Below are 114,508 nucleotides of genomic sequence, written 5' to 3' on the forward strand. Positions count from 1 at the left end.
TAACCGATTGGCCCAGCGTGTAACGGTGAATGCGCGACAAGGTCAGGTTCATCACATTGGGCTGCATCATGATGTTCTGCGTATAGGCGTTCGCCCACATCAGCGCGGGTCGCAGGACAAGAAAGAACCCAAGTGACAGAAACAGCAGCGGCGCGCCCTGGCTGAACACGGCATCCGGCCCGGAGTTCAACGCAGAATCGATCACAAGGCCCAACAGGATCGCCGCCACCACTTCGGTGATACCGGCCAGAATGGACAGGATCCCCGTCAGCCAAAGCACCGGCCAAATGCCATCCAGCGCCCAAGAGAAGAACGCGCCCAGCGATTTTGGCGGCGGTCCGTCTGCGCGTGCAAAGGGGTCGATATCAAAAAGCTTCACTCGGCGGCCTCGGTCTCTGTGGCAATGAATCCGCCCGATTGGCGGGCCCAGAAGCCAGCATATAGTCCGCCGTGCGCCAAAAGCGCGTCATGGGTGCCGTCTTCGACGATCTGCCCCTGATCCATCACCAAAATCCGGTCCATATGCGCGATGGTGGACAGACGGTGCGCAATTGCGATCACGGTCTTCCCCTCCATCATGCCGTACAGCGTGTCCTGAATGGCAGCCTCGACCTCGGAATCCAAAGCGCTTGTAGCTTCATCGAGCAGCAGGATCGGCGCATCCTTGAGGATCACCCGTGCCAGCGTCACGCGCTGACGTTGACCCCCAGAGAGTTTCACGCCGCGTTCACCCACCTGCGCATCATAGCCCATGCGCCCCTGTGGATCAGACAGGTCCTTGATAAACGCGTGCGCTTGCGCCTGTTGCGCGGCGGCGATCACATCGTCCTCTGAGGCGGATGGCCGACCATACAGGATATTGTCACGGACCGAGCGATGCAGAAGTGAGCTGTCCTGCTGCACCATGCCAATCGCCAGACGCAGGCTGTCTTGCGTCACCTGCGTGATGTCCTGCCCATCAATCAGGATGCGCCCGCTTTCGGGATCGTAGAATCGCAAAAGCAGCTTGACCAAGGTCGACTTACCCGCACCCGAGCGGCCAATCAGCCCCACTTTTTCACCGGGTGCAATGGTCAGATCAATCGCGTTCAGTCCACCAGATTCGCGCCCGTAATGGTGTGTCAGAGCCTGAATTTCGATCTTGCCTTGATCCAGCTTCAGCGGTCTCGCATCTGGACGGTCCACAAGCGTGATCGGTTGCGCGATGGTCTGCATGCCCTCGGCCACCACGCCCAATTGACGGAAAAACGACGTCAGCGCCCACATGATCCAGCCGGTCATCGCATTAAGCCGAAGCGTCAAAGCCGTTGCCGCCGCAACCACACCAACACTGGCCTGCCCCTGCATCCAGAGCCAGAAGGCCCAGCCCACAACCGCCACGATCAACAACCCGTTCAGCGTGACAAGCACCACATCCATGATGGTGAACAGGCGCATTTCGTACTGAAATGTTGTGCGGGTTTTCTCGATCGCGTCGCGGGCGTAGTCCAGTTCGTGATCATTATGGGCAAACATCTTGACCGAATGGATGTTCGTGTAGCTGTCGACCACCCGGCCCGTCACCTCGGATCGGGCATCCGAGGCCGCCTCGGATGCGGGCCCAACACGTTTGACCGTCCAGACCACCAACGCCCCGTACAGAAACAGCCAACCGACAAGCGGGATCGCCAGACGCGGGTCCGCCTGTCCCAGAAGGATCAACGCGCCGACCACATAGGCCAGCGAAAAGGTAATGGCGTCGAACACCTGAAACACCGCTTCACCGGCGGCCGGGGGCGTTTGCATAATGCGGTTGGCGATGCGACCGGCGAAATCGTTTTCAAACCACCCCACGGATTGCCGCAACACATGTTTGTGCGCACGCCAGCGGATCAACGTGCCAAAATTCGGCAGGATCGTATTGTTGAGCAGCGCCACATCCAGCGCCTGCAAGGCGGGACGGATGACAAGGATGAACACCGCAAGCGCGATCAGCCAGGTGCCATGTGTTTCCCAAACCTCGGCCGGATCACCGGCGAGGATATCAACCACCCATCCCATCGCCCAGATCAAACCAATCTCGATGGTTGCCACCACAACCGACATCAGCGCCGCGTAGACAAAGACGCGTTTGAACGGCTGGCTGTATTCCATCAAGAACGGGTACAGCTTGGTCGGGGGTGTGTCCTTCTCGTCGTAGGGTCCGTACGGATCGACAAGGGTTTCAAAAAAGCGGAACACCGGGGCGTCTCCTTGGGTACAAAACGGCGCGCGGAGCGTGGTTCAAATGGCCACGGTCCAGTCCAGAAACGAAGGTAATGTTCGGTGTTGTCCGTATCGACTCGGGCAGGATAGCCACGCAAATCGAAAAAGGGAAACGGATCACCGCAAAAGGTCTGCTTTCGTCAAGGTAAAGCCGGATGCGATCCATCGCGCTTCGACATCGTTCAGCTTTTCACCCAGCGCCGCGCCGCTAAACTGGGGCATAAGATGCGAGGGTTTGACCGGGCATTTTTGATCTGCTGCGTCGGTCGCGTGAACCAGCGATTGCGGATCCAGCGGCAGGTCCAGCATCGCAGATCGCAAAAGGATCACGTCTTTCGCCACCTGCGCACCGTGTCGGTATCCCAGTTCTTTTACGCTTTGCGTTCCGGAAATCAGGCTCTGATACTGCGTAAGACGGCGTTGTTGTTTCTTGGACACCCGCAACGGCGTGCCGTCAAAGACACCCAGGCACGCCAGCCGCCGCAGCGGATCGGGGTCTATGCCATGTTGCTGTTCAAGGTGGATCAACGGGGCCAAACCCCGTGTGTCGCCACAGGGCAGAACAGCAGATAACACACCAACCTGCGCCATCGTTCCCACCGCCGGGGCCGGGTCGGGCGCGGCCAGCAGTTTAGTCACCTCTGCCCCGACCCGCTCACGCGACAGGCTGCTTAATCCGTCCAGTGTGTCGGCAATGGCAGCCAAGGCATCGGTGTCAAAACCAAGGTCAGGATCGCCATACCACGCGGCAAAACGAAAGAACCGCAGGATGCGCAGGTAATCTTCGGTGATGCGCGCCGTGGCGTCCCCGATAAAGCGCACCCGCCGCGCCTCAAGATCGGGAAGGCCATTCAGCGGGTCGACCACATGCCCCTCGGCATCAGCGTAGAGCGCGTTCATCGTGAAGTCGCGGCGCTGGGCGTCTTCGGTCATATCGGTCGAAAACCGCACGACGGCATGACGTCCGTCGGTTTCCGTATCGGCCCGAAAGGTCGTGACCTCATACCCTGTTCCGTCAGCCACAAGGGTAAGCGTGCCATGGTCGATCCCGGTCGGGACGGCCTTCAGCGACGCGGCCTCTGCCAGGGACTGCACAATCTGGGGCGTTGCATCTGTGGCGATATCAACATCGGTCACGGGCACACCCATCAACGCGTTTCGCACACAGCCGCCCACCGCATAGGCGTGATGCCCCTGCGCGGTCAGCGCGGCAAAGACAGCTTGCGTGCCATCGCTGGACAGCCAATCCCCCGAGACCTTCATACAGCCTCCATCCGTTCGGCCAGTCCGCGCAGGATGCGCGCGGTGGCACCCCAGATGTAATAGGGACCAAACGGCACGGTGTAGTAATGCCGCCGGATCCCGCGCCAGCGCCGGTACTGAACCGAGTATTCCTGCGCTTTGATCACGTGGGACAGCGGTACGGTGAACACTTCGTCCACCTCGCCGGGTTCGGGTCGAATATCGAACGGTTCGTCGATCCACCCGACAATCGGGGTCATCATGAAACCAGTCACCGTTTCATGCTTCGGCATGGCCCCGACAACGTGAACCGCCTCTTCTGGCAAGCCCACCTCTTCGCGGGCTTCGCGCAGGGCCGCAGCGGTCACATCGGCGTCGGTGTCATCCTGTTTTCCGCCGGGAAAGGCGATCTGGCCCGGATGATGTTTGAGTCGCGACGATCGCTTGGTCAGCAACACGCGCGCGCCATCCGGATGGCGCATCACAGGCACCAAAACACCCGCAGGCCGCAAGGTGCGGCCTTCGGGCAAAACCACATCCGGGTTCAGATCAAAATCGGAGGACGGCGCGCTGGGGCGTGATAGCGCCAAGAAAAGTCGATCACGATCATTCACCCGACACCTCTTCTGCCTCGAACCCAACTGTTGTTGGGTCAAGAGTGTAGTGCGCGCCGCAGAACTGGCAATCGGCAGTGACCTGACCATCGTCGGTTGTCATCTTTTCGATGTCCTTGGCGGAGTAGATCGACAGGCTTTGACGCACGCGGTCCTCGGAACAGCTACAACCAAAGCGGACCGGCAACGCATCAAACACACGCGGGCCCTCTTCGTGGAACAGGCGGACCAGAAGATCGGTTGTCGGCAGCGACGGCCCGATCAGTTCCATGTCCTCGACCGTGGCGAGATGGAAATTCACGCGATTCCAGTTTTCACCGTCATCGTCGCTCACCACATCCTGCGCCAGCAACAACCCGCCTTCACCCGATCCACCGCCAGACACGCTTGGTGATGCTTTGGGCATGTGCTGGATCATGATGCCCCCCGCACGCCAATGCTGGGCCACACCCGGTTCGGTCGACTGGCCAAAGCTCAGCGCGAATTTGGTCGGGATTTGTTCGGACTGCGCGAAATACGCCTCGGCGCACGAGGCCAGCGACGCACCGGACAGCGGTGTGATCCCCTGATAGGGCTGCATGCCTTCGCCCTGATCCATCAGGATCGCGAAATAGCCTTCGCCAATCTGGTCCATTGCCGGCCCATCGCTCAGCTTGTCGGCATCATAGCTGGCATAGGCACGAATGCGTGCCGGTTCGCCTTCGGCTTCGGGCGCGTAGAAATCGGTGGCGATCATGCGCACCGCGCCCTTGGACTGCACTTGCAGGGACAGCTTCCAGCGCAGTTTGATCGTCTGACCGATCAACGCGGTCAGCAACGCCATTTCGGCGACCAGGGCTTCGACCACGGGCGGATAATTGTGTTGCTTCAGAATACCGCTCAACACGCCGTCAAGACGCGCAGCACGGCCACGAATGTCCGCGCGATCAAGCTGAAATGGCAGGACAGTGTCGTCCCAGGCGAGTTTCGATCCAAGTGTCATGGGGTTTCCTTGCTTGCCGCCCTCCGGCATATCCGCGTCTATATAAGAGTCGAATGGGCAGGTCCAAGGGGCAGAAAGGGTTTGGCAGGATGCGCAGGTTTGGTGACGCCCCTGATCTGGGGCGCAAATACACGCTTCGCACAGGGGCTTATGCGATATTGCCGGGGCCGGATGGGCTGCTTTTGACCTATCAGGATGCAGCGGCCCCCGGTTTGCGCACGCTTCCGAAACCCGAATACCAGCTTCCCGGCGGTGGGATTGATCCCGGCGAATCACCGATCCGGGCCTTGGTGCGCGAAGTGTACGAGGAAACAGGGTGGCGGATCGCCCGGCCGATGCGGTTGGGTGCGTATCGCCGCTTCACCTATATGCCGGAATACGATCTTTGGGCGGAAAAGCTGTGCCATATCTACATGGCCCTGCCGGTGATCCGCTACGGTGATCCAATTGAACCGGGGCACACGGCGCTTTGGATGTCGGCAGAGGCCGCAATGCACACTCTGGCCAATTCCGGGGACCGAGACTTTGTCGCGCGCTACGCGTCATACGCCGCCATATTCCAGAAGCGCGGCTGAGATATCGTCGTCAAAATCCTGGGCAAAGCGGGTTTTGGCTTTCAGGGCGTCATAGAGATCATCAAGAAAGTCCGGTCCGGTGCGCCCCGGTGCAACAGATCTGACAATGTCGAGAAGCCCCGCGTCATCCAGAAGCGATCCATCGGGCATGACCGCTTCGGTGAACCCGTCGGAATAGAGCAACATCCTGTCCCCGGCGCGCAGATCAATGGCGTGGTCGTGATAGGTCGCTTCGTCGATCAAGCCGATTGGCATGCCCCCATCCCCCAAAAAAGCCATGTGCCCATCCGCGCGAATCAAAAGCGGGGCCGGATGGCCCGCCTGAACAAACCGCGCGCGCCCGGTCTGTGCGGCAACCTGCACATAGGCCATGGTCAGGTATTCGGTGACACCCTTCTGCCCCACCATTCGTTCATTCAACCGCGATGCCACGTCTTGGGGAGGCAGGAACCCGAACCCCGTGTCCTGCGTACCCAATGCCAGGTTTTCATCTGGAAATTTCGACGACAGATACCCCGCAACCCGCGCTGTGATCATCGCGGACGTGATCCCGTGACCCGAAACATCGAGACTAAACAGTCCAAAATCGCCCGTATCTGTGCCAAACATACCCGCCAAATCCCCACCAACGTGACCACAAGACTGCAGCATCACGCTGACGCGGTTTTTGCCGTACCAGACCGATCGTGTCGGCATCAGGGAGTGCTGCAGGATGCGGGCCTGTTGCAGGTCTTTGTCGATGGACGCATGCACGGCCTGAAGTTCAGACAGCGTTTGGGCGATGACATCGTTTTTGGTTTTCAGCTCCCGCTCCATCGACAGGATGCGGGCACCGGCATTGATCCGCGCGCGCAATTCGTCGCCGTGCACCGGCTTTGTCAGGAAATCATCCGCCCCGGATTCAAGCCCGGACGCAACAGCGGCCTTTTCCGATTTCGATGTCAGCAGGATAAAATACCCGTAGCTGTCCCGTTGTGTTCTGCGAAACGCAGCGCAGAATTCCACACCGGTCATGCCGGGCATCATCCAGTCCGAGATGATCAGATCGGGTTGGAAACTGGCACATAACGCAAGCCCCTGTTCGGCGTCTTCCGCCTCGGCAACCTCGAATCCCCAGCGTTTGAGCATGAGGGTGAGGATCCGACGCTGTGCACGGCTGTCATCGACGACGAGAACGCGACGAAGACACTCCGGCTGCACATTGGGGAACGCCAACTTTGCGTCCTGTAACATACCTATTTCACCAACCCATGCGTCGGCCCCCACACAGGCTTTAGACGTAAGGCGTTAAAGAGGTGTGAAAGCTAAAATGCCCCGCATTTCGTCAAACGCCGTTGCGAATTCTTCATTTAGACCTGTTAGCAAGATCCGGAAATGGAGGGAGCCATGATTGACTGGACTCGCGTGGCGGAACTGCGCGACGAAATCGGTGCGGAAGACTTTGAAGAGGTGGCAGAGCTTTTTCTGATGGAGGTGGAAGACAGTCTTTCGCGGCTGGATGCAGGGACAGGTGATGCCGTTCAGATGCAGGAACTGATGCATTTCCTGAAAGGGTCCGCCCTCAACCTTGGGTTTTCGGATGTCTCGACCTTGTGCAGCCAGGCCGAAGCGGATGCCGCACAGGGCAAGCTGACGATCAATCCCGAAGAGCTTCGCGCGCTCTATGCCAAATCCCGGCAGGCCTTTGAAACCGAGTATCCAACCCGCTTTGCCGCCTAAATCCAGCGATGGATGGATTTCGGATCAAACCCGTCTGCCTGAGCCTTCACCTTTGACCGCAGACGCCGCATGCCTGACATCCACCTGTCGGGATCCGACGCTCTTTGACCAAAATAGGTCTGCGCCTCTGGGTGCGGAAAAATCATGAACTTCCCATTTTCTACACCGGCCAGCGTGGCCTCGGCGACGTCGAACGGCGTGATCACCCCATCCGGTCTGTCGCTTTCCGCACCGTCGGCATACCCCAACAACGGCGTCGCCACATACATCGGGCACACCACAGACACCTGTACCCCGTCATCCGCATGATCAATCGCAAGGGATTGCGCCACACTGACCGCCGCATGTTTCGTGGCGGAATACGCGGCATCCCCGATCTGGGTCAAAACTCCCGCTGCTGACGCGATGTTAACGAGAACACCGGACTTCTGCGCAATCATGTCCGGCAACACCAGCCGCGCCGCCCGCACATGCGCCATCACGTGCAAATCCCAGCTTTTCTGCCAATGCGTGTCGCTTTGAGATGTTGGTCCATCCGGTTCGCCCAGCGCGAACCCCGCGTTGGAAAACACCATGTCAACGGTCCCGAACGCATCCTGCGCTGCCTTGACCATGTCCGCCACGGTTTCCAAACGGCACAAATCGCCCGACGCTGCTTTGCCGCCGATCCTGTCAGCAACCTCTGCCGCCAGATCGGCAGACAGATCATGCACCAGCACGCGCGCACCGCGCGCTGCAAGGGCTTCGGCCAACGCGCGACCGATACCTTGACCGGCCCCCGTGACAATCGCCGATTTTCCGGCAAACCCCATCAGATCACGAATTGCGCAAGCAGATCGTCATCAGTGATGTCCTGATAGGTGAAGCCACCTGCATCCAGCTTGCCAAAAAGGTTGTCAAAACTCGACGCGGTCTTTGTTTCAATCCCGATCAGAACAGATCCGTAGTTGCGGGCCGATTTCTTGAGGTATTCGAACCGGGCGATATCGTCTTCGGGTCCAAGGAAGCCAAGAAAATCCTTGAGCGCTCCGGGGCGCTGGGGAAGGCGAAGGATAAAGTACTTCTTCAATCCCAAGTACTTTTGCGCGCGTTCCTTGACCTCTGGCAGTCTTTCAAAGTCAAAATTGCCACCGCTGCTGACACAAACAACGGTCCGTCCGCGAATGGATTGGCCCAGATCCTGCAGCGCATCCACCGACAGCGCGCCGGCCGGTTCAAGAACGATGCCCTCAACGTTCAGCATTTCAAGCATCGTGGTGCACAACCGATCTTCGCGGATGGTCAGCGTGTTGGCCAGACCAATGCCTTTGAGACGGGCAAAGGTTTTCTGCCCGATCTGCCCCACCGCCGCACCATCAGCAAAGGTGTTCACAAAACCAAGCGGAACCGGTTTGCCGGCCTCCAGAGCCGCGCGAAGACATGCGCCCCCGGCAGGTTCGACGAACGTGTATTGGCAACCCGTGCCAAGATAGCTGAGCATACCCGCAGACAACCCCCCACCGCCCACCGGGATCACCAGATGATCGGGGTCTTTGCCAAGCTGCTCGACCAGTTCAACCGCAACGCTGGCCTGGCCCTCGATGACATCCTCATCATCAAACGGCGACAGGAAATGCCCCCCGGCTTCGACACAAAACGCCTGCGCGGCGGCCAGCGTGTCGTCGAAATAGTCACCAGTCAGGCGAATCTCGATGCTGTCGCCGCCGAACATCGATGTTTTCTGGATCTTCTGCTGCGGCGTGGTCACCGGCATGAAGATCACGCCTTTCTTACCGAAATGCTTGCACATGTAAGCGACGCCCTGCGCGTGATTGCCCGCGCTGGCACAGACAAACAGATCCGCATCAGGGCGCTTGCGCATCGCGTTGAACGCACCGCGCAGTTTGTAGCTGCGCACCGGGGACAGGTCTTCGCGTTTGAGGTAGACATCGGCGTGATACAGGTCCGACAGATGCGCATTCCGCAGCAAGGGTGTCGGTGGAAACACGTCACGCATCGCCTTGGTGGCGTCGCGCGCGGATTGGACGAAATCAGTCATACACCACCCCTAGGCATTCTGTCTTGGACCGCAAGCGATCAGTCGATGGGCCGTTTTTCCACGAAATGGCCATACAGCGTTGTAAGAACAGAGATCCCGATGATCGTCGCAAACCAGTTGACCACAAGCGAATAGACGACGTTGATCACCGATGTCGGATCATCATTGAACCAGGATGGCAATTGCACGATGATGCTGGCCCCCACGACAATCAGGGCCAGCGTCAGGATGGTGCCGCTTTCGCCTTTGGTTTCATCCCAGGCCGCGCCAAGGCTGAGCTTTTCGCCCAAGGCCGCGGCGGGCAGCATCACACCCAAACGGAAGAACAGGTACGCCCCGATCCCGATCAGTGCCAGCGTCATGACGCCGGCGAGGCCCGGCATCCCGATGGAAATGATGCCCACAGGGATCGACACAACCACAACGGCCAACATGATCAGCAAACCAATCAGGATCGACCGACCCAGATACCCCAGCACCGCCGATCCGTGAAATTGCGGGATCCAGCCGGACGTGGTTTCGCCGGTCAGCGCATAGCGATGCCAGGCCACCGCGATCCACAGGCTGGCGATAATCGCCAGCAGGCCAAGCAGGATCGTCGGCAGAATAGTGCTCGGGTCCATCACCGGAACCTGCGCGCCATCAAACTCCATCATCTGGGGTGGATTGAAGAAACTATAGATCGTGTAGCTGCTCTGCAGAAGGTACAGCACCAGCGACAGACGCAGTGCCTGATCCAGGTTGGTCATCACCAAATTGAACGAATGGCGGAATATCTGCCAACCTTTCATATCACTCACCCTCTTCTGCCCTCAAGCGTTGTCAAACGGCGGCTTCTTGCCCCTGTCCTGAAAAACAAGTAATCGCCCCGACAAACCCGTTAAAGGAAAACCCATGTCTGCGCCGAAAAAAGTTGTGCTGGCCTATTCTGGTGGCCTTGATACCTCGATCATTCTGAAATGGCTTCAGACCGAGTACGGGTGTGAGGTTGTGACCTTCACCGCCGATCTTGGTCAGGGCGAGGAACTGGAACCCGCCCGCGAAAAGGCCGTCATGCTGGGCATCAAACCCGAGAACATCTTTATCGAAGACATCCGCGAGGAATTCGTCTGCGATTTCGTCTTCCCGATGTTCCGCGCCAACGCGGTGTATGAAGGCATCTACCTGCTGGGCACCTCCATCGCACGACCGCTCATTTCCAAGCGTCTGGTCGAAATTGCGGCGGAAACCGGGGCGGATGCGGTGTCGCATGGCGCGACCGGCAAAGGCAACGATCAGGTGCGCTTTGAATTGTCGGCCTATGCGCTGAACCCGGACATCAAGGTGATCGCGCCCTGGCGTGAATGGGATCTGTCTTCACGCACCAAGCTTTTGGATTTTGCGGAAAAGAACCAGATCCCGATTGCCAAGGACAAGCGCGGCGAAGCGCCGTTCTCGGTCGATGCGAACCTGCTGCACACGTCATCTGAAGGCAAAGTGCTGGAAGACCCGGCGCAGGAAGCGCCTGCCTATGTCTATCAACGCACCGCACACCCCGAAGAAGCCCCGGACACGCCCGAGATGGTCGAGATCACCTTTGAGAAAGGCGATGCCGTTGCCATCAACGGCGAAGCGATGTCGCCTGCCACGATCCTGACCAAGCTGAACGAGCTGGGTGGCAAGCACGGCGTCGGGCGTCTTGATCTGGTGGAAAACCGCTTTGTCGGCATGAAGTCACGCGGCATCTACGAAACACCCGGCGGCACGGTTCTGCTTGAAGCACATCGCGGGATTGAGCAGATCACGCTCGATTCCGGGGCGGGGCACCTCAAGGATTCGATCATGCCGCGTTATGCGGAACTGATTTATAACGGGTTCTGGTACTCGCCCGAGCGGGAGATGCTGCAGGCACTGATCGACAAATCACAAGAGCATGTCACCGGTACGGTCCGCGTGAAGCTCTACAAGGGATCGGTCAACACGGTTGCCCGCTGGTCAGATCATTCGCTTTATTCCGAGGCGCATGTGACGTTCGAAGAAGACGCAGGCGCGTATGATCAGAAAGACGCGCAGGGGTTCATTCAGTTGAACGCGCTGCGTCTGAAACTTCTTGCGGCGCGCAATCGTCGACTGAAATCGTAACGGTTTCGTTCTGACCAACGTCTGGTTTGTTTGTCTCTGTTTCGGCAGAGTTTGAGACGTCTTCTTGATCCCCCAAGAGGGCGTCTCTTGCCGTCTGCACCGTCTTGCGCACCGTTCTGTTCGACGCCGGACGCGATGACAGACGGGTCCCGTCAAACACAACGGCTTTTGGCTGCGCGACGCCCAGCGCGTTTGGCGCACCAACCACGCCCTTGGACACGAGTCTGTCGATCAGCAGATCAGCCTGCTCTGACGACACCTTGAGCGCTTTGCTCAACGTTTTCTCGGAAATCGGGTTCCCGGCACGCGCCATGGCCACTGCCCAGATGTACAGGTTGCGCGGCGCTTGCGCGATCGGGCGTGCAAAAGCGGTTTTGGGCAACGGCACGACAGCGGCAAGCGCGCTGCCTGCGGTCAGGTTCAGGAAATCACGTCGTTTCATGCCAAGGATGTGGGCACGCCCGTTCGGGCCTTCACGGGGAATAACCGTTCGTTTTCCCGTCCTAAAGTGTCAAAGCACGCGCTCGCAGGGCATTATATGCAGGCAATGCTCCCTCTGCCAGGTCGTGCGCGCGCCCTTCCAGACGGGGCAAATCCCCTTCGGGACCGGCAAATCCGGTGGTCTGGTGTAAGGACGTGTACCAAACCGGCGCCCACGCGCCGTCATAGGGTTTCGGCCCTTTCGGCCATTGCAACATCGCGGGATCCCAATCCAATCCGATGGCGGCGCACAGGGCCTGTAACATGGCTTCTGGATTGCGCCGGATATCGGCGCTGTCGATCACAACGGGCGTTTGACCCAGAGAGGTCACATAGTCGTAAAGCTCAAGCTGGCGATCAAAGCCGATATCGTCGGACGTGGTGTCTGGGTAACCCTTCATGAAACTGGCCACCACCCGCGCCGGATGGCGGATCAGAAACACGTTCACGCACGCATCCATGAAGCTGCGCGGTATGCCATCAATCATATGTTGGCACATATGCTTGTGATAAACGTGCGATTTCCCATTCGGAATCGGGCCAATCAGACTCTGTTCCACCTCAACTTGCGTTTCCGCACGCGAGGCCAGAACCTCGGCCCGCATCGGATGATCCAACCCCGTCAGGCGCAGATAGGGCCCATAGAACGGTTCATCCACCACCGCGAAATCAGAGCGCTGCGCAAACGCATACATCATCGCGCTCGACAGGTTGCGTGGCCCTGACCACATTGCAAGTCTCATATTTGAACCCTTCGCCCTTAACGTCTGCGTAAGCTACTTACACAAACCGGTCGTGCAAGTGGAAACCAACGCTCACCTTCCGGTGAACACGCCACTCTGAAATTGCGCGACTTACGTGTTTCAGAGCACTCTATCCCCAGATTGAAGGAGTTTTCGCATGCGTCCGCTTCGCCGACCCCACCCCGTCCTGCTGAGCCTTGCCATCGTGGCGGGCCTTTTCCTGAACGCAACCTCCGCAAAAGCGGGACAGACGAAAGAGATCATCGTCGCCGGGGGATGCTTCTGGTGTGTCGAAGCGGATTTCGAACGTGTCCGTGGCGTCAAGGAGGTTGTGTCTGGTTACACAGGTGGCACCACCGCGAACCCCACCTATAAGCAGGTCACCCGGGGCGGGACGGGGCATTATGAAGCTGTCAAAATCATCTATGACAGCGGACAGCTTTCGTTGTCACAATTGTATGACATGTTCTTCAGATCCGTTGATCCAACCGATGCCGGAGGCCAGTTCTGTGATCGCGGTCAAAGCTACGCAACTGCGATATTCGTCTCTGACACGGCCCAAAAAGCCGCCGCTGAAACGGCAAAGTCCAAGGCGCGGTCAGAGCTGGGTCAGCGCATCGTCACCCCGATCCTGGCCGCAAAGACATTCTACGACGCCGAAGACTATCACCAAGATTACTACAAGGGCACCAATCGTGTGATCACGCGGTTTGGCGCGATCAAGCAAAGCGAAGCGTACAAGCGATATCGCAAAGGCTGTGGGCGCGACGCTCGGATCAAGCAACTTTGGGGTAGCGCCGCGCCGTTTGTGTCGAATTAACCCAGACGCGCGTCTTCCACGTCTTTCAAATCCGGGATCACATCAGCCGTGCCCTGGCGCGTGACCATGATCGCACCCGCCTGTTGGCCAAGCGAAATCGCTTGCTCCATCGGCAATCCCCGATCCAGCCCGGCAACGAGGAAGCCGGTGAACGTGTCCCCGGCCCCGGTTGTATCGACCGGAGTCACAGGTAAGGCGGGGAAATGACGGTCGGTTTGCTGATCCGTGTTCAGCCATCGGCACCCATCGCCCCCCAGTGTCACCACGATATCCCGCACCGGTAGGTCGGACAGAGGCGTCTGCATCGCCGCGGTTAGCTGTTCGGCCTCAACCGCGTTCATCACAAGGAGGTCAAGCAGCGGCAGAACCGCTTGCACGGCATCCCCATCAAAGGGCGCCGAAGCATAGACAACGCGCAGTCCTTTTTCCGACGCAAGCAACGCGCCCTTCCGCTGGGCAGAGGTTTCGTTTTGAAACAGGAACGTGTCCCGGTCCGTCGCCTCTGCGAGGGCAAGAGCAATATGTGTCTTTGTTACAGCGTGATTTGCCCCGGGATAGAGAAGGATGGCGTTTTCGCCCTGTGTGTCGACCATGATCACCGCATGTCCGGTCGGCTGGTCCACCTCGGTGATAAACCGCGTATCGACGCCGTATTCCAGCATCCGATCCACCGCCCAGCGCCCGTCCGACCCAACCGCGCCGATATGCACCGAACGCGCCGCAGCCCGCGCTGTAGCAACCGACATGTTCGCGCCTTTGCCACCCAGACCACGGCTGTGTTCCGTGGAAGCCAGCGTTTCCCCCGGCGCAAGCAGATGCGGGACCTGATAGAACAGGTCCGCATTGATCGACCCAAGGTTAAAAACCGTCATGATCAGTTGCCCTTACACGCCGCCAGAACCGCCATGTTCAGAATGTCATTCGCTGTCATGGTGGTGGAACAAATCTGGATCGACTTGTCGATTCCCGCGAGAATCGGACCAATGACAGTGGCCCCCGCCATTTCCTGCATCAGCTTGACCGATATCGACGCCGAATGCCGGGCCGGAACAACGAGGATATTGGCCGGGCCTGTGAGCCTCTGGAACGGGTAGCTGGATTGCGCCTTGGTGTTCAGCGCAACGTCGACAGTCATTTCGCCTTCGTATTCAAACGTGACACCGCGCTTATCAAGCACGTCAGGTGCTTTCGCCATCTTCTCGGCGCGTTCAGACACCGGATACCCGAAGGTCGAGAAGGACACGAAGGCGACACGCGGCTCCAACCCGATCAGGGTCGCAACCTCTGCGCTGCGTTCCGCGATGTTGGCAAGATCTTCTTCGTCCGGCCACTCGTTTACCAATGTATCCGAGATCAGGATGATGCGGCCCTTGTGCAGCAACGCGGTCACCCCGGCCACACCATGATCCCGGTCCGCGTTGAACACGTGATTGATCAGTTCCAGCACATGCGCCGATTTGCGAGTGGCCCCCGTGACAAGGGCGTCGCCATGACCATGGGCCAGCATCAGCGATGCAAACACATGCCGGTCGCGCGCGGCAAGGCGGTGAATGTCCTGCCCGTCAAAGCCTTTGCGCTGCAACCGGTCGTAAAGGAAGCTCTTATAGGCATCGAAATGCTGCGTCTTCGCGGCATTCACCACCTCAAGTTCGCGCACGGCATCACCCAGACCCGCCTCTTCCAGCTTGGTCTTCACATCCGCATCGCGACCCACCACCAGCGCCTTGCCGAAACCGGACCGCTGATACATGACCGCCGCGCGCAATACGCGTGGATCATCGCCTTCTGCAAAGATCATCCGCGCCTGCGCCGATCGCGCCCGTGCGTTGATGCTGCGCAGGATGCTGGCCGTTGGGTCCATCCGCGATTTGAGCGATTCTTCATACGCCTCAAGATCAATGATCGGTCGCCGCGCTGCACCCGTGTCCATGCCCGCCTTGGCAACGGCTGGCGGAATGCGGTGTATCAGGCGCGGATCAAACGGGGTTGGGATGATGTAATCACGCCCGAAGGTCAGGCTTTTGCCATAGGCCAACGCCACCTCGTCGGGCACATCCTCGCGTGCGAGTTCTGCGAGGGCTTGCGCACAGGCGATCTTCATCTCGTCATTGATGGCGCGGGCGTGAATGTCGAGCGCCCCACGGAACAGGTAGGGAAAGCCCAACACGTTGTTCACCTGGTTGGGATAGTCGCTGCGTCCGGTCGCAACAATCGCGTCGACCCGCACGTCGTGGGCATCTTCAGGTGTGATTTCGGGGTCCGGATTTGCCATGGCAAAAATCACCGGATTGTCGGCCATCGACTTGACCATATCCTGTGTCACCGCACCCTTGGCACTGACGCCAAGAAACACATCCGCATCAACCATTGCCTCTTCCAGCGTGCGCGCATCGGTTTTCACCGCATGCGCCGATTTCCACTGGTTCATGCCTTCGGTGCGGCCCTGATACAAAACGCCCTTGGTATCGGCGACGATACAATTGTCATGCCGCGCGCCCATGCGTTTGAGCAGTTCGATACAGGCAATCCCGGCAGCGCCCGCACCGTTCAAAACGATCTTCACATCCTCGATCTTTTTACCCGAGATATGCAGCGCGTTGATCAATCCCGCCGCGCAAATCACCGCTGTGCCGTGCTGGTCGTCATGAAAGACCGGGATGTCCATCTCTTCCTTGAGACGTTGTTCGATGATGAAGCATTCCGGCGCCTTGATGTCTTCAAGGTTGATCCCGCCAAAGGTCGGCCCCATCAGGCGCACCGCCTTGCAGAACTCGTCGGGGTCCTCGGTGTCCAGTTCGATATCAATCGAGTTTACGTCAGCAAACCGTTTGAACAGGACGGACTTGCCCTCCATCACAGGCTTCGACCCCAATGCGCCCAGATTGCCGAGACCAAGAACCGCCGTCCCGTTCGAGATCACCGCCACAAGGTTGCCCTTGTTGGTATAGTCGTAGGCTAGGCCGGGGTCTTTCGCGATGTCCTCGCACGGAACCGCCACACCCGGAGAATACGCCAAGGACAAATCCCGCTGGGTGGTCATGGGAACAGTGGCTTGCACCTCCCATTTCCCAGGGGTCGGTTCGAGGTGAAAGGCCAGCGCCTCTTCGCGGGTGTATTTTGTGTTGGACATGACAGCCTCTGAAATCAAATTCGGGTTTTCCACCCGCGTCGGTCGCCTTAATGTCACGGTGAGCCACCGAGGGGAAGCTTGTGAACGCGAATAAATCGGCCGTCACTCCCATGATGGCGCAATATTTGGAAATAAAATCGCAATATCCTGATGCTTTATTATTCTATCGCATGGGTGATTTTTACGAATTGTTCTTTGATGATGCAGTCGCAGCATCAGAGGCGTTGGATATCGCGCTCACGAAACGGGGAAAACATGACGGGTCGGACATCCCGATGTGTGGCGTGCCGGTGCATGCCGCCGAAGGCTACCTGCTGACGCTAATCCGCAAGGGGTTTCGTGTTGCCGTGTGCGAACAAATGGAAAGCCCGGAGGAGGCCAAGAAACGTGGCTACAAATCTGTCGTGCGGCGCGATGTGGTGCGGTTGGTCACGCCCGGCACGCTCACCGAAGAGACGCTTCTCGAAGCCCGCCGTCACAACTTTCTGGCCGCTTTGGCCTGTGTCAGAGACGATTGGGCGCTGGCTTGGACTGATATCTCCACAGGTGCGTTGCATGTTCTGCCCCTGTCTCTGGCCCGTGTCGGGCCAGAACTCGCACAGCTGTCACCTGCTGAGCTGCTGATGTGTGACAGCCACGAAGACGCCACCCGCGATATCCTGACCGATCTGGGGATCGAACCCACGTGGCTGGGCAAATCCAGCTTTGATTCGACGGGCGCGCTGGCCCGGTTGACCGAACAGTTCTCGGTTGCATCACTGGATGCGTTTGGGCAGTTTTCCCGCCCTGAACTGTCCGCGATGGGCGCGTTGGTTGAATATCTGGACCTGACTCAGAAGGGCAAACTGCCGCTTCTGCGCCCTCCTCAGCAAGAACAGATCGCCACCGCGATGCAGATCGACGCCGCCACGCGGCGCAATCTGGAACTGACACAAAGCCTAAGCGGCGGGCGCGCCGGATCGTTGTTGTCCGTGATTGACCGAACCGTCACTGCGGGCGGAGCACGGCTTTTGGAACGGCGTCTGTCCACACCATCGCGAGACCTGACCACAATCGGCAATCGACAAGACGCGATTGCCTGGGCGCTTGGCAACCCTGCCCTTGCCGCAGACCTGCGCGTCCTGTTGAAGCGCGTCCCGGATCTGGATCGCGCATTGTCCCGCCTTGGGGTTGATCGCGGAGGTCCGCGCGACATGGCCGCGGTACGCAACGCGTTGGAACAGTCCCAAGGGATCTGGCAGGCGCTGTCCGGTACGGACTTGCGCGACATTCTTGAAACCGCCCGCGCCGCGCTGCAAGGGCATGACGCGTTGCACACCACACTCGACGACATGCTGGTCGTCGAACCGCCGCTATTGGCCCGCGATGGTGGATTTATCGCAAGCGGGTTTGACGCAGACCTTGATGACGCGCGAAAGCTGCGGGACGAAGGGCGCAGTGTCATCGCCGGGTTGCAGACGCAGTATGCCGAACAGACCGGAATTCCATCGCTCAAGATCAAGCACAACAACGTGCTTGGCTACTTCATCGAAACGACGGCCACCCATGCCGACAAGATGATGGCCGCGCCGCTTAATGAAACCTTTATCCATCGTCAGACCACCGCGAACCAAATCCGCTTTACGACGGTTGAATTGACCGAGCTGGAACGTCGCATCCTGAACGCAGGGTCCGAGGCGATAGAGATCGAAAAGCGTCTCTATCACACCTTGAGTCAATCCATTCTGGCCGAACAGGCCGCGCTGAACACGCTGTCTTCCGCGCTGGCCGAGTTTGACCTTGCCACCGCGCTGGCCGATCTGGCGTCAGATCTTGATTGGTGCCGCCCCAAGGTGGACGACAGCCGCGCGTTTGACATTCAGGCGGGGCGTCATCCGGTGGTCGAACGCGCGTTGCGCAGCGACGGGCAGAGAAGTTTTGTCGCCAATGACTGCCTGCTGACCGCGCAAGAGGACCAAGCCGCGATTGCGTTGCTCACCGGCCCCAACATGGCGGGTAAATCCACCTATCTGCGCCAGAACGCCCTGATCGCGCTCTTGGCGCAGATCGGGTCTTACGTTCCGGCCAAATCCGCGCATATCGGTATTGTCAGCCAGATCTTCAGCCGTGTTGGCGCCAGCGATGATCTGGCGCGCGGACGGTCGACCTTCATGGTGGAAATGGTTGAAACCGCCGCCATTCTGAACCAAGCCGATGACCGCGCGTTGGTGATCCTTGATGAAATCGGACGTGGTACGGCGACCTATGACGGGCTGTCCATCGCCTGGGCCACGTTGGAACATCTGCAAGCCACCAACCGGGTGCGCGCGCTTTTCGCGACACATTATCACGAGCTGACCGCATTGGCGTCGTCGCTGGACGGGGTCAGCAATTCAACCGTTGCGGTCCGGGAATGGGACGGCGATGTAATTTTCCTGCACGAAGTGCGCGCGGGCGCGGCGGATCGGTCCTACGGCGTGCAAGTGGCACAACTGGCGGGATTGCCCCCAGCCGTGATCACACGGGCGCGCTCGGTTTTGAATGCGCTGGAACAGGGCGAGCGGGAAAACACCTCTCCCAAGGCGTTGATCGACGATCTGCCACTGTTTTCAGCTGTCTCAAACGCACCTGCCCCGGCAAAACCGGACCGCGAAAGCAAAGTCGAGGCACAGATCAAAGATCTGCACCCCGATGAAATGACGCCGATTGAGGCGTTACAGACTCTGTATGCGCTAAAATCGTTGGTCCAAGACGCCGACGATTAGGACCCCTGCATGGAGCTGACGCCAACTTGTGCCGGACGCAGAAGGCGGTCGTAGAGCATGAACCCTTCGGCGGACACCTGAATGATCTCACCGGCCTTGGTTCCCGGCAGCGGCGCTTCGAACATCGCCTCGTGCAGCTGCGGATCAAACTTGTCCCCGACTTCCGGCTTGATCGCTTTGACGCCATGCTTGCCGAACACGTTCAGCAATTCGCGCATTGTCAGCTCAACGCCTTCGATAAACGCTTTCGCCGCTTCGCGCTGATCCTCGGGAATCGCGTCTACGGCCCGCTGAAGGTTGTCGTAAACCGGAAGCAGGTCGCGCGCGAGACGGGACCCGCCATACTGATGCGCTTCGCGGCGGTCCTTGTCAGACCGTTTGCGGGCGTTCTCGGCATCTGCCAACGCGCGCATGAACTTGTCTTTCAGATCATCCCGTTCTGCCCGCAATGCGTCGATATCCGCCCCTTCTTCGGTGATCTCTTCCTCGAACGCTGCGTTTTCTTCTGCTTCTGCCTCTGCCAGGCTCTCCAGAAAATCTTTCGTGTGATCCGTTTCGGCCATGTCGTTACCCTTGGTTGCGATCGCCGAGCAGTTTCCCGACGAGCTGCGCTGTGTAGTCTACGATTGGTACGATGCGCCCATAGTTCAGACGCGTGGGCCCGATGACCCCGACCGCACCAATAATTTTGCGATCAGCGTTCATATATGGAGACACCACCAAAGAGGAACCCGAAAGTGAGAAAAGTTTGTTCTCTGAGCCAATAAAAATGCGCACCCCGTCGCCTTCCTCGGTGAGTTCCAGAAACTCGGCAATGTCCCGCTTGCGTTCAAGATCGTCAAACAGCTCTCGGATGCGGTCCAACTCCTCGGCATGGGTGTCCTCTGCCAAAAGATTCGACCGGCCCCGGACGATCAGCCGTTCGGTTTGATCGTCGTCCCCGTCCCACATCGCCAGACCCTGTTCCACGAGGTTGGCGGCCAGCGCGTTCAATTCCTTTCGCCGGAACGCGATTTCCTCGCCGATGGTTTTTCGAAGCTCGGACAAGGTTTTACCCTCAACCAACGCATTCAGAAAATTCGCGGCCTCGCGCATGGAGCTTGGGGTCTGCCCCGGTGGCGGTGTGAACAAACGGTTCTCGACATGTCCGTCGGAAAACACCAGGACAACCAACGCCTGATCGCTGCCCATCGGGACAAATTCGATATGCTTGATAGCGGCTTCGTGTTTGGGCGTCAGAACCAACGATGCACCCTGCGTCACACCGGACAGCGCAGACCCGACGCGATCCAGAATCTGGCTGACATCCTGGCTGTTGCTGTTGACCGTGGCATCAATTTTCTGGCGGTCATCGTTATCAAGATCCCGCACCTCCAAAAGCCCGTCAACGAACATCCGCAGCCCCAACTGGGTAGGCACGCGCCCCGCGCTGACATGCGGGCTATCGAGCAACCCCAGGTATTCAAGGTCCTGCATGACGTTCCGGATGGTCGCTGCCGACACCTTTTCATCCAGCGTGCGCGTGAGCGTGCGCGAGCCAACGGGTTCACCGTTATACAGATACCCTTCGACCACCTTGCGAAACACCTCGCGAGAGCGGTCGTTCATCTCGTCCAGAAGATTTGATCTGTCGTTCAAATCTTGTCCTCACCTCACCCAACGTTGCTTCAACATGGTTCAGACTATGGGGTTGCGAAACCAGAAAGCCTGCCTGTATCCCTTCCCGGAAATCAAAAGGAAATTCCATGCGACCGTCAGGACGGAAATTAAGCGAAATGCGCGCGGTTTCAATCGAAACCGGGATCAGCAAACACGCAGAAGGATCATGTATGATCCGCATGGGCGATACCCATGTTCTGTGCACCGCCACCATCGAAGACCGCGTCCCTCCGTTTATCAAGGGATCGGGCCTTGGTTGGGTCACAGCAGAGTACGGCATGTTGCCCCGCTCTACAACAAGCCGCATGCGCCGCGAAAGCTCGGCTGGCAAACAACAAGGGCGCACGATTGAAATCCAACGCCTGATCGGCCGCAGCCTGCGCGCCGGTGTTGATCGCAATGCACTGGGTGAACGTCAGATCACCGTCGATTGCGACGTGATTCAGGCTGATGGCGGAACGCGCTGCGCGTCGATCACCGGCGGCTGGGTGGCCCTGCGTTTGGCGGTCAACAAACTAATGAAGGCGGGGGATGTCACAACAGATCCGCTGATCTCTCCGGTTGCCGCGGTCAGTTGCGGAATCTACGCGGGTCAGGCCGTTCTTGACCTCGATTACCCGGAAGATTCAGAGGCGGGTGTTGACGGCAACTTCATCCTGCGCGGTGATGGACAGTTGATCGAAATTCAAATGTCCGCCGAAGGGTCTACCTTTTCGCGGGATCAGATGTCCCGATTGATGGATCTGGCGGATGCCGGTGTTCAGGAACTGGTCGCGCTGCAACTCAAGGCCGCGGAATGACCCGAAAGTTCGAAGGAGATCGGCTGCTCGTTGCGACCCACAACGCAGGTAAGCTGGAAGAGATTGCCGATCTCCTGAAAGACTATGGCGTCACCGTTGTTGGTGCCGCCGAGATGGAATTGCCGGAACCCGTCGAAGACGGCACAACTTTTGTGGAAAACGCCCGGATCAAAGCCCATGCTGCTGCGAAAGCAACAGGCCTGCCAGCCTTGTCCGATGACAGCGGACTTGAGATTGACGCTTTAGGCGGCGCTCCGGGTGTCTATACGGCGGATTGGGCCGAAACAGAGACAGGTCGTGACTTTGTTATGGCGATGGAAAAAGCCCACGCAGCGATCCTGAACTCCGGCGCAACGCCCCCTTGGACCGGGCGGTTCTGCTGCACGCTGGTTCTGGCCTGGCCCGACGGCCACGACGACGTGTTCCCCGGCAAAATGGATGGTCAAATCGTCTGGCCCATGCGCGGCAGCGAAGGTCACGGGTACGATCCGGTGTTCCAGCCAGACGGGTACCACATCACATTCGGCGAAATGGATCGCTGGGAAAAGAACAAGATCAGCCACCGCGCTGATGCGTTCCGCAAATTCGTTGCAGGATGCTTTGACTGAGCTTTGGCAGGATCGGGGCTTTGGTCTCTATATTCACTGGCCCTTCTGCGCCGCCAAATGCCCGTATTGTGACTTTAACAGCCATGTTAGAGCCGAAATAGACCAAACACTTTGGGCCAAAGCCCTCGCAAAAGAGATCCGCAGGACGGGTCAGGATACCGGGCCCAGGGTCTTGTCCTCGATCTTTTTTGGTGGCGGCACGCCCAGCCTTATGGAACCAGCGACAGTGCAAGCCGTTCTGGAGGCCGCAAGAGAGGTCTGGAGCTTTGCCAACGACATTGAAATTACGTTGGAAGCCAATCCAACATCGGTCGATGCGCATCGCTTTGAAGACTACGCGCGGCTTGGGGTCAACCGTGTGTCCATGGGCGTTCAGGCGCTGAACGACACCGATCTCAAGCGTCTTGGTCGATTGCATTCCGTTGACGAAGCCCGCGCCGCGTTTGCGGTTGCCAGAGAGTTTTTCGATCGGGTCAGTTTCGATCTGATCTACGCGCGCCAGAACCAATCCCTGGATGACTGGCGCGCAGAACTGTCCGAGGCGCTCAATCTCGCCATCGATCACCTGTCTCTCTACCAGCTGACCATCGAAGAAGGCACAACCTTCTGGGATCGCGCCGCGCGTGGATTGTTAAAAGGATTGCCCAGCGATGATCTGGGTGCGGACATGTACGAACTGACACAAGCGCTGTGCGAAAACGACGGAATGCCTGCTTATGAGGTGTCAAATCATGCACGACCCGGGGCTGAATCGAAGCACAACCTACTCTATTGGTGCGGTGGAGACTACGCCGGTGTCGGTCCCGGTGCACACGGACGCTTGACGCTGTCGGGTCAACGCATTGCGACGCGGTGCTGGAAACAACCTGAAGCCTGGATAAAAGCGGTGGATTCCGGCAGCGGTATCAAGGATATCGAACCGCTGAATGCTCAAGATATCGCGGATGAACGCATGATCATGGGGATGCGCATTGCCGAGGGACTATTGATAGACGATGTCACTGACATTCTGGACTGGACGCGCGTCGCTGAGCTGAAATCAGACGGCTATATCTGGCAGACAGAAGACCGCCTTGGCGCAACGGCCAAAGGTCGGCCACTGCTCAACCACATCATTTCGCAGTGTGCCCGGGCCTGATCAACGACCAGCACTCAGAACCATGCACAGCGCATCCAGGTCTTCCAATGTGTCATACGTCACAGTGACAGACCCCGATTCCTTCCCCGCGTGATGGTTAATCGACACCTTCATACCCAGCGCTGCCGATAGATCGCCCTCAAGCGCCTTGGTATCCGCATCCTTGGCAGACGGCGCTGCTTTCGGCGCTGGCTTGGCGGTTTCTGGCTTGCCTTGGTTCTGTGCTGTCTTGACCAGCTTCTCGGTTTCACGGACAGACAATCCGCGACGCACGATATCCCCAGCCAGCAATACGGGATCCGGTGCCGTCACAAGCGCCCGCGCATGTCCTGCCGACAGTTTTCCATCTTGGACCGCGACTTTCACCACGTCTGGCAACGTCAGCAATCGCAGAAGGTTTGCGATATGGCTTCGGCTTTTCCCCAAGGCTTGCGCAAGCTTCTCTTGCGTATGCCCGAAGCGCGTCATCAACTGGTCGTACCCTGCCGCCTCTTCAATGGCATTCAGGTCTGCACGCTGGATGTTCTCGATGATCGCGATTTCCAGAACGTCTTCATCTGAAAACTCCCGAACAACCACCGGCACCTCATGGACGCCCGCCTTTTGTGCCGCGCGCCATCGGCGTTCACCGGCAACGATTTCGTACCGTTCGCCCTGATCGCCCTTCTTGCGAACGATCAGCGGTTGAATCACACCTTTGCTGCGAATGGAATTTGCCAATTCATCCAGCGCATCCGCATCGAACTGACGACGCGGCTGATCCGGGTTCGGCTCAAGCTGATCCACTGGCAAGCTGCGCGCAGAACGCGGGGGTGCCGCCGGGTTCTCCTGCCCTGGCTCAATATCCGCCATCAATGCGGACAGACCGCGCCCCAAACCGCGTCGGGTCTCTTTTTTGTCTGCCATTTGCCTACCTCACGCTGCTGTCATTGTTTCTGACTTCCCAAGAAATTCGCGTGCCAACGCCCGATACGCGGCCGCGCCCTTGGAGCTTGGATCGTATTCGAGAACCGGCATCGCGTAAGATGGCGCTTCGCTCACACGGACATTCCTTGGGATCACGGTCTCAAAGACAAGATCCCCAAGATTGTCCCGCGCGTCCATCTCAACCTGTTGAGACAGGTTGTTGCGGGCATCATACATCGTGAGAACAACGCCCTCGATGCGAAGGTTTGGATTGGCGGTTTGCCGCACTTCCCGAATTGTCAGCATTAACTGGCTTAGCCCTTCCAATGCAAAGAATTCGCTTTGAAGCGGGACCAGAACGGAGTGCGCCGCGACCATCGCGTTCACCGTCAAAAGGTTGAGAGACGGCGGACAGTCAATCAGTACGAAATCGAACGCGAACTGGTCCATATCGGTCTGCCGCAGTGCGTCATGCAGAAGGAAACTCCGCTTCTCATTGGCGATGAGCTCAATATCCGCAGAGCTCAGATCAGTCGTCGACGGAACAAGACTCAGATTGGCCTGACGCGTCTTGCAAATGATGTCCTGTAGCGGGAAATCGTCGAGCAACAGGTCATAGGTTGTGGCGCGGCGATCTTCGGGCATCACCCCTAACCCGGTCGAGGCATTCCCCTGTGGATCGAGGTCGACAACCAGCACTTTCTGACCGATTTCGGCAAGCGCTGATGCAAAGTTGATGGCTGTCGTGGTTTTCCCCACACCACCTTTCTGGTTCGCAATAGCTATTATTTTCGGGCCAATCGGGCGTGTCGGATCATGCACGGGACAAGTCTCCAATTTCCAATATGGCAGCATCGGGGTTCGTGATACTTGTATGGGCTTTGTAGGTGAATCGCCACAGTTTTTGCGCGTCTTCTACCTCTTGGCGCCACGTCATGCCTTTGGGAAACACGCATGTTCCGCCGTCGCGCAAATGGAGCGACGCATAGTCCAATAGCTTGTCCAAAGACGCCAGCGCTCGGGCGCTTACAACATCAGCGGTCAAAGGTGGTATGTCCTCAATGCGCTTGGCAAGGACGGTGATCGGCGTTTGTGTTTCACGTGAAACAGTACGCAGGAACGTCGCCTTTCTCTGATCGCTTTCAACGAGCGTCATCCGAAAGTCTGGCTGCTGTTCAGCACGAACAATCGCAATGACAGCTCCGGGAAACCCGCCGCCGGCGCCCAGATCAGTCCAGGTTTCGCTATCAGCCCCCACCAATTCCGAGATCTGTAGCGAGTCCTCGAAATGGCGGCGTGCAGCGTCCTTCAAAGAGTCCTGCGATACCAGATTTATCTTTGGTGACCATTTCCGGAGAAGTTCAAGGTAAAGATCCAGCTTTTGCTGTGTTTCACGTGAAACATTCATCCCGCGATTTTCCGTTGCGACGCGTTGGCTTTCAGCTTTGACAGCAAAAGCAACAACGCGGAGGGAGTCATTCCATCAATCCGCGACGCCTGCGCAATGTTAGCCGGGCGATTGGATTTCAGCTTTATCTTAAGCTCATTCGACAACCCTTCGATATCATCAAAACCGAAATCATGCGGTATGATCTGTGCCTCATCTCGCCGCAGAGCCTCAATATCTTTCTTCTGACGGTCGAGGTAATTCGCGTAGAGCGCATCCTTGGACAGCTGTTCCTTGGTTTCTCCGTCGATTTCGGAAAGGTCTGGAGAAATTGCCTCCAGACCATCCCAAGTCACAGACTCAATCGCAAGCGCCTCAAAACCACTACGGCGTGCCCCATCGCGGGATACATTCACCCCAGCATCAATAAGCTGCTTCGACGTTACAGTCAGAGATGTCAGCGCGGCCTTACCTGCGTTCAGCTTTTTCATCTTTGCTTCGAAAACAGATACACGATGCGCACTCACGCAACCGACTTCTATCGCCATAGGCGTCAAACGCTGGTCTGCATTGTCCGCACGAAGAGACAACCGATACTCGGCACGCGATGTGAACATTCGGTAGGGCTCCGAAACGCCACGAGACGTCAGATCATCGATCATGACACCAATGTAGCTATTCGCACGGCTGAACGTAACCGGCTCTTGCTGCTTCGCCCGACGCGCCGCATTTATACCAGCAACCAACCCCTGCGCGGCCGCTTCTTCATAGCCAGTTGTGCCGTTGATCTGACCTGCCAGATACAATCCCGCGCACTTCTTAAGCGACAAATCCAAGTTCAATGCACGGGGATCAACGTAGTCGTATTCAATCGCATAACCCGGTTGCAAAATCTCGGCGCGCTCCAACCCCTTGATTGATCGCACGTATTGCAACTGCACCTCTTCAGGCAAAGAGGTCGAAATGCCGTTTGGATAGATCGTATGATCGTCAAGCCCTTCAGGTTCCAGGAAAATCTGGTGCGACGTCTTTTCGGCAAAACGAACGATCTTGTCTTCGATAGACGGGCAATATCGCGGTCCTACGCCCTCAATATGACCACCATACATCGCAGATCGACCGAGGTTTTCGCGGATGATCTCATGGGTTGACGCATTTGTATGCGTAATCGCACAGGACACCTGACGCGCGGTTGGCGCGTCAGAGAGGAACGAAAACATCGTCGGTTGTTCATCGCCGGGCTGCTCGTCAAGATCACTCCAATCAATCGTGCGCCCATCAAGGCGCGGAGGCGTACCCGTTTTTAAGCGGCCAAGAGGTAGGTCAAGTTCATCGAGACGGCGCGCCAGATCTGTCGACGGCTTTTCCCCCATACGACCACCCGAGATCTGGCGGTCGCCTATATGGATGATCCCACGCAGAAATGTCCCGGTGGTCAGAGTGACCGACGGGGCTGTGATGGCCTTATCGCCGTTGATCTGCACGCCATGAACGGAGTCTTCGTCCATCAAGAGATCTGTGACTTCCCCTTCGAGTATCGAAAGGTTTGGCTGCGCTTGCGTGGCGGACAGCATTTCGTTTTGGTAAATCTTGCGATCCGCCTGGGCGCGTGGGCCTTGAACCGCAGGGCCCTTGCGGCGATTGAGAAGACGAAATTGGATGCCAGCCTTATCGGCCACGCGTCCCATCACCCCGTCGAACGCATCAATTTCCCGGACAAGATGGCCTTTGCCAAGCCCGCCAATCGCTGGATTGCAGGACATAACGCCGATGCCAGACAGTGTCAGCGTAATCAAAGCCGTCCTCGCACCGAGCCGGGCCGCCGCATGTGCGGCCTCGCAACCTGCATGTCCGCCACCCACGACGATGACATCGAAATCAAATTGTTTCACGTGAAACACTCCTCATTTTCCGATGCAAAAACTTGAGAACACTTTATCTAACACATCTTCAACATCGACACGACCAACCAAACGCTCCAACACGAAAATCCCGCCGCGTAATTCTTCGGATGCCAGATCATAACGGTCTGGACCCTCACCAACAAAGGTCAGCGCTTGCCTCAACCGGTCCAACCCCAGTGACAGTACATCCTTCTGACGCTGATGCGACACGAGACCGGCAGATGTGGCCTTTCCGATCAAACGTTCTTTCACATCGGAAATAAGTCCGCTGATCCCCTCGCCCGTAACCCCGGAAACACCCGTCGCATTGCCCGTCAGATCGGATTTCCCCGCGACAACGATATCCGTGTCCCGCGGTGACAGAAGCGTAAACGCGTCTTCGCTTTCTAGAAATATCCGCAGATCGGCCGTTGTGGCCCGGTCCAATGCGCGTTGAATCCCGATGGATTCCACCACATCCTCTGATACCCTAAGACCTGCGGTGTCCAGAAACGTCACTGGAAGGCCATCAAGATCCATGCGAACCTCGATCACGTCACGCGTTGTGCCCGCCACATCCGACGTGATCGCGGCGTCCCGACCCGCCAAAGCGTTCAATAACGTCGATTTACCAGCATTCGGCGCGCCAACGATAGCCACTTCAAATCCAGTCCGGATCCGTTCTGCAACGCCATAGCCCTGGATTTCTTCCTCAAGGTTTTTCATGACCCCGGACAAAAGCTGAGTCACCTCGGGCGAGACATCAACGGGAACGTCTTCATCCGCAAAATCAATTGTTGCTTCCAGCAGCGACAGAGCGTGAATCAAATCTTTCCGCCATGTTTCCGCTGCATCGCGAAGGCGGCCTGAGAACCCCAGAAGCGCCTGTTTGCGTTGCATTTCTGTTTCTGCATCGATGAGATCAGACAACGCTTCGACCTGGGTAAGATCAAGCCGCCCGTTTGACAGCGCACGGCGCGTAAATTCACCGGCCTCGGCAGATCGGAAATTAGGAACCTGGCTTAGGCTGTCCAAGACGATCTGAACAATCGCGATGCTTCCATGTATGTGGAATTCGACAACTGGCTCGCCTGTAAAGCTCTTGCCGTCCTCGAACGTGATGACCAGCGCTTCGTCCAAAAATCCGTGGTCGGGATGAACCAGCCGTCGGAGCGCTGTTTGGCGCGGCGTCGGGGCCGCAAAACCGAACAGCGTACAGCTTTGGAACGCGTCAGGTCCGGATACCCGGATCACGGCAACGCCGGATTTCCCTGGAACCGTCGCCAGCGCAAAGATTGTATCCATAGCGCACCCTGCCCCGAGGGCTTACGAATTCATGGAGTCGAAGAATTCCGAATTTGTCTTGGTCTGTTTCAGTTTCCCGATCAGGAATTCAATGGCATCTGTTGTGCCCATCGGGTTCAGGATCCGACGCAGAACAAATGTCTTTTGCAGATCGATCTTGTTGACCAACAGGTCTTCTTTGCGGGTCCCGGATTTGAGGATATCCATCGCCGGGAAGACGCGTTTGTCCGCCACTTTACGATCCAGCACGATTTCCGAGTTACCCGTGCCTTTGAATTCTTCAAAGATCACTTCGTCCATCCGGCTTCCGGTGTCGATCAGAGCGGTTGCAATGATTGTGAGCGATCCACCTTCTTCGATATTCCGCGCGGCACCAAAGAAACGCTTGGGGCGCTGCAAGGCGTTTGCATCTACACCACCGGTCAGAACCTTACCCGAGGACGGCACCACGGTGTTAAACGCTCTACCAAGTCTTGTGATGGAATCCAGAAGGATCACAACATCTCGTTTATGCTCCACAAGACGCTTGGCTTTTTCGATGACCATTTCAGACACGGCAACGTGACGGGTGGCGGGTTCGTCAAAGGTGGACGACACAACTTCGCCCTTCACCGAGCGCTGCATGTCGGTCACTTCTTCGGGGCGTTCATCAATCAGCAGCACGATCAGGTAACATTCCGGATGGTTGCGTTCGATTGAATGCGCGATGTTCTGGAGAAGAACCGTTTTACCCGTGCGCGGCGGCGCAACAATCAGGGATCGCTGGCCTTTCCCGATGGGCGCAACAAGGTCGATGATCCGCGCTGACCGATCCTTGATCGTCGGATCTTCAATTTCCATGTTCAACCGCTCGTCCGGGTAGAGCGGTGTCAGGTTGTCAAACGCGATCTTGTGGCGGGCGCGTTCCGGTTCCTGGAAATTGATCTGGCTGCAGTTCATCAAGGCAAAGTAGCGCTCGTTGTCCTCGGGCGCTTTGATTTCACCATCGATGGTGTCTCCGGTTCGCAAAGAGAACTTCCGGATCATTTCCGGAGAGACATAGATGTCGTCAGGGCCCGGAAGGTAGTTTGCCTCGGGAGAACGCAAAAACCCGAACCCGTCCTGAAGCACTTCGAGAACCCCGTCGCCGAAGATTTCCCAGCCTTCGTCCGCGCGTTCGCGTAGGATCTGGAACATGATCTCGCCTTTACGCATGGTTGATGCGTTTTCGATCTCAAGCTCTTCAGCCATCGCCAAAAGGTCTTTGGGGCTTTTTGCCTTCAGATCGGCAAGATTCAGTTTTTCGGTCATAACGTATCCCGGATCGCGTGGTGTCGCGATCTACTCTTGTTTATCTTTGGAAAGTCTCATCCAGAACAGGACTGTGCTGCTCTTAGACGAGCAGGACGAGCCTGTCAAACCGAGCCCTATCTTAAATAAATAAAGAAAAAAGTAAGGATTTTGTTCTTAGTAGTCCCGACCCTGATCTGTGGATTAATGACTTGCGCACAGGTTGTTCACTGACATCCGGACATGGATAAGATTGTGAACAAGATTTTTGTAGAGCCGTAACGTCGTTCTACAGGTTGATATCATTCTATTTTCGTCGGGAAACCCATGTGGATAAACTTGGACATTTTTCTCTGCTAATCAGTTGTCCGACATCCAGAGTTATCCGATCCACAGCGGGCAAAACGCGTTAACAGATGCTTAACGACTCGGTGAGAGTCTTAACGGCTTGCTGCCAGAGCGGCTTTTCCGCAAAACACTCATGTAAAGAAACAAGGGTTGTCCGCGGAGTTGTCCACATGAATCTCGATTTGGTTCTGGCGTCCGGGTCTGACATCCGCGCCACGATGCTGCGGAATGCCGGGTTACGATTCGATGTTCAGGTCGCGCTAATCGACGAAGAGACGATCCGGCGATCCTTGGAGGCGGAAGACGCCAGCCCGCGTGACATTGCTGACACCTTGGCCGAAATGAAAGCGCGCAAGATTTCAGATAAGATGCCGGGCGCGCTTGTTCTGGGGTGTGATCAGGTGTTGTCCGTCGACAAACAGGTCCTGGGCAAACCAGAGACCATCGACGACGCCAGATCCCAGTTACAGCTTTTGCGAAACCGGTCGCACACCTTGCTGTCAGCAGCGGTTCTTTATGAAGACGGCGAACCGAAATGGCGGCATGTCGGGGTGGTGCGGTTGCGCATGCGCGATGTGTCGGATGCCTATCTTGAGGATTACCTTACGCGCAACTGGGACAGCGTGAAACATTCGGTCGGCGCTTACAAACTGGAAGAAGAAGGTGCGCGGTTGTTCACCCAGGTTCAGGGAGACTATTTCACCGTGCTGGGTCTTCCGTTACTTGAGTTATTGAACCATCTCACATTGATCGGACGGATTGACGGATGAGTGACAGTAAAATTCCCCTGGCTGGTGTTATTGGCCACCCCATCGCCCACTCAAAAAGCCCCAATGTGCATGGATACTGGTTGCGGAAATACGGTTTGCGCGGTCACTACATTCCGATCGACATCGCGCCGGAAAAGATCAAGGATCTGCTGCCACGATTGGTCGATCTGGGGTTCGTCGGGGCAAATGTCACGATTCCGCACAAGGAAACCGTGATGGACATCGCAGACCTGATCACCGATCGCGCCACGTTGATCGGCGCTGCAAACACGCTGATCTTTCGCAAGGATGGGCGGATTCACGCGGACAACACGGACGGGTACGGGTTTATCGAAAACATTCGCCAATCTGAGCCGGACTGGAATCCAAAGAGCGGGCCGGCAGCTGTGTTTGGTGCCGGTGGCGCGGCGCGCGCGGTGATTGCGTCTTTGCTGGATGTCGGGGTGCCCCAGATCCTTTTGACCAACCGAACCCGCATTCGGGCCGAAAAGCTGCGTGATGATTTTGGTCATCGGGTTCAGGTGGTGGAATGGGTACAGGCCGGGAATGTGCTGGAAGAGGCGGACTTGGTTGTGAACACCACATCGCTTGGCATGACCGGTAAAACCGAAATGCGGGTTCCACTGGACGGGCTGCGGCCGGGGATCATTGTGAATGACCTTGTGTACACGCCGTTGCGCACCCGACTTCTGGCCGAGGCCGAGCAACGCGGGTGCCGTGTTGTCGATGGGTTGGGCATGCTGCTTCATCAGGCGGTCCCGGGTTTCGAACGCTGGTTCGGAAAACGCCCTGTTGTTGATGACAACGTTCGAGCTGCGGTGTTGCGGTGACGTTCAAACTTGGTCTCACCGGCTCTATCGGGATGGGAAAGTCGACAACGGCACAGATGTTTGCCGATGCGGGTTGCGCAGTTTGGGATGCGGATGCGGCAGTGCATCGTTTGTATTCCGTGGGGGGTGCAGCCGTTCCCGAAATCAACGCGGCGTTTCCGTCCGCTGTGATCGACGGACAGGTCGATCGCGCACGGCTGCGAGAGATTATTTCGGACACGCCAGAGGCGCTAAGGCAAATCGAGGCTATCGTGCATCCTCTGGTGCGGGATGACCGGATAAGCTTTGTGAAAAGCGCTTCGTCTGACATCGTCGTTTGCGACATACCTTTGCTTTTCGAAACGGGCGGTGAGTCCGAGATGGATGCGGTGATATGTGTCTCTGTTTCACCGGAACTTCAGGAAAAACGTGTTTTGGAGCGAGGCACCATGACACGCGATCAGTTCCTGGCCATCCGTGCGAAACAGATGCCGAACGACGAAAAAATACAGCGATCTGATTTTGTGATCACAACCGACACTCTTGAAGATACCCGTCGTCAGGTTCACGATGTGCTTGAGCAGATCAGGAAAGATATCGGCCATGCGTGAAATCGTTCTGGATACGGAAACCACCGGGTTTGAACCGGAACAAGGTGACCGGATTGTCGAAATCGGTGCGGTTGAGCTTTATAACCACGTTCCCACCGGGCGGACCTATCATCAATACATCAACCCTGAGCGATCCATGCCGCAAGAGGCGTTCGAGGTGCATGGGTTGGGTGACGATTTCCTGCGTGACAAACCAGTTTTTGCGGACATCGCGCAGGCCTTCGTGGATTTCATCGGGGATGCCACGCTGGTCATTCATAACGCCGCGTTTGATATGAAATTCCTGAACGCAGAATTGGGCTGGTTGAAACGCCCCGCGATTCCGATGAGCCAGTCTTTGGATACGCTGGCGATTGCCCGACGGAAGTTTCCGGGATCGCCTGCGTCGCTTGATGCGCTGTGCCGACGTTTCGGGATCGACAACTCATCCCGCACATTGCACGGCGCGTTGCTTGATTCCGAGATTTTGGCGGAAGTGTATCTTGAGCTGATTGGCGGCAAGCAGCCGGATTTCGGGTTGAACGTGTCCGAAGCAAAATCGGGGACAAGCGGTAGTCAGCAGGAATGGCGCCCTGCCCCGCGCCCGGCCCCTTTGCCGTCGCGCTTGTCAGACAGCGAAAAGGCGGCACATGCCGCCTTTGTCGAAACCTTGGGGGACGCTGCGCTCTGGAAGCGCTTTTGAGCGTCAGGCGTTTGCTGTTTCAGCCTGCTGGGCCTGCGCACGGCGTGCCAGTTCCGTACGGTAAAGCTGAAGGAAATCAATCGTTTCCAGGTTCAGCGGCGGGAACCCACCGTCACGTGTGACGTCGCTGACAATACGGCGCACAAACGGGAAAAGCATGCGCGGGCATTCGATCAACAGGAATGGGTGCATCTGGTCTTCGGGTACGTTTTCAACGTGGAACACACCGGCATATTCAAGTTCAAGCATGAACAAGGTGTCGCCGCTTTCCTTGGCTTTCGAATTGATCTGAAGCTTCAGGATCACTTCGAACTGGTGGTCAGCGGTGCGTTTCTTGGCGTCCAGGTTGACCTGAAGCTGCACGTCCGGCTGCACATCGCCTTGCACACCCTTCTGCGCGAGGATGTTTTCGAAGGACATGTCCCGCACAAACTGTGCAAGGACGTTCATTTTGATAGGGGTCGCTTGTTCTGCGGCACCGTTTGCGGCGGTTTCTGGCGTATCTGCCATGTGTCTCTCCCTGAGATCGAGCAATCAGTCAATTGAGCGCTCTTTATCAGCCACGGAACAGAGCCTCAATGCTTGGTCCAGCCGGAACCCTTTTCGGGCGGGTTTTTCGTTTCCGTCACATCCAGAAAATCAGCGTCGATCACCGTGTCGCGCGGGCGGCGCTGGCGTGGATCCTGTTGGAATGGGTCAGGCTGGGGCCCCATCTCGAACCGCTGCACGTGGATGCGCTTTTTCAGATAACCGATGATCGCCAGGCGAATGGGCGGAGCGAGAAGGGCGAACCCGACCGCATCGGTAAAAAACCCCGGAGTCAGAAGCAATGCGCCCGCAATCAGGATCATCGCGCCATGGGCAAGCGGTTCAGAGGGATCTTCGAGGTTGGAAAACGACCCACGCAGATTGTTCATCGCCATAAGCCCCTGCGATCGAACCAGATATGTGCCGATAATCGCCGTCAGGACAACAATCCCGAGCGTTGGCCAGAGGCCGATGACACCGCCGATCTGGATGAACAAACCGATTTCAACCAGTGGAACCAGCAAAAAAGCCACAAATAGCCACATGACAGGGCACTCCTTTCGATAGGCGTGCGGTGGACTATGCACGACCCAACACCTACATAAGAGCACAACAACAATGTTTCCACTTATGGTCTGGGCGAGGTCCTGATGAATTCTCCGCTGATACAGCTTTTGGTGCTTGCTGGCATTGCCGTGTTTCTGATCCTGCGCTTGAAAAGCGTTTTGGGCACACGGGAAGGTTTCGAAAAACCACCTTTGCCGCAACAGGACACGCGGTCCTCGTCCCGTCCCGATTTCGAAGTAATCGAAGGCGGTCCGGATCGGGACATCATCGACCATGTCGATGAGCACAGCGACGCGGCCGATGCGCTGGCGCGCATGAAACGGGCCGAACCGTCCTTTGGCGTGGCCGATTTTCTGGGTGGCGCGCGCGGTGCCTACGAAATGATCCTGATGGGATTCGAACGTGGTGAACTGGCGGAGATCAAGCCGTTCCTTAGCGACGAGGTGTACGATACCTTTGCCGAGGTGGTCGAAGCCCGTAACGAGCAGGGCCTGACAATCGAAGCAGAGTTTATCGGAGTACGGGAACTGTCGCTTGTGGACGCCACCTTCGACGAGGACACACGTATCGCCGAAATCTCGGTCAAATATGTCGGTGAGCTGACATCTGCGGTCCGCGACAGTTCCGGTGAGATCATCGAAGGATCGCCGACGCAGATGAAGCGTCAGAAAGATGTCTGGACCTATGCACGGCGCATGGGTGAAGATGATCCAAACTGGCAGCTTGTCGCCACGGGCGAATGATCCGAAGGCTGGGTGCAGCCATCGTCCTGAATATTCTACTTGCAGGATCAGTTGTGCCAAACGAAACCGACCCACACTTTTCGATCCTTGGTTTCGAGGATCTTGAAGGGTGGGCGGAAGATGATCATGCCGCAGCCCTCACCGTCTTCAAGAACACATGTGCAGATCTGGATGAACCGGATTGGTCGTCGCTCTGCGCTTTGGCATTTGACGCAAAAGACGCGCGGCAGTTTTTTGAACTGTTCTTTCGTCCACTGTTGATCACCGATGGCAAGGACCCGTTGTTCACCGGGTATTTTGAGCCTGAGCTTGATGGGTCGCCGGTTCCGACGCCGCGTTACCGGCATCCGGTGTATCGAATGCCATCCGAGGCCCGTGAAACCCGTCCCTGGCTGACACGCGAAGAGATCCTGACCTCTGGTGTGATGTCGGGTCGGGGTCTTGAGATCGCGTGGGTTGATGACCCGGTTGAGCTGTTTTTTCTGCAGGTTCAGGGCTCGGGCCGGATCCGGTATCCCGACGGACGTGTTATCCGCGTTGGATATGGCGGGGCGAACGGGCACAATTACCGATCCATCGGGCAGGAGCTGGTGCGCCGTGGGACATATCAGGCGCATCAGGTGTCGGCAGAAGTGATCAAGAACTGGGTGCGCCGCAACCCGGTCGAGGGCGAAGCGCTCTTGTTTCACAACAAGTCCTACGTGTTTTTCCGAGAGGTCAGTCAGGTCCCGGCCGATATGGGGCCGCTGGGCGCAATGAACCGGTCGATCACACCGATGCGTACGATTGCCGTTGATCCGGCGTACACGCCGCTGGGCGCGCCGGTTTGGATTGAAAAGGACGGCGCTGATCCATTGCGGCGGCTGATGATCGCGCAAGATACGGGGTCGGCGATCAAGGGCGCGCAGCGGGCAGACGTGTTTTTTGGAACGGGGGATGCCGCTGGGCAGGCTGCGGGTCGGATCAAGGATCCGGGTCGCATGGTTGTCCTGATGCCCATTCAGCGCGCCTACGCTTTTTTGCCGGAAGCGATGCAATGAGCCGTCGAAAACTGCGCGCAGATGAACACGAGCTTTGGCAAAAGGTGGCCCATTCAACCAAACCGCTTCCCGAAGCGTTGCGCCGCGAAGCGCAGAACCCCAAGCCGACACTGGTACAGCCGCGCCAACCGGACCCGATGGACCTGCCGCGGGCCTTTGGTATCGGTGCAAAAGCGCCCCTGCCCCACGGTCAGATCACAACGCCGCAACCCGTACAACGCGGCAAACCGGCGATGGACAAGAAGACCTTTGGCAAAATGCGCCGTGGCAAGATGGTGCCGGAAGCCAAGATCGACCTGCACGGGATGACAGTGGACCGCGCCCACCCTGCCCTGACGCGGTTTATCATGACGTCTTATTCGCGTGGATTCCGGCTTGTTCTGGTGATCACGGGCAAAGGCCAACGGGACGATCCGCATGATCCTATCCCGCGACAAAGGGGTGTTCTGAAGCGACAGGTTCCCATGTGGCTAAAGATGGCACCGCTGCATTCTGCCGTGCTTGAGGTTACCGAAGCGCATGTCCGGCATGGTGGCGGTGGTGCGTATTACGTGTATTTGCGCAGAACATCCCGAAGCTGATCCGCGACCAGTTCAGGTGCTTCTTCATGTAACAGGTGCCCGTATCCCGGAACTGATATGACATTGGCATCCTGCATTTTTTCTGCAGACGATCGCACCGATGACGGCGGAACGGCCTTGTCGTTCTCTCCGATGAGAAACGTGCAGGGCACATCAATTCTGGGCAGGTCGGCCAGCAATCCATCCAGTTTCCATTGCGCCATCATCAGCAATGTGCCGTCGATGTGATCGCGATTGCGAAAGAGTTTCGCGTAAAGGCTCAACCCTTCGGGCGAAATGTTTGACCCTGTGGTCGCCATCAGGGACACCACCTGACCCGGATCAGACATCCTGCGATTGACCATGTTCACCATCATCGGGCTCATCGCGACTATACGCGCGGCCATCGGGAACAAGACGCCTGTCAGCCCTTTGAAAGGTGTCAAAGCGGGGTTCACTGCGATCAGAGGAACCTTCGCCTTAGCGGTCTGCAGCAGTCGCAACGCGAGCGCGGCACCGGCGGAATGGGCAAGCACCGCTTTCGGTTTCCACCCTTCGTGATCCAGCAGGCTTTGCACGTCCTGCGTCATCAGGGTCAGCGAAGACCGATGCCGCGACCCAAGTTTGGTTTGGCCGTGTCCAGGCAGATCGATTGCCACGACGTGATAGTCTTTGGCCAGGTTGGTCATCATATCTCGCCAGGAATGGGTCGAGCCACTGGCCCCGTGCAGCAGGAGCAGCGTGTCGCCGCGGCCCATCTCCTGAACATGCCAGTGATGCGGGCGAACATCTATGAATCGTGAATGCTCTGCATGCGGCCAGGCAGTGAGCGTTTCAGCAACACCCATGACATCAGCCGCCCAGGGCCGTGTCGATTGCGCGGCTCAGGCCTTTGGAATCGGCGCGGGGGAGCGCGATATAGCGTGCACCCATCACGTCACACAGCGCTTGCAGGTCGCGGTGTGGTCGGACCGACGTGTCGATTATCGCGCTGGACAGGTTTAGGCCGCGGATATGCCGTGCCATCGCATGGGCATCTTCGTTTGCAGCGGCCCGACCGGTTCGACCCGGTAGCGGGACATTGGCGCGTCCGTCGGTCAGAACCGCTATGGACGGGGACAGGCCCTGTGATTTTGCCCGTTTTGCCAATTCCGCCGCTGCCTTGAGGCCGGAGGCCAGTGGTGTCCCACCACCCCCGGGAAGACCGGCAAGGCGGCGTTTGGTTTGCACAAGCGATCGCGTTGGCGGAAGGATCAGATCGGCGCTGTCCCCCCTGAAGGCAATAAGCGCAACATGGTCACGCCGCGCGTAGGCGTCAGCGAGCATGAGTTCCACAGCGCCCTTGGCTTCGGCAAGGCGCGCGACGGCCGACGATCCGGAGGCATCCACCGCGAAGATGACCAGCCGGTCGGACATTTCCTGAAAGCTGCGCACGTGGATGTCGGATTGACGGATCTGGACGCCAGTCCGTTCTGGATGCTGGCGTTTGCGGATCGTCTGCCATGGAACGGCCGCGCGCAGGGTGGCGACAAGGTCAATGCGGTTGCCACCGTCAAGTCGACCGGGTTGCGACGGAAGGGGTCGCCCTCGTCTGTTGCCGCGTTTCTTCTGGCCCGCGCCACCACTGCCCGAAGCCGTTTTGGCCCTGCCCGATCCTTCCAGATGCGCCAATATGTCAAACGGAAGAATGGCTTTGACCGCTTCGATCAACAGCTCGTCGGGAAGCGTCAGGTCTGACCCGTCCTGATCCGGGCTTTGCGCATCTGGCTGATCATCCTGTGTCGTGGTGTCCTCTTCAGGCGTGTCCTCGTCGTCGGTTGGCATTTGTGTTGCGCGGTGGGCATAGACAAGCTGAACCGCGACTTGCAGATCGTCCTCAGAGACAGAGTTCCGGTTATTCAGAGCCGCATTCGCGCGCGCTGTGGCAAGAGCAAGGAGGGGCGCGCGAAGAGACAAAATGCCAAAACGCGCCGCAGTAACGGCAAGCGCTTCGGGCACGTTTTTGGGAATGGTGATTGTACCCAGGTGGTTTTGTGCGTCCCGAATAGATGCATGCGACACGACCATTTGCGCCAGTTCAACATGGCGCAAGCCTTCGAGTTCGACCCGAAAGGCAAGACGCTCGGCCAACGTGCGCGGCGCGATCTCGTCATCTTCGGCTCCTTCATCAAGCAGGATCAGGCAGTGACCAAGACCCGAATCCAACCCTTGCGCCAATCGCGCGGCGAGGCTGGGTTCGCAGCGTTCCGCCATGGTGAAGACCAGAGGCTTTGGTGTTTCAAGAAGCCCCGTAGATCGTACGACTTTGCCTTGCGTCAGGGTCTCACCCACGTCGATTCCACCAAAGAGCTGCAAATCGCTCGTGGAAGGCGCGATGCGGCGGGCGTTTGGAAACAGGCTTTTGATTGGTTCGCAAAACCGGTCCCGAATAGGGCCGGCGCGCGACCGCAGATGCAGACCGCCGAGTCCGACAGGATCAACCGCCAGCAGAGACAACGCCAATTGGCCCTGCACCTGAATGCCGGTCCGGTCTTCTATCATGCAAAAACTTCCTCAACCGTGCGTTTCACGCGTGTTGAAGTCCCGGCATCGTCAAGAGGATCACGGCGCAGACGGTGGCTGAGCGCCATGGGTGCAACCGACCGCAGGTGCTCACGGGTCGTTTGCGCGCTGCCTTCATAGGCGGCCAACGCCCGGGCGGCCCGAAGCAGGGTCAGTTCACCGCGCAAACCATCTGATCCGATGGCAACGCACAGCCCGGCACAATCCCGCAATGTCTCATCGGGCGCGTCAATCGCGGTGAGTGCGTCGCGCGCCATAAGGATCTGTTCGCGGATCTTGGTGTCTTCCGGCGCCCATTTGGCGACGAAACTCTCCGGGTTGGTGTCAAACGCGGCGCGGCGGCGGATCACCTCAACACGCTCTTCGATGTCATTTGGAGAGGTCACCTCGACCGACAGGCCAAACCGGTCAAGCAACTGCGGACGCAATTCGCCTTCTTCGGGGTTGCCGGAGCCGACCAGAACAAACCGCGCATCGTGCCGGACGGACAGCCCTTCGCGTTCAATGACGTTTTCGCCGGATTGCGCGACATCCAGAAGAAGATCGACCAGATGATCCTCCAGAAGATTGACCTCGTCGATATAGAGATACCCGCGGTTCGCTTTCGCCAGGAGCCCGGGCTCAAACGCCTTTTCCCCACGGCTGAGCGCGCGTTCGATATCCAGAGCGCCGACAAGGCGGTCTTCGGTTGTGCCAAGCGGCAGATCGACAACGGGGGTCGGTGCGGTGATCATTTCGCCGGAAACAGGGTCTGCCCAATCCGGCATCTCCTCTAGGGTGGCTGCGTTTGTCGGGCTGCCTTTTAGTTTTTGGATTTCCGGCAAAAGCGCAGCAAGCGCGCGGACGGCGGTGGATTTTCCGGTCCCCCGGTCCCCGAACACCAGAACACCACCGATACCGGGGTCAATTGCGGTCAGGATCATGGCCAGCTTCATCTGGTCCTGGCCGACGATGGCCGAGAAGGGAAAGGGTTGTCTCATGCGGCGATGTCCTTGAGAATACGAGGGGATTGGCCTTCCCAGCTGCCTGTTTCACCGGTCACGCGGAACCGTGCGTACAGTTCTTCGCGAAACCACTTTCCGTCGCGGACGGCGCGAATGGCTTTGGCATGGGGGCCGTTTATGCGGGCAAAATTGGCCATGGACTGGGAATCCGGCCAGATGGAAAACGTGATCTGTTGCAGCAGTGGAACTTCGCCGATACCGATCTTGAACAGGACATTGGGATCCTGACCAATCACGCCACTGATGTCCGGAACCCGTTTCCAGAATTGTGCGGCAACAGCCGGTCGCACAGTGGCGCGGGTCAGTGCAGCGATCGGCCCGTGCTCCACAGGTGATTCTTCGAGAAACGGAGACTGGCCTGACCAGGCGCCCCGGGCAGAGTAGGGGGTCAGGAACAGTGTCCAGTTTTCGGACGCGCGGTTTCGGTAGGACTGAAACAAGGGCTCTGTTGCAATGGCCTCGCGCGCGCGGGCGTCGTCAGACCACACTGTCAGGATGGCATAGACAGCCGTGTTCGGAACTGGGGTAAACCCTTCGCCCGTTCCTGATCCGCACAGCTTCCAGAACTGAAGGCCCTTGATCCTTGGCAGGGACAGGCGCGCGGCCCCCATCATGGTCAACGCCCACAGCCGCGAAAGCGGTGTGGCAAAGCGGTAAAAGCTGAGACTCACGGTCTGCATTTTGGTTCCCATAGTGTCAACTTAGTCTGACACATTTCAGCGCAGTAGGGAAGATAGATATTTTTTCGGCCGCGTTCCCGGGCAAAATGTTGTAAAGTAAAGTTGACAGTATAGAATAGTGAAATGATGACAAAACTAGATTCTGCCCTCGCGGCACATTCTGACAAGATGACCGCCGCCCATGCGATTGTCATTGGTGCCGGGCTTGGTGGCCTTGCTTCGGCGATGCGTCTGGGCGCGATGGGATATCGCGTAACGGTGATCGACAAGCTTGATGTACCGGGGGGGCGCGGCTCTGCGATTCACAAAGACGGACACAGGTTTGATCTGGGCCCGACGATTGTGACGGTTCCTCAGGTGTTCAAAGAGTTATGGGCGGTCTGCGGGCGCGATTTTCATCAGGAGGTCGATCTTCGACCGCTTGATCCGTTTTATGAAATCCGCTGGCCCGATGGATCAAAATTCACCGCCCGGCAGGATACCGATGCCATGCGCGCCGAAGTTGCGCGGTTGTCGCCACAGGATGTGGCCGGGTACGACAAGTTCCTGCAAGACAGCGAAGAACGCTATTGGTTCGGGTTCGAAGATCTGGGGCGCCGGTCCATGCATCGTCTGATGGACCTGATTCGCGTGTTGCCAAAATTCGCAATGCTGCGGGCGGACCGGTCGGTCTATGCGCATGCGTCCAAACGCGTAAAAGATGAGCGGTTGCGCATGGCGTTGTCGTTCCACCCGCTGTTTATCGGGGGCGACCCGTTCAACGTCACGTCGATGTACATCCTCGTGTCGCATCTCGAAAAGGAATTCGGGGTGCACTACGCGATGGGGGGTGTCGCCGCGATTGCCGAAAACATGGCCAAGATCATCCGGGAGCAGGGTGGCGCGCTTCTGATGGAAACGGAAGTTGACGAAATCCTCGTCAAATCTGACCGGGCGCGGGGTGTAAAACTTGTGTCCGGGGATGTGCTAACGGCTGATATCGTTGTGTCGAATGCGGATGCGGGGTTCACCTATGACCGCCTTCTGCGCATGCAAAAACGGAAACGCTGGACGCCGACAAAACTGTCGAGCCGGCGGTGGTCGATGGGTCTCTATGTCTGGTATTTCGGCACCAAGGGCACCCGCGACATGTGGCCCGATGTGGGGCACCACACGATCCTGAACGGCCCGCGCTACAAGGGGCTTGTCCGCGACATCTTTATGAAAGGCAAAGTTGCTGACGACTTTTCGCTGTACGTCCATCGCCCGACCGTGACGGATCCAACTGCGGCTCCGGAAGGTGACGATACGTTCTATGTCCTCAGCCCCGTGCCGCATCTGGGGCACAAGGATTCTGCCGATTGGTCAAAACTGGAACGGGAATACCGTGTGCGATTGACCAAGGCGCTGGAAGAGCAGCTTTTGCCCGGATTTTCGAGCCGCGTCACTGCAAGCGAGGTGTTTACGCCGGAAACGTTCAAGGACAGGTATTCATCGCCCTATGGATCGGGCTTTTCGATTGAGCCGCGAATCCTGCAAAGCGCTTGGTTCCGGCCACATAACGTGAGTGAAGAGTTGAAGGGTCTGTATCTGACTGGCGCAGGCACGCATCCCGGCGCGGGGTTGCCGGGGGTGATCTCCTCTGCCGAAGTGCTGGCACAGCTTGTCCCTGATCCTGTCCTGGTGCGCGGATGAGCAGTTACGCCGCCGATATGGAAGCCTGTCGCGAAGCGATCCGTCATGGATCGCTGTCGTTTCACATGGCATCGCGCGTTCTCCCGGCGTCGGTGCGGGATCCGTCATTGGCGCTTTATGCGTTCTGTCGGCTGGCTGACGATGCGGTTGACCTGCAACAGGAAAAGGCCGCCGCTGTATTGCGTCTGCAGGATCGTCTTGAGCGTATCTATGCCGGACGTCCCGACGATGCAGCGCCCGACCGGGCCTTTGCGCGGGTGGTCGAGGAATTCGAGATGCCCCGCGCCTTGCCCGATGCGCTTTTGGAAGGGCTGGCATGGGACGCGGTTGGACGCACTTATCAGAACTTGTCGGAGTTGTTTGACTACTCGGCCCGCGTTGCTTCGGCGGTGGGCGTGATGATGTGCGTCTTGATGCGTGTGCGGGATCCGCATGCGTTGGCCCGGGCTTGCGATCTGGGAATCGCGATGCAACTCACGAACATCGCGCGAGATATTGGCGAGGATTCGCTTGAAGGGCGCATCTATCTGCCGCTGGACTGGCTGGACGAGGCGGGTCTGGACAAGGAAGCATTCCTGTCTGATCCCAAACCGACCAAAGCGGTCCGTCAGATGGCGCGCCGTTTGGTGATGGAAGCAAATCGCCTGTACATGCGGTCCGAAGCAGGCGTTTCCGCGCTGCCGCTATCGTCGCGCACGGGGATTTACGCGGCGCGGTACATCTATGCCGGGATCGGCAGTCAGGTGCAGCGGGCAGGATACGATTCCATCTCGACACGGGCGCACACGTCAAAAGGTCAGAAATTGGGCTGGCTGGCTGTATCCGCCATGAAGGCCGCAACAACCGTTGTGATGCCAAAATCTGCGGTCCTGTTTGCCCGGAGCCTGCCGGAAACGCAATTTCTCGTACACGCGGCGGGGCGGAATACGGATCGGCGGACGCGCTCTGACACCATCATCGAGGCGCTGTCGCAAGTCGCGCAACACGAGCGGAACCGCCAGAACGGGTTGATTGATACGACCGGTCGACTTACCTGACTGTCATGTTTTGGCTTTTGTTTGGAATATTTCTTGCGGCTTGCATGGCTGCTGGTGCCACTGGGGGGTTGTTTTCGCCCGGCCCGTGGTATCGCAATCTGAAAAAGCCATCCTGGACGCCCCCGGATTGGGTGTTCCCCGTGACATGGACAACGCTTTATCTGCTGATGTCCGCTGCGGGCGCGCGTGTTGCGTTAAGCCCTGACAACGCGCTGGCGATGGCCCTTTGGTCTTTGCAGATCGCGTTGAACAGCCTTTGGACACCGGTGTTTTTCGGGTTGCAGCGGATCAAGCTGGGGATGATCGTGCTCAGCCTGTTGTGGGTGTCGGTGGCAGCGACCCTCTGGGCCTTGTGGCAGGTGGACATGATTGCCGGGCTGATGTTCGTGCCTTACCTGATCTGGGTTTCCATCGCAGGTGCGCTGAACGCCAGTGTCTGGAAGCTGAACCCAGATGAGGCGAATGCGCCGCGCCGGGCATCTACTTAATCAAAAGACCAGTTCTTCCGACGCGGCACACGTACCGCCAGCATGGGCTTTAGCAGCGGCGATCGGAACCGGGTGAGATCAAGCGCCTCGTGGACGCCGACTGTGTCTTCTCCGTCCAAACGTGTCCGAACCATCGACCGGGAATAAAACGGTGCATCAAGCATGTTCATGACCTGGCGGGGTTTGCATCCACGATCCCCGCGTGTCTCCCGGCGTACGGCCCAAAGCGATCTTTTGAATTCCAGCTGCGGGGGCAGGGGGATCTCTGATGCCTTACCCTCTGGGGTGAAATGGAACCCGGCGTCCAACTCCGATCCGTCCAGCCGCGTTGCATCGTAAAAACACGTGCTGCCGCCCTTGGCCGGATAGCGCCCCCAGGTCCAATAGGAAAAATCCTCTTCCAACGCGCGAGTGCCAAAATTGGCGTCAAAATACCCGTGCCCGGTCCATTGCCAGCCGGGTGCATCCAGATCGACATCAATTCTTGAGACCGGACCAAACGGACGCCAGATATGCGCACCATCCTGGGTTAGGGGCAGTTCGACTTGCGTGATTGCGCTGGGCGTGACGGTGAGTGTTCCACGCACTCGGCTGATCAGTGGGGGGCCAGAGATCTCGTTCACGTCAATGATCAGTTGTCCGTTCACCCAACGCATGGAAGAGGGGCCAACCGTAAAGCGATCCGTCGATTGGCGGAGCGCGGATTGCCCACGATCTGTCATCGTAAACCGCCCGCCGGGACCGTAGGTCGCTACATTGATGCAGACGTGGTTTTCCGGGTTCTTCCGACCCGACCAACGATACCAGGGGGAAAAGACGGACCCTATGAACCCGATGACCGAGACAGCGCGTTTGCCGTCGTCGGAGATGCCGTCGACATACCACCACGCGTAGCCGTTTGGCGGAACCTTGAGGTTGAAATTTGGTCCGTCACAATCGCCGCGGCCGCGTGCCTGCCTGAGATTGCCGCCATCGGGACGCCCGCGCCCGGATGCGTGCTGCCCCCGGCCAGATACAGCCCCTTGATCGAGGTCCGTGCCGTCGGGCGTTCCAGAGCTGCCATCATCCCGTGCGGCGTCTGCCCGTATAGCGAACCTGCGCTGCCGGGAAAAAGAGCGTCGAAGCTCTTGGCTGTTGTCAGCGACCAATGGTCCGGTTCCGGAGAGAAGGTCAGCCCAAAGCGTTGAAGACGGGGGAAGGTCCGTGTGTGACATGTCTCGTAGTCCTCCGACTGCGCCGCGCGCTGGGTCAGCGGCGGGGTGTTCATGATAATCTCGAAACGTTCTTCGTCCGGTACCGGGGTGTTTTGCCCACGATCCTCGGCACAGACGTAAAGCGTCGGGTCACTTGGGATTTCCCCGCGTTCGATGTCCGCGAACTCGTTCTTACCCGGATCGCAGAAGAACACGTTGTGATGCGAAAGCGGGATATCCGAAGGCGTGGCCCTGAAGCTCCAGACATTGGCAGAATGGCTGCGTGCGCGTTTCGTCGTGATTTGCGCGATGGGCTGTACCGCGTCACCCAGAAGACCAAGCGCCAACGCTCTTGGATCGCCGTTGAACACGATCTGATCGGTCGGGATGTGTTCGCCCGTCGCCAGGGTTACGCCCGAGACACCGCCAGAGCGTGTCTCAATTGATTGCACATCCGCGTTGAGGCGTATCTTTCCACCTTTGGATTGGATGAGATCGGAAATGGACCGGGCCAGCGCATGCATACCCCCCTGAACGCACCAGACACCCCGGGCTTCTGCCTCCCAGATCAGGGACAATAGCGCGGGAGAGCGGTCAGGCGATCCGCCAACATAGGTCGCATAGCGGCCGAAGAGCTGTTGCAGCCGTGGATCGCTAAAACTTGAGCGCAGGAGGCTTTTGAGCGTTTTGCCCGCACCCATATCCAGCAAAAGGCGCGGGTTCATGATAACATGTTTGGCCAATGACCCGAGCTTCGGCTCTGCCCGCAGCATCATCGGGTCGCGGAATCCGTCAAACAACCGCGCGGCACGATGCGTGAACGTCAGAAATTCATCACGCGATTTGGATCCTGCAAACGCGCCGATGGCATCAGCGCTTTTTTCTGCGCACGGAAACAGGTCAAGCGGTCCACTGTCGGGCCACCAATGGCGGGCAAGGATGTCTTGCGGAATCAGTGTCACGTGATCTGACAGAGATTCGCCAACATCCATGAATAGGGCTTCGAACACATCCAGCATCGTCAGCACCGTCGGTCCGGCATCGACACCACCTATCTGGCGCATCTTGCCGCCGGGTGCAGCGTGCCGTTCCAGAATGGTGACATCGTAGCGGCGATGCACAAGCGGCAGCGCTGCTGCTAGCCCCCCGATCCCGGCACCGATCACAATGACGCGCCCCAAGCTTTGCTTTGGCAGTTTCATCATCGAATTGTTGACTCACATTTGCCAAGTGTCCAGTATGATTTACACTAGTGTGTCAGATAAACATGACAACACATTGCTTAGGAGTGTTCGATGGGACTGCATTCTCGCATCAATTCTGCCGTGGAAACGGCAATCCGCATCGGACAGGATGGCAAGGCCCCTCCGAAATTGTCCGAGGCGTTGCAGTATGCCTGTACGCCCGGCGGTGCGCGAATCCGGCCGACGATTTTGCTGTCGGTCGCGCTTGCCTGTGGCGATGATCTCCCCAAAATCACGGACGCCGCGGCGTCTGCGCTGGAACTTCTTCATTGCGCAAGTCTCGTACATGATGATCTGCCGTGTTTTGACGATGCGGACGTCCGACGTGGCAAGCCATCCGTGCATCGCGCCTATTCCGAACCATTGGCGGTTCTGACGGGCGACTCACTGATCATGCTTGCGTTCGAAGTCCTGGCCCGTGCGGCGGCGCACTCGCCCGAGCGCGTGGTCAAGCTCATTCGTTTGCTTGCGCATCAATCGGGGATGCCTAACGGCATTTGCGCCGGGCAAGGCTGGGAAAGCGAATCCAAGATCGACTTGTCCGCGTATCACCGGTCAAAGACCGGCGCGCTTTTTATTGCGGCCACACAAATGGGTGCAATCGCTGCCGGACAGGATGAAGAGCCATGGTTCGAATTGGGTGCCCGCATCGGCGAGGCGTTCCAGGTTGCCGACGATCTGCGCGATGCCCTCTATGATAGCGAAACACTGGGCAAGCCCGCAGGCCAGGACGAAGTGCACGGCCGCCCCAATGCCGTTCTGGCGCTGGGTGTGGATGGTGCGACGAAGCGGTTGAAGGACATTCTGGGCGGGGCGATTGCATCCATCCCGTCTTGCCCCGGTGAGGCAAAGCTGGCCGAAATGGTCCGCTTGCAGGCCGAGGCGATCATGCCGGTTGTCAAAACCAACGTGGCCAAAGCCGGATAGATGGCGCTCGCCTCTGATATCCCGCCCTTTGCGAAACGACCCAAAATCGGACTGATGACCCGACTGATGCGGATTATTGCGCGACCGGGGTTTCAGCGCTGGGCCTCCGCCTTTCCCCTGACGCGCGGGGTTGCTGCCAAAGACGGGGCCGAGCTGTTTGATATCGTTCAGGGCTTCGTCAAATCTCAGGCGTTGTTTGCCTTGGTTGACCTCCGCGTGATGCATCGATTGATGGATGGACCGCAAACCGCGTCTGACCTTGCCGCGGTGTGTATGTTGCCGATTGATCGGATGGACCGGCTCTTAAAGGCCGGCGTCGCCATGCAATTGCTGCGACGGGACCGTGCGGGTCGGTATGGGCTGGCCCGCAAAGGCGCGGCATTGGTCGGCGTTCCGGGGCTTGAAGACATGATCCGGCATCACGCCGCATTCTACCGTGATCTGAACGATCCTGTCGCGCTGTTGCGCGGTGAGGTCGAAACCGAGTTAGCCCAGTTCTGGCCCTATGTCTTTAGCGCTGACAAGGCCACGGATGCAGAAACGTCCAATCGGTATTCTGATCTCATGGCACGATCGCAAGAGATTGTGGCCGCAGATACCTTGGCGACCGTCAAATTGGGTCGGTACACACGTCTTCTGGATATCGGTGGGGGCTACGGCGTGTTTGCCGAAGCGGCTGCGCATGCGAATCCAAACCTGACCGCCACGGTGTTTGATCTTCCGGCTGTCGGCCCGAACGCTGAAAAACGCATGTCAGCGTCTGCGGCACGGGATCGACTGCACTTCGTTCCCGGATCCTTCCGGGAGGACCCGCTGCCGCAAGGCGCAGATGTGATTTCGCTGATCCGTGTTTTGTACGATCACGAGGACACCACCGTCATGGATGTCCTGTCAAAAGTTTTAGACACCTTGCCCGATGGCGGTTCGATCCTGATTTCTGAACCGATGTCTGGGGGAGACCGCCCAGAGATCGCTGGCGATGTCTATTTCAGTTTTTATTGCCTTGCGATGCAGACGGGCACAGCGCGAAGCGCCAATGAAATTGGGGAAATGTGCCGTCAGACCGGGTTCACTGATGTGATTTCCTACCCGTCGCGGCGACCCTTTGTGACCTCCGTTGTGACTGCGACCAAGCCGTCAAACTAAGCGCCCTGCAAAAGGTATTCTAATCCAATGTGTCTATTATAGTTGACACTTATGTATGTAAGAATAAACTGACAGTGATCAAGACAGAGTGCGACGTTTTGGATTCGATTCTCGAAGCCCGACGTCCCGCAAGCGCAGGAGGATAGAATGCAAACACATGCCGTCGTGCTGAACGCACCGAAGACTCTTGCCCTTGAAACAGTTGCTTTGACATCGCCCGGTCCGGATGACCTGGTCGTGGAAATCGCGCATTCGGGCATTTCTACAGGAACGGAAAAACTGTTCTGGTCCGGGGACATGCCTCCGTTTCCCGGCATGGGATACCCGCTGATCCCCGGTTACGAAGCCTCGGGCGAGGTTGTCGAGGTTGGTCCCAACAGCCGTTACAAGGTGGGAGACCACGTGTTTGTGCCGGGTGCGAACTGTTATGATGGCGTGTTCGGATTGTTTGGTGGCGCAACAAGGCGTCTGGTCACGGATCAGGACCGTGTCACACGGATTGATCCGGCGCATGGGGCCGAGGGCGCATTGCTGGCTTTGGCCGCAACCGCGCGTCACGCGATGGCCGGTTTGGACAAGTCGGTTCCCGATCTGATCGTTGGTCACGGTGTGCTGGGCCGCTTGCTGGCCCGTCTGACCATTGCCGCAGGGGCGCCTGCTCCGACCGTCTGGGAAATCGATCCGGATCGTGCTGCGGGTGCGGACGGGTACGAGGTCGTGCATCCCGACAAGGATGAACGCCGCGATTACAAATCCATCTATGACGCCAGCGGCAACGGTGGTCTGCTCAACGATCTGGTTGGACGCATCGTCAAGGGAGGCGAGATTGTTCTGGCCGGGTTCTACACCCAACCCCTTCAGTTCTCCTTCCCGCCCGCCTTCATGAAAGAAGCGCGGTTCCGCGTTGCGGCGGAATGGGCGCGCGAAGATCTGACAGCAACACGCACACTGGTCGAAAACGGGGCATTGAGCCTCGATGGCCTGATCACTCATCAAGCGGCGGCTTCGGACGCACCCGGTGCCTATCGCACCGCGTTCGAAGATCCGACCTGCCTGAAAATGATCCTCAACTGGGAGACCCCTTCATGAAGGACGAGGTTCCAAATCTCAAAGACTTTGACAAACGGTTGAAGGACGAAGCAAACGAGGATCTGGCCGATGTGATCCCTGCAGACGCCACAAAGAAAACCCAGATCATCGCGATCTACGGCAAAGGCGGAATTGGGAAATCCTTCACGCTGGCCAATCTCAGCCACATGATGGCGGAACAGGGCAAGCGCGTCTTGTTGATTGGCTGTGATCCGAAATCTGACACCACATCTCTGCTGTTTGGTGGCAAGGCGTGCCCAACGATCATCGAAACCTCGACCAAGAAGAAACTGGCCGGGGAAGAAGTGAAGATCGGGGATGTCTGCTTCAAGCGTGGTGGCGTCTTCGCGATGGAACTGGGCGGTCCCGAAGTGGGTCGCGGTTGTGGGGGTCGCGGAATCATCCACGGGTTCGAACTGCTTGAAAAGCTGGGCTTCCACGATTGGGATTTTGACTACGTTCTGCTCGACTTCCTGGGCGACGTGGTCTGCGGTGGCTTCGGTCTGCCGATTGCCCGCGACATGGCGCAGAAGGTGATCCTGGTCGCCTCGAACGACCTGCAGTCGCTGTATGTGGCGAACAACGTCTGTTCGGCTGTGGAATACTTCCGCAAGCTGGGCGGCAACGTGGGTGTTGCGGGACTTGTGGTCAACAAGGACGACCATTCCGGCGAAGCACAAGCGTTTGCCGAAGCGGTCAACATCCCGATCCTTGCCTCGATTCCGCAAGACGACGACCTGCGTAAGAAATCCGCGAATTACCAGATTGTCGGTACCGACGCCTCGCCTTGGGGTGCCCTGTTTGCCGAGCTTGGAATGAATGTCGCCGAAGCACCCCCGGTGCGCCCCGCACCTCTGAGTCAGGACGGATTGCTTGAACTGTTTGACGGCTCTGAAACCGGCGCTGGTTACACTCTGGTGCCTGCAACCGACATCGACATGCGCGGCAAGAATGCAGCGCCGATGGAAAGCCTTGAAGTGATTTACGACGAAGCGTGAGGGTTAGCCCCCCAAACGTGACCCTGGGAACCAAAGAGAAGTAGAGACGTGAGCAACGAAGAAACATACGACGAAACGGCAGAGGTGGAGGTTATCCGTGGGGAACCACGGGTCGAGGCCCCCGAAGCGCCTGTTCTCTCGGATGGGCTTGGCTGCCATTCCGGCTCTGAAATGGAGAAGGCCGCGCGCATGGCGGGCAACTCCGAGATGCTGGACCAGTTTGCCAAGGACTATCCGGTTGGACCACATGACCAACCGCAAAGCATGTGCCCCGCTTTCGGGTCGCTGCGCGTTGGTCTGCGGATGAAGCGCACCGCGACGATTCTGTCCGGGTCGGCCTGCTGCGTGTATGGTCTGACGTTTGTGTCCCACTTCTACGGCGCGCGCCGGTCTGTTGGCTATGTGCCGTTCAATTCGGAATCGCTGGTCACAGGCAAGCTCTACGAAGACATCCGCGACTCCGTGCATGAAATGGCTGACCCGGATCGGTTCGATGCGATTGTGGTGACAAACCTGTGCGTGCCCACCGCGTCTGGTGTGCCGCTTCGTCTGCTCCCAAAGGAAATCAACGGTGTGCGGATCGTCGGCATTGACGTGCCGGGCTTCGGCATTCCGACCCATGCGGAGGCGAAAGACGTCCTCGCGGGCGCAATGCTCAACTACGCGCGGGAAGAGGTCAAATCCGGTCCTGTGCAAGCGCCCGCTGGTGGCAAGGCGGATCGCCCGACTGTTGCTTTGCTGGGCGAAATGTTCCCGGCGGACCCGATGATGATCGGCGCAATGCTGGCCCCCATGGGTCTGGCCGCGGGTCCCGTGGTTCCGTGCCGTGAATGGCGCGAATTGTACGCGGCTTTGGACTGTGGTGTCGTCGCTGCGATCCATCCGTTCTACACCGCTGCCGTTCGTGAGTTCGAAGCGGCGGGGCGTCCGATTGTCGGCTCTGCCCCGGTTGGCCATGATGGCACTGCCGCGTGGTTGGCTGGGATCGGTGACGCCTTCAACATTCCGAAGGACCAGATTGCCGCCGCACAGAACGCGTTCCTCCCAGCGATCAAAGGGGCTTTGGCACAGACCCCGATCAAAGGCACCATCACGCTATCGGGTTACGAAGGGTCTGAACTGCTCGTCGCGCGTCTGCTTGTCGAAAGCGGTGCTGACCTGCGCTATGTCGGCACGGCTTGCCCGCGCACGCAGTGGTCCGATCCTGACCGCGAATGGCTGGAATCCAAAGGCATCAAGGTGCAGTACCGCGCGTCGCTTGAAGATGATTGCGCGGCGATGGAAGCGATCAAGCCTGACCTTGCCATCGGCACGACCCCCGTTGTGCAAAAGGCCAAGGAAATGGCAATTCCCGGCCTCTATTACACCAACCTGATTTCCGCGCGTCCCCTGATGGGGCCAGCCGGAGCAGGGTCATTGGCCGAAGTGATCAATGCTGCCATCGCGGGCAAATCCCGCATGGATGACATGAAGGCGTTTTTTGAAGGCGTCGGCCATGGCGACACAGCCGGTGTCTGGGAAGGCGCGCCAAACTTGCGCCCTGATTTCCGCGCGCAGCATCAGAAAAAACTCGACAAACAGGCGCGCGCTGCCAAAGCGCAGGAGATGATCTGATGTTGATCCAGGATCATGATCGCGCGGGCGGCTATTGGGGCGCAGTTTACGCGTTTACGGCTGTGAAAGGTTTGCAGGTTGTTATCGACGGACCGGTGGGCTGTGAAAACCTGCCTGTCACATCCGTCCTTCACTATACGGATGCGCTACCACCGCATGAGCTCCCTATCGTGGTTACTGGCCTCGGTGAGGAGGAGCTGGGTCGGGAGGGGACCGAGGGGGCGATGAAACGCGCCTGGAGTGTGCTCGACCCAGCTCTCCCTGCAGTGGTGGTCACGGGATCCATTGCCGAAATGATCGGTGGCGGCGTGACCCCAATGGGTACCAATATCCAGCGTTTTCTACCGCGCACCATCGATGAAGATCAGTGGGAAAGCGCGGATCGCGCGATGACGTGGATTTTCACGGAATTCGGCATGACCAAAGGTCGGATGCCACCCGAGAAGAAGCGCGAAGAAGGGGCTAAGCCTCGCGTGAATATCCTTGGCCCGATGTACGGTACGTTCAACATGCCGTCAGACTTGGCTGAAATCCGGCGTCTGGTCGAAGGCATGGGGGCCGAGGTCAACATGGTTATGCCGCTCGGCGCACATCTGGCCGAGATGCGGAACCTTGTGAACGCTGACGTCAATATCTGCATGTACCGCGAATTTGGTCGCGGGCTGTGTGAATGCCTTGGCAAGCCATACCTGCAAGCGCCCATCGGCATGGACAGCACCACCAAATTCCTGCGCAAGCTGGGCGAGATGCTGGATCTTGATCCAGAACCGTTCATCGAACAGGAAAAGCATTCGACGCTGAAACCCGTCTGGGATTTGTGGCGGTCGGTCACGCAAGATTTCTTTGCAACGGCCTCTTTCGGGATCGTGGCGAACGAGACCTATGCCCGCGGTATCCGCAACTACCTTGAAGGTGATCTGGGCCTGCCCTGCGCCTTTGCCGTGGCGCGGGTTGCCGGGGCCAAGACCAACAACAACGAAGTGCGGTCGATGATCCACACCAAGAAGCCCTTGGTGCTGATGGGGTCGATCAACGAAAAAATGTATCTGGCCGAAATGCAGGCCGGGCATGGCCCGCAGCCAACATTCATTCCCGCGTCATTTCCCGGTGCCGCCATCCGCCGTCACACCGGAACGCCGATGATGGGCTACGCCGGGGCGACCTACCTGCTGCAAGAAGTCTGTAACGGGCTTTTCGATGCGCTGTTCCACATCCTGCCGCTGGGCACGGAGATGGACAAGGCCGACGCCACACTTACACCGCTGCGCCGCGACTTCCCCTGGGATGCCGATGCGCAAGCCGAACTTGACCGGATCGTGTCCGAACACCCGGTCCTGACCCGAATATCTGCTGCCAAGAACCTGCGCGACGCCGCAGAGGCCGCAGCTTTGAAACAAGGTGCCGAACGCGTTGTCTTCGAGACTGTTCAAGCCCTTTCAAACACCCAAGGAGGACCGACCAAATGACGGATTTCACCTCTTCTGACACGCGCCATCACAAGCACGGTCATACAAAACGCGGAACCGAGTTCCTGGTTTATTTCAGTATCATTTTCGTGGTCGCGATCCCCTTTGCGACCGTGATCTGGATGCTTGATGTGTTCCAGAAGCAGACGCTCAACATGCGCGGCCCGTTGGCGCGCGCGTGGTGCGAAGCAGATCGGATCACCCCGCTCATTTTCTCGGCCTGAAAAGGTTTGGGAACAAGGACTGACCACCCGGCAGGGTGGACAGGACCTGCGGAGCCTTGGCTCCAAGGGACCCGGCCGCAGGGAATGCGGCGTCAGCATAACGTTCCGGAGGAAAGTTCATGGCTGATAATACCGACCTGTCATTCACAGGTCTTACTGACGAGCAGGCCCAGGAGCTGCATTCCGTCTACATGAGCGGCCTTTGGCTGTTCTCGGCGGTTGCAGTGGTTGCACACCTCGCAACCTTCATCTGGCGCCCGTGGTTCTGAGGAAGGATTAGAAAATGGCAAAGTTCTACAAGATCTGGCTCATCTTTGATCCGCGTCGCGTGTTTGTCGCACAAGGCGTGTTCCTCTTCCTGCTGGCTGCAATGATTCATCTGGTGGTGCTGTCCAACGGCATCAACTGGTTCGAAAAAGCAGCAGCCGCTGGCATGTAAACCAGCCCGCTCGGAAGAGCCCATAACATCGCTGCGGGCGGAACAGCATCTTTGCACCGCCCGCAGCAAAACAAAACGAAACATGACGGCTTCGACCCACGGTGGACGTGCCGGCAAACGCGGAGAAAAAGAAGATGGCGCTGCTCAGCTTTGAGAAAAAGTACCGCGTCCGCGGAGGGACGCTGATCGGCGGCGATCTGTTCGACTTCTGGGTGGGGCCTTTCTATGTGGGCTTCTTCGGGGTCACGACCGCCTTTTTCGCTCTGCTCGGCACAATCCTCATTTTTTGGGGTGCGGCAGACCAGGGCACATTCAATCCATGGCTCATCAACATTGCGCCTCCTGACCTGAGCTACGGTCTGGGTATGGCGCCGCTGATGGAAGGCGGCCTCTGGCAGATCATCACGATCTGTGCGGTTGGCGCATTTAGCAGCTGGGCGCTGCGCGAGGTCGAGATTTGCCGCAAACTGGGCATGGGCTATCACGTTCCCTTTGCCTTCAGCGTTGCGATTTTCGCCTATGTCACGCTGGTGGTGTTCCGCCCGCTCTTGATGGGCGCATGGGGCCACGGCTTTCCCTACGGGATTTTCAGCCACCTCGACTGGGTGTCGAACACCGGCTACGCGTACCTGCATTTCCACTACAATCCGGCGCATATGCTTGCGGTGACGTTCTTCTTCACCACGACACTGGCGCTGGCATTGCATGGGGGGCTGATCCTCTCAGCCGCGAACCCTGAAAAGGGTGAAGAGATGAAAACGCCCGACCACGAAGACACCTTTTTCCGCGATTTCATCGGCTACTCGGTTGGGACCCTCGGGATCCACCGCGTGGGTCTCTTGCTGGCGCTGAACGCCGGTTTCTGGTCCGCGATCTGTATCATCATCTCGGGCCCGGTTTGGACCAAAGGCTGGCCTGAATGGTGGAATTGGTGGCTCGAACTGCCCATCTGGGGCGCCAATGTGGGGATGTAACCATGGCTGAGTATCAAAACATTTTCACGCAGGTCCAGGTTCAGGGCAATCCGGAATGGGGCATGCACACCGAATCCGCAGAACGCGAACGGTTTGGCAAAGGCAGCTTTTCCACCCTGATCGGATGGATCGGCAACGCCCAGCTTGGCCCGGTATACCTTGGCTGGACTGGACTGGTGTCGCTTGCCACAGGGTTGCTTGCGCTGAACATCATTGGCCTGAACATGCTGGCGCAAGTCGGCTGGTCGATCCCCGAGTTCATCCGGCAGCTTTTCTGGCTCGCGCTTGAGCCGCCAAGCCCGGAATACGGTCTCAAGATCCCGCCGCTGAATGACGGCGGCTGGTACATCATCGCCAGTTTCTTCTTGCTGATCTCGGTAATGAGCTGGTGGGCAAGGACCTATATCCTCGCCATGGAACACAAGATGGGCAAACACATCTTCTGGGCTTTCGGGTCTGCAATCTGGTTGTTCCTTGTCCTGGGTCTTTTCCGTCCGATCCTGATGGGATCGTGGTCAGAGGCGGTGCCCTACGGCATCTTCCCGCACCTTGACTGGACCACCGCGTTCTCGATCCGGTACGGCAACCTTTACTACAACCCGTTCCACGCGCTTTCGATTGTGTTCCTCTATGGCTCGGTCCTGCTCTTTGCGATGCACGGCGCGACCATTCTGGCGGTGACCCGTTACGGCGGCGACCGCGAACTTGAACAGATCGTCGACCGTGGCACAGCCACCGAGCGCGCGGCCCTCTTCTGGCGCTGGACCATGGGCTTCAACGCCACCATGGAAGGCATTCACCGCTGGGCCTGGTGGTTTGCGGTCCTCACTCCGATCACGGGCGGCATTGGCATCCTGCTGACGGGGACGGTCGTGGACAACTGGTTCATCTGGGCCCAGGAGCACCACTTCGCTCCGATGTATGACGGCTCTTATGGCTACGAGGCCTACGGCTCCTACGAAGCCTTTATTGGACAGGAGAACTGATCATGTTTCCCAAGTGGTTCGATAAATGGAACAGGGATAACCCGACCAACATCTACGGTCCGGCGATCCTGGTAGGTGCCTTGGGTACTGCTGTTACAGTGGCTGCGTTCCTGGTGATTGTCGGTCAGCCGTTCAAAACCGAGAGCCTTCAAACCGGTCCGCGCGGCAACGGGATGGCACGGACAGAGTTTGTCTCTGACCTGGCCAAGCCGGATCCGGCGATCGAGGTCATGTATACCGAGGCCCCGTATGTGCCCGAGGGTGGCGAAGACCTGGCTGGCGATATCTACCAGAATGTTCAGGTTCTGGGTGATCTGACCGACGACAATTTCAATCGGTTGATGCTGGCCATGACTGATTGGGTCGCGCCCGAACAGGGGTGTGCCTACTGTCACGGTGATGTGGAGCTTGATGAATACGGCAACGACGATCTTTACACCAAGGTTGTCGCCCGCCGGATGATCGAGATGACCCAGAGCATCAACGAGAACTGGGATGGCCACGTAAACTCCAACAAGCAGGTGGGCGTGACATGTTACACCTGTCACCGCGGGTTGAACGTGCCGTCGGATATCTGGTTCAAACTGGGTGATGTGAACAAAGCGGCTGGCGGTTGGGCGGCAGTGCAGAACAAGGTGACGGTACAGAGCCAGTATACGTCCCTGCCATCTGATGCTTTGGAGACATTCCTGCTCGATTATGGCCGGATCAGCGTTCACGATCTGGAACCCCACGTGGCCGAATATCCGTCCCAAGAGGGTGTTGTGTCCTGGCAGGATACGGAACGCACCTTCAGCCTGATGAACTACGTGTCCAACTCGCTGGGTGTGAACTGTGTGTTCTGCCACAACAGCCGGGCATTCTATGACCCCGAGCAGGTGACCCCGCAATGGTCCACCGAACAGCTTGGCATCGGCATGGTTCAGGAAATCAACAACGACTACCTGGTGCCGCTCGAAGGGGAATACCCGCCAGAGCGCCTTGGCCCGGTTTTTGCAGATGCGCCGAAGGCCGCCTGCAAGACTTGTCACAAAGGATACCAGCAACCGCTGCAAGGGACGAATGTCATCGCTGACTGGCCCGAGCTCGCAACAACAGGTGCGCCTGTATACGAATGATCGGTCAGGGCGGTCCGCCGCCCTGACTATCGCCAGATCCGGTTTTCGACAGGTTCCCAAAACGAGAAAACCGGATTCGGGGCTCAACACCCCGGTTCCCTTCCTGTTGGCTACAGGAACTGGCGCCACGTTTCTTGGCACCCCCTTGCAAACGTGGCGCCTCATTTCCCTCACGTCCCCGAGGAGACTGCCACATGACACACTCAATCACCCCCAATCTTGATCGCATTGCAGGCCCCGCCGACCTGCGCACGATGGATGACGCAACGCTCACCGCTGTTGCAGACGAAGTCCGATCAGAAGTGATCTCTGCCGTTTCGCAAACCGGGGGCCATCTTGGCTCCAGCCTTGGTGTGGTCGAACTGGCGGTTGCCATTCATGCGGTGTTCAACACGCCGATGGACAAACTGGTCTGGGATGTGGGTCACCAGTGTTATCCGCATAAAATCCTCACGGGTCGTCGTGACCGCATGAAAACCCTGCGCCAGAAAGACGGTATTTCGGGTTTCACCAAACGCAGCGAATCTGAATACGACCCATTCGGCGCGGCGCATTCCTCGACCTCGATTTCTGCCGCTCTGGGCTTTGCCGTCGGGCGCGATATGGGTCGCCCAACAGGCGATTCCATCGCTGTGATTGGCGACGGCTCGATCAGTGCCGGCATGGCCTATGAGGCGATGAACAACGCAGGCCACGAAGGCCGCCGCATGTTTGTGATCCTGAATGACAACGAAATGAGCATCGCGCCACCGGTGGGCGCAATGTCATCATACCTGAGCCGTCTTTACGCGAATGAACCGCTGGCCAAGATTAAATCGCTTGCGGAAGGCTTCGAATCCGCCTTGCCCGAGCCGATGCGTGAAAGCGCCAAGCGCGCGCGCCAGTTGGTGACGGGCAATCTGCAAGCCTCGGGCACGTTGTTCGAAGAACTTGGGTTTGAATATATCGGCCCGATTGACGGCCATGACATGAACCAGCTTCTGCCCGTTCTGCGCGCTGCCCGCGCCCGCGCGACGGGGCCGGTGCTGATCCATTGCTGCACCGTCAAAGGCAAGGGCTACGCCCCGGCGGAAAACAGCGCTGACAAGTACCACGGCGTTGCCAAGTTTGACGTTCAATCCGGCGCGCAGGCCAAATCACGGCCAAACGCGCCAAGCTATACCAAGGTGTTTGGGGACACGCTGACCGAAGAAGCCGCGCGCGATCCAAACATCGTTGGGATCACAGCGGCCATGCCCGGTGGGACCGGGATCGACATCCTGGCCGATCGCTTTCCGTCCCGCGTGTTTGACGTGGGCATTGCCGAACAACATGCGGTGACCTTTGCGGCCGGGCTGGCGGCAACCGGGTTGAAGCCGTTCTGCGCCATTTATTCGACCTTCCTGCAACGCGGTTACGATCAGGTCGTGCATGACGTCGCGTTGCAGAACCTGCCTGTGCGCTTCGCCATTGACCGCGCCGGGCTGGTCGGGGCGGATGGGGCCACGCACGCAGGTGCGTTTGACGTTGGATATCTCAGCGCATTGCCGAACATGACGGTCATGGCGGCTGCCGACGAGGCAGAGCTCAAGCATATGGTGGCCACGGCTGTCGCGCATGACAGTGGACCCATTGCGTTCCGCTACCCACGCGGGGCGGGCAACGGGGTTGAGATGCCGGAACGCGGCGAGGTGCTGGAAATCGGCAAGGGCCGGATCCTGCAAGAAGGCAGCGATATCGCCTTCCTGAGCTTTGGTGCGCATCTGGCTGAAGTTGAAGCCGCGACGCGTTTACTGGAGACTGACGGGGTGTCGGTCACAATCGCGGATGCGCGGTTTGCCAAACCTCTGGATATCGACCTGATCCTGAAACTGGCTGCAAACCACGACGCGTTGATCACGGTAGAGCAGGGCGCGCGCGGTGGGTTCGGGGCGATGGTTCTGCATGAGCTGGCAGATCGCGGTGCCTTGGATCGCGGATTGAAGATCCGGACGATGACCTTGCCGGACCGGTTCATTGATCAGGCGTCGCCGGATGATATGTACGCGGATGCAAGGCTGACGCGGTTTGATCTCTACAAAACTGCGATCTCCCTGTGCTCTGACGATGGCAAAGTGGTCCCGCTGACAAAAGGCGCGTGAGCGTTACACCCAATCAAGCGCGTCTTCGACCAAGCCGGTCACACTGATTGTGAACTCGGACCCCTGCGCCGTGTCTGTCGATGCGGCGAAGGTGTCAATGATGCCCTTCGCTTGCGCCACAGAGCCCATGCTTCCGTCGAAGGCCTGCATGGCCGTGTTTGCCACCTGCACATTGTTCAACCCGTTGATCACCGCGAAATAAGCACCGATCTCTGCCTTGGTCTCAAGGTATTGCGCGTCACTTGCGCTGCCGGTGGAGGCCTTGGCCCCACCGAGCATCGCCACGATAAACTCTGCCCGGTCAACGGCCCCGCTGTTCAGCGTATCGACCCAGTAGGCAAAGCCTACATCGTCCGGATCGCGGCCCAGAATATTCGAATAGACCGCTGTTACGAATTGTGCGGTTCCCCCGGTTGTTCCGTACAGCGCCTGAGTTTCGGGCTGATCGAAGAATTCGCGCGCGATGTCGTCCATCGACATCCCATCGGCCAGCCGCGATCCCCAGTACAACAGGCCCGCCGCGTCCGGCGCGCGGTTGAAATAGGCCACGTAGAGTTCCGAGAACGCCAGCATGTCCGCGTCGGTCAGCGTGCTGACATTGGTGAACAGATCAAGCGCAAAGGTGGTATCGCGGAACTGCAGCGTCTCAATGCTGTTCAGCGTATCCGTGCCATCCCGACCGGTGCGGTCTTCGATGATGATCGATCCGTTGCTGATGGTAATGCCGTAGTTCGACGCATCGCCGATATAGACAGCGGTATCGTCGCCACCTTCACCCGACAAAATGTCATTCCCACCTGACCCGGTGATGGTGTCATCCTGCGCTGTTCCGACAAGGTTTTCCGCCGTGGCCGTCCCGACAAGAACGTCCGAGCGTTCGTTCGAAGGATCGGTTTGATTTTGTTCGGAGTTGGGTGATGCCGTTGCAATATCAGGTGTCGTCCGACCACCCGTCATGGCAAAGTTCTGTGTCGCCATAACGGAAAAATAGGTTCCCGTATCGTAGGCGAAATTCCCGGTTTGAATGCCGATGCCGACCACTTCGAGATCCGGCATCAGGATATTCGCCCGATGTCCGGGGCTGTTCATCAGCGCCAGGTGAAGATCGTACACGTCGTCGAAAAGCCCGGGTTCGCCCCGTTCGCTTTGGGCAGCGATGTTTTCGGCTGTCCGCCATGTGCCGGACAGATCGAACCCGACATCCACCATGCGTTCGGTCGGAGTGGACCCACCCACACCGGTATGGCTGAACACATTGTTGTTCAGCATCCACGTCGAATGCGCGTCGGCAGACGCGTTCAATGTCTTGTCGAGAACCAGTGCGTTCAAGCCACGGCTTGTGCGCTCCTCGTTCACGAGTTCCAACATGTACCGCTCCAGATCACTGGCGGTAGCAGCAGCAGCAGACATCTCAAACTCCCCAGTTCGAGCCCCACTTAAAGGTTTAGGCAGGAACTAAGGCAAGAAACAGGAGCGAATGTGTTTAAAATTGGCTGCTTTATGCTGGGTTTACGCAGGAAATCGCCATGTCGCCAAAGATTTGTGGCGCGTATGTGTCAAGGTAAATGCGAAGCCAGGGGGTAAAGCGGCTTGGTTCGTTAACCACCTCATTCATGAGATCGCCATACCGCACCCACCGAGTCGCCATGACTTCGTCGGGATTGAGCAGCAACTCTGGCGCGCTGTCGACTTCGGCGACAAAGATATCGACCACCTCGTGTTCGATCAGTCCACCGCCCACATCGGCGCGGTATTCCACGCGATCCCGGTAATCGAGGTTCAGGCCCTTAATCCCGAGTTCTTCGTTCAGGCGTCTTTGTGCGCAATCAATACTGCTCTCGTCCCAGTTGGGATGCGTGCAACAGGTGTTCGCCCATAGCCCGGGTGTGTGGTATTTGCCCATCGCGCGGCGTTGGATCAGGATCTCGTCGCCTTTCAGCACGAAAACCGAAATCGCCTTGTGCTTGAGCCCACGGATATGGGCGTCCAGCTTCTCAACAGGGCTGAGAGTGTCGCCAAGCCAGGCCGGGATGAGCGTCTGCGTCATACATGGGTCTCCCGCACCAGTCCCAACAGGTGGCGCAAGTTCTTAAAGCCGATTTTTAGGTGCGCCATGGGACGCGCCTTGACGAGCTTTTTGTTCATATATGCCTCGAACGTCAACTTCTGCACATCAACATCGTGACAGAGCGAAACAAACCGTTCCCGGCGAGAGTCGCTTTTGTAATAGGCGTCCTGCATCTGACCCAGAACGCGGAAGACGGTCTTGTGCTCTTTCATGAAGAGCTTCCGCGCGAGGGCGAGATCCGTGATGCGACCGGTTTTGAGCGTTGCCGCGCAAGCGGTTGCTGCATGCCGCCCACAGATCATGGCGTAGTAGATGCCTTCGCCGCTGGACGGTGCCACGACACCGGCCGCATCTCCGGCAACCACAACGTCGCGGGCATTGTCCCAGAAGCGGAGCGGTTTAAGCGGAATGGGCGCGCCTTCCTTGCGCAGCGTTTCGCAATCGGCCAGACCTGACGCTTCGCGCAGGGCGGCGGTGGCCTCTTTGAGGTTCACGCTTTGCACATAGGTGCCCATGCCCACGGACGTTGTGCCGCCATGCGGGAAGACCCAGCCGTAAAAGTCGGGGCTGATCGCGCCGTCATAGATCACGTCACAGCGGACAGGATCGTAGACATCATTCTTTTCCGGGGCCTTGATGATCTCGTGATAGGCAAAGACCAGCGGAACCTTGTCACCGCCGGGGATCTCATCGCGGGCAACCCGCGAATTGGCACCATCCGCGCCGATGATCAGTTTCGTGGGCAGCGCGCGTTCTTGGCCGCTTTCCTTGTCTCGGTAGATGACAGACCGCGTCTTGGCGGCCTTGTCGCGGTCGATCCGGACATATGTGCCGGTGAGCCGCGTGGCCCCGGCGTGTTCGGCGCGATCCCGCAGGAACGGATCGAAATCCTTGCGATCGACCATGCCGACGAACCCGTTTTCAATCGGGATATCCACATGGCGCCCTGTGGGTGAAATCATCCGCGCGGTGTTCACTTTGGCGACCAGCTGGTCCTCACCGATATCGAAATCCTGCATGAGGCGCGGGGGAATGGCCCCGCCACAGGGTTTGATCCGGCCTTCCCGATCCAGCAGGGCCACGTTGTAACCCGACCGGGCCAGATCTTCGGCAGCGGTTGCGCCACATGGGCCACCGCCCACAACGACTACATCATACATGGTCATTCTCCTGCGATCAGTTCGGCGTGTCGGGCTGGCCCCTCCATGATGCGCAACGCCATGACAGCAGCGCAGAGGAACAACCCGGCTTCAAAAACAAAGACGGTCCCGAAGGCGGGGGCGTCTGCGGTCAGAGTGCGCATGACATCTGCGGCTGCTGCACCGGTCAGGCCGCCAAAACCGGCGGCAATGGCCTGGGCCGCACCCCAAAGGCCCATGCGCGTGCCTTCCCGTTTTTCCCGGCCTTCGCCAGCCAGCGCCATCATCGACCCAATGGCAGCGACGGCAAACGCGCCGTTGAAGAACCCAAGGGCAAAAACGGCAGGAAGAAGCGTTTCGGGCAGGGCATATCCCCCCAAGGTGGCAATGACACAAAGGCTGGCGGCCGATCCAAGACATCCGCCAATGACCCAATTGCGCAAGCAGCCAAAGCGCAATGCGGTGGCTGCAATGCCAACCGTCAGCATTCCGAGGAAAACGCCGCCGTTCTGGATGCCCGACAGCGTGGTGCTTTCGCCGGGGGTAAAGCCAAAGACGAGCCCAGCATAAGGCTCAAGGATCAGCTCTTGCATGAAATACGCGGTCATCGACAGGAACACGAAGATCGTGAACATCCGGGCCTTCGGTTCCGCCCAAACCTCGGCCAGCCCTTCGCGGAACGGTACGGGGTCGGCTTCGGGTTCTGCCTCGACACCGCGTTCGATCCGCCATGTGGCAATGAAGGTGATCAAAAGCGCAACCGCCGCGACGCCGCTGACAACGCGGATCAGAACGGCGGGGGTATAGGGGTCAAGCAATTGCCCTACCACGCCAGCTGTCATCGCGATCCCGAAAATCATCATCAGCCAGGTGATTGTCGCGGCAGCGGCGCGGCGATGCGGCGCCGTGGCTGTGGCAAGCAGGGCCAGCACGGACGTTCCCGCAGCACCGGCCCCCAGGCCGATCAAGGCGTAGGCCAGAACAGAGATGGCGAGCCCCGTCCAATAGCTGCTTTCCATTTCAACCACACCGAGCGCGGCCAGAATGCCGCCAGTGGCGAGAATCCACATACCGCGAATAATCCAACGGGTGCGGTTGCCGCCCTTGTCAGAGAGGAACCCCCAATTCGGACGCGTGATCTGGATCCCGTAATGCAGGGCAACCAGAAGACCGGGCAGAACCGCCGCAAGCGACAGTTCGACGACCATCAGACGGTTCAGGGTCGATGTTGTTAACACGACAATCGCGCCAAGGGCCATTTGCACAAGGCCAAGACGCACAATGGCCAGCCAACCAAGCGTCACAAGAACACCTCCACATGTCGCAGGGCAAAGGCGGACACCATCATGCCAGAGACGTACATCAAGACGCCCGTGCCGTTATACCAGGGCGCTTTGGCCTTTGGATCTTTCAACATCACCGACATCGCCAAGATCTGACCCAGCACCAGCGCGAGGATACCGGCGGCATGGGCGGATTGGCCCCAATGGGCCAAGGCGAGAATGACCAGAACCTGCGGCACCAGCATAATGGCGCAGGCAACCCTGGCGGCCCGTTCAGGCCCAAGCGTTACAGGAAGGGAATTCACGCCCATCCGGCGATCACCCTCCAGGGCCTTGAAATCATTGAGTGTCATGATGCCATGCGCACCGACACCATAGAGAAGCGCCAACAGGATGACCGGCCCGGATGGTAGCGTTTGACTGAGCACCGCCGCACCGGTGAACCACGGCAGCGATTCGTAGGACAGGCCCACCAGCCCGGGGCCAAACCATCCAGAGCGTTTCAGGCGGATGGGTTCCATTGAGTATGCCCACGCCGCGATGACCCCGACCACGGTTGCGATAAAGCCCCATGTGCCCAGCAATGCACCGAGCGCAAGTGACAGGAGTGACATCGCAATGGCGATCCATAGCCCCCAGCGCCCGGGAATGCGCCCGGATGGAATGGGTCTGTCCGGTTCATTGATGGCGTCAACATGCCGGTCGCACCAATCATTCGCCGCCTGACTCATGCCGCAGACAACGGGACCGGCCAGGATGATACCCAGGATCAACAGGCCAAGATGGTCGCCAATGGCCACGCCGGACGCGACAGCACCACAGGCATAGGCCCACATGGGTGGAAACCAGGTGACGGGTTTGATCAATTCCAGCATCGCGGACGGGGCGGGGTATCGACCAGAGTGTAAACTTATGCTGACAGTCATGTGTCAACTAAACACGACAAACCGATTCACATCAAGCGAAACAGACGGGACAAAATGTCAATTTGGGGGGTGTATCCGACAGGATCGGCGACGGCGTCAGTTCCCGTCGCCATCCTTGTTCAACAGGCCATATTTGCGCAGCTTGACGTACAAGCTTTGGCGCGACAGCCCGAGCATTTCCGCCGCCGCCACCCGGTTGTTCCGGGTCAGGCTGACAGCCGTTTCGATGCACATCTTTTCGACCACATCGGTGGTTTCCGCGACGATTTCTTTCAACGTGGCCGAGCCGACAAGCTCCATCACATTGCGGTTTGATTCTTCGCTTGTTTGCACCTGTGCCTTGCGCATTGCATCAACGCGGCTGATGTCGCGGATGACGAAACCAAGTTCAGGTTCACTGTGGTTTTCAAGGAAGGTCACCGACATCTCAACAGGGGTCTTGGCCCCGAAATCGTTCAGCAACTTGGTCGAATACATCCGCATCTGTCCGGTACGGCGGGCGTTCTCTACCAGAACACTCAAGTCGATCTGACCGCGCCCCAGGAAATCCGACAGGCTGCGCCCCCGAACATCGACCGCATGTGCGGCATCGACAAGATCGAGAAACGCATCGTTGCAAACCTCGATGATCCCGCGCACCGACGTGAACACGATGGCATCCGACCCTTTTTCAAAAACCGAGGCCAGATTGGTGCTGAGATTGTCCATCCGAGCCGGGTTGGCGTCGGACGTGGTCAACCGGCAGATCAGGATGCGTTCCCCGGCGGCGCGGAATACGCTTGGGGCGACCACGATTCTCTGGCGGCCACGGCGCGACTGAACTTCCAGACCGGTGTTGTTTTCGGAAATGGCTTCGTTGATCAGCGCTTCGATAAACTCTTCGCGGCGTTTGTCCCGGAATTCCTGTGCAAACGACGATCCAATCAGATCTTCGCGGGTAGATCCCAACAGCATGGCTGCGGGATCATTGACGTCTTTGATCTTACCGTCGCTCACCGAGATAAAGATAATCGCGTCATGCACCGTGCGCAGCAGCAGACGATACCGCGCGTCAAACTCGCGGCGCGCTTCGTATCCCTGCTCCAGCGACATCTGTGCCTGAACCAATTGCTGTTGAGTCTCTGCAATCGGACGCAGGTCGCGGCCCAGCATCAGGAACGATCCGTCTGATCCGAAGGGGTGGAAGCTATAGCGGATCGGGAATTCCCAGATCGCATTGTCGGAGTGATTCAGCTCAATCGACCGCGACGGCAATGCGCCGGACGCCATCGTTTTCATCACAGCATCAACCTTGGGAATACTCTCTTCGGTCAGGAACTTCGTCAGCGGACGACCTTCCCAGTGACCCAGTTTGCCAAACGAGGTTTCGTTCGGATTCACCAGGACAGACAGGATCACGCCGTCCCGGCCAACAACAAGCGCAATGTCAGAGGCAACAGCGATAATACTGGACAGAACGCCCGCGTCGATCAACGGGACGGAACCACTACTCCAGAAACTGGACCCACTACTATTCATCTAACGTGCTAACGACCTATTTCTGGTTTTCTTGTTTTCGCAAAGCTTGAGAGCAACCTTCACGTCATTTGTAACCAGATCGACGTCAGTCTTTTCTTTGACACCATCCGCAAGGTTCAAAACAATCCCGCCCAGAACCAGGGGTGGCGGCGCCAATATTCCGGCTCTTATGCGTTTAACCAACTTGGCGATTTTTGCAAGAGCATCGGGCCTTGAGCCAGAAAATAGAGCCATATCGTAGCCTTCATCTGACAATGCCTGGACAATTTTTGCAGATGAGGCACCAAACAGGATCCGCACAGAGGCCCCCATCCGGCGCATTTGCGCGGTGGCAACATGCGGGCCAAGCGTGTGGCTGTCGTCCCCCTGAAGGATCAGCAAGACGTTCGTGTCATTGGCGGATTCCGATGGTTTGGCCGACCATGGCGGCGCAAGAAGCGTCAAAAGGCCCTGCAGGCGGGCCGTCGCAATCGTGACTTTCGCAAACCCGATGATGTCATCCACCCACATCGCGCCCAGTTCGTGCGCGGTTTGCGGGATGTAAATGTCCACGATCTGATCCGCGCTGATCCGGCTGTCGCGCAGATCGTCCAGCAAAGCCTCCGGATCAAAGGGTCCCGGCCGCAAAACCCCGTCGACAAGTTTGAGCACCACGCTGTTGCGGATTGTGCGTGTGCCTTCGTCCCCTTTGTCGTTGAGAACGGATATGACCGTCGACGCCAGCGCCGAAACATCGGGGCGGTATTCGTCAGTGATGGTGCGGTCGTCTGAATGGTCGTTCGCCATAGCAAGCCTCTTTTCCGAAATCACCGGACAAATGTCAGGTAGATCAGACAGTTTATTGTCCGACCCCTGCGGCTCAATGTCAAAGAGAATTGACATGCAACTTGCGGAACGCTTTTCTTTCAACGATCTATATACGCCAAAATCGCGCGAAAACTGCGAAAAACAGGCGAAAATAGAGAATCAGCCACCAAATTCAGATGCGGTGCGCCCGTGGTTCACAAGTGTAAGTTTTAGTTGACACTTGGGCTCAGCCAGCGATACTTTTTCAGGGACAACAACGGAATCGCACACATGACCGGACCGCATCGCGCACCACAAAAGCCGGTGTTTCTCTATACCGAGGAACAGCGCGCGCGCCGTGACAACAGCGTTTGGACCGTCATTCAAGGCGTTCTGGCCCCTGTGCAATTTCTTGTTTTTCTCGTCTCTTTGGTGCTTGTGCTGCGGTATCTCTGGACCGGGGTTGGGTACGACGCCGCAACCATCTCAATCCTGATCAAGACGCTGTTTCTGCTCACCATCATGGTGACCGGTGCCATTTGGGAAAAGGTCGTCTTCGGCCAGTACCTCTTTGCGCCTGCATTCTTCTGGGAAGACGTGTTTTCGTTTCTCGTGATCGCATTGCATCTGGCGTATGTCTGGGCGCTGTTCACAAGCGCGCTTTCTCCGACCGAGGAAATGTGGCTCGCGCTCGCGGCTTACGCCGCTTACGTGATCAACGCCGGGCAGTTCCTCTGGAAACTGCGCGTTGCACGGTTGCAGGCGGCTGATACCTCTCTGACGGACGAGGCACCGGCATGACCGAACAATTCTCGCCTCCCCCCTCCCGTGGTTGCTCGGACACGCCCGTGCTCAAACAGCGCGGTCAGCACGAGGTCTTCTGCGGCCTGACGGGCATCATCTGGCTGCACCGCAAGATGCAGGATGCGTTCTTCCTTGTTGTCGGAAGCCGCACCTGTGCGCACCTTCTGCAATCCGCCGCTGGCGTAATGATCTTTGCCGAACCGCGCTTTGCGACGGCCATTTTGGAAGAAACCGATTTGGCCGGCATGGCCGACGCGCAGCAAGAGTTGGATCGGGTTGTCAGCGAATTGCTGGAACGTCGCCCTGACATCAAACAACTGTTCATTGTCGGGTCGTGCCCCTCCGAGGTGATCAAGCTTGACCTCGCCACCGCCGCCGAACGCATGAGCGCGCAATTCGCGCCGAACGTGCGGGTGTTGAGCTATTCTGGCTCCGGTATCGAGACGACCTTCACCCAGGGCGAAGACGCGTGTCTCGCCGCGATGGTCCCGGTTATGCCGAAGACGGACGCGCGGGAGTTGCTGCTCGTTGGCGCGCTGCCCGATGTTGTCGAGGAACAGGCCGTTGGTCTCTTGGAGGCGATGGGCATCGGCCCGATCCGTGTTCTGCCTGCGTCGCGCGTGAATGATGAGTATGGGATCGGGCCAAACACCCTCTACGCGCTGACACAGCCATTCCTGACCGACACGCACGAAGCGCTACAGCGCCGCCACGCGCAACACATCGCAGCGCCCTTCCCCTTCGGCGAAGAAGGCACAACCGCATGGCTCCGCGCGATTGCCGATCAGTTCGGCGTATCGGACGCGAAATTTGCCGAAGTGACAGACGCCCCCCGCGCACGTGCCCGAAAAGCCGTGGCCCAAGCATCCGAAGCGCTGCGCGGCAAATCGGTGTTCTTCTTCCCCGACAGCCAGTTGGAAATCCCGCTGGCCCGTTTCCTGACCCGCGAATGTGGCATGGACGCCGTTGAAGTTGGTTCGCCTTTCATCCACCGCGCTGTTATGGCGGCTGACCTCGACCTGCTGGCCGAAGGCCCAACCATCGCCGAAGGGCAGGATGTCGACAAACAACTCGACCGCTGCCGCGACGCACGGCCTGACCTGACCGTGTGCGGCCTTGGCCTTGCCAACCCGCTAGAGGCCGAAGGCCTGACCACCAAATGGGCCATCGAACTCGTCTTCACGCCTGTGCATTTCTACGAACAGGCGGGCGACCTCGCCGGCCTCTTCTCCCGCCCCGTGCGCCGCCGCGACCTCCTGAAACTGGAGGCGGCAGAATGAAACTCACCGTCTGGACATACGAAGGTCCGCCGCATGTCGGCGCGATGCGTGTCGCCACCGGCATGAAGGACATGCACTACGTGCTGCACGCGCCGCAGGGTGACACGTATGCCGATCTGCTTTTCACCATGATCGAACGGCGCAACCACCGCCCGCCGGTGACCTACACAACCTTTCAGGCCCGCGATCTGGGGGCTGACACCGCGTATCTGTTCAAGGACGCCGCCACCGCTGCCTACGAGCGCTTCAAACCCGAAGCGATGATCGTCGGAGCGTCCTGCACGGCTGAACTGATCCAGGACGATCCCGGCGGTCTGGCCGAAACACTTGGCCTGCCGATCCCGGCCATTCCGCTCGAACTGCCCAGCTATCAGCGCAAGGAAAACTTCGGCGCGGATGAGACGTTTTATCAAATCGTCAAAGCCCTTGCGACGCCGATGGAAAAGACCGCGCGCGTCACGGCGAACCTGATTGGTCCCACCGGCCTCGGCTTCCGCCACCGCGATGACATTGTCGAAGTGACCGGCCTTCTGATGGATATGGGGATCGAGGTGAACGTCGTGGCCCCGATGCCCGCGTCCCCGTCCGACATCGCCAAGCTGGGTCAGGCGCATTTCAACGTGCTCATGTACCCTGAAACGGCCGAAACCGCCGCCCGCTACATGGAGCGCGAGTTTGGCCAGCCCTACACCAAAACCGTGCCAATCGGCGTCGGCGCGACCCGTGATTTCGTCAAGGAAGTCGCTCAAATCGCCGATGTAGAGCCTGTTCTGGACGACAGCCGCCTGCGGATGCCGTGGTACTCGGCCAGCGTCGACAGCACCTACCTGACGGGCAAGCGCGTCTTCCTGTTCGGTGACGGAACCCACGTCGCCGCCTGCGCCCGTATTGCCCGCGATGAGATGGGGTTCGAGGTGGTCGGCATGGGCTGCTACAACCGCGAACAGGCCCGGATGCTGCGCGGTCTCGCCACGGACTATGGCGTCGATGCGCTGATCACAGACGATTACCTCGAAGTCGAACGCCGGATCGAGGAACTGGCCCCCGAGATGATCCTCGGCACCCAGATGGAGCGTCATATCGGCAAGCGTCTGGGCATCCCCTGCGCGGTCATTTCCGCGCCCGTGCATGTGCAGGACTTCCCAGCGCGTTACAGCCCGCAGATGGGCATCGAAGGCGCAAACGTCATCTTTGACACCTGGGTGCATCCGCTGGTCATGGGTCTGGAAGAGCACTTGCTCACCATGTTCCGCGAAGATTTCGAATTCCACGACGACGCCGGTGCCAGCCACCACGGCCACAAGGCCAAGCTGCGCGAGATGGGCATCAAGGAACCGTCGGAAACAGGGACTGTTACACCTGAACCCGCACAGGTGAACACCGGCCCGGTCGAGATTGTCTGGCTGCCTGCCGCCGAAAAAGAGCTGAAGAAAATCCCGTTCTTCGTGCGCGGCAAGGCCAAGCGCAACACCGAAACCTTCGCGTCCGAACGCGGCGTGCAGGAAATCAGCGTCGACACCCTTTACGAAGCGAAAGCCCATTATGCGCGATAGTTTCAATGAGGCCCGGGCGTATAACATCGCCATCATCACGCTGGACAGCCACGCCGCTGGTCCCGTGGCGCGGGCGTCGTTGAACCTTGCTAAGGATTTTCCGGGGTTGAGCGTGACGGTTCACGCCGCTGCCGAATGGGCAGAAACACCCGAAGCGCTGGTCGAGACCAAGAAAGCCATTTCAGACGCCGACATGATCGTCGCGAACCTGCTGTTTTTGGAAGAACACATCGCCCCGATCATGGACGATTTGCATGCCGTGCGGGGCCGTGTGGATGGCATGATCGGCGTGATTGCCGACGCACAGATCATCAAATTGACCAAGCTGGGCAAGCTCGACATGAGCAAACCTGCCTCGGGTCTGATGAAGCTGCTCAAATCGCTCAAACCCAAATCGACCGAGTCAGAGGTCGAAAAAGGTGAAAAGCGGATGCAGCAACTGCGTCGCTTGCCGGGTCTCTTGAAGATGGTGCCGGGCAAGGCGCAGGATCTGCGGTCCTGGTTTCTCGTCATGCAATACTGGCTGGGCGGCTCTGACGACAACATCGAACAGATGGTCCGCTACCTGCTGGGAAAATATGCCAAAGGTCGGGAAGAATGGCTTGGTGCGGTTGCCGACGCGCCTATCGAATACCCGGATGTGGCTTTGTATCACCCCGATCTGCCGCAACGCATCACCACAGACATCGCCGACGTGCCGCGCCCGGCTGAGGTGAAAGTGACCGTCGGTCTCTTGATGATGCGGTCATACGTGCTGGCAAACGACACTGCCCATTACGACGCCGTCATCCGCGCGTTCGAAGCCAAAGGCATCGCCGTCCTTCCCGCCTTCGCCGGTGGTCTTGATGGCCGCCCCGCGATCAACGCATTTTTCCAGACCGAAGAGGGCCCACGTATTGATGCGATGGTGTCTCTGACCGGGTTCAGCCTTGTCGGCGGTCCCGCCTATAACGACAGCGATGCGGCGGTTGAGGTGCTTCAGAGCCTGGACGTGCCTTATATCGCCGCACACCCGCTTGAGTTCCAGACCCTTGGTCAATGGGCTGATGGGGATCAGGGGCTTGGCCCGATTGAAACCACGATGCTCATCGCATTGCCGGAATTGGATGGCGCGACCTGCCCGACCGTGTTCGGCGGTCGTCATGGCCCCGAAGGCTGCAATGGTTGCCAGTACCAATGCCCGTGCGACACGACCAGCAAGGCGATGGCCCCTTGCCGCGAACGCATTGACAGCCTTGCCGAGAAAGCGCTGCGTCAGGCCACCCTGCGCCGCAAGGAAAACGCGGAGAAGAATGTCGGAATTGTCCTCTTTGGCTTTCCGCCCAATGCCGGCGCTGTTGGCACGGCTGCGTATCTGAGCGTGTTTGAGTCGCTCTATAACACGCTGCACCAGATGAAGGCCGAAGGCTACGACCTCGATCCACCTGAAACCGTCGATGCCCTGCGCGCAGCTGTTCTTGAAGGCAATGCCAAGCAATACGGCCAAGAGGCCAATGTGGCCGCCCATGTGAGCGCGGACGAGATTGTGCGCAGCACGCCGCCTTTGAAAGCCATTGAAGCCGTCTGGGGCCCGGCCCCCGGTAAAATTCAGTCTGACGGACGTGGCGTGTTCGTACTTGGCGCGCAGTTCGGTAAGGTATTCGTCGGCGTGCAGCCCACCTTCGGCTATGAAGGCGACCCGATGCGCCTGCTTTTTGAGAAGGGCTTCGCCCCGACGCATGCCTTTGTTCAGTTCTACCAATGGATGCGCAACACGTTCTGCGCTGATGTGGTCCTGCATTTCGGCATGCACGGCGCGCTTGAATTCATGCCCGGCAAACAGGCCGGATTGGGTGCACGTGACTGGCCGGATCGGTTGATCGGCGAGATGCCGAATGTGTATCTGTACGCATCGAACAACCCGTCCGAGGCCTCGCTGGCCAAGCGTCGGTCTGGTGCGGTCACCGTCACACACCTGACCCCGCCGCTGGCGCAATCCGGTCTCTACAAAGGCCTGCAAGAGCTGAAAGACAGCCTGACCCGCTGGCGGTCGCTTGACCCGGCAGACACGGAACGGGCCAAGTTAGAGACGCTTATCGCCGAACAGGCCGAAGCGGTGGACATGGACGGCACCACGCCCGACGCGCTGTGGCTCAAGCTGCTTGAAACCGAAGACGCTTTGATCCCGGATGGTCTGCACATCGTCGGCAAAACCTTTAGCGATGATGCCCGTGCAGACTATCTGAAGCTGATCAAAGACGCCGATGATGACACGCGCGCCAAGGTCGATGCGCTGTTGCAGCAGGAAACCGAACTGGGCGCCTTAATGAACGCCTTGGACGGGCGCTACATTGCGCCGGTGCCGGGCGGCGACCTCATCCGCTCAACCGATGTTCTGCCCACGGGCCGCAACATCCACGCGTTCGATCCGTTCCGCATGCCCACAGAATATGCCTGCCGCGATGGGGCAAAGCAGGCGGAGTTGTTGCTTGAAACTCACGACACCTTGCCGCGCACCGTTGCGCTGGTGCTTTGGGGGTCCGACAACATCAAATCCGACGGCGCACCATTGGCACAGGCGCTTGCCCTGATCGGCGCGAAGCCGCGCTTTGACAGCTTTGGTCGTATCTCTGGTGCAGACCTGATCCCGCTCGAAGAACTGGGTCGTCCACGCATCGACGTCGTCATGACGCTCTCGGGTATTTTCCGCGATCTTCTGCCGTTGCAGACCCGCATGCTGGCCGAAGCCGCCAAGAAAGCCGCCGAGGCGGATGAGCCTCTAGAACTGAACTACATCCGAGCTCACGCCTGGGTCTATGCGCAGGAAAACGGTGTTGATCTGGAAACCGCCGCATTGCGCGTGTTCTCCAACGCCGAGGGTGCCTATGGCGCGAACGTCAATGCGTTGGTCGACAGCTCTGCGTTCGGCGACGAAGACGAACTCGCTGACGCCTACGAGGCGCGCAAGTCGTTTGCCTATGGCGTGAATGGCAAAGCCGTGGCGAACGCCGCGCTTTTGCAGGATACGCTGAAGACCGTCGATGTCGCCTACCAGAACCTTGAATCCGTCGAACTGGGTGTCACCACGGTAGACCACTATTTCGACACGCTCGGCGGCATTTCCCGCGCCGTGAAACGCGCCCGCGGGGGACAAGAGGCGGCGATTTACATCTCCGACACCACACGCGGCAACGGCAAGATCCGCACGTTACAGGATCAGGTCGCGCTTGAAACCCGGTCTCGCAGCCTGAACCCCAAATGGTTCGAAGGGATGCTCAAGCACGGGGCCGAAGGTGTCCGCCAGATCGAGGCGCAAGTCACCAACACGATGGGCTGGTCCGCGACGACCGGCAAAGTTGAACCCTGGGTCTATCAACGCCTGAGCGAGACGTTTGTCCTCGACGAAGACATGCGCGCCCGCCTTGCTGACCTGAACCCGACCGCCTCCAGCCGCATGGCGAACCGCCTGCTGGAAGCGCACGACCGCAATTATTGGCAGCCCGACGCCGATACCCTGGCCGCGCTGCAAGACGCCGCCGACGCGCTCGAAGATCGCCTTGAGGGGATCGCAGCCGAATGAGCGCGCTAACGACATGTATTGGAGCCTGACATGAGCCCACTTGACGCCAAAAGCCCCCCCGCCGCCCGCGCAGCCTTGCGCGAAGCCGCTGGACTCGAGGCCCGTGGCCTGCCCGCGCCGCCTGTTCTGAAAGGTCAGGACGGCGACGGTTCTGTTCAGGTCCATCAGGACAATTCGATGAAGATCGAAGGCGCGCAGGTGTTCGCGGTCTACGGCAAGGGCGGGATCGGCAAATCGACCACCTCGTCCAACCTATCCGCCGCGTTTTCCAAGCTGGGTAAGCGCGTGTTGCAGATCGGTTGCGACCCCAAACACGACAGCACGTTTACGCTGACAGGCCAGCTACAACCGACCGTGATCGACATCCTGAAAGAGGTCGATTTCCACGCTGAAGAACTTCGCCCTGAAGATTTCATGGCCGATGGGTTCAACGGCGTGAAATGTATCGAAGCGGGCGGTCCCCCTGCGGGCACAGGCTGTGGCGGCTATGTGGTGGGCCAGACCGTGAAACTGCTGAAGCAGCACCACCTGCTCGAAGACACCGATGTTGTTCTGTTCGACGTGCTGGGTGATGTCGTCTGCGGTGGGTTCGCTGCTCCGCTGCAGCACGCGGATCGCGCGGTCATCGTAACGGCCAATGATTTCGACAGCATTTACGCGATGAACCGGATCATTGCTGCCGTTCAGGCGAAATCAGCCAACTACAAGGTGCGCCTTGCGGGCTGTGTCGCGAACCGGTCCAAGGACACGAACGAGGTGGATCGCTATTGCGATACAGTCGGGTTCAAACGTCTTGCGCACATGCCCGATTACGACGCGATCCGTCGCTCGCGGCTCAAGAAAAAGACGCTGTTCGAAATGCCCGACGAGGAAGACATCGTTCTGGCGCGCAAGGAATACGTGCGTCTTGCCGAGACATTGCTGAAAGGCACCGAAGGCATGACGCCGAAGCCGCTGGAAGACCGCGACATCTTTGAATTGCTGGGGTTCGATTAAGTGACCTACGAACTGACACGCGACCGGGTCGAACACTATTTCGACCGCACGGCCACCAAGGTCTGGGAACGTCTGACATCAGACGCGCCGGTCAGCCGCATTCGCGAAACCGTCCGCAAGGGCCGGGCTCAGATGCGCGACAAGCTGTTGTCGGCGCTGCCCGCCGATCTGAACGGCGTGCGCGTTCTCGATGCCGGTTGTGGCGCTGGGCAGATGACGCATGAGCTCGCAATGCGCGGGGCCGATGTGGTGGCGGTCGACATTTCACCATCGCTGGTGAAGATCGCAGCAGACCGCTTGCCAAACACCCTCAAGCCCCGCGTGACATTCGCCAGTGGCGATATGCTTTCTGCCGACCATGGCGCGTTTGACCATGTCATCGCGATGGACAGCCTGATCTACTACACAGAAGACGACATTCGCCGCGCGCTTGACAATCTTGGCGCACGCACGAGCGGATCAGTCGCCTTTACCGTCGCACCGCGCACGCCATTGCTCATGGGCATGTGGTACGCGGGCAAGGCTTTCCCGAAGTCGGACCGCTCCCCCACGATGATCCCGCATGGGCCATCTCGCCTGCGCAAAACAGTCTCTGACATTGGGCAACTCAACGATTTGGGCCGCGTCAATTCCGGCTTCTACATCAGCCAGGCACTGGAGTTCCGCCCATGATCGTCACGCGCTCTCAGGTCAAAAATCTCGGCACGCGACTGCTTCCGTTCTCGGACGCGGCGTCTGACGATTTGCCTTTGGGCCAACTGTTGCGGCTGGCGCTGTTCCAGATTTCCGTCGGTATGGCGGGTGTCATGTTGCTGGGCACCCTGAACCGCGTGATGATTGTCGAACTGAGCGTGCCTGCCACGCTGGTTGCGATCATGGTGGCGCTTCCGGTTCTGATTGCGCCGTTCCGCGCGCTGCTTGGGTTCAAGTCCGACAATTACCGCTCTGCCATTGGGTGGAAGCGTATTCCGTATCTCTGGTTCGGCACGCTTTGGCAGTTCGGTGGCCTTGCCGTCATGCCCGCCTGCCTCTTGGTGCTCGGCGGTGACGTCACACACGACATCCCGTTTGCGGGTGAAGTGTTGGCCGCGCTAGCCTTCATCATGACAGGCTTTGGCATGCACATGACCCAGACGGCTGGTCTTGCGCTTGCCGCAGATCGCGCCACGGATGAAACCCGGCCGCGCGTTGTGGCGCTGCTGTACGTGATGTTCCTGATCGGCATGGGTGTGTCGGCCATCGTGATCGGTTGGCTGCTGCGCGACTTCTCGGGTGTTCTGCTGATCAGCGTGATCCAGGGCTGCGCGGTTGTGACCGTTGTCCTCAACGTCATCGCGCTTTGGAAACAAGAGCGCGTGCGTCCGATGTCGAAGGAAGAGCGCGATGCGCCGCAGCCGTCATTCAAAGATGCTTGGAACGATCTGACCCATGGAGGCACAGCGGGCCGTCTGTTGGCGGTCGTCTTTCTGGGAACAATGGCGTTCAACATGCAGGATGTTCTGCTTGAACCTTACGGTGGCGAAATCCTTGGACTTAGCGTTTCGGCGACAACGCTCCTCACCGCAACCTGGGCTGCGGGCGCATTGGCGGGGTTCGCTCTGGCCGCGCGTGTTCTGTCCAATGGCGGCAACACGTATCGCATGGCCTCTGTGGGTCTGCTTGCCGGAGTCGTCGCCTTCAGCACGGTGATCTTTTCCGGCCCGATGAACAGCACGGTCCTGTTCTTTACCGGTGCCGGTCTCATCGGGTTTGGCGGAGGATACTTTGCCATCTCAACCCTGACAGCTGCCATGACACTGCCCGCAGACGGGCTTGCCGGTCGCGGCCTCGCGCTGGGCGCTTGGGGTGCGGCGCAAGCCACAGCGGCGGGTTTGTCGACCCTGATTGGCGGCGCAACACGCGACAGTTTCAACATGATCGCCATGTCCGGCGCATGGGGAGACGCCCTGCAAACGCCGACCACCGGCTATTCCGTCGTCTACCACATCGAAATCGCGCTTTTGTTTGCGACGCTCATCGTTCTGGGCCGTCTGATCAACCAAAGCCGACGCATCACCGCATCCACTCGAAAAACGACAGGGCTGGGCCTTGCCGATTTCCCAACATGATCAAGGCCCCTCAAGGAGGATACCCGAATGACTGAAGACTATATCATTGGAAACCTCGACCTCGCGAGCATTGCGCTCTGGTTGTTTTTCATTTTCTTCGTTGGACTCGTGATCTGGATCCAGCGCGAGAACCAGCGCGAAGGCTATCCGCTTCTTGATGAAGACGGGACCGTGGCCGACGCAGGCGGGGTGTTTCCGAACCCCGCAGACAAGACGTTCAAACTGCCCCATGGCCGTGGCGAATACACGGTGCCGTCAGGTCAGACACCCGAGCGGGGCGACATCGACTCCAAGCTGACCAAGGAGTTCGACAGCGGCGGGTTTCCGTTTGATCCGGTGGGGGATCCCTTGGCCGACGGCGTTGGACCGGCAAGCTGGGCCCCGCGCCGGGATGAACCAGAGCTTGATGGCCACGGTCACCCGAAGATCATTCCGATGTCCGGCAGCGACAGCTTCCGTGTGTCCGCCGGTCGTGACCCGCGCGGTTTGCCGGTTGTCGCCGGGGACGGTGCCATCGTCGGCAAAATCAGCGATATGTGGATCGACGAGCCGGAACAGATGGTGCGCTATCTCGAAATCGAACTTGATGCGGAATACGGCGCCGGATCGCGCCTTGTGCCAATCACCTTTACCCGCATCTGGGGCAACCGCGTGAAGATCCGCTCGATCTTTGGGGAGCATTTCGCCGGTGTTCCACAGCTCGCTGCAGCTCAACAAATCACCAAGCTCGAAGAAGAAAAGGTCAGCGCCTACTACGGCGGCGGCACGCTCTACGCGAGCAAGGATCGACTGGAGCCACAGATCTGATCCGATCACGCCAAACGACTTAGGGGAACCGCAATGTCACATGATGACTTCCAAGTAGAGCCGGTCAAAGGCTTGCCAGAGGCACCTCCCGAGGGGGAGGTGATCCTGTGGCAGGGCAAACCAGAATGGTGGGCCTTGTCCAAGGAATCGCTGAACGTTCTTTGGGTGGCCGGATATTTCGTGTTTCTTGCGGCGTGGCGGTTTGTGTCCGTCATGGACCTGATGCCCCTGCGCGAGGCGATTGTGGCCTCCGTTCCCTTTCTCATCCTTGGGGGGATCGTCTGTGCGATCCTGATCGCGATTGCCTGGGCGCAGGCCTATTACACGGTCTATACGGTCACCAACCGCCGCGTTGCGATGCGCATCGGGGCGGCGCTCACGGTGACGCTCAACCTGCCCTATACGCAGATCGCCAATGCCAATCTGGATCTGCGTAAATCCGGAACCGGGACGATTGCCTTTGATCTGATGGGCAAAACGCGGATCAGCTATCTTGTCTGCTGGCCCCATGTGCGCCCCTGGAAGATCTCTCCGACGCAACCCGCGCTGCGCTGCATTCCGGACGCAGAAAAGATCGCCGCCATGATTTCCGAAGCTGCACAAGCACGCGTGACCATGCCGCAGGTTGCGCGGACACAGGCAGCGCCAAGCGCTGTTGCAGCGGAATAGGGGGCGTGATGCAAACCAACATAGTTGACAAACCCCGCATTCACGCCCCGGACAAGGACCTTGTTCCGCGCATGATGGTGCGCGCCATGTTCGCGATGGTGATGATCTGCCTGATCATGGTCAGCCTTTACCGCTGGGTGGACGCACCGGTGCAATACACCGCGCCGGACAGCCCCGTGGTGATTGAGAAGACCCTCTTTCTTGAGGGCGATATGAGCGGATCAGCAATAGTTTTTTCCGAAGACCGCACGCTGGTCGCGGAATACAGCCCCGAAGAGGGAGGGTTTCTCTCGGGCATGTGGCGCGTTCTGCAACGCGAACGCACCAAGGCGCGTGTCGCTTTGGATGGTCCCGTGATCATCCGCGCACGCGAGAATAACCGGCTTGAGATCTTTGATCCAAGCACCGGATGGGGGGCCGACCTCATGGGGTTCGGCGCCGACAACTCAGCAGCCTTCGCCAGACTGCTGAAATAATCGAAAGGGAACCAACATGGGATTGTTGACCAAAGAAATCGAAAAGGCCCCCTGCACAGTGGAAATCAGCCACTGTTTCGAGAGCCTTCATGCGCATGTGCGTTTTAACAACGGTGCGGTGATCTACCCCGGTGACGAGGTGAAGGTCCAAGGACCCGAGATCATGGCCCCGTTCGGAGAGGTCGTATCGGAAGATCGCGAAGCGATCATCGTGCGCGCCTCCAAGCTGGAACAGCTTTGGACGCGCATGACCGGTGATTTCGAAGTGTTGGAGCTTTGCGAGTTCTCCTTCTCTGAAGAGGTGACGCTATGAACGCCTACATGGGAAAACACACCGCTGACGCGACATCTGTCGAAGAAGGTCTCGCCATCCAAGAGGAACAGGCGAAGTACGACGATGATTTCGCAACCGAAACCGCGATGGCGAACACGCTGTTGACCCCGCGGTTCTACACCACCGATTTTGATGAGCTTGATGCCATCAATGTCGACGGTATCCGCGCCGAATGGGACGAGCTGATCGCCCAGATGGAAGCGGACCCAAACAAGGGCCACTTCAAAAAGAACGAAGACTGGGACCATGTTGATTGGGAGAACATGGAGCCGGAGTTGAAGAAGGAATTCATCGACTTCCTCATTTCGAGTTGCACCGCCGAATTCTCGGGCTGTGTTCTTTACAAAGAGATGAAGCGCCGTGGGAACAACAAGGACATCACGCAGTTGTTTCAACTGATGGCCCGTGATGAGGCCCGCCATGCCGGGTTCATCAACGACGCCCTGCGTGAAGCGGGTCTGCGGGTGAACCTTGGGTTCCTGACCCAGTCGAAGAAGTATACCTACTTCCGACCCAAGTTCATCTATTATGCGACCTACCTGTCCGAGAAGATTGGCTATGCCCGCTACATCACGATCTTCCGCCATCTTGAGGCGAACCCGGAGCACCGCTTCCACCCGATCTTCAAGTGGTTCGAAGAGTGGTGCAATGACGAGTTCAGCCATGGTGAAGCGTTTGCCTTGCTGATGAAGACGGACCCGAAACTGACCCAGGGACGCAATGTCTATTGGATCAAGTTCTTCCTCACGGCTGTCTACGCCACGATGTATGTCCGCGACCACCAGCGACCTGCGTTCCACAAAGCGTTGGGCGTCGACCCGGATTGGTATGCGCATGAGGTGTTCACCAAGACGTCGGAACTGACCAAGCAGATCTTCCCGATCTCGTTGGACATTGATCATCCCCGTTGGCAGCCCACGCTGGAGCGGTTGCAGCGGGCCAATGTGCAGATTGCCGGGGGCAAAAAGCAGGGTGGTTTGGGCGGAAAGCTCAAGGAATGGGCCGGCGCTGCGACGGCCGCGTCCTATTTCGTGTCGCTCTACTTCATCCCGGTGAAGAAGCACAAAGTGCCTGCCGTGACGCGGTTGGTGCCGTCTTACTGATTTGGTTTCGCCGCCTTTGGGCGGCGACCAAGTGGGGGCTTTGCCCCCACACCCCCAAGGGTATTTGAAGCAAGAGGAAGGACAAAAAGCGCGTGTTGAATGACCCATGGATCGCGGCCCTTGTGGCGCTGTTTCTCTGGTGGTTTTCCACCGGGGCGATCCTCATGGTCGTGAAACTCGCCGATCGGCGGGGGTTTCGTTTTGGTCAGATCCTGACCATGGCCACATTCCCGGTCTTCCTGCTTGGCGTCTACGGCATTTCGGCCAGCGCCGATGGGTCAGATGCGGCCGCCGCTTACCACGCGTTTCTGGCGGCGCTTGCGCTCTGGGGTTGGATCGAACTTGCGTTTCTGACCGGGACAATCACGGGTCCGAACCGCCTTGTGTGCCGTGATGGAGTGCCTGAATGGGAGCGGTTCATTCGCGCCTGGGGCACGATTGCCTATCACGAGATCCTGTTGGCGACGACGCTGGCCTGCGTTTGGCTATACACGCATGGGGCCGAGAACACGTTTGGGTTCTGGACCTTCGCAGTGCTGTTCTTTGCCCGCGTGTCGGCCAAGCTGAACCTGTTTCTGGGGGTTCCCAAGATCAACACCGAATTTCTGCCAGCCCCCTTGGCGCATCTGCCCAGCCATTTTCGCTATGCCAAGATGAACTGGCTTTTTCCGATTTCGATCACGGCGCTGACCTTTGCCGTCGCCTGCTGGCTGGAGCGGATTAACTCGGCGACCACGCAAGGTGAGGTGGTTGGGTTTGCGCTTTTGGCGGCCATGACCGCGCTCGCACTGCTTGAGCATTGGTTCATGGTGTTGCCGCTGCCCGACGAGAAACTCTGGCGCTGGATGTTGCCCGCGCCCAAACCACAACAAAACGACAAGACACTAAGACGAACGGAGGACGCCCATGGACTTTGACAGCCTGTTCAACGCCCAGCTCGACACCCTGAAAGAAGAGGGGAACTATCGCATCTTTGCCGAGCTTGAGCGCAAATGTGGCGCCTTTCCAAAGGCCGTCAGCCATGACGACGATTGCCCGGATGAGGTGACGGTCTGGTGTTCCAATGACTATCTGGGCATGGGTCAGCACCCCAAGGTGATCAAGTCCATGCAGGACGCTGTTGCCGAGAATGGCTGCGGTGCGGGCGGCACGCGGAACATCTCGGGCACCAACCACCAGCACAAACTGCTGGAGGCAGAGCTTGCCGATCTGCACCGCAAGGAAAGCGCGTTGTTGTTCACCTCTGGCTACGTGTCCAACTGGGCGGCGCTGTCGACGCTTGGGTCGCGCCTGCCGGATGCGGTGATCCTGTCGGACGAATTGAACCACGCGTCAATGATCGAAGGCATTCGTCATGCGCGGTGTAACAAGGTGATCTGGAAGCACAACGATCCCGAAGATCTGGATCGCAAGCTGGCGGCATTACCGTCGAATGCCACCAAGATCGTGGCGTTCGAATCGGTCTATTCGATGGATGGCGACATCTGCCCGATGAAAGAGATCGTGGAAGTCGCCGAAAAGCACGGCGCGCTGACCTATCTGGATGAGGTGCATGCCGTTGGCATGTACGGCCCGCGCGGTGGTGGCGTGTCGGAACGCGAAGGGCTGGCGGATCGCATCACGCTGATCGAGGGCACGCTGGGCAAGGCGTTTGGCGTGATGGGCGGCTACATCACCGGCTCTGAGGCGATGTGCGACTTCGTGCGATCCTTTGCGTCGGGCTTTATTTTTACCACGGCGCTTCCCCCAGCGGTGGCGGCGGCGGCGCGGACGTCAATCCAGCACTTGAAGGAAAGCAGCGTCGAACGCGACAATCAAAAAGCACAGGTAGCGCGCTTGCGGCAGCGCCTGGACGCCATGGGCATCCCGCATATCGACAACGCCAGCCACATCATCCCGGTGATGATCAAGGACCCGGTCAAATGCCGGATGCTGGCCGATATCCTGATGCAGGATTACGGAATCTACGTGCAGCCGATCAACTATCCGACGGTGCCCAAAGGGACCGAACGCCTGCGCTTTACGCCGGGTCCGCTTCACACTGACGCAGATATTGAACATTTGGTTCGGGCGCTCGCAACGCTTTGGAAACAATGCGCAATTGCGCATGAGGTTGCTTGACACGAGGGTCATTCGCCATAGGTGAGGTGGATGCAGAAGGATTCCCATTGGTTTATGGGAAGGGTGTACGTTACTGTATATCCGAACACGCAAAAGGAGTTCGACATGAAGCTAATGATCGCAACCGCAGCCACAGCTATCGCGTTTGCTGGCGCGGCATTTGCAGAAGGCGACGCAGAGGCGGGCGCAAAGGAATACAACAAGTGCAAGTCCTGTCACATGATTGTGGCAGATGATGGCACCGAGATCGTAAAAGGTGGGCGCACTGGTCCGAACTTGTACGGCATCATCGGCCGTCAGGCTGGCACGCAGGAAGATTTCCGCTACGGCGACAGCCTTGTTGCGGCAGGCGAAGCGGGTCTGGTCTGGGACGAAGAGACATTTGTGGAGTACGTTCAGGACCCCAAGAAATTCCTGGCGACTTACCTTGATGATAAAGGCGCGCGCTCCAAGATGTCGTACCGTCTGCGCAAGGGCATGGAAGACGTGTACGCGTATCTCGTGTCTGTCGGTCCCGAGATGGAAGGCTCCGGTTCGTAAATCGACCGTTCATGATTTTGAAGTAGGGCGTGCTGCCACAGCGCGCCCTTTTCTTTTGGGGGGTGCACCGGGCAGAGTTGACCGAAACACACGGTCGGCGCAAAACGTCACCAACAACAAAAGGGCAGTGCCATGAAGATTGCGATGATTGGGACCGGGTATGTCGGCCTTGTCTCGGGTGTGTGTTTCTCGGACTTCGGTCATAACGTTGTGTGCGTCGACAAGGATCAGCGCAAGATCGACATGCTCGAACGCGGCGAGGTGCCGATTTACGAGCCGGGTCTCGATACGTTGATGGCCAAGAACGTCGAGGCCGGACGGCTTGCGTTCACCCGCGATCTGGCGGCGGCTGTTGATGGTGCCGAAGCCGTGTTTATCGCCGTTGGCACACCCACACGCCGCGGTGACGGTCATGCGGACCTCACCTATGTGATGGCGGCCGCCGAAGAGATCGCGAAGGCGGCCAAGGACTATGTGGTGATCGTGACCAAATCGACCGTGCCTGTCGGCACAAATCGGAAGGTGCGCGAGGTTGTGGCGGCAGCCAATCCCGATCTGGATTTCGATGTGGCGTCGAACCCCGAATTCCTGCGCGAAGGCGCGGCCATTGATGATTTCATGAAACCTGACCGTGTTGTCGTAGGTGTCGAAACCGATCGCGCGGCGCAGGTGATGTCGGATATTTATCGCCCGCTCTACCTGCGCGATTTCCCGATTGTCACAACCGACCTCGAATCGGCTGAAATGATCAAATATGCCGCCAACGCGTTTCTGGCGACGAAGATCACTTTCATCAACGAAATCGCAGCCCTGTGCGAAAAGGTGGGTGCCGACGTGAAACAGGTGTCCAAGGGCATGGGCATGGACAACCGCATCGGCAACAAGTTCCTGCATGCGGGGCCGGGCTATGGCGGGTCGTGTTTTCCGAAAGACACCAAAGCACTGGCGCGCATCGGTCAGGAACACGCCAGCCCGATGTACATCACCGAAGCGGTGATTACCGTCAACGACTCGATCAAGCGTCGCATGATCGACAAGTTGCAGGATCTGTGTGACGGGTCTTTCAATGGCAAGACGATTGCGGTGCTTGGCGTGACCTTCAAGCCGAACACGGATGACATGCGCGATGCGCCGTCACTGACCATTGTGCCGGCCCTGGTGGGCGGTGGTGCCAAGGTACGCGTGTGTGATCCGCAGGGCCAGCACGAAGGCGAAGCCCTGTTGCCGGGTGTGGATTGGGTGGATGACCCTTACGCTGCCGTTCAGGGGGCCGACCTATTGGTCCTGCTGACCGAATGGAACGAATTCCGAGCGCTTGACCTGCCGCAAATCGCGGGGTCCATGTCTCGTGCGGCAATGGCCGACCTGCGCAATATCTACAACGCCGAGGTTGCCAAAGACGCTGGCTTTCTTGCCTACGTCAGTATTGGGCGCAAGGGCTTCGCATAAACACTGCGCTCCGCGTCACGTTTGATTCCCCGAAGGCTGCCATCACGGCGCGCGCAAAAATGCCTCAATTGGGGCAGCATCGGCCCGTGACACGGGACAGTTGGCAGGCGGAGCGCCAACTGTTTCGGCGGCGGCGACGAAATCGGCCGAACAAGGCAAATTGCTTTGAACCGCGCCACATTTCTGACAAATACAAACCTGTCGGGCGGGGGCTCGAATACAGGTGATGTCCATGCGTCCGGTCTCCGACCATGTCCATTCTCTCTTTTTGCTCACGGGTAGCCGGTTTTCCGGCAAAGTGGCGCAAGGGACATCACCAGCTGCTGCGCAGGAGCTTGGCAACTAAGACATACGGCACGCGTGGGGGCGCGACTTTGCAGCTACAACTCTGATCTGAGGTGAAGTGCTGCGTGCCAGTCTGTGGCGGGGGCCACATCCAAGTTCCTGCGAAAGCTTTTCGCAATGATTTATCCAGCCGTCGGTCGCCCCAGAATGGTGCGCAGAATGTCCTTGGCGTTGTCCGATGCCCAGTCGGCATCGCCCCGCATCCGTGCAACTTCGTCACCTTCGGGGTTCAGGATCACCGTGATGGGCAGGCCAAGCACACCCATTTCCCGCGCCAGCGCGGATTTGGGATCCCGGTAGAGCGGCAGGTTTTCGACACCGATCTCTTCAAAGAATGTCTTCATCGCGGGCGGTGGATTGCGGCCCGTGGCGATAGTGACAACAGCAAAATCGTCCCCGCCAAACTCGGTCTGCAATTCCGACAGCATGGGCATTTCCTTGCGGCAAGGTGCACACCATGTGGCCCAGAAGTTCAGCAAGACCCATTTGTCGGAGTATTCGGACAGCGACAGCGGTTCACCGTCAAACGTGGTGAACTCTGCCGTGCCAGCGGCTTGCGCCTCACTGTGGAACACCAGTTTTTTCATATCGCCTTCGCGCATCGCTTCGGCGGCGGACAGATCGGCCAGAGCGGGATTTGCAAGCGTCACGAGGCCCGTATAGAGGATGGCGGCAAGCGTTTTCTTCATTTTCCCTCCGAAGGGGTTAGACATGTCCGACAAATCCTCGAACCAAATGTGGGGCGGCCGTTTTGCCGCCGGACCCGATGCGATCATGGAGGCGATCAACGCTTCCATCGGGTTCGACAAACGCATGGCGGCACAGGACATCGCCGGTTCAAGGGCCCACGCCGCAATGCTCGCGGCCAAAGGCATTGTTACACCTAGCGATGCAGAGGCGATGCGGGAAGGCTTGCTCACCGTATTGTCAGAGATTGAAACAGGTGATTTCGCGTTCTCAACCGCGCTGGAAGACATTCACATGAACGTCGAAGCGCGTCTGAAAGAGGTGATCGGCGAACCGGCGGGCCGTTTGCATACGGGCCGGTCGCGCAATGATCAGGTTGCGACGGACTTCCGTCTTTGGGTGCGCGATCAACTGGATGCTGCCGAGGCGGGTTTGAAAGCGCTGATGCGCGCCTTGGTGGCGCAAGCCGACTCGGGCGCGGATTGGGTCATGCCGGGTTTCACCCATCTGCAAACCGCGCAGCCGGTCACATGGGGTCATCACATGATGGCCTATGTCGAAATGTTCGCGCGTGATTTGTCGCGGGTTCAGGATGCGCGGAAACGCATGAACGAATCGCCTTTGGGCGCGGCTGCGCTTGCGGGCACATCGTTCCCGATTGACCGCGACATGACGGCCACCGCGCTGGGCTTTGACTGCCCGATGGCCAATTCGCTTGATGCCGTCAGCGACCGGGACTTTGCGCTTGAATTCCTGAGTGTCGCCAGCATCAGCGCGATGCACCTGAGCCGCTTTGCCGAAGAGCTGGTCATCTGGTCCTCGGCCCAATTCCGCTTTGTCACCCTGTCTGACCGATTTTCGACCGGGTCGTCGATCATGCCGCAAAAGAAAAACCCGGACGCGGCAGAACTGATCCGCGCCAAGATCGGGCGCATCTTCGGGGCGAACGTTGCGTTGATGATGGTGATGAAGGGCCTGCCGCTCGCGTATTCCAAGGACATGCAGGAAGACAAGGAACAGGTCTTTGATGCGGCTGACAACTGGATGCTCGCACTCGCCGCGATGGAGGGCATGGTCAAGGACATGAGCGCCAACCAGCCGGCGCTGGAAGCCGCCGCATCCGCCGGGTTCAGCACGGCAACGGATCTGGCCGACTGGCTTGTTCGCGAACTTGACCTACCTTTCCGCGATGCGCACCACGTCACCGGATCACTGGTGGCGATGGCGGAACAGAAGGACTGCGATTTGCCCGATCTGAGCCTAGACGACATGCAATCCGTACATGCCGGTATCACGGCGGCTGTGTTTGATGTGCTTGGCGTCCACAACTCGGTTGCCAGCCGCACCAGCTATGGCGGCACAGCGCCGGTACGGGTCCGCGAGCAAGTGGCCCGTTGGAAGGACGCTTTGGCATGATCCGGGTATGTATTACAATCTCACTCTTCGCACTGGCGGCATGTGGTGCTGACGGCGATCCGATCCGTCCGTCTGTGTCCAACACGGTCACAATAGGGTCAGACGGTATTCGCACCTCAACCGGTGTGACCGTGCAAACCGGTCCCGTCACCGTCGGAGCGCGTTTCTGATGCCCAACATGCGTTACGTGTACCTCGCGCTCGCGGTCTGGGGCACGATCCATCCGATGTATTATTTCATGTCGTACATGGCCGCGAATGACTGGAGCCTCGGGGCGTTGATCGACGCATGGTATGTTAACGATTCCACGACGGGTCTCACATGGGACCTGACCATTGCAGCCGTGACGCTGACGATCTGGATCATTGCCGAGGTCGCTGTGCGCCGGAACTGGTCGGCACTGATCGCCATTCCCACGATTTATTGCATCGGTGTCAGTTGTGGATTGCCGCTCTATCTATACCTGCGGTCGCGTCCTGTGAGCTGACGTCAGATTTGCATATTTTGAAAAAGAAGACGCGAAGGGTGGCGCGATTGCGACCCATGCGCTACTGCGGCGCAGTTTGTTTTGGGGGCTGCCTTGGACCATTTTCTCTATCGTGACGGTGAGTTGTACGCCGAAGACGTGCGCATCGCGGATATTGCCGCGTCGGTTGGCACGCCGTTCTACCTCTATTCCACCGCGACGCTGACGCGCCATTTCCAGCTGTTCGATGAAGCGTTGGACGGCATGGACCATATGGTCTGCTACGCGATGAAAGCGGCCAGCAATCAGGCGATCCTCAAGACATTGGCCGAACTGGGCGCGGGCATGGATGTGGTGTCCGGCGGCGAATACGCGCGGGCCAAGGCGGCGGGTGTGCCCGGTGACAGAATCGTGTTCTCGGGTGTTGGCAAAACCCGCGCTGAAATCCGGCAGGCGCTGGACGGCGGGATTCGCCAGTTCAACGTCGAAAGCGAACCGGAAATGCGGGTGATTTCCGAGATTGCGACCAGCGTGGGCAAAACTGCGCCGATCACGGTGCGGGTCAATCCGGATGTCGATGCCAAGACACACGAGAAGATTGCAACTGGCAAATCCGAGAACAAGTTCGGCATCCCCATCGCCAAGGCGCGCGAGGTTTATGCCGAGGCTGCCGCTCTGCCGGGAATCGAAGTCATCGGCATTGACGTTCATATCGGATCGCAACTGACCGACCTGACGCCCTACGAACTGGCTTACCAAAAGGTGGCCGAACTGACCGAGCAACTGCGCGCGGATGGACACACCATCAAGCGCCTCGATCTGGGGGGTGGGTTGGGCATTCCCTATGCCCGGTCCAACGAAGCTCCACCGCTGCCGTCCGACTACGGCGCGTTGATCAAGCGCACTGTGGGCCATCTGGGCTGCGAGATCGAGATCGAACCGGGCCGTCTGATCGCGGGCAACGCCGGTATTCTCGTCAGCCGGGTGATCTATGTGAAGCAGGGCGAAGGCCGCCAGTTCCTGATCCTTGACGGCGCAATGAATGATCTGATCCGTCCTGCGATGTATGACGCCCATCACGATATCGTCCCCGTGATCGAACCCGAGCCGGGTGTCGAGCAAGAGCCCTATGACATCGTTGGCCCGGTCTGCGAATCCGGGGATACCTTTGCCAAGAACCGGATGATGCCGCCATTGAAAGATGGAGATCTGGTCGCGTTCCGGTCCGCCGGTGCCTATGGCGCGGTGATGGCGAGCGAATACAACACGCGGCCTCTGGTGCCCGAAGTTCTGGCACGAGGCGATCAATTCGCTGTCATCCGCCAGCGTCCCGACTTTGACGAAATCATAAACCGAGATACCATCCCCCCATGGCTGTGAGGCATCTCCCTCGCGGTCCACACGCCGGGAGATGCGCATGACCGCACGGGATGATCTGCCCAACGACATCAACACCGCCATCCGGTGGCCGCTGTTCCTGACCCGTCTGGGTATGGGGGCAGAGGCGATTGTAAGGGCGTTCTGGCCGCTTTGGTCGGTGATCTTTGCCGGGCTGGCCTTCCTCATGATCGGTTTGCAGGATCTCCTGCCGATTCAGGTCGTCTGGGCCGCGATTGCGCTGACTGTTGGCGGGGCACTGTGGGCGTTGATCCATGGCATCCGGAAATTCTCCTGGCCCTCGTTGAACGAAGCGCTCGCGCGCCTTGATGCGACCATGCCGGGCAATCCCATCCTCGCCGCGATGGACAGCCAGGCCATCGGCGCCGATGACGAAGCGTCCCTGGCGGTGTGGACGGCGCACCAGGCGCGGATGCGCGCGCGGCTGAAGGACGCCAAAGCACCCGAGCCCGACTTGCGCGTGTCCAAGGCGGATCCCTTCGCGCTGCGCTATGTGGCCGTGTTGGCCCTGCTTGTCGCCATGGTGTTCGGCTCTGTTCTTCGCGTGCAATCCGTGTCGGCCATGGGGCCAACCGGGTCGGATCTTGCCTCTGGTCCAACATGGGAAGGTTGGCTGGAGCCGCCGCGCTATACGGGCCTTCCGTCGATCTACCTGAACGATATCGACTCGGCCCGTCTGGAAACCCCGGTGGGCAGTCAGGTCACCCTGCGGTTTTACGGAGAGGTTGGCGCGCTGAGCGTGAACGAGACGATTTCGAACCGGTCCGCGCCGACAGATACCGCCGAGGATGTGATCGAAGCGTCTATCCAGACGGCGCAGGAATTCGAGGTTGTCCAATCCGGCAGCATCGAAATTCAGGGCCCCGGTGGTCGGTATTGGGAAGTGGTGGCGACACCGGACCGCGCGCCCGTGGTGTTTCGGGATGAGGAGATCGAGGTCAGCTATGATGGCGAGGCCCAGATCCCGTTTACAGCGCGCGATGATTACGCGGTTGCCGAAGGCATGGCGCGGATCGAGCTTGCCCTGAGCGAGGTGGATCGTCGCTATGGTCTGCGTCGGGATCCCGAACCGCGGGCAGTGATTGAATTGCCGCTGCCTATGCCGATTGCAGGCGATCGCACCGATTTTTCCGAGACACTGATCGACAATTTCTCGCAGCACCCCTGGGCCAATCTTCCAGTCACCCTGAACCTGACGGTCTCTGATGAGGCGGATCAGATTGGCGAGGCGGTGCCGGATGTGATCGACCTGCCCGGACGCCGGTTTTTTGACCCGATGGCGGCTGCTGTCATTGATCTGCGGCGCTCGATTCTTTGGAACCGGGACAACGCCGCCGATGTGGCGCTGCTGATCCGGGCCATTTCGCACCGACCGGACGGGGTGTTCCGGTCAAGCACAGACTACTTGCGGCTGCGGACGATCCTGCGCCGGGTCGAAGCCCTGTCGCGGGTGCGCATGACCGACGATCAGCAAAGTGAAATCGCGCAGGCGATGTGGGATTTGGCGATCCGTCTGGAGGAAGGCGATCTTGAAGACGCGCTTGAACGGTTGCAGCGCGCACAGGACCGTCTGTCCGAAGCCATGCGGAACGGGGCATCGGATCAGGAGATTGCCGAACTGATGCAGGAACTGCGCGAGGCGACGGATGATTATTTGCGTCAATTGTCGCGGCAGGCGCAGCAGGACCAGCAGAACAATCCTGATCAGGAGATGACGCAGAACCAGAACAGCATGGAAATGAGCCAGAACGATCTTCAAGAGATGATGGATCGTATTCAGCAGCTCATGGAAGAAGGGCGCATGGCAGAGGCGCAGGAAGCGCTGGAGCAGTTGCGTCAGCTGATGGAGAATATGCAGGTCACACAAGGTCAGGGCCAGCAAGGCCAATCGCCGGGTGAACAGGCCATGGAAGGTCTGGCGGAAACGCTGCGCGAACAGCAGGGCCTGTCTGATCAGGCATTCCGCGACTTGCAGGATCAGTTCAACCCGGGGCAGGGGCAACAGCAAGGCCAGCAACAACCGGGACAGCAAGGCGAACAAGGTCAACAACAGGGCCAGCAGGGTCAGGGTCAGCAGGGTCAAAACGGCCAGCAGCCGGGCCAGCAGCCGGGCCAACAGCCGGGTCAGGGCCAAGGTGAGAACGGTCAGGGCCAAACTTTGCAGGAAAGCCTTGCTGATCGCCAACGCGCGCTGCGGCAGGAACTCAATCGCCAATCACAGAGCCTGCCCGGTGCCGGAACCGAAGCCGGCGATGCCGCGCGCGACGCGCTTGATCGGGCCGAAGGGGCGATGGAAGGGGCCGAGGAGGCGTTGCGGGAAAACGATTTGGCCGGGGCCATCGACAATCAATCCGAAGCCATGGAAGCGCTGCGCGAAGGCATGCGCAACCTTGGCGAGGCCATGGCCCAGCAACAACAGCAAGGTCAGGGGCAACAGGGGATGGCAGACGGTGCCGATCCCGGCCAGCAACGTGACCCGCTTGGGCGGAATGTCGGGTCGAACGGGCAGATCGGGTCGGACGAAAACCTGCTTCAGGGCGAAGACGTGTATCGCCGTGCGCGCGAACTTCTGGACGAAATCCGTCGCCGCTCGGGCGAGGGGGAACGCCCGGAAGAAGAGCTTGAGTACCTCGAACGTCTGCTTGACCGCTTCTGAGACAGCCTCCGAAGCGGGGGCCGTTACACCACGCTATTGGTGCGCAATGCCTCCGGGGGCAGGCTCAGAATATCGTCTGCCCCATCCGTGACCGCACTCAGGCACGCACGCGCTTTTGGGAAAAGATGCGTGGCATAAACCTGCGCCAGAGCCAGTTTTGACGAAAGGTACGGCGTCGCACCTGTGGCGTCGATCCGGAATTGCGCGGCCCGCACGGCGTCACCCATGACCCAGGCGCCAAGGCAAAGCCCGAAGGTTTCCTGAATGTTGGTGGCCGCCGACAGCGCCTTGTGTGTGTCCTGCGCCAAGGCCCAGTCCAGCGCGGATTGCACCAGATCGGCGGCTTCGGTCACGATGCCGGCCCATGGGCCCGTCTGCGCATCGGCGGATGTCCGCATGTCTGCAATCAGCTCTTGCGCCGCGCGCCCCTTGTCGCGGAGCAATTTGCGGCCCACCAGATCCAGTGACTGGATGCCGGTTGTGCCTTCGTAGATCGTGGTAATCCGCGCGTCGCGCAGATGTTGGGCGGCACCTGTTTCCTCGACATACCCCATGCCGCCATGCACCTGAATGCCAAGCGATGCGGTGTCGATAGACGCCTCGGTCGACCACGCCTTGACCACGGGGATGAGCAGATCAACCCGGCGCTGGTGACGGGCGCGCAGGTCCGGGTCAGTTGCGCGGGCGGCAAAATCGAGAGATGCCGCCGCGCGACAGGTCAACCCGCGGGCCGCATCGGTCCGCGCGCGCATCACGGCCAGCATGCGGCGCACATCTGCATGTCCGACAATTGTGTCGACGCCCTTGGTCGCTGTTGCGCCCTGTTTGCGGTCAAACGCATAGGCGGTTGCGTGTTGGGTCGCATGTTCGGCAACCCCAACCCCCTGAATGCCGACGCTGAGCCGGGCATTGTTCATCATGGCAAACATGTATTCGAGACCGCGATTGGCCTCTCCAACCATATAGCCAACCGCGCCGCCCTGATCGCCGAACGCAAGTGTGCAGGTCGGGCAGGTGTGGATACCGAGCTTGTGTTCAATCGACACGCACCGCACGTCGTTTGATGCGCCAAGAGACCCATCGGCGTTCACCAGAACCTTGGGCACGACAAATAAGGAAATACCTTTGACGCCGTCCGGCGCGTCGGGCTGCCGTGCGAGCACAAGATGTACGATGTTGTCCGTCAGATCGTGATCGCCATAGGTGATGTAAATTTTCTGCCCTGAAATCAGGTGATGGTCCCCGTTCGGGACAGCCTTTGTCCGGACAGCGGCCAGATTTGATCCGGCCTGCGGTTCCGTCAGGTTCATGCTGCCGGTCCATTCCCCGGTTACCAATTTGGGCAGGTATGTCTGTTTCAGATCGTCCGACGCGTAGCCCTGGATCGCCTCAATTGCGCCCTGTGTCAGCATCGAACACAGCTGAAAGGACATGTTTGCGCCGTGAAACATCTCTTGGATGCAGGCATTCACCACATGCGGAAGCCCCATACCACCATGTTCGGGATCGGCGGTGGGGCTGTTCCAGCCCGCCTCGACCACCTTGTCATAGGCGCTTTTCCAATCCGGCGGGGTTGTGACCTGACCCTCCGCGATATGCGTACCGATCTGGTCACCCGTCTGGTTCATCGGGGCCAGCACCTCTCTTGCAAAGCGTCCAGCCTCTTCCAGAATGGCCTTGGCCATATCTGGCGTCGCATCTTCCAAACCGGGCAGTTGCGCAATCGCGGACAGATCGCACAGGTCTTCCAGAACGAATTGCATGTCATGAAGCGGGGCACGGTAGGTCATGGCACGAGGTCCTTGGTCAGTGTCGTCAGTCGCGGGAGGCGCTGGACGCCACCCTCTTCGGTTTCAATTCCGCAGCAAGCGGAAGTATTGCGTTCTATTAGCGACGCGGCAGGCCGGGAAAGAACATCGGCACGCGGGCCGCATAGTCATCCCAGGCCGCACCACGGGTCTTGCGCATGTGGCGTTCATTGCCCGGTGTCGCCGACCCCCACCCCATGAACCACGTCTTGTAAAGCAGGGCGACGATGCTGACCCAGCCCCACGGATGCGCCAAGGCAAACATGAAGTAGCCAAAGTAAACCAGCGACTCGCCAAAGTAGTTGGGATGGCGTGTCATCGACCACAATCCGCGATCCATGATCCCGCCTTTGTTGGCCGGGTCCGCCTTAAACGCGTTCATCTGGGAATCCCCAACAACAAGGAAGAAGAACCCGACAAGCCAAACGGCGATGCCGATCCAGTCGGTGATCTGCAACCCAATAACATCGGCGCTTGCGGCAAACGAAAAGGGCATGACCCAGATCCAGATCAGGATGCCCTGCAACATGTAAACGGCAAAGAAACTCCAGACCGGCCAGCGCGCCCCGAACCGTTTGCGATGGGTGGCGTAGGGTTGCTGTTCGGTGTCAAAATTGGTTCCGAACGCGTGTTGCAGCATCCGCACCATCCAGATCGCCATCAACCCAAGCACCACCGCAAGCCGCAGGGTGATCGCGTCCTAGGCCAGCAGCACCGTCGTCACCGCGATGCCAAAGCTGATGCAGGGATAGACCACGTCCATGATCGAATGGTTGCGCAGCGCCATGCCAATGCTCCACCCGGCAGAGGCAAGAACGAACATCGCAACACCCCCCCCCAAAGCCAGATACCGATAGGATCGGCAAGGCCCGCAGGTGCAATCGCGTAGAGGGCCAGGGCAATCCCCGGAACGGCCATATGGGCATAGTTCCAATTACGGCCGCGGGCCTCATCAGGCATGACAAGACGCCAGATTGCGATAAACACGATCCATAAGGCAAAGGCGTAAATCATTGTTTGTTTTCCCCAAGAACACGATTGGTCAAAGCGACATACCCTGCTGCCCGCGATCCGGGCCACAGGGATTAAGCGCAGAGAGCTGTTTCCGCTATACGATACATAAAACGAACCAATTTACAAGTGTTTGATTTGGCTGTTTGGGCCGTCTTGGCGGAACGGCTAGTGTTGGGTAATGACCGGTATTTTGAAGATACTCGAAGAAATAGCCACATATATCGTTTCATCTGCCCCCTAGTTGGCAGAAAGCGACATTCCATCGACCGGTGCCAAGCACCCCACATGCCGCCCGAAACAGCAATTGATACAGTCTATTAAATGAATTACAAATGGCGAATCAATGATCGGCAGGAAAGGTGGGCACCTTGGGCGACGAAATCGAGATCCGGACTCTCAATGACCTATTGGCGCGCAACCGGCGCGACGTGGCCGACTGGACTTGTCTGGTCGATCCGCTTGACCGCGACCGCATCGCAAATGGCCCGGCCCGACGGCTGACGTGGGGCGCGTTTGGCACACGTGTTGATCAAACCGCGCTGAAGTTCCTGCGCGCGGGACTGAAAAAGGCAGATGTCGTCGTGCTGGCCGCGCCAACCCTGCATGAAACGCTGATTGTCCAGATGGCCTGTCTTGAGCTGGGGATCATTGTCGCGTCGATCCCTGTTCAGTACCGCGAGAACGAGGTCGAAGGCCTTGTGAAGCGGTTGTCGCCGAAAGCGATGGTCGGTCATGAGCGGCTTGGCAAACACGCCAACGCCGCGAAGCTGGCACAGGTTGCGCAGAAGACCGCGCCCGCGCCCGTCGTGTTTGGCTTTGGCGAAACCCTGCCCGATGGCGTCACATCTCTTGAAGATGACGGACCATTGACTGCGGCAGAGCAGGCGCAACTGAACGCTGCCAGATCCGAGGCCGCCATCGCGCCCGATGACCCCGCGTTCCTTGTCTTCACGTCGGGCACGTCCGCGCGCCCCAAGGCGATTGCCCGGACCCACGGGCAGACGCTGATCTCGGCCAGTTTCCTAAGCGACGTCGCTGACCTGCCCAAAGGAGGCTGCTTTCTGTCGCCTCGCATGCTGAACACGGTGGGGTCGCTGGCCAATGGGCTGGCGTCCTGGCTTTTTTCGGCCGCGCGTATGGTGTTGCACCAGCCGTTCGACATCGACGTCTTCCTGCGCCAGATCAAGGAGGAGCGCCCCTGCGTGACAAGCTGTCCGCCTGCGATCCTGAACATGATCCTGCAACGCATCGAAACCGGTGACCCGCTTGATCTGGACGGGTTGAACTACATCACGTCGGGGTCCGCGCAACTGAACCCGCGCCTGTTCACGGAATTCCGTGAACGCTTCGGCATTTCGCTGGTGAACGTCTATGGATCTACCGAAGGCGCGATGCTGATTTCGTCCGACAAGGACATTCCCGACGAAGAGGCGCGCGCGGATTGTTTCATGCGCCACCCGGATGGACCGCCGTCGTCCCGCCTGAGATCGCTCACCGGCACCCGCACGCGGATCGTTGACCCGGCAAGCGGGACAGAGATCACCGAGGTTGGCGTGATCGGCGAATTGCGCCTCAAGGGACCGGGGATCATGGATGGTTACTGGGACGATCCTGACCTGACGCGCGACTCTTTCGATGCGGATGGCTGGTTCCGCACCGGCGATCTGTTCAAGATCAACGGGGATGCGGGCCGGTATCTGACATTTGCGGGGCGTCTGAAAAACATCATCGTGCGCGGCGGGCTCAATATTTCCGCCGAAGAGATTCAGAACCTGACAATGACCCATCCCGCGGTGCTGGATGCTGTTGCGGTGTCGGTGCCCGATGCACGACTGGGCGAAAAGGTTGGCATCGCGGTTGTCTTGCGCCCCGGTACAAGCCTGACGCTTGCCGATCTGGCGAAGCACCTTAAGGACGACCGCAAGGTGGCGATTTTCAAGCTTCCCGAATACTTCTTGGTGCTCGACAAGCTGCCCACGATGCCCAGCGGCAAGACCGATCTCAAGGCGGTGCGCGCGCAGGTGATCGACAGCATCGCCCCGGCCGAGGCCTGATCCATGGCCAGCGCTGCGCCCATCGGGCATTTGCCTTTCGCCACGCAGGAACCCTTGCGGTTTCGGGACATGGACCCGCTGGGACATATCAACAATTCCGTATACGCCACCTTGCTGGAACAGAACCGCATCGCGTTTCAGGACCAACCCGGCGGCTTTCGGGAGGCAGAGGGACAATCTGCCGTGCTGGCGACCCAGACCATTGATTTCCTGCGTGAAATGCACTGGCCCGGCACCGCAGATGTTCGTTTGGGCATTGGTCGCATCGGGCGCAGCAGCATTCAGATCCATCAGCAGATCTTGCTTCAGGACAAGTTGATCGCGCAGGCGCGGTGCACACAGGTGCTGATCGACAACACCACGCGCAAGGCGGTTGCCGTTTCCGACGAACAACGCGTGATGCTGGCACTCTGGATGCTCGACCTGACGGCGGACGATCCGGTGGCGTGAAGGGGCGCGCCGACTGCGCACATTTACAAGGCTCTGTGCCCCTCGTAAGACCGATGGCACGCGCAACAAGGGGGCCTTATGGCCGAAACATCAGAAGATATGGCCGAGACCGACGCGATGGTCGCCAGATATTCCGTTGTGCGGGCCCTTGCCATTGTTGGCGACACCTGGACCATTCTGATCCTGCGCGCGGCGTTTGCCGGAACACACCGGTTTTCCGATTGGCAGAATGATCTTGGCATCCCCAAGGCCGTACTGGCCAGCCGGTTGGAACGGCTGGTCGAGAACCGCATCCTCTACAAACGCCCGACCCAAAGCGGCGGCAAGCGGATGGAGTATTTCCTCGACGAAGCCGGGCTTGAGCTTTGGGAACCTCTGGCCGCGATGGTGCGGTGGTCGCGTCACTGGTATGGCGAGGAAGGCCACCACGCATCCTGGTTTCATCACAAAACCTGCGGGTCCGACTGCGATCTGATCCTGAGCTGCGATATCTGTGCCAACCCTTTGACGTTTTACAACACCTATGCCGAAGACGGGCCGGGTGCGGGTCTGGAACCCCGGATCGTTCCGCATTCGCGGCGTCGCGCCAATTCCGCCATTCGTCATGGGGATGACGCGTTCGGATCACCCGAGGCGCTGACCCTCTTTGGCGATCTCTGGGCCCCGGCCATTGTCGCCACCGCCTTTCGCGGCGGGCGACGGTTCAATGATCTGGTGACCTATCTGCGCATTCCACCGCTGGTGCTGTCGATGCGGCTGAAAGAGCTGATCGCCATGGATGTGCTGACACGGCGCACCACCAAGGAAAGCGACAGCTACGAGGCCTTTCACCTGACCCGCAAGGGGCTGGACCTGTTCCCGTACATTTCGATGCTGGCCAAATGGGGGGACCGGTGGCGCGGCGATGCCGATGGTGTGCCGCTGGTGTTCCAACACCGCGACTGCGGGCACAATTACAAACCGCATTTCCGCTGCAGCGCCTGTGGCGACCGGCTACACCGGGCCGATGTTGTGTTCCTTGATCCTTTAGCCCGATCATAATCACCCCGCCGCTTTGTAACAGCAGACGGGGCATGTTGGGTCCGGCTTAGCTGGCGAGGCTCACGCCGTTTTCATAGAGCATATGCGCCCCGGCCCAGAACGCATGCGCCCCGGTTGGGATATGATACGGCATGATGATCCGGCAGATCGGACCCTTGTCGATATTGGCCGCATCGAACAGCACGCATTCGCCTTTGCCGCTGTTCACATTGGTCACAAAGGTCACGACATAGCCGTCGTCTTCGCCCTTGGAATTGATGCGTGGGGCAAAGGGGGCTTCGCTCACAAATTCGCCTTTCGGCATCATGAATTTTTGCGTCTGGCCGGTCTTGAGATCGTATTTCTTCAGACCATCCAGCAACCACGATCCCGGCTGCGGCAACGCGTTGTAGCTGTAGCGGTAGCCACGGCCATTGTGCATGCCGTTGACCATCGGGAACTCGGTGATTTCGTCATCCAGACGCTCTTCCTTGGTCTCGCCCGTGCGCAGGTTAAAGCGCCAGCGATGCATGGTCACCTTGGTCGTGTGCATGTCCAGCATCCGGTTCAGGCGTTCATACCCGTCCTTGGGCAGGTCCGACATATCCGGGATCGGATCGGCGATGATGCAGCCATCCATGATGACTTCGTCGCCGTCCTCATAGGTGTTGGACAGGTGCAGCATGTAGCAGGGCTCGGCCTCGAACCATTTGACATCTTCATTTGTGCCAAAACGCGGGATCACGCCAAACCGGGACGGCACATCGCGATGAAAGCCAAGACGGTGCTGGCCTTTCTTCAACCGCTCGGGATCAAAGAACAGCGGCAGGTCGTGCAACACGCAGTAGTTTTCGCTCATGCCCATGTCATGCGGAAAGCGCGGACCGGGCAGGTCAATCGGCACGTAATGCACAAGGTTGTTGTCCGGATCGACAACACCGTAATGCATGTAGGGCGGCTTTTCCGAGAAGTTGAAGAACATCATGTGGCCGGTGACCTCGTCCACTTTGAAATGCGAACAGATGCCACGATCCCCCAGTATCCGCGCCCAGTTTTCGTCCGGACCCAGCGTTTCAAGCGTCTGCGTGTCGAGCCGATAGGGTTCCGAACACTGTGACATCGCCACGATGATCTTGCCGGAATGCACGATCACGTCGGTGCCGGTGTTGTCCTTCATGTGACCAATGCTGCCCCAACCGCGACGGGTCGCCTTGCGCGGTTCGATCATGCCCGGCCAAAGCGATTTGCCCGCAGCGCGTTCGGCCATCAGACCGGTCGTCATGGTAAACCGGTTGCGGTACTCGACCTTGCCTTCGTTGAACCAGACCGCGTGCAACATGCCGTCGCCGTCAAACGGGTGATAGCGGCCAATCGGTTCGTGGATCTGGTTGTGGCCGTTGCGGACATACATGCCCTGCAGGTCTTTCGGGATGTCTCCGATCACTTCCAGATCCGGTCCCTTGGCGGTGTATTCCAGATCAATGGGCTTGTGAGGGCCATTCAGATACGGGTTGTCATTCGGGTATTTCAGGGTCGAGTGACCATGTGCAAAAATATCCGTCATTGTGTCCTCCTCACAGAATGAAATGCGCCGCTGTCACAGCGCGCGCTTAACTGTTGATCCGTTCGATCACTGCGGCCGATGCCACGCCTGCGGCCCCGGCGATGGCCACCAGACCATAGCGCAGATCCCGCGCGTCCATTTCATCGAGCAACGTGCCGACCAGCATCGCGCCGGTGGCCCCCATCGGATGCCCCAGCGCAATCGAGCTGCCGTTGACGTTGAACACATCAAGATCAAGGTCAAAGGCCCGCGCATAATGAAGGGTCACGGCAGCAAAGCTGTCGCGCACTTCCCAAAGCTCAATATCCTGCGCCGTCAGACCCGCGCGCTGCAAGGCACGACGGCTTGCATCAACCGCACCCGTTTGGGTGATCGCCACGTTGGCTTCAGCCGTAGCCAGAATGCGCGCGCGCGGTGTCAGACCGTGACGCTTTGCAGACTCTTCGCCGGCCAGCAGAACCAACGCGGCCCCATCCGCCATCGCAGGCGCGTTCCCGGCGTGATGAACATGGGTGATTTCCTTGAGGTCCGGAAAGACCTTGAGCAGGTCGTCCACATCCTCTTGTGTCCCGACTTTCCGGAACACCGGCGGCAGGGATGCAAGCTTTTCAGCCGTCACTCCGCTTCGGATGGTTTCGTCCTGATCCAGCAAAACCGTCCCATCCGCATCCCGCACCGGAATGATCGAGGCGAACGCGCCGCGTGCCCGTGCCGCTTCGGCGCGGTTCTGCGACAGCGCTGCATAGGCGTCGCAATCCTCGCGGCTGATCCCGTGCAGCGACGCAACAAGGTCGGCCCCAAGCACAGGATGCACCGACTGGATCGAACGTCCAAATGCCTTGTCGGCAAACATCACGCCATTGTCGGCAAACATCGCGGTGCGCGACATCATCTCAACGCCGCCGCCAAGGACAACGCTGTCATGGACCTGCGCTTGTGCGGCAACTGCATTCACCGCAGACAGGCCAGAGGCGCAAAACCGGTTGATCGTCGCGCCCGGAACGCTGGCGGGCCAGTTGGCGCGCAGCGATGCCACCTTGCCGATATTCGATCCCTGATCACCGACCTGAGTCACGCAGCCGATCACCGTATCATCGACAAGAGTTTCGACATTGGGGTGGCGTTCCGACATCTCAGTGAACAGACCGGCCAGCAAGTCGGCAGACCGCACTTCACTCAGCGAACCACCCTTGGAGGTTCCGCGGCCCCGCGGCGTCCGGATCGCATCTATGATGACAGGTTTCATGCCGCAGGAATCCCAGGAAGACGTCAAATTCACTTCATTAAATGAGAATATGAATACACAAAGTCAAGGTAAATCTTCGAGGCCGTGGGCCTATATAAAAGAAAACATGCACGAGAATTGCGCAAATTAGTTGTAGAAAACAAGAATTGTATGGTCTATCTATTGAAGTGTTATGATTCTGTTGCGGTGGGGAGGCCGTTTCTGATGTCAGGCGGTTCAACTGTCTCACCCTGGCCCGTCCCGGCGCATTGGTGCCGGTGTCAAAGCGCGTATCGTCATCCGGACAGTGCGCCGTGCCAGCGGGCTTCAGCCAGCAACGTATCCCTCAATTAAAGGACCCCACATGGCCAATGTCAGACTTCCCGATCACAGTGTCAGCGGCGCGGGCGACATCACTGTTTTTCTGTTGCACGGCGCGTTTGGCGCCAAGGAATACTGGCTGCGCCAGATCGAGGCACTGACCAACGCAGGCTACCGCGTTGTGGCCTGGGACGCGCCCGGCTACGGCGTCAGCCCCCTGCCTGCGGATTTCAGCGTCGAAACTGCGGCGCGCGCTGCTGAAGCGCTGATCCGTGCCGAGAGTACAGAGCGCAACATTGTGCTTGGGCACAGCATGGGCGGCATGATCGCGCAGCGCTGCTACAGCTACTGTCCTGATCTGATCGACGGTCTGGTTCTGTCCGCCACCAGCGCCGCATTTGGTAAGTCCGACGGCGACTGGCAGCAGCAGTTCGTGAACGCCCGCGTGGCCCCTCTCGACAAGGGAATGACCCTGCCGGAATTTGCGCCCAAGATGATTGGCGCGATGATCGCCCCGGACATGGAAAACGCGGATATCGACCGCGTGGTACAGGTCGTCAGCGGAATGCGCGAAGAAACCTTCCGTGCCGCCGTCTATGCCATCACCCAGTTCGAAGGACGCGATGTGCTACCGACAATCACCGCGCCGACCTTGTGCATCTCGGGCGCGCATGACCTTGCCGCCGCCCCGCCCAAAGTCATGGAAAAGATGGCGGCCAAGATTGCCGGATCCGAATACCATTGCATGGAGCATGTCGGCCATTTCGGCTGGGCCGAAGATGCCGAGGGCTTCAATGCCCTGCTACTCGATTTTCTGGATCGCAGGATCAAGGGCGCGACCGGCAAGGTTGCCGATGTTGCTGCCGCACACTGAACCGTTTTCACGATACATCGAAACCCTATTGGAGGACTAGTCATGGGTAAATTCTGGAGCACAAAGATTGCTGCGATGGCGCTGGGTGCCGCAGCACTCGCAACAACCGCACAGGCCGAGCCGGTCGAGCTGAGCTTTGCAACATACATTCCCGCAAGCTCACCTTTCATCACCGACAACCTTGTTCCATGGACCGAGTGGATCAACGAACAGGCCAATGGCGAGTTTGAAATCAAGGTCTATGCCGGTGGCACGCTGGGCCGTGACCCGTCGCAGCAAAGCAAGCTGGTCAAAGACGGCATCGCCGACATGGTTGCGGTTGTTCCGGGGCGGTCCCCCGGTGAATATCCGAACTACGCCGTGTTCGAACTGCCCGGTTTCGCCAAAAGCTCTGCGCAAGGCACGCAAGCCGCTTGGGAAATGTACCAGGAAGGCCAGCTGGGTCAGAACGATGATCTGCACATCGTGTCCGTGTGGCTGGGCGAGCCGTCCATTGTTTTCTCGACCGAAGCGATTGCATCGCTTGACGATCTCGCATCCAAGCGCGTGCGCGTTGCAGGCGGCACCCAGACCGACACGTTGCTTGGCCTCAATGCCATTCCGCAGCCGGTGAAATCCAGCGAAGTCGCCGAAGCGATCAGCCGCGGTGTTCTGGATGCGGCCCTGACCGACTGGGTTGTTGCCGACACGTTCCGCATTCCCGAAGTTACCAATCATGTGTTCAACATCCCGATGGGATCGCTGTCGTTCCTGATCGCGATGAACAACGACACCTACGCAAACCTGTCTGACGAAGGCAAAGCACTGATCGACGAAGCCGGTCACGAATGGTCACGCCGTCAGGGCAGCTTCTTCGGCGATCAAGCCGTAGCGGTCCGCGCAGCACTGGAGGCCTCCAGCGAACACACCGTCGTTGATGCGTCGTCAGAAGACCTCGCCAAGCTGTTTGAACTGACAAAAGACGTGCGCGAAGATGTGGCCTCGCGGGTCGCGCCCGGCCTGATCGACGCATATCAAGCCAAGCTCGATGAAGTTGCGGCCACGCAATAAGCCGCTTTAGGCGCATCACGAAACCAGGGAGATCATGAATGGCCGAGAGCTTACTCTTGCGCGCAGAGCGGTGGTCCGAAGCGATCAGCAAGCCCACTGCCATTGTCGGTGTCGCATTCCTGCTGATTGCCTCCGGCCTGACCATCGCCGATGTGTTCAGCCGTTGGGTGTTCAGCAAGCCGCTGATCTTCGTCCATGATCTCTTTGGTCTCAGCATTATCCTGGTGGTGGCGGCAACGTTTCCCACCGGGGTGTTGCAACGCAAACATGTCGCGATCGAATTCTTCGGAAGCTGGCTGGGGCGTCATGCCTCCCGGGTTCTGGATTCGCTCGCGGCCCTTCTGACAGCGATATTCCTCGCTGTTGTGGCCTGGCAGGTCACCGATGTCGCGTTCAGCAAGGCGGCGACAAACGATTACACCTATGTGCTCCGGCTCCCGACCGCCCCGGTCTGGATGTTTGCCGCAGCGATCATCTGGATCAGCGTCCCGATGCAGGTCCTTGTCTTTCTGCTTCAGGCCTTTGGGGTCCGACAGCCCAACTCTGCGGAGGCCTCCCATGGAGAATGAAGTCATTGGCCTGATCGGCCTTGCCTCTTTGCTGATCATGATCGTCCTGCACGTGCCGATTGGCGTGTCCATGGCGATTGCAGGCACCGTGACCTTCGCGTTTCTGCGCAACTGGGACGCGGCGTTCTCCGTTATCGGCGCAGAGGTGACAACCGCCATTTCCAGCACTGATCTTGCGCTCATCCCGCTGTTTATCCTGATGGGCAACTTCGCGTCCGGCGGCGGTATGGCGCGGGATGTGTACAAACTGGCCTTTGCCTTTGTCGGCCATATGCGCGGCGGCTTAGCGATGGCGTCTATCGGCGGCTGCGCCGGGTTCGGCGCTGTTAGTGGCTCGTCCATTGCCACCGTGACCACCATGACCAAGGTGGCCTACCCCGAAATGACCCAGCGCGGCTATTCCGAACGGCTGGCGGGCGGTAGCATCGCGGCTGGCGGCACATTGGGCATGCTTGTGCCCCCGTCGATCATCTTTGTGCTTTATGGCGTTCTGACCGAAAACTTCGTGCTGACGCTCTTTACCGCTGCGATTGTCCCGGCGGCCCTTGCGGTGTTCATGCACTTCATCGCCATCCAAATGTACCTGCGCCTTCACCCAGATGCTGGGCGCCCCGGAGAAAAGACCGACTGGGCCGGACGCCTCAAAGCGCTGCGCGGTGCGTGGACGGTGCTCCTGCTCGCCTTCGTCGTGGCAGGCGGCATCTATTCCGGCATCTTTACCGTCACGGAATCCGCTGCGGTCGGGTCCGTGCTGGCCATGGCCATCGCGATTTTTCGCGGTGAGTTGTCGGTTCGGTCCTTCTGGGCCGCATTGCACGACACCGCCGCGACAACCGCGATGATCTATGTGATCGTTATCGGGGCAGGGGTGTTCAGCTATTCCATGACGCTGTCGCTCTTGCCCGAAACGCTGGTGACATGGATGGGGGGCTTGCCAGTGTCGCCGTTGGTAATCATCGCGATCCTAATGATTTTCTACATCATCATGGGCGCGATCTTTGACACGATCTCGGCCATGGTGCTGACGCTGCCGTTTGTCTACCCGGTGATCCTTCAGCTTGGCTATGATCCGATCTGGTGGGGCGTCATCATGATCATGGTGATCGAGATTGGCATGATCACACCGCCCATCGGCATCAACGTTCTGGTGATGCACACCATGCTGCCCAACTCGTCGCTGGGCACGATCTATCGTGGCATTGTGCCCTTCCTGATCGCCGACGTGATCCGCTTGGTCATCCTGATCCTGATCCCGGCCATCTCGCTTTGGTTGCCGACGCTGATGGACATGCCGCGATAACCACCCAATATCCTGTTTGCGCAGTACGGGCAGCCTGACAAAACGTCGGGCTGCCCGATCGCATCACATGCAGTGGAACGCCAACATGATGGACACGCCAGACACAAACGGGCAAGGGCCCGACGACCCTGCGGGCAGCGATCCGATCCGGTGGCGTATCCTCGTGATCCTGCTGGTGGCCATCGTCATGACCCTGATCAGCGTCAGCATCGTGAACGTCGCGCTACCGTCGATCCGGCTTGGTCTGGGGGCAACGCAATCCGACATCCAATGGGTGCTGTCGGGCTATGCCCTGTCCTTTGGTGTGGTGCTTGTCGCGGCTGGTCGTGCCGGGGACATCATGGGGCGCGGCGGGCTGTTTATTGCGGGCGTGTCTGTGTTCACCGTCGGGTCAATGATGGCGGGGACGGCGTCAGACGCAGACGCGCTCAATATCGCGCGGTTCGTTCAGGGGCTTGGGTCCGGTTTGCTGAACCCCCAAGGGATCGGGATGATCCAGCAATACTTTCAGGGCGAAGAGCGCGGGCGCGCCTTTGGGTATCTGGGAACCGCAATCGGTCTGTCGATCGCCATTGGCCCGGTGCTGGGCGGCGTTCTGATCGAACTGGGTGGTCCTGACATCGGCTGGCGTCTGACGTTTCTGGTGAACGTCCCGATAGGGATCGCGGCCATCGTTCTGGGGCTCAAATGGTTCCCCCGCCCGCTGATCAAACGCTTTCCGACGATTGGCAGTGGTTTGCGGTCGCTTGATCCGGTGGGGGCGTTCCTTCTGGGTCTGACGGTTTTGGCGATCCTGTTTCCCTTTGTCGAAGCCCGCAACGCACCGCTTTTGTGGTTGTTGTTGCCCCTTGCCGGCCTGCTGGGAATGATCTGGGTTTTGTGGGAGCGCCGCTATCTACGAAACGGGCACAGCCCGATGGTGGATTTCTCGATCTTCAGGGCGCGCAGCTATACCAACGGGATTTCGATTATGTCCTTCTATTTCGCCGGGCTTCCCAGCCTCTGGGTGCTGGTGGCCGTGTACGTGCAAGAGGGCGACAGCCGGACCGCTTTGGAGGCCGGGCTGATCGGTGTGCCTGCGGCGTTGATCGGGGCCTATTCCGCCCAATGGGCCGGACGTCGCGTCGCCCGGTATGGTCGGCAGATGATCATAAGCGGCCTGTGCCTGACCCTTGTGGGTCTGGCGCTCAGCGTCTGGGTGGTGGTTCTGCACGAAGCCCATCTGCTCAGCGTGTGGTGGCTTGTCGGAAGTCTGTGTTTTGTCGGTCTGGCCCAAGGCCTCGTGATCAGCACGAACCAGACGCTGACCCTGTCCACCGTGCCGTTGGAATATGCGGGCAGTTCCGGGGCCATCTTGCAGACCGGACAACGGATCGGCACCGCCGTCGGCTTCGCGGTGATCACCGCCGCTACGTTCTGGACCGTCGACGTGAACTCCTGGGCCATGGCCGTCACGGTGGGCTTTGCCATTATCGCTTTGGTCGTGCTTCTGGCCTTGATCGTGGCGGTGTCTGACCTGCGTGCCCAAAATGGCGGGGCGGACAGGGCTTTTTAAGCGCGGACCGCGTCATCTCCACTGCGATTGCGCGAACGCTGACACATGTTGCTCTGCGGATCGACGCACAAAAAAAAGCCGGTGAGGCTGCTTTCTCACCGGCCTTTGTGCATTCTGGCGGGCAAACAATTACGCGTTGGGCGAAAACCGCAGCGACAAGCAAGACATGCCGCCATCCAGTTTTGCGGCCTCGCTGTTGCCAACCTCGCGCACCTCGTATCCCGCGGCCACCAGTTGGTCGCGCGTGCGGGGGAACCCGGCGGGCATGATCACGAGGTTGTTGAAGCGGATCGTATTGGCGCAGGCCTCCTCACCCTCGGCGGTGTGCAGAACCTTGTACCCGTCAAAACAACCCGACGCGTCCAGCCGTTTGGTGGCCAATACCGTCTCTTCATCCAAAAGCGAACAATCGGTCTTGAAGTGCAATACCCCTTCAGGTGTGTCGACGATCCGCACGGCGTACCCCCAACGATCCACCAGCTTGGCAAACTCATCGACACCCGCTTGATCAGTGCGCGCCGACAGACCGATCAGGATTTCCCGCTCGGTCGTCAGAATATCACCGCCTTCGATGAACCCATCCCCCTCGATCCGAAGCACCTCACCGTAAAGCGCCTCCAGATGCGGGGCCATCTCTGCCGCCTCACCCAACCGGCTGGGCGCACCGGGGCGCATGATCACGGCACCTTCCTGCAAACACAGTGCCGCGTCCTCTACGAAAACCGAATCCGGGAACGCCTCCAACGCGTCCAGCACGGTGACCTCTGCGCCCGTGCTGCGCAGCGCCCTGACGTAATCCGCGTGGTGTTGTGCAAAAACGTCCAGATCCGGCGTCCCGGTATCCACGGCGCGCAATCCGTCCACGATGCTGCGTGATGGTTTGCGGCAAATCGCATGGGTGAAACTATAGCTCTTGTGGGCCATATCCGGTCCTTTCCGTTAACTGTCGTTACCAGCCAGCAAACCGCGCCCATTGGGTCAAGGGCGCGTCGGCCTTTGCCGGGATGACGTGGTAGTGCTGATGTTGCGCCGCAGTGGCGCAGGCGTGATTGGGCAGGATGCGCAGCCGCGTGCCCACGGGAAACTCCGGCACGTCGCCGTCAAAACCGGGGCGGCGCGCGATCACGCCATGTTCTTGGTTGGCCTGAATGACGATCAATCCGGGGATCACGGCACCTGCGGCATCGCAAACAATGCCGTAGCCCTGATCCACCTCTTGCGCCGCCGTGCCGCGATCGCGCGACATCGCCATCCAGCCCGCATCGCAGATCGTCCAGCCGCGCGACGTTTGGTGGCCAATCACGGTGGTCAAAACGCTCAGCGCGATATCATCGACCTCGCAGACACCAATCCCCGCCATCACCAGATCAAAGAACACATACACACCGGCCCGCATCTCGGTCACGCCGGTCAGGTCGGTTGCGGCATGGGCGGTTGGCGTCGATCCGACGCTGACAACGGGGCAGGGCAACCCGGCTTCCCGCAGCACTGTCGCCGCGTTCACCACCGCAAGCCGCTCCTGTTCGGCGCATTTCTCGTGTTCTGCGCGGCCCACCGACCCATAGCTGCCACCTGCATGGCATAAGACACCGCGCAATTCTGCGCCGCCATCCTGAAGGATCCGACCAACGGCAACCAGTTCGGGATCATCGGCCGTCAAACCGCTGCGGTGTTTGTCACTGTCGATCTCGATCATTGCCGGAATCGCAAGATCTGCCTGATGCGACGCCTTGGCCACCGCCTCGGCTTGCGCAGCGCAATCCAGCAGGACAGTCACCCTGCAGCCCTTGCGGTGCAGCGCAATCACGCGGTCGAGTTTGTCGGGGCTGATACCCACGCCGTAAAGAATGTCATTGATCCCCGCGTCGGCAAAAACCTCCGCCTCGGCCAGTGTTGACACGGTGGCGGGGCCAGTGCCGTCTTTCAGCACATAGCGAGCGGCGTCCACGCTCTTGGTGGTCTTCAGATGCGGGCGCAACGTCACGCCCAACGTGTCTGCGCGCTGTGCCAGTCGATCAATATTGCGCATCATCCGCGCCTCATCCACCAGCAGGCAGGGCGTTTGCAGTTTTGAAAAACGGGACTCGGACATGACCATCGCCTATCAATACAAAATGGGATCAAGGGTGACCTACAGCGCAACACAGGCATTTGCAAAAACTGACTGGTGGCAGAGATGTGTTACCAAAATTGGGAAGCGAGAAAAATTCGTAACTTTTCTCTTGATCGAATCTTTAACGCTTCATATACCGACCATGCGGTCGATTAACTCCAGGAGGATTCGCATTGGACGCTTTGATTTGTGATGGGGTGCGGACTCCGATTGGGCGGTACGGTGGCGCGCTGTCGTCGATCCGGGCCGATGATCTTGCGGCATTGCCGATCGCCGCGCTGGTCGAACGCAACCCGGACGTGGATTGGGCAAAAGTCGACGAAGTGATCTACGGCTCTGCCAACCAGGCGGGCGAAGACAACCGCAACGTTGCGCGTATGGCGGCCTTGCTGGCCGGTCTTCCCGAAGATGTGCCGGGCACCACCGTCAACCGTCTCTGTGCCAGCGGTATGGATGCCGTCGGCTTTGCCGCACGCGGGATCAAGGCGGGCGATTATGACCTGACCATCGCCGGTGGCGTCGAAAGCATGAGCCGCGCGCCGTTTGTCATGCCCAAGGCACAATCCGCCTTCACCCGGTCAAACGCGGTGTACGATACAACGATTGGCTGGCGCTTCATCAACCCCAAGATGAAGGCGCAATACGGCGTCGATTCCATGCCCCAGACCGCCGACAACGTGGCCGAGGATTTCAATGTTAGCCGCGAAGATCAGGATGCCTTTGCGGCCCGGTCACAAGCACGTTGGGCGGCGGCACAGGATGCAGGCATTTTTGCCGACGAAATCGTCCCGGTCTCTGTCCCGCAGCGCAAGGGGGATCCGATTGTCGTCGACACCGATGAACACCCGCGCCCCGGGACCGATGCGGCCAAGCTGTCCAAACTCAAGGGCGTGAACGGCCCCGACCTGTCTGTCACCGCAGGCAATGCCAGCGGCGTCAACGATGGCGCAGCGGCGCTTTTGATCGCGTCCGAAGCGGCGGCCAAGGCGCACGGCCTGACACCAATGGCGCGCGTTGTCGCCATGTCATCCGCCGGGGTCGCCCCGCGCATCATGGGCATCGGCCCCGCGCCTGCCAGCCAGAAAGTGCTGGAGCGGACCGGGTTGACCATTGACCAGATGGACGTGATCGAACTGAACGAAGCGTTCGCCAGCCAGGGTCTCGCGACACTGCGCCAACTTGGCGTGGCGGACGATGACCCTAGAGTTAATCCACATGGCGGGGCCATCGCACTTGGTCACCCGCTTGGCATGTCCGGCGCGCGCCTTGTTTTGACGGCGGCATATCACCTCAAACGCACCGGCGGGCGCTATGCGCTGTGCACGATGTGTGTGGGTGTGGGTCAGGGCACGGCCATCATTATTGAACGCGTCTGAACCGAAGGGAAAAAGACATGTATGCACAGATGATCAAATCCGAGGCGACGCAGGACGATCCCGAAAAGCTTGCCGCCTTTCAGGCCCGTATCGACGCCGGCGAAAAGATCGAACCCAAGGACTGGATGCCGGTTGGGTATCGCAAGACCCTGATCCGCCAGATCGGTCAGCACGCGCATTCCGAAATCGTGGGTCAGTTGCCCGAAGGCAACTGGATCACCCGCGCGCCCACGCTCGAACGCAAGGCGATCCTGCTCGCCAAGGTGCAGGACGAGGCCGGTCATGGTCTCTACCTCTACTGTGCCGCGGAAACCCTCGGTGTGAGCCGTGACGAGATGACGGAGATGCTGCTGGACGGCCGCATGAAGTATTCGTCGATCTTCAACTATCCGACGCTGACATGGGCCGACATGGGCGCGGTTGGCTGGCTGGTCGATGGCGCGGCGATCATGAACCAGGTGCCGCTGCAGCGGACGTCCTTTGGACCCTATTCGCGGGCGATGATCCGCGTCTGCAAAGAGGAATCCTTCCACCAGCGTCAGGGCTACGACATCATGATGAAGATGGCGCAAGGGACGCCGGAACAAAAAGCGATGGCGCAGAACGCGCTCAACCGCTTCTGGTACCCGTCGCTGATGATGTTTGGCCCAAGCGACAAAGACAGCGTGCATTCCGCACAGTCGATGGCGTGGAAGATCAAGATGAACACCAATGACGAACTGCGTCAGAAGTTCGTCGACCAGACCGTGCCGCAGGCCGAATATCTTGGCCTGACTGTTCCGGATGACACCCTGACATGGAACGAGGAAAAGGGCGGCTATGACTTTGCAGAGCCGGACTGGGACGAGTTCTTTGAAGTGATCCAAGGCAACGGCCCCTGCAACACCGAACGTCTCGCTGCGCGCAACAAGGCGTGGGACGATGGCAAGTGGGTGCGCGACGGGCTTCTGGCCCATGCCGAGAAACGCAGCATACGAAAGGTGGCAGCAGAATGAGCTCTCCGAATTCCGCATATCCCGACACACCCGACACCCAAACCAAACCCAAGCGCCATGAATGGCCTTTGTGGGAGGTGTTCATCCGCGGCCAGCACGGCATGAGTCACCGCCATGTCGGCAGCCTGCACGCACCGGACGAAGAGATGGCGATCAAGAACGCCCGCGATGTCTATACCCGCCGCAACGAAGGCGTGAGCATCTGGGTCGTCGAGGCGCGCCACATCGCGGCGTCCAGCCCGTCGGAAAAAGGCCCTCTGTATGAGCCGTCCGAAAGCAAGGTCTACCGCCACCCCACGTTTTTCGACATCCCCGAAGAAGTTGGAGCGATGTAATGGCATCCGTTGATCAAACCCAACTGTTCGAATTCCTGTGCCGCATGGGCGACAACACCTTGGTGTTGGGCCACCGCGTCAGCGAATGGTGCGGTCACGCGCCGGTGCTGGAAGAAGACATCGCGCTGGCCAACACCGCGCTGGACCTGATCGGCCAGACGCAGATGTGGCTGGGCTATGCCGGTGACGTTGAAGGCAAAGGCCGCACGGCGGATGATCTGGCGATGCTGCGGGACGTGTGGGATTTCCGCAACGTGCTGCTGGTGGAACAGCCCAACGGCGATTTCGGCCAGACGATGATGCGCCAGTTCCTGTTTGATGCCTGGCATCTGGCCATGCTGAAAGCGCTGACCGCGTCGTCGAACGAACAGATCGCAGCGATTGCCGCCAAGTCGGTCAAGGAAGTGCAGTACCACGTTGAACGTTCCGGGGACACGGTCATCGGGCTGGGCGACGGCACCTCTGAAAGCCACAAGCGGATGCAAGACGCGCTGAACCTGCTCTGGCCCTACGTGGGCGAGATGTTTGTTGCCGATGCGGTGGATGACGCCATGGCCCAAGCGGGCATCGCCCCCGATCTGGCGTCGTTGCGCGCCGAGTTTGATGCCCATGTGGGTGGCGTGTTGGCCGAGGCAACTCTGACCATCCCGGATGGCAAGTTCACCCACAAGGGCGGCAAGTCCGGCTTTCAGCACTCCGAACATCTGGGCCACCTGTTGACACAGATGCAATGGCTCCAGCGCGCCTATCCCGGAGCGACGTGGTAAGATGAAACCAGCGGCGGAAGAGATCTGGGACTGGCTCGACGCCGTGCCCGACCCCGAGATCCCGGTGATCTCGGTTGTCGATCTGGGCATCGTGCGCGATGTTGAATGGGACGGTGACACGCTCGAAGTGGCGGTCACGCCAACCTATTCGGGCTGTCCGGCGACCAGCGTGATTTCGATGGATATCGAAACCGCGCTGTACGACCGGGGGATCCAAAACGTACGGATCAAAACCCAGATCAGCCCGCCCTGGACCACCGACTGGTTGTCCGACAAGGGCCGCGCGCGACTTGAGGAATACGGCATCGCCCCGCCTCGTGCGGCCGGTGGCCCCGAACGCTGCCCGCGCTGCAAATCCACCAATGTGACCCGGATCAGCCAGTTCGGATCGACCCCGTGCAAGGCGCAATGGCGGTGTACCGACTGTCTTGAGCCGTTCGACTATTTCAAATGTATCTGAGGAGCATGTGATGGCCCGCTTTCATCCATTGTCCGTCACTGACGTCACAAAAACCATCCGCGACGCGGTCGTGGTGACGCTCAAGCCGGTTAACGGCGGCGATTTCGACTTCATTCAGGGCCAGTACCTGACCTTCCGCCAGGAGTTCGACGGCACCGAAGTGCGCCGGTCCTATTCGATCTGTGCCGGCAAGGACGATGGCGTGCTGCAGGTCGGGATCAAAAAGGTCGATGGCGGCGCGTTTTCCACATGGGCCAACGAAAACCTCAAGCCCGGTATGACGCTGGAAGCCATGGAGCCGATGGGCAGCTTTCACACAGCCATCAATCCGCAACAGCCCAAGAACTATCTCGGCTTTGCGGGCGGGTCCGGCATCACGCCGGTGCTGTCGATCATGAAAACCGTTCTGACACGCGAACCGCACAGCACCTTCACGCTGGTCTATGCCAATCGCGGCGTGAACACGATCATGTTCCGAGAAGATCTGGAGGATCTCAAGAACCTCTATATGGGTCGCCTGACGGTGATCCACGTTCTGGAAAGCGACGCGCAGGATATTGACCTGTTCACCGGCCGGGTCGATGCGGACAAGTGCAAGGCGCTCTTTGAACACTGGATCGACATCGACAGCGTCGACACCTCGTTCATCTGCGGGCCTGAACCAATGATGCTTGGCATCGCGGCGGCGCTGCGGGACCACGGGTTGACCGATGACCAGATCAAGTTCGAACTGTTCGCCAGCGCCCAGCCCGGTCGCTTGAAACGCAAGGCCAGCTCAACGGCTGGCGGGGCTGCCGCCAAATCGACCGAAGCCACCATCACGATGGACGGCTCGGCGCGCAGCTTCACGATGGACAAGGACCAGTCGATCCTCGATGCCGCGCTCGAAAACGCGCTGGACGCGCCCTATGCCTGCAAGGCCGGGGTCTGCTCGACCTGCAAGTGCAAGGTGCTCGAAGGCGAGGTCGAGATGGTCGCGAACCATGCACTTGAGGATTACGAAGTGGCACAGGGCTATGTCCTGTCCTGTCAGTCCTTCCCCGTCACCGACCGTGTGGTCGTGGATTACGACCAATAGGAGCAAGAGCCATGACTGACACGATGGATATCACGGACTACCTTG

Annotated in this window: 111 protein-coding genes (2 of these 111 running past the window's edge); 67 read left to right on the top strand and 44 right to left on the bottom strand. The window is 58.9% G+C overall.

Annotated elements, in window-relative coordinates; translation table 11 throughout:
* The 5 genes from MWU54_RS14470 to MWU54_RS14490 form a co-directional block, all read right to left on the bottom strand.
* Positions 1–379, bottom strand: partial view of an ABC transporter ATP-binding protein gene (locus MWU54_RS14470; RefSeq protein WP_247085102.1) — the 5' portion only. It extends 1,448 nt beyond the left edge of the window; only the first 379 of its 1,827 coding nucleotides appear in the window; it begins with the start codon at positions 377–379; its stop codon lies beyond the left edge, outside the window.
* A complete protein-coding gene (locus MWU54_RS14475; protein WP_247085104.1) occupies positions 376–2,220 on the bottom strand; it encodes an ABC transporter ATP-binding protein in 1,845 nt (614 codons plus the stop codon). The genes MWU54_RS14470 and MWU54_RS14475 overlap by 4 nt, the downstream gene beginning before the upstream one ends.
* Before the next feature lie 141 nt (positions 2,221–2,361).
* Positions 2,362–3,507 (bottom strand): CCA tRNA nucleotidyltransferase, encoded by a 1,146-nt coding sequence (locus MWU54_RS14480; protein ID WP_247085106.1) that lies wholly within the window; start codon positions 3,505–3,507, stop codon positions 2,362–2,364.
* Positions 3,504–4,100 carry a CoA pyrophosphatase gene (locus MWU54_RS14485; protein ID WP_247085108.1) on the bottom strand — a complete coding sequence of 199 codons (597 nt, stop codon included), beginning with the start codon at positions 4,098–4,100 and terminating at the stop codon, positions 3,504–3,506. The genes MWU54_RS14480 and MWU54_RS14485 overlap by 4 nt, the downstream gene beginning before the upstream one ends.
* Positions 4,093–5,082: an Hsp33 family molecular chaperone HslO gene (locus tag MWU54_RS14490; RefSeq protein WP_247085110.1), complete on the bottom strand. Its 990-nt coding sequence runs from the start codon at positions 5,080–5,082 to the stop codon at positions 4,093–4,095. The genes MWU54_RS14485 and MWU54_RS14490 overlap by 8 nt, the downstream gene beginning before the upstream one ends.
* Positions 5,083–5,171: 89 nt before the next feature.
* Between MWU54_RS14490 and MWU54_RS14495 the strand changes: the two genes are divergently transcribed.
* A complete protein-coding gene (locus MWU54_RS14495; protein WP_247085112.1) occupies positions 5,172–5,657 on the top strand; it encodes an NUDIX hydrolase in 486 nt (161 codons plus the stop codon).
* On the opposite strand, the gene MWU54_RS14500 is transcribed toward MWU54_RS14495, so the two are convergent.
* Positions 5,625–6,890, bottom strand: a complete 1,266-nt coding sequence (locus MWU54_RS14500) for a fused response regulator/phosphatase (protein ID WP_247085114.1) — start codon at positions 6,888–6,890, stop codon at positions 5,625–5,627. The genes MWU54_RS14495 and MWU54_RS14500 overlap by 33 nt on opposite strands.
* 153 nt (positions 6,891–7,043) lie before the next feature.
* Between MWU54_RS14500 and MWU54_RS14505 the strand changes: the two genes are divergently transcribed.
* Positions 7,044–7,376, top strand: coding sequence for an Hpt domain-containing protein (locus MWU54_RS14505; RefSeq protein ID WP_247085116.1), 333 nt, complete (start codon positions 7,044–7,046; stop codon positions 7,374–7,376).
* Here the strand turns inward: MWU54_RS14505 and MWU54_RS14510 are convergent.
* The 3 genes from MWU54_RS14510 to MWU54_RS14520 are packed head-to-tail and all read right to left on the bottom strand — an operon-like array spanning position 7,373 to position 10,205.
* Positions 7,373–8,188 carry an SDR family oxidoreductase gene (locus MWU54_RS14510; protein WP_247085118.1) on the bottom strand — a complete coding sequence of 272 codons (816 nt, stop codon included), beginning with the start codon at positions 8,186–8,188 and terminating at the stop codon, positions 7,373–7,375. The genes MWU54_RS14505 and MWU54_RS14510 overlap by 4 nt on opposite strands.
* On the bottom strand, positions 8,188–9,414 hold the full coding sequence (gene ilvA / locus MWU54_RS14515; RefSeq protein ID WP_247085120.1) for a threonine ammonia-lyase IlvA: 1,227 nt from the start codon (positions 9,412–9,414) through the stop codon (positions 8,188–8,190). Before ilvA ends, MWU54_RS14510 begins: the two co-directional genes overlap by 1 nt.
* Positions 9,415–9,452: 38 nt before the next feature.
* Positions 9,453–10,205, bottom strand: a complete 753-nt coding sequence (locus tag MWU54_RS14520; protein ID WP_247085122.1) for a hypothetical protein — start codon at positions 10,203–10,205, stop codon at positions 9,453–9,455.
* 103 nt (positions 10,206–10,308) lie between these two features.
* On the opposite strand from MWU54_RS14520, the gene MWU54_RS14525 reads away from it, so the two are divergent.
* Positions 10,309–11,535, top strand: coding sequence for an argininosuccinate synthase (locus MWU54_RS14525; protein WP_247085124.1), 1,227 nt, complete (start codon positions 10,309–10,311; stop codon positions 11,533–11,535).
* Here the strand turns inward: MWU54_RS14525 and MWU54_RS14530 are convergent.
* Positions 11,471–11,977 (bottom strand): hypothetical protein, encoded by a 507-nt coding sequence (locus MWU54_RS14530; RefSeq protein ID WP_247085126.1) that lies wholly within the window; start codon positions 11,975–11,977, stop codon positions 11,471–11,473. The two genes, MWU54_RS14525 and MWU54_RS14530, sit on opposite strands and share 65 nt — an antisense overlap.
* A gap of 61 nt (positions 11,978–12,038) precedes the next feature.
* A complete protein-coding gene (locus tag MWU54_RS14535) occupies positions 12,039–12,758 on the bottom strand; it encodes a sulfotransferase (protein WP_247085128.1) in 720 nt (239 codons plus the stop codon).
* Between the two features lie 157 nt (positions 12,759–12,915).
* Between MWU54_RS14535 and msrA the strand changes: the two genes are divergently transcribed.
* On the top strand, positions 12,916–13,578 hold the full coding sequence (msrA, locus tag MWU54_RS14540; protein WP_247085130.1) for a peptide-methionine (S)-S-oxide reductase MsrA: 663 nt from the start codon (positions 12,916–12,918) through the stop codon (positions 13,576–13,578).
* On the opposite strand, the gene MWU54_RS14545 is transcribed toward msrA, so the two are convergent.
* Complete coding sequence (locus MWU54_RS14545; protein ID WP_247085132.1) at positions 13,575–14,450, bottom strand: ribokinase; 876 nt, start codon at positions 14,448–14,450, stop codon at positions 13,575–13,577. The genes msrA and MWU54_RS14545 overlap by 4 nt on opposite strands.
* A 2-nt stretch (positions 14,451–14,452) precedes the next feature.
* Positions 14,453–16,708, bottom strand: a complete 2,256-nt coding sequence (locus MWU54_RS14550; protein WP_247085134.1) for an NADP-dependent malic enzyme — start codon at positions 16,706–16,708, stop codon at positions 14,453–14,455.
* A gap of 110 nt (positions 16,709–16,818) precedes the next feature.
* Between MWU54_RS14550 and mutS the strand changes: the two genes are divergently transcribed.
* A complete protein-coding gene (mutS, locus tag MWU54_RS14555; RefSeq protein WP_247085441.1) occupies positions 16,819–19,452 on the top strand; it encodes a DNA mismatch repair protein MutS in 2,634 nt (877 codons plus the stop codon).
* Here the strand turns inward: mutS and MWU54_RS14560 are convergent.
* Both MWU54_RS14560 and hrcA read right to left on the bottom strand, forming a co-directional pair.
* A complete protein-coding gene (locus MWU54_RS14560) occupies positions 19,449–20,015 on the bottom strand; it encodes a nucleotide exchange factor GrpE (RefSeq protein WP_247085135.1) in 567 nt (188 codons plus the stop codon). The two genes, mutS and MWU54_RS14560, sit on opposite strands and share 4 nt — an antisense overlap.
* Positions 20,016–20,019: 4 nt before the next feature.
* Positions 20,020–21,090, bottom strand: coding sequence for a heat-inducible transcriptional repressor HrcA (hrcA, locus tag MWU54_RS14565; RefSeq protein WP_247085137.1), 1,071 nt, complete (start codon positions 21,088–21,090; stop codon positions 20,020–20,022).
* Between the two features lie 107 nt (positions 21,091–21,197).
* Between hrcA and rph the strand changes: the two genes are divergently transcribed.
* Genes rph through hemW form a run of 3 tightly spaced genes read left to right on the top strand, consistent with a single transcriptional unit; the run spans position 21,198 to position 23,657 of the window.
* Positions 21,198–21,911, top strand: a complete 714-nt coding sequence (gene rph, locus MWU54_RS14570; protein ID WP_247085139.1) for a ribonuclease PH — start codon at positions 21,198–21,200, stop codon at positions 21,909–21,911.
* Positions 21,908–22,519: an RdgB/HAM1 family non-canonical purine NTP pyrophosphatase gene (gene rdgB / locus MWU54_RS14575; RefSeq protein ID WP_247085141.1), complete on the top strand. Its 612-nt coding sequence runs from the start codon at positions 21,908–21,910 to the stop codon at positions 22,517–22,519. The genes rph and rdgB overlap by 4 nt, the downstream gene beginning before the upstream one ends.
* A complete protein-coding gene (gene hemW, locus MWU54_RS14580) occupies positions 22,482–23,657 on the top strand; it encodes a radical SAM family heme chaperone HemW (RefSeq protein WP_247085143.1) in 1,176 nt (391 codons plus the stop codon). The genes rdgB and hemW overlap by 38 nt, the downstream gene beginning before the upstream one ends.
* Here hemW and MWU54_RS14585 read toward each other — a convergent pair whose 3' ends face one another.
* Genes MWU54_RS14585 through rho form a run of 6 tightly spaced genes read right to left on the bottom strand, consistent with a single transcriptional unit; the run spans position 23,658 to position 30,428 of the window.
* Positions 23,658–24,563: a ParB/RepB/Spo0J family partition protein gene (locus MWU54_RS14585; protein WP_247085145.1), complete on the bottom strand. Its 906-nt coding sequence runs from the start codon at positions 24,561–24,563 to the stop codon at positions 23,658–23,660.
* 9 nt (positions 24,564–24,572) lie between these two features.
* Positions 24,573–25,385 carry an AAA family ATPase gene (locus MWU54_RS14590; RefSeq protein ID WP_348647655.1) on the bottom strand — a complete coding sequence of 271 codons (813 nt, stop codon included), beginning with the start codon at positions 25,383–25,385 and terminating at the stop codon, positions 24,573–24,575.
* Positions 25,378–25,971 carry a 16S rRNA (guanine(527)-N(7))-methyltransferase RsmG gene (gene rsmG, locus MWU54_RS14595; RefSeq protein ID WP_247085147.1) on the bottom strand — a complete coding sequence of 198 codons (594 nt, stop codon included), beginning with the start codon at positions 25,969–25,971 and terminating at the stop codon, positions 25,378–25,380. The genes MWU54_RS14590 and rsmG overlap by 8 nt, the downstream gene beginning before the upstream one ends.
* Positions 25,968–27,851 carry a tRNA uridine-5-carboxymethylaminomethyl(34) synthesis enzyme MnmG gene (mnmG, locus tag MWU54_RS14600; RefSeq protein WP_247085149.1) on the bottom strand — a complete coding sequence of 628 codons (1,884 nt, stop codon included), beginning with the start codon at positions 27,849–27,851 and terminating at the stop codon, positions 25,968–25,970. The genes rsmG and mnmG overlap by 4 nt, the downstream gene beginning before the upstream one ends.
* Positions 27,852–27,854: 3 nt before the next feature.
* A complete protein-coding gene (gene mnmE, locus MWU54_RS14605) occupies positions 27,855–29,138 on the bottom strand; it encodes a tRNA uridine-5-carboxymethylaminomethyl(34) synthesis GTPase MnmE (protein ID WP_247085151.1) in 1,284 nt (427 codons plus the stop codon).
* A gap of 21 nt (positions 29,139–29,159) precedes the next feature.
* Positions 29,160–30,428, bottom strand: coding sequence for a transcription termination factor Rho (rho, locus tag MWU54_RS14610; RefSeq protein ID WP_247085154.1), 1,269 nt, complete (start codon positions 30,426–30,428; stop codon positions 29,160–29,162).
* A gap of 497 nt (positions 30,429–30,925) precedes the next feature.
* Between rho and MWU54_RS14615 the strand changes: the two genes are divergently transcribed.
* The 4 genes from MWU54_RS14615 to dnaQ are packed head-to-tail and all read left to right on the top strand — an operon-like array spanning position 30,926 to position 33,627.
* Complete coding sequence (locus MWU54_RS14615) at positions 30,926–31,525, top strand: Maf family nucleotide pyrophosphatase (protein ID WP_247085156.1); 600 nt, start codon at positions 30,926–30,928, stop codon at positions 31,523–31,525.
* Entirely contained in the window at positions 31,522–32,355 is an 834-nt protein-coding gene (locus tag MWU54_RS14620) for a shikimate dehydrogenase (protein ID WP_247085158.1), read from the top strand. Before MWU54_RS14615 ends, MWU54_RS14620 begins: the two co-directional genes overlap by 4 nt.
* The gene (gene coaE, locus MWU54_RS14625) at positions 32,352–32,945 is read left to right on the top strand and encodes a dephospho-CoA kinase (RefSeq protein ID WP_247085160.1); all 594 of its coding nucleotides are present in this window, start codon (positions 32,352–32,354) and stop codon (positions 32,943–32,945) included. The genes MWU54_RS14620 and coaE overlap by 4 nt, the downstream gene beginning before the upstream one ends.
* Complete coding sequence (gene dnaQ / locus MWU54_RS14630) at positions 32,938–33,627, top strand: DNA polymerase III subunit epsilon (protein ID WP_247085162.1); 690 nt, start codon at positions 32,938–32,940, stop codon at positions 33,625–33,627. The genes coaE and dnaQ overlap by 8 nt, the downstream gene beginning before the upstream one ends.
* Before the next feature lie 3 nt (positions 33,628–33,630).
* On the opposite strand, the gene secB is transcribed toward dnaQ, so the two are convergent.
* Together secB and MWU54_RS14640 are read right to left on the bottom strand one after the other, a co-directional pair.
* Positions 33,631–34,137 (bottom strand): protein-export chaperone SecB, encoded by a 507-nt coding sequence (secB, locus tag MWU54_RS14635; RefSeq protein ID WP_247085164.1) that lies wholly within the window; start codon positions 34,135–34,137, stop codon positions 33,631–33,633.
* A 65-nt stretch (positions 34,138–34,202) separates the two neighbouring features.
* Positions 34,203–34,700: an FxsA family protein gene (locus MWU54_RS14640; protein WP_247085166.1), complete on the bottom strand. Its 498-nt coding sequence runs from the start codon at positions 34,698–34,700 to the stop codon at positions 34,203–34,205.
* Positions 34,701–34,805: 105 nt separating this feature from the next.
* Here MWU54_RS14640 and MWU54_RS14645 point away from each other — a divergent pair, with 105 nt between their 5' ends.
* From MWU54_RS14645 to MWU54_RS14655, 3 genes are read left to right on the top strand one after another with little or no spacing between them, the layout of a single operon-like run.
* On the top strand, positions 34,806–35,465 hold the full coding sequence (locus MWU54_RS14645) for a Tim44/TimA family putative adaptor protein (RefSeq protein WP_247085168.1): 660 nt from the start codon (positions 34,806–34,808) through the stop codon (positions 35,463–35,465).
* On the top strand, positions 35,462–36,505 hold the full coding sequence (locus MWU54_RS14650) for a murein transglycosylase A (protein WP_247085170.1): 1,044 nt from the start codon (positions 35,462–35,464) through the stop codon (positions 36,503–36,505). The genes MWU54_RS14645 and MWU54_RS14650 overlap by 4 nt, the downstream gene beginning before the upstream one ends.
* Positions 36,502–37,086 (top strand): Smr/MutS family protein, encoded by a 585-nt coding sequence (locus MWU54_RS14655; RefSeq protein WP_247085173.1) that lies wholly within the window; start codon positions 36,502–36,504, stop codon positions 37,084–37,086. The genes MWU54_RS14650 and MWU54_RS14655 overlap by 4 nt, the downstream gene beginning before the upstream one ends.
* Here the strand turns inward: MWU54_RS14655 and bchO are convergent.
* From bchO to crtA, 4 genes are read right to left on the bottom strand one after another with little or no spacing between them, the layout of a single operon-like run.
* Positions 37,053–37,913 carry an alpha/beta fold hydrolase BchO gene (gene bchO, locus MWU54_RS14660; RefSeq protein WP_247085175.1) on the bottom strand — a complete coding sequence of 287 codons (861 nt, stop codon included), beginning with the start codon at positions 37,911–37,913 and terminating at the stop codon, positions 37,053–37,055. The genes MWU54_RS14655 and bchO overlap by 34 nt on opposite strands.
* 4 nt (positions 37,914–37,917) lie before the next feature.
* Positions 37,918–39,606 (bottom strand): magnesium chelatase subunit D, encoded by a 1,689-nt coding sequence (locus MWU54_RS14665; RefSeq protein ID WP_247085177.1) that lies wholly within the window; start codon positions 39,604–39,606, stop codon positions 37,918–37,920.
* A complete protein-coding gene (bchI, locus tag MWU54_RS14670; protein WP_247085179.1) occupies positions 39,603–40,607 on the bottom strand; it encodes a magnesium chelatase ATPase subunit I in 1,005 nt (334 codons plus the stop codon). The genes MWU54_RS14665 and bchI overlap by 4 nt, the downstream gene beginning before the upstream one ends.
* Positions 40,604–41,311 carry a spheroidene monooxygenase gene (crtA, locus tag MWU54_RS14675; protein WP_247085181.1) on the bottom strand — a complete coding sequence of 236 codons (708 nt, stop codon included), beginning with the start codon at positions 41,309–41,311 and terminating at the stop codon, positions 40,604–40,606. The genes bchI and crtA overlap by 4 nt, the downstream gene beginning before the upstream one ends.
* A 123-nt stretch (positions 41,312–41,434) precedes the next feature.
* On the opposite strand from crtA, the gene MWU54_RS14680 reads away from it, so the two are divergent.
* The 3 genes from MWU54_RS14680 to MWU54_RS14690 are packed head-to-tail and all read left to right on the top strand — an operon-like array spanning position 41,435 to position 44,510.
* Positions 41,435–42,985: a phytoene desaturase gene (locus MWU54_RS14680; protein WP_247085183.1), complete on the top strand. Its 1,551-nt coding sequence runs from the start codon at positions 41,435–41,437 to the stop codon at positions 42,983–42,985.
* Positions 42,982–44,022: a 15-cis-phytoene synthase gene (gene crtB / locus MWU54_RS14685; RefSeq protein ID WP_247085185.1), complete on the top strand. Its 1,041-nt coding sequence runs from the start codon at positions 42,982–42,984 to the stop codon at positions 44,020–44,022. The genes MWU54_RS14680 and crtB overlap by 4 nt, the downstream gene beginning before the upstream one ends.
* 5 nt (positions 44,023–44,027) lie before the next feature.
* Positions 44,028–44,510, top strand: coding sequence for a TspO/MBR family protein (locus MWU54_RS14690; RefSeq protein ID WP_247085187.1), 483 nt, complete (start codon positions 44,028–44,030; stop codon positions 44,508–44,510).
* On the opposite strand, the gene crtC is transcribed toward MWU54_RS14690, so the two are convergent.
* Positions 44,507–45,379 (bottom strand): carotenoid 1,2-hydratase, encoded by an 873-nt coding sequence (crtC, locus tag MWU54_RS14695; RefSeq protein WP_247085445.1) that lies wholly within the window; start codon positions 45,377–45,379, stop codon positions 44,507–44,509. The two genes, MWU54_RS14690 and crtC, sit on opposite strands and share 4 nt — an antisense overlap.
* Complete coding sequence (gene crtD, locus MWU54_RS14700; RefSeq protein WP_348647656.1) at positions 45,334–46,908, bottom strand: 1-hydroxycarotenoid 3,4-desaturase CrtD; 1,575 nt, start codon at positions 46,906–46,908, stop codon at positions 45,334–45,336. Before crtD ends, crtC begins: the two co-directional genes overlap by 46 nt.
* Positions 46,909–46,998: 90 nt before the next feature.
* Between crtD and MWU54_RS14705 the strand changes: the two genes are divergently transcribed.
* The 13 genes from MWU54_RS14705 (at position 46,999) to dxs (ending at position 60,048) form a co-directional block, all read left to right on the top strand.
* Positions 46,999–47,874, top strand: coding sequence for a polyprenyl synthetase family protein (locus MWU54_RS14705; RefSeq protein ID WP_247085189.1), 876 nt, complete (start codon positions 46,999–47,001; stop codon positions 47,872–47,874).
* Positions 47,875–47,928: 54 nt separating this feature from the next.
* Positions 47,929–49,020, top strand: coding sequence for an acetylserotonin O-methyltransferase (locus MWU54_RS14710; protein WP_247085191.1), 1,092 nt, complete (start codon positions 47,929–47,931; stop codon positions 49,018–49,020).
* Positions 49,021–49,167: 147 nt separating this feature from the next.
* Positions 49,168–50,109, top strand: a complete 942-nt coding sequence (gene bchC, locus MWU54_RS14715) for a chlorophyll synthesis pathway protein BchC (RefSeq protein WP_247085193.1) — start codon at positions 49,168–49,170, stop codon at positions 50,107–50,109.
* Positions 50,106–51,107: a chlorophyllide a reductase iron protein subunit X gene (locus tag MWU54_RS14720; protein WP_247085195.1), complete on the top strand. Its 1,002-nt coding sequence runs from the start codon at positions 50,106–50,108 to the stop codon at positions 51,105–51,107. Before bchC ends, MWU54_RS14720 begins: the two co-directional genes overlap by 4 nt.
* Before the next feature lie 48 nt (positions 51,108–51,155).
* Positions 51,156–52,721: a chlorophyllide a reductase subunit Y gene (bchY, locus tag MWU54_RS14725; protein ID WP_247085197.1), complete on the top strand. Its 1,566-nt coding sequence runs from the start codon at positions 51,156–51,158 to the stop codon at positions 52,719–52,721.
* Entirely contained in the window at positions 52,721–54,187 is a 1,467-nt protein-coding gene (gene bchZ / locus MWU54_RS14730) for a chlorophyllide a reductase subunit Z (RefSeq protein ID WP_247085199.1), read from the top strand. Before bchY ends, bchZ begins: the two co-directional genes overlap by 1 nt.
* The gene (pufQ, locus tag MWU54_RS14735) at positions 54,184–54,411 is read left to right on the top strand and encodes a cytochrome PufQ (protein WP_247085201.1); all 228 of its coding nucleotides are present in this window, start codon (positions 54,184–54,186) and stop codon (positions 54,409–54,411) included. Before bchZ ends, pufQ begins: the two co-directional genes overlap by 4 nt.
* A gap of 119 nt (positions 54,412–54,530) precedes the next feature.
* Positions 54,531–54,680, top strand: coding sequence for a light-harvesting antenna LH1, beta subunit (gene pufB / locus MWU54_RS14740; protein WP_072778079.1), 150 nt, complete (start codon positions 54,531–54,533; stop codon positions 54,678–54,680).
* Positions 54,681–54,694: 14 nt separating this feature from the next.
* Entirely contained in the window at positions 54,695–54,850 is a 156-nt protein-coding gene (gene pufA / locus MWU54_RS14745) for a light-harvesting antenna LH1, alpha subunit (protein ID WP_247085203.1), read from the top strand.
* A gap of 134 nt (positions 54,851–54,984) precedes the next feature.
* Positions 54,985–55,824 (top strand): photosynthetic reaction center subunit L, encoded by an 840-nt coding sequence (pufL, locus tag MWU54_RS14750; protein WP_247085205.1) that lies wholly within the window; start codon positions 54,985–54,987, stop codon positions 55,822–55,824.
* A gap of 2 nt (positions 55,825–55,826) precedes the next feature.
* Positions 55,827–56,810 (top strand): photosynthetic reaction center subunit M, encoded by a 984-nt coding sequence (pufM, locus tag MWU54_RS14755; RefSeq protein WP_247085207.1) that lies wholly within the window; start codon positions 55,827–55,829, stop codon positions 56,808–56,810.
* A 2-nt stretch (positions 56,811–56,812) separates the two neighbouring features.
* On the top strand, positions 56,813–57,928 hold the full coding sequence (gene pufC / locus MWU54_RS14760; RefSeq protein WP_247085209.1) for a photosynthetic reaction center cytochrome PufC: 1,116 nt from the start codon (positions 56,813–56,815) through the stop codon (positions 57,926–57,928).
* A gap of 194 nt (positions 57,929–58,122) precedes the next feature.
* Positions 58,123–60,048 carry a 1-deoxy-D-xylulose-5-phosphate synthase gene (gene dxs, locus MWU54_RS14765; RefSeq protein WP_247085211.1) on the top strand — a complete coding sequence of 642 codons (1,926 nt, stop codon included), beginning with the start codon at positions 58,123–58,125 and terminating at the stop codon, positions 60,046–60,048.
* A gap of 3 nt (positions 60,049–60,051) precedes the next feature.
* Here dxs and MWU54_RS14770 read toward each other — a convergent pair whose 3' ends face one another.
* The 7 genes from MWU54_RS14770 to MWU54_RS14800 all read right to left on the bottom strand — a co-directional run bounded on the left by MWU54_RS14770 (position 60,052) and on the right by MWU54_RS14800 (position 67,768).
* Complete coding sequence (locus MWU54_RS14770) at positions 60,052–61,458, bottom strand: DUF4214 domain-containing protein (protein WP_247085213.1); 1,407 nt, start codon at positions 61,456–61,458, stop codon at positions 60,052–60,054.
* Positions 61,459–61,546: 88 nt separating this feature from the next.
* Positions 61,547–62,095 (bottom strand): isopentenyl-diphosphate Delta-isomerase, encoded by a 549-nt coding sequence (gene idi / locus MWU54_RS14775; protein ID WP_247085215.1) that lies wholly within the window; start codon positions 62,093–62,095, stop codon positions 61,547–61,549.
* Complete coding sequence (locus tag MWU54_RS14780) at positions 62,092–63,276, bottom strand: geranylgeranyl diphosphate reductase (RefSeq protein WP_247085217.1); 1,185 nt, start codon at positions 63,274–63,276, stop codon at positions 62,092–62,094. The genes idi and MWU54_RS14780 overlap by 4 nt, the downstream gene beginning before the upstream one ends.
* A gap of 2 nt (positions 63,277–63,278) precedes the next feature.
* Positions 63,279–64,559, bottom strand: a complete 1,281-nt coding sequence (locus MWU54_RS14785) for a BCD family MFS transporter (protein WP_247085219.1) — start codon at positions 64,557–64,559, stop codon at positions 63,279–63,281.
* Complete coding sequence (chlG, locus tag MWU54_RS14790; RefSeq protein WP_247085221.1) at positions 64,556–65,464, bottom strand: chlorophyll synthase ChlG; 909 nt, start codon at positions 65,462–65,464, stop codon at positions 64,556–64,558. The genes MWU54_RS14785 and chlG overlap by 4 nt, the downstream gene beginning before the upstream one ends.
* Before the next feature lie 96 nt (positions 65,465–65,560).
* A complete protein-coding gene (ppsR, locus tag MWU54_RS14795) occupies positions 65,561–66,982 on the bottom strand; it encodes a transcriptional regulator PpsR (protein WP_247085223.1) in 1,422 nt (473 codons plus the stop codon).
* Complete coding sequence (locus MWU54_RS14800; RefSeq protein WP_247085225.1) at positions 66,983–67,768, bottom strand: cobalamin B12-binding domain-containing protein; 786 nt, start codon at positions 67,766–67,768, stop codon at positions 66,983–66,985.
* A gap of 291 nt (positions 67,769–68,059) precedes the next feature.
* On the opposite strand from MWU54_RS14800, the gene bchF reads away from it, so the two are divergent.
* The 16 genes from bchF (at position 68,060) to MWU54_RS14880 (ending at position 85,567) form a co-directional block, all read left to right on the top strand.
* Entirely contained in the window at positions 68,060–68,569 is a 510-nt protein-coding gene (gene bchF, locus MWU54_RS14805) for a 2-vinyl bacteriochlorophyllide hydratase (RefSeq protein WP_247085227.1), read from the top strand.
* A complete protein-coding gene (locus MWU54_RS14810) occupies positions 68,566–69,852 on the top strand; it encodes a ferredoxin:protochlorophyllide reductase (ATP-dependent) subunit N (RefSeq protein ID WP_247085229.1) in 1,287 nt (428 codons plus the stop codon). The genes bchF and MWU54_RS14810 overlap by 4 nt, the downstream gene beginning before the upstream one ends.
* Positions 69,849–71,405, top strand: coding sequence for a ferredoxin:protochlorophyllide reductase (ATP-dependent) subunit B (bchB, locus tag MWU54_RS14815; protein WP_247085231.1), 1,557 nt, complete (start codon positions 69,849–69,851; stop codon positions 71,403–71,405). The genes MWU54_RS14810 and bchB overlap by 4 nt, the downstream gene beginning before the upstream one ends.
* Positions 71,395–74,964 (top strand): magnesium chelatase subunit H, encoded by a 3,570-nt coding sequence (locus MWU54_RS14820; RefSeq protein ID WP_247085233.1) that lies wholly within the window; start codon positions 71,395–71,397, stop codon positions 74,962–74,964. The genes bchB and MWU54_RS14820 overlap by 11 nt, the downstream gene beginning before the upstream one ends.
* Positions 74,965–75,141: 177 nt before the next feature.
* Positions 75,142–75,960: a ferredoxin:protochlorophyllide reductase (ATP-dependent) iron-sulfur ATP-binding protein gene (gene bchL, locus MWU54_RS14825; protein ID WP_247085449.1), complete on the top strand. Its 819-nt coding sequence runs from the start codon at positions 75,142–75,144 to the stop codon at positions 75,958–75,960.
* On the top strand, positions 75,961–76,632 hold the full coding sequence (bchM, locus tag MWU54_RS14830; RefSeq protein ID WP_247085236.1) for a magnesium protoporphyrin IX methyltransferase: 672 nt from the start codon (positions 75,961–75,963) through the stop codon (positions 76,630–76,632). It begins immediately after the preceding gene.
* The gene (locus tag MWU54_RS14835) at positions 76,629–78,068 is read left to right on the top strand and encodes a PucC family protein (protein WP_247085238.1); all 1,440 of its coding nucleotides are present in this window, start codon (positions 76,629–76,631) and stop codon (positions 78,066–78,068) included. Before bchM ends, MWU54_RS14835 begins: the two co-directional genes overlap by 4 nt.
* 27 nt (positions 78,069–78,095) lie before the next feature.
* Entirely contained in the window at positions 78,096–78,875 is a 780-nt protein-coding gene (gene puhA / locus MWU54_RS14840) for a photosynthetic reaction center subunit H (protein WP_247085240.1), read from the top strand.
* A 33-nt stretch (positions 78,876–78,908) separates the two neighbouring features.
* Positions 78,909–79,544 carry a photosynthetic complex putative assembly protein PuhB gene (puhB, locus tag MWU54_RS14845; RefSeq protein WP_247085242.1) on the top strand — a complete coding sequence of 212 codons (636 nt, stop codon included), beginning with the start codon at positions 78,909–78,911 and terminating at the stop codon, positions 79,542–79,544.
* 8 nt (positions 79,545–79,552) lie between these two features.
* Positions 79,553–80,020: a photosynthetic complex assembly protein PuhC gene (gene puhC, locus MWU54_RS14850; RefSeq protein WP_247085244.1), complete on the top strand. Its 468-nt coding sequence runs from the start codon at positions 79,553–79,555 to the stop codon at positions 80,018–80,020.
* A 16-nt stretch (positions 80,021–80,036) separates the two neighbouring features.
* Positions 80,037–80,333 carry a hypothetical protein gene (locus MWU54_RS14855; protein WP_247085246.1) on the top strand — a complete coding sequence of 99 codons (297 nt, stop codon included), beginning with the start codon at positions 80,037–80,039 and terminating at the stop codon, positions 80,331–80,333.
* A gap of 8 nt (positions 80,334–80,341) precedes the next feature.
* A complete protein-coding gene (gene acsF, locus MWU54_RS14860) occupies positions 80,342–81,457 on the top strand; it encodes a magnesium-protoporphyrin IX monomethyl ester (oxidative) cyclase (protein ID WP_247085248.1) in 1,116 nt (371 codons plus the stop codon).
* Between the two features lie 92 nt (positions 81,458–81,549).
* Positions 81,550–82,374 carry a putative photosynthetic complex assembly protein PuhE gene (puhE, locus tag MWU54_RS14865; RefSeq protein ID WP_247085250.1) on the top strand — a complete coding sequence of 275 codons (825 nt, stop codon included), beginning with the start codon at positions 81,550–81,552 and terminating at the stop codon, positions 82,372–82,374.
* Positions 82,364–83,578 (top strand): 5-aminolevulinate synthase, encoded by a 1,215-nt coding sequence (gene hemA, locus MWU54_RS14870; protein ID WP_247085252.1) that lies wholly within the window; start codon positions 82,364–82,366, stop codon positions 83,576–83,578. Before puhE ends, hemA begins: the two co-directional genes overlap by 11 nt.
* Positions 83,579–83,683: 105 nt before the next feature.
* Positions 83,684–84,118: a cytochrome C gene (locus tag MWU54_RS14875; RefSeq protein ID WP_247085254.1), complete on the top strand. Its 435-nt coding sequence runs from the start codon at positions 83,684–83,686 to the stop codon at positions 84,116–84,118.
* 132 nt (positions 84,119–84,250) lie between these two features.
* Positions 84,251–85,567: a UDP-glucose/GDP-mannose dehydrogenase family protein gene (locus tag MWU54_RS14880; RefSeq protein WP_247085256.1), complete on the top strand. Its 1,317-nt coding sequence runs from the start codon at positions 84,251–84,253 to the stop codon at positions 85,565–85,567.
* 467 nt (positions 85,568–86,034) lie between these two features.
* Here MWU54_RS14880 and MWU54_RS14885 read toward each other — a convergent pair whose 3' ends face one another.
* A complete protein-coding gene (locus MWU54_RS14885; RefSeq protein ID WP_247085258.1) occupies positions 86,035–86,601 on the bottom strand; it encodes a TlpA disulfide reductase family protein in 567 nt (188 codons plus the stop codon).
* A 22-nt stretch (positions 86,602–86,623) separates the two neighbouring features.
* Between MWU54_RS14885 and argH the strand changes: the two genes are divergently transcribed.
* From argH to MWU54_RS14905, 4 genes are all read left to right on the top strand, one after another.
* Positions 86,624–88,015: an argininosuccinate lyase gene (gene argH, locus MWU54_RS14890; protein WP_247085260.1), complete on the top strand. Its 1,392-nt coding sequence runs from the start codon at positions 86,624–86,626 to the stop codon at positions 88,013–88,015.
* Positions 88,016–88,184: 169 nt separating this feature from the next.
* Complete coding sequence (locus tag MWU54_RS14895) at positions 88,185–88,502, top strand: DUF2834 domain-containing protein (RefSeq protein WP_247085262.1); 318 nt, start codon at positions 88,185–88,187, stop codon at positions 88,500–88,502.
* 93 nt (positions 88,503–88,595) lie between these two features.
* Complete coding sequence (gene lysA / locus MWU54_RS14900; RefSeq protein WP_247085264.1) at positions 88,596–89,861, top strand: diaminopimelate decarboxylase; 1,266 nt, start codon at positions 88,596–88,598, stop codon at positions 89,859–89,861.
* A gap of 37 nt (positions 89,862–89,898) precedes the next feature.
* Complete coding sequence (locus tag MWU54_RS14905; protein WP_247085266.1) at positions 89,899–92,535, top strand: TIGR02302 family protein; 2,637 nt, start codon at positions 89,899–89,901, stop codon at positions 92,533–92,535.
* Between the two features lie 23 nt (positions 92,536–92,558).
* Here the strand turns inward: MWU54_RS14905 and MWU54_RS14910 are convergent, their stop codons facing one another.
* From MWU54_RS14910 to MWU54_RS18760, 3 genes are all read right to left on the bottom strand, one after another.
* The gene (locus MWU54_RS14910; RefSeq protein WP_247085267.1) at positions 92,559–94,325 is read right to left on the bottom strand and encodes an acyl-CoA dehydrogenase; all 1,767 of its coding nucleotides are present in this window, start codon (positions 94,323–94,325) and stop codon (positions 92,559–92,561) included.
* 97 nt (positions 94,326–94,422) lie between these two features.
* The gene (locus MWU54_RS14915) at positions 94,423–95,037 is read right to left on the bottom strand and encodes a DUF1295 domain-containing protein (RefSeq protein ID WP_348647660.1); all 615 of its coding nucleotides are present in this window, start codon (positions 95,035–95,037) and stop codon (positions 94,423–94,425) included.
* A 6-nt stretch (positions 95,038–95,043) separates the two neighbouring features.
* Positions 95,044–95,166 (bottom strand): hypothetical protein, encoded by a 123-nt coding sequence (locus MWU54_RS18760; protein ID WP_281496131.1) that lies wholly within the window; start codon positions 95,164–95,166, stop codon positions 95,044–95,046.
* A gap of 559 nt (positions 95,167–95,725) precedes the next feature.
* On the opposite strand from MWU54_RS18760, the gene MWU54_RS14920 reads away from it, so the two are divergent.
* The 3 genes from MWU54_RS14920 (at position 95,726) to MWU54_RS14930 (ending at position 98,902) form a co-directional block, all read left to right on the top strand.
* Entirely contained in the window at positions 95,726–97,411 is a 1,686-nt protein-coding gene (locus MWU54_RS14920; protein WP_247085271.1) for a class I adenylate-forming enzyme family protein, read from the top strand.
* A gap of 3 nt (positions 97,412–97,414) precedes the next feature.
* Complete coding sequence (locus tag MWU54_RS14925; protein WP_247085273.1) at positions 97,415–97,861, top strand: thioesterase family protein; 447 nt, start codon at positions 97,415–97,417, stop codon at positions 97,859–97,861.
* A gap of 78 nt (positions 97,862–97,939) precedes the next feature.
* Positions 97,940–98,902 carry a helix-turn-helix domain-containing protein gene (locus MWU54_RS14930; protein WP_247085275.1) on the top strand — a complete coding sequence of 321 codons (963 nt, stop codon included), beginning with the start codon at positions 97,940–97,942 and terminating at the stop codon, positions 98,900–98,902.
* 46 nt (positions 98,903–98,948) lie between these two features.
* Here the strand turns inward: MWU54_RS14930 and MWU54_RS14935 are convergent, their stop codons facing one another.
* Positions 98,949–100,445 carry a carotenoid oxygenase family protein gene (locus MWU54_RS14935; protein ID WP_247085277.1) on the bottom strand — a complete coding sequence of 499 codons (1,497 nt, stop codon included), beginning with the start codon at positions 100,443–100,445 and terminating at the stop codon, positions 98,949–98,951.
* Between the two features lie 46 nt (positions 100,446–100,491).
* On the bottom strand, positions 100,492–101,691 hold the full coding sequence (locus MWU54_RS14940) for an acetyl-CoA C-acyltransferase (RefSeq protein WP_247085279.1): 1,200 nt from the start codon (positions 101,689–101,691) through the stop codon (positions 100,492–100,494).
* A 343-nt stretch (positions 101,692–102,034) separates the two neighbouring features.
* Here MWU54_RS14940 and MWU54_RS14945 point away from each other — a divergent pair, with 343 nt between their 5' ends.
* The 5 genes from MWU54_RS14945 (at position 102,035) to MWU54_RS14965 (ending at position 107,339) form a co-directional block, all read left to right on the top strand.
* Complete coding sequence (locus MWU54_RS14945; RefSeq protein ID WP_247085281.1) at positions 102,035–102,865, top strand: alpha/beta hydrolase; 831 nt, start codon at positions 102,035–102,037, stop codon at positions 102,863–102,865.
* A 42-nt stretch (positions 102,866–102,907) separates the two neighbouring features.
* Positions 102,908–103,915 carry a TRAP transporter substrate-binding protein gene (locus MWU54_RS14950; RefSeq protein WP_247085283.1) on the top strand — a complete coding sequence of 336 codons (1,008 nt, stop codon included), beginning with the start codon at positions 102,908–102,910 and terminating at the stop codon, positions 103,913–103,915.
* A 38-nt stretch (positions 103,916–103,953) separates the two neighbouring features.
* Positions 103,954–104,484 (top strand): TRAP transporter small permease, encoded by a 531-nt coding sequence (locus MWU54_RS14955; protein WP_247085285.1) that lies wholly within the window; start codon positions 103,954–103,956, stop codon positions 104,482–104,484.
* Entirely contained in the window at positions 104,474–105,784 is a 1,311-nt protein-coding gene (locus MWU54_RS14960; protein WP_247085287.1) for a TRAP transporter large permease, read from the top strand. Before MWU54_RS14955 ends, MWU54_RS14960 begins: the two co-directional genes overlap by 11 nt.
* Positions 105,785–105,851: 67 nt before the next feature.
* Positions 105,852–107,339, top strand: coding sequence for an MFS transporter (locus MWU54_RS14965; protein ID WP_247085289.1), 1,488 nt, complete (start codon positions 105,852–105,854; stop codon positions 107,337–107,339).
* A 129-nt stretch (positions 107,340–107,468) separates the two neighbouring features.
* On the opposite strand, the gene MWU54_RS14970 is transcribed toward MWU54_RS14965, so the two are convergent.
* Together MWU54_RS14970 and MWU54_RS14975 are read right to left on the bottom strand one after the other, a co-directional pair.
* Complete coding sequence (locus MWU54_RS14970) at positions 107,469–108,263, bottom strand: arginine deiminase family protein (RefSeq protein ID WP_247085291.1); 795 nt, start codon at positions 108,261–108,263, stop codon at positions 107,469–107,471.
* 25 nt (positions 108,264–108,288) lie between these two features.
* On the bottom strand, positions 108,289–109,431 hold the full coding sequence (locus MWU54_RS14975; RefSeq protein ID WP_247085293.1) for a DSD1 family PLP-dependent enzyme: 1,143 nt from the start codon (positions 109,429–109,431) through the stop codon (positions 108,289–108,291).
* On the opposite strand from MWU54_RS14975, the gene MWU54_RS14980 reads away from it, so the two are divergent.
* The 8 genes in view from MWU54_RS14980 to MWU54_RS15015 are tightly spaced (at most 17 nt apart) and all read left to right on the top strand, a layout consistent with a single transcriptional unit that may run on beyond the window.
* A complete protein-coding gene (locus tag MWU54_RS14980; protein ID WP_247085295.1) occupies positions 109,430–109,645 on the top strand; it encodes a hypothetical protein in 216 nt (71 codons plus the stop codon). The genes MWU54_RS14975 and MWU54_RS14980 overlap by 2 nt on opposite strands.
* Positions 109,626–110,828, top strand: coding sequence for a 3-oxoadipyl-CoA thiolase (gene pcaF, locus MWU54_RS14985; RefSeq protein ID WP_247085297.1), 1,203 nt, complete (start codon positions 109,626–109,628; stop codon positions 110,826–110,828). Before MWU54_RS14980 ends, pcaF begins: the two co-directional genes overlap by 20 nt.
* A gap of 17 nt (positions 110,829–110,845) precedes the next feature.
* Positions 110,846–111,823, top strand: coding sequence for a 1,2-phenylacetyl-CoA epoxidase subunit PaaA (gene paaA / locus MWU54_RS14990; RefSeq protein ID WP_247085299.1), 978 nt, complete (start codon positions 110,846–110,848; stop codon positions 111,821–111,823).
* Positions 111,820–112,158 (top strand): 1,2-phenylacetyl-CoA epoxidase subunit PaaB, encoded by a 339-nt coding sequence (gene paaB / locus MWU54_RS14995; RefSeq protein ID WP_281496132.1) that lies wholly within the window; start codon positions 111,820–111,822, stop codon positions 112,156–112,158. Before paaA ends, paaB begins: the two co-directional genes overlap by 4 nt.
* Entirely contained in the window at positions 112,158–112,925 is a 768-nt protein-coding gene (gene paaC, locus MWU54_RS15000; protein WP_247085301.1) for a 1,2-phenylacetyl-CoA epoxidase subunit PaaC, read from the top strand. Before paaB ends, paaC begins: the two co-directional genes overlap by 1 nt.
* Before the next feature lies 1 nt (position 112,926).
* Positions 112,927–113,385: a 1,2-phenylacetyl-CoA epoxidase subunit PaaD gene (paaD, locus tag MWU54_RS15005; RefSeq protein WP_247085303.1), complete on the top strand. Its 459-nt coding sequence runs from the start codon at positions 112,927–112,929 to the stop codon at positions 113,383–113,385.
* Between the two features lie 10 nt (positions 113,386–113,395).
* On the top strand, positions 113,396–114,463 hold the full coding sequence (gene paaE, locus MWU54_RS15010; protein WP_247085305.1) for a 1,2-phenylacetyl-CoA epoxidase subunit PaaE: 1,068 nt from the start codon (positions 113,396–113,398) through the stop codon (positions 114,461–114,463).
* A gap of 11 nt (positions 114,464–114,474) precedes the next feature.
* Positions 114,475–114,508 carry the 5' end (the start) of a Phenylacetic acid catabolic protein gene (locus MWU54_RS15015; protein ID WP_247085307.1) on the top strand. Its footprint extends 728 nt past the window's final position, so only the first 34 of its 762 coding nucleotides appear in the window; it begins with the start codon at positions 114,475–114,477; the stop codon falls past the right edge of the window.

The organism is Marivita sp. S6314, assembly GCF_023015985.1.
Taxonomy (GTDB): Bacteria; Pseudomonadota; Alphaproteobacteria; order Rhodobacterales; family Rhodobacteraceae; genus Marivita.

Excerpts from the sequence above, each read along its gene's own strand:
- MWU54_RS14480 (WP_247085106.1), bottom strand. The coding sequence starts at position 3,507 with ATGAAGGTCTCGGGGGATTGGCTGTCCAGCGATGGCACGCAAGCTGTC.
- MWU54_RS14490 (WP_247085110.1), bottom strand. The coding sequence starts at position 5,082 with ATGACACTTGGATCGAAACTCGCCTGGGACGACACTGTCCTGCCATTT.
- MWU54_RS14495 (WP_247085112.1), top strand. The coding sequence starts at position 5,172 with ATGCGCAGGTTTGGTGACGCCCCTGATCTGGGGCGCAAATACACGCTT.
- MWU54_RS14500 (WP_247085114.1), bottom strand. The coding sequence starts at position 6,890 with ATGTTACAGGACGCAAAGTTGGCGTTCCCCAATGTGCAGCCGGAGTGT.
- MWU54_RS14505 (WP_247085116.1), top strand. The coding sequence starts at position 7,044 with ATGATTGACTGGACTCGCGTGGCGGAACTGCGCGACGAAATCGGTGCG.
- MWU54_RS14510 (WP_247085118.1), bottom strand. The coding sequence starts at position 8,188 with ATGGGGTTTGCCGGAAAATCGGCGATTGTCACGGGGGCCGGTCAAGGT.
- ilvA (WP_247085120.1), bottom strand. The coding sequence starts at position 9,414 with ATGACTGATTTCGTCCAATCCGCGCGCGACGCCACCAAGGCGATGCGT.
- MWU54_RS14520 (WP_247085122.1), bottom strand. The coding sequence starts at position 10,205 with ATGAAAGGTTGGCAGATATTCCGCCATTCGTTCAATTTGGTGATGACC.
- MWU54_RS14525 (WP_247085124.1), top strand. The coding sequence starts at position 10,309 with ATGTCTGCGCCGAAAAAAGTTGTGCTGGCCTATTCTGGTGGCCTTGAT.
- MWU54_RS14530 (WP_247085126.1), bottom strand. The coding sequence starts at position 11,977 with ATGAAACGACGTGATTTCCTGAACCTGACCGCAGGCAGCGCGCTTGCC.
- MWU54_RS14535 (WP_247085128.1), bottom strand. The coding sequence starts at position 12,758 with ATGAGACTTGCAATGTGGTCAGGGCCACGCAACCTGTCGAGCGCGATG.
- msrA (WP_247085130.1), top strand. The coding sequence starts at position 12,916 with ATGCGTCCGCTTCGCCGACCCCACCCCGTCCTGCTGAGCCTTGCCATC.
- MWU54_RS14545 (WP_247085132.1), bottom strand. The coding sequence starts at position 14,450 with ATGACGGTTTTTAACCTTGGGTCGATCAATGCGGACCTGTTCTATCAG.
- MWU54_RS14550 (WP_247085134.1), bottom strand. The coding sequence starts at position 16,708 with ATGTCCAACACAAAATACACCCGCGAAGAGGCGCTGGCCTTTCACCTC.
- mutS (WP_247085441.1), top strand. The coding sequence starts at position 16,819 with ATGATGGCGCAATATTTGGAAATAAAATCGCAATATCCTGATGCTTTA.
- MWU54_RS14560 (WP_247085135.1), bottom strand. The coding sequence starts at position 20,015 with ATGGCCGAAACGGATCACACGAAAGATTTTCTGGAGAGCCTGGCAGAG.
- rph (WP_247085139.1), top strand. The coding sequence starts at position 21,198 with ATGCGACCGTCAGGACGGAAATTAAGCGAAATGCGCGCGGTTTCAATC.
- rdgB (WP_247085141.1), top strand. The coding sequence starts at position 21,908 with ATGACCCGAAAGTTCGAAGGAGATCGGCTGCTCGTTGCGACCCACAAC.
- hemW (WP_247085143.1), top strand. The coding sequence starts at position 22,482 with ATGCGTTCCGCAAATTCGTTGCAGGATGCTTTGACTGAGCTTTGGCAG.
- MWU54_RS14585 (WP_247085145.1), bottom strand. The coding sequence starts at position 24,563 with ATGGCAGACAAAAAAGAGACCCGACGCGGTTTGGGGCGCGGTCTGTCC.
- rsmG (WP_247085147.1), bottom strand. The coding sequence starts at position 25,971 with ATGAATGTTTCACGTGAAACACAGCAAAAGCTGGATCTTTACCTTGAA.
- mnmE (WP_247085151.1), bottom strand. The coding sequence starts at position 29,138 with ATGGATACAATCTTTGCGCTGGCGACGGTTCCAGGGAAATCCGGCGTT.
- rho (WP_247085154.1), bottom strand. The coding sequence starts at position 30,428 with ATGACCGAAAAACTGAATCTTGCCGATCTGAAGGCAAAAAGCCCCAAA.
- MWU54_RS14615 (WP_247085156.1), top strand. The coding sequence starts at position 30,926 with ATGAATCTCGATTTGGTTCTGGCGTCCGGGTCTGACATCCGCGCCACG.
- MWU54_RS14620 (WP_247085158.1), top strand. The coding sequence starts at position 31,522 with ATGAGTGACAGTAAAATTCCCCTGGCTGGTGTTATTGGCCACCCCATC.
- dnaQ (WP_247085162.1), top strand. The coding sequence starts at position 32,938 with ATGCGTGAAATCGTTCTGGATACGGAAACCACCGGGTTTGAACCGGAA.
- secB (WP_247085164.1), bottom strand. The coding sequence starts at position 34,137 with ATGGCAGATACGCCAGAAACCGCCGCAAACGGTGCCGCAGAACAAGCG.
- MWU54_RS14640 (WP_247085166.1), bottom strand. The coding sequence starts at position 34,700 with ATGTGGCTATTTGTGGCTTTTTTGCTGGTTCCACTGGTTGAAATCGGT.
- MWU54_RS14645 (WP_247085168.1), top strand. The coding sequence starts at position 34,806 with ATGAATTCTCCGCTGATACAGCTTTTGGTGCTTGCTGGCATTGCCGTG.
- MWU54_RS14650 (WP_247085170.1), top strand. The coding sequence starts at position 35,462 with ATGATCCGAAGGCTGGGTGCAGCCATCGTCCTGAATATTCTACTTGCA.
- MWU54_RS14655 (WP_247085173.1), top strand. The coding sequence starts at position 36,502 with ATGAGCCGTCGAAAACTGCGCGCAGATGAACACGAGCTTTGGCAAAAG.
- bchO (WP_247085175.1), bottom strand. The coding sequence starts at position 37,913 with ATGGGTGTTGCTGAAACGCTCACTGCCTGGCCGCATGCAGAGCATTCA.
- MWU54_RS14665 (WP_247085177.1), bottom strand. The coding sequence starts at position 39,606 with ATGATAGAAGACCGGACCGGCATTCAGGTGCAGGGCCAATTGGCGTTG.
- bchI (WP_247085179.1), bottom strand. The coding sequence starts at position 40,607 with ATGAGACAACCCTTTCCCTTCTCGGCCATCGTCGGCCAGGACCAGATG.
- crtA (WP_247085181.1), bottom strand. The coding sequence starts at position 41,311 with ATGCAGACCGTGAGTCTCAGCTTTTACCGCTTTGCCACACCGCTTTCG.
- MWU54_RS14680 (WP_247085183.1), top strand. The coding sequence starts at position 41,435 with ATGATGACAAAACTAGATTCTGCCCTCGCGGCACATTCTGACAAGATG.
- crtB (WP_247085185.1), top strand. The coding sequence starts at position 42,982 with ATGAGCAGTTACGCCGCCGATATGGAAGCCTGTCGCGAAGCGATCCGT.
- MWU54_RS14690 (WP_247085187.1), top strand. The coding sequence starts at position 44,028 with ATGTTTTGGCTTTTGTTTGGAATATTTCTTGCGGCTTGCATGGCTGCT.
- crtD (WP_348647656.1), bottom strand. The coding sequence starts at position 46,908 with ATGATGAAACTGCCAAAGCAAAGCTTGGGGCGCGTCATTGTGATCGGT.
- MWU54_RS14705 (WP_247085189.1), top strand. The coding sequence starts at position 46,999 with ATGGGACTGCATTCTCGCATCAATTCTGCCGTGGAAACGGCAATCCGC.
- MWU54_RS14710 (WP_247085191.1), top strand. The coding sequence starts at position 47,929 with ATGACCCGACTGATGCGGATTATTGCGCGACCGGGGTTTCAGCGCTGG.
- bchC (WP_247085193.1), top strand. The coding sequence starts at position 49,168 with ATGCAAACACATGCCGTCGTGCTGAACGCACCGAAGACTCTTGCCCTT.
- MWU54_RS14720 (WP_247085195.1), top strand. The coding sequence starts at position 50,106 with ATGAAGGACGAGGTTCCAAATCTCAAAGACTTTGACAAACGGTTGAAG.
- bchZ (WP_247085199.1), top strand. The coding sequence starts at position 52,721 with ATGTTGATCCAGGATCATGATCGCGCGGGCGGCTATTGGGGCGCAGTT.
- pufQ (WP_247085201.1), top strand. The coding sequence starts at position 54,184 with ATGACGGATTTCACCTCTTCTGACACGCGCCATCACAAGCACGGTCAT.
- pufB (WP_072778079.1), top strand. The coding sequence starts at position 54,531 with ATGGCTGATAATACCGACCTGTCATTCACAGGTCTTACTGACGAGCAG.
- pufA (WP_247085203.1), top strand. The coding sequence starts at position 54,695 with ATGGCAAAGTTCTACAAGATCTGGCTCATCTTTGATCCGCGTCGCGTG.
- pufL (WP_247085205.1), top strand. The coding sequence starts at position 54,985 with ATGGCGCTGCTCAGCTTTGAGAAAAAGTACCGCGTCCGCGGAGGGACG.
- pufM (WP_247085207.1), top strand. The coding sequence starts at position 55,827 with ATGGCTGAGTATCAAAACATTTTCACGCAGGTCCAGGTTCAGGGCAAT.
- pufC (WP_247085209.1), top strand. The coding sequence starts at position 56,813 with ATGTTTCCCAAGTGGTTCGATAAATGGAACAGGGATAACCCGACCAAC.
- dxs (WP_247085211.1), top strand. The coding sequence starts at position 58,123 with ATGACACACTCAATCACCCCCAATCTTGATCGCATTGCAGGCCCCGCC.
- MWU54_RS14770 (WP_247085213.1), bottom strand. The coding sequence starts at position 61,458 with ATGTCTGCTGCTGCTGCTACCGCCAGTGATCTGGAGCGGTACATGTTG.
- idi (WP_247085215.1), bottom strand. The coding sequence starts at position 62,095 with ATGACGCAGACGCTCATCCCGGCCTGGCTTGGCGACACTCTCAGCCCT.
- MWU54_RS14780 (WP_247085217.1), bottom strand. The coding sequence starts at position 63,276 with ATGTATGATGTAGTCGTTGTGGGCGGTGGCCCATGTGGCGCAACCGCT.
- chlG (WP_247085221.1), bottom strand. The coding sequence starts at position 65,464 with ATGACTGTCAGCATAAGTTTACACTCTGGTCGATACCCCGCCCCGTCC.
- ppsR (WP_247085223.1), bottom strand. The coding sequence starts at position 66,982 with ATGAATAGTAGTGGGTCCAGTTTCTGGAGTAGTGGTTCCGTCCCGTTG.
- MWU54_RS14800 (WP_247085225.1), bottom strand. The coding sequence starts at position 67,768 with ATGGCGAACGACCATTCAGACGACCGCACCATCACTGACGAATACCGC.
- bchF (WP_247085227.1), top strand. The coding sequence starts at position 68,060 with ATGACCGGACCGCATCGCGCACCACAAAAGCCGGTGTTTCTCTATACC.
- MWU54_RS14810 (WP_247085229.1), top strand. The coding sequence starts at position 68,566 with ATGACCGAACAATTCTCGCCTCCCCCCTCCCGTGGTTGCTCGGACACG.
- bchB (WP_247085231.1), top strand. The coding sequence starts at position 69,849 with ATGAAACTCACCGTCTGGACATACGAAGGTCCGCCGCATGTCGGCGCG.
- MWU54_RS14820 (WP_247085233.1), top strand. The coding sequence starts at position 71,395 with ATGCGCGATAGTTTCAATGAGGCCCGGGCGTATAACATCGCCATCATC.
- bchL (WP_247085449.1), top strand. The coding sequence starts at position 75,142 with ATGAAGATCGAAGGCGCGCAGGTGTTCGCGGTCTACGGCAAGGGCGGG.
- MWU54_RS14835 (WP_247085238.1), top strand. The coding sequence starts at position 76,629 with ATGATCGTCACGCGCTCTCAGGTCAAAAATCTCGGCACGCGACTGCTT.
- puhA (WP_247085240.1), top strand. The coding sequence starts at position 78,096 with ATGACTGAAGACTATATCATTGGAAACCTCGACCTCGCGAGCATTGCG.
- puhB (WP_247085242.1), top strand. The coding sequence starts at position 78,909 with ATGTCACATGATGACTTCCAAGTAGAGCCGGTCAAAGGCTTGCCAGAG.
- puhC (WP_247085244.1), top strand. The coding sequence starts at position 79,553 with ATGCAAACCAACATAGTTGACAAACCCCGCATTCACGCCCCGGACAAG.
- MWU54_RS14855 (WP_247085246.1), top strand. The coding sequence starts at position 80,037 with ATGGGATTGTTGACCAAAGAAATCGAAAAGGCCCCCTGCACAGTGGAA.
- acsF (WP_247085248.1), top strand. The coding sequence starts at position 80,342 with ATGGGAAAACACACCGCTGACGCGACATCTGTCGAAGAAGGTCTCGCC.
- hemA (WP_247085252.1), top strand. The coding sequence starts at position 82,364 with ATGGACTTTGACAGCCTGTTCAACGCCCAGCTCGACACCCTGAAAGAA.
- MWU54_RS14875 (WP_247085254.1), top strand. The coding sequence starts at position 83,684 with ATGAAGCTAATGATCGCAACCGCAGCCACAGCTATCGCGTTTGCTGGC.
- MWU54_RS14880 (WP_247085256.1), top strand. The coding sequence starts at position 84,251 with ATGAAGATTGCGATGATTGGGACCGGGTATGTCGGCCTTGTCTCGGGT.
- MWU54_RS14885 (WP_247085258.1), bottom strand. The coding sequence starts at position 86,601 with ATGAAGAAAACGCTTGCCGCCATCCTCTATACGGGCCTCGTGACGCTT.
- argH (WP_247085260.1), top strand. The coding sequence starts at position 86,624 with ATGTCCGACAAATCCTCGAACCAAATGTGGGGCGGCCGTTTTGCCGCC.
- MWU54_RS14895 (WP_247085262.1), top strand. The coding sequence starts at position 88,185 with ATGCCCAACATGCGTTACGTGTACCTCGCGCTCGCGGTCTGGGGCACG.
- MWU54_RS14905 (WP_247085266.1), top strand. The coding sequence starts at position 89,899 with ATGACCGCACGGGATGATCTGCCCAACGACATCAACACCGCCATCCGG.
- MWU54_RS14910 (WP_247085267.1), bottom strand. The coding sequence starts at position 94,325 with ATGACCTACCGTGCCCCGCTTCATGACATGCAATTCGTTCTGGAAGAC.
- MWU54_RS18760 (WP_281496131.1), bottom strand. The coding sequence starts at position 95,166 with ATGTTCGTTCTTGCCTCTGCCGGGTGGAGCATTGGCATGGCGCTGCGC.
- MWU54_RS14925 (WP_247085273.1), top strand. The coding sequence starts at position 97,415 with ATGGCCAGCGCTGCGCCCATCGGGCATTTGCCTTTCGCCACGCAGGAA.
- MWU54_RS14930 (WP_247085275.1), top strand. The coding sequence starts at position 97,940 with ATGGCCGAAACATCAGAAGATATGGCCGAGACCGACGCGATGGTCGCC.
- MWU54_RS14935 (WP_247085277.1), bottom strand. The coding sequence starts at position 100,445 with ATGACGGATATTTTTGCACATGGTCACTCGACCCTGAAATACCCGAAT.
- MWU54_RS14940 (WP_247085279.1), bottom strand. The coding sequence starts at position 101,691 with ATGAAACCTGTCATCATAGATGCGATCCGGACGCCGCGGGGCCGCGGA.
- MWU54_RS14945 (WP_247085281.1), top strand. The coding sequence starts at position 102,035 with ATGGCCAATGTCAGACTTCCCGATCACAGTGTCAGCGGCGCGGGCGAC.
- MWU54_RS14950 (WP_247085283.1), top strand. The coding sequence starts at position 102,908 with ATGGGTAAATTCTGGAGCACAAAGATTGCTGCGATGGCGCTGGGTGCC.
- MWU54_RS14955 (WP_247085285.1), top strand. The coding sequence starts at position 103,954 with ATGGCCGAGAGCTTACTCTTGCGCGCAGAGCGGTGGTCCGAAGCGATC.
- MWU54_RS14960 (WP_247085287.1), top strand. The coding sequence starts at position 104,474 with ATGGAGAATGAAGTCATTGGCCTGATCGGCCTTGCCTCTTTGCTGATC.
- MWU54_RS14965 (WP_247085289.1), top strand. The coding sequence starts at position 105,852 with ATGCAGTGGAACGCCAACATGATGGACACGCCAGACACAAACGGGCAA.
- MWU54_RS14970 (WP_247085291.1), bottom strand. The coding sequence starts at position 108,263 with ATGGCCCACAAGAGCTATAGTTTCACCCATGCGATTTGCCGCAAACCA.
- MWU54_RS14980 (WP_247085295.1), top strand. The coding sequence starts at position 109,430 with ATGACCATCGCCTATCAATACAAAATGGGATCAAGGGTGACCTACAGC.
- MWU54_RS14975 (WP_247085293.1), bottom strand. The coding sequence starts at position 109,431 with ATGTCCGAGTCCCGTTTTTCAAAACTGCAAACGCCCTGCCTGCTGGTG.
- paaA (WP_247085299.1), top strand. The coding sequence starts at position 110,846 with ATGTATGCACAGATGATCAAATCCGAGGCGACGCAGGACGATCCCGAA.
- paaB (WP_281496132.1), top strand. The coding sequence starts at position 111,820 with ATGAGCTCTCCGAATTCCGCATATCCCGACACACCCGACACCCAAACC.
- paaC (WP_247085301.1), top strand. The coding sequence starts at position 112,158 with ATGGCATCCGTTGATCAAACCCAACTGTTCGAATTCCTGTGCCGCATG.
- paaD (WP_247085303.1), top strand. The coding sequence starts at position 112,927 with ATGAAACCAGCGGCGGAAGAGATCTGGGACTGGCTCGACGCCGTGCCC.
- paaE (WP_247085305.1), top strand. The coding sequence starts at position 113,396 with ATGGCCCGCTTTCATCCATTGTCCGTCACTGACGTCACAAAAACCATC.